Source organism: Algoriphagus lacus, from assembly GCF_003583985.1.
Classification (GTDB): Bacteria; Bacteroidota; Bacteroidia; order Cytophagales; family Cyclobacteriaceae; genus Algoriphagus; species Algoriphagus lacus.
On record NZ_QXML01000006.1, the window covers coordinates 230,687 to 346,029 of the forward strand.

The window sequence follows — 115,343 nt, forward strand, 5'->3', positions numbered from 1 at the left end:
ACGGCACCTCCACGGGAGAGGTCTCATTTTATTCGGACACTCCTCTTGAAACCATCGAAGCGGTAAACAAAAAGACCGGATGTATCATCAATGCGACATCCCGGGAACTGGCCGTACAGATGAAAATCACTGATTTTGACTTTCCAAATAAGTTGATGCAGGAACACTTCAATGAAAATTACCTGGAAAGCGAAAAGTACCCCACCGCCAGCTTTAAAGGAAAAATCAAAGAAGCGGTGGACCTTACCGTATCAGGCACTTATTCGGTGACTGCGGAAGGAAGTCTGACTATCCATGGAGTGACTAAACCTGTATCTGTAAAGGGTACCCTTGTTTCATCAGGAAGCGAACTGAAGTTGGACTTCAAGTTTCAGGTGAGGACGGAAGACTATAAGATTGAGGTTCCTTCTCTGGTAGTGACCAAAATTGCCGAGACCATCGATGTGACTGGTAAGATTACCTTGGTTAAGAAATAGGAATTGAATTGATAGGGGTAGAAAAGGGAGGTCTGTGGCTTTCCTTTTTTTATTTCCTCATCGCTTGAAATTAGCAATGGGATAAAAACATAGTCATGGGCACTTAGGAATAAAGGTTAACTTAGACTAAGTTTTTTTCTATCCAATCTACTGTATGAATCACCCTAAGATTCCTTCCCGAAAGGTCCTGGAACACAAAAACCAAAAAGTGTTAGCACTCCCGTTGTTTCTAATACGATTGGGTCGGTTTGCCTTGTTTGCTTTTTCTTTGGTTGCATTTTCCGTGGGTTTTGGAACGATGGGTTACCATTTTATTGCAAATCTATCCTGGCTGGACAGCTTATACATGTCCTCTATGATCCTTACGGGAATGGGCCCAGTAGCAGACATGACCACTGATAATGCTAAGTTGTTTTCTTCTTTCTATGCACTTTACAGTGGAGTGGCTTTTTTGAGTATTTCAGCAGTCTTTTTTACTCCGATCATACACCGTTTGCTTCATATACTTCATCTCGAAGACTCTAATCCCCAAAATGGATAAGCTATGAACCTGAAAAACATTCAAACCGAAATTGACGCCGGGTACCTCTACCAACTTTTGGCGGATCATGAGGAAGACAAAAATGTAGCCGCGGTTTTCCGTCAAATGAGTGAGATCGAGCATACCCATGCCTTGGCTTTTGCGAAAAAATTCAACCTCGATTTGGCGCAGTTGCCAGGACCATCTGGAAGAGCTAAGACTTTGGCCTTCATCGGCAAAATCTTCGGCTATGACTATGTGCTTGGAGTCTTATTGGACACCGAGAAAAGTATCTCCACGGCCATCGCAGGGGCAAGGAAGAAATCCAATTCCACTTCTTCCATCTCTGACACTGCCCATGTTACAATCCTGAAAAACATCCTAAACACTTCAAAAACGGTCTCAGGATCCAATCTGGCTCGATTTGAAAAGCGGCATCGCTCAGTGGGAGGAAATGCGCTTCGGGCGGCGGTCCTAGGCGGAAATGACGGCCTGGTGTCCAACTTCAGTTTGGTAATGGGAATCGCCGGTGCCACGAGTGGGCAGGAAACGGTACTGCTGACTGGACTTGCAGGCCTTTTGGCGGGAGCCTTATCGATGGCTTTGGGCGAATGGATCTCAGTGAAGAGTTCTCAGGAACTTTATGAAAATCAAATGAGCCTGGAAATGGAAGAGTTGCAAGCCAATCCCGAAGGGGAAGAAAAGGAGCTGGCTCTCATTTACCTTTCCAAAGGAGTTCCTGAAGCTCAGGCGATTGAAATGGCTAAAAATGTGATTAGCAACAAAGACCACGCACATGAGATTTTGGTCAAGGAAGAGCTGGGAATCAACACGGAGGATTTGCAAGGGTCGGCAATGGAAGCGGCCATCACTTCTTTTGTATTGTTTGGAGTGGGGGCGATCATTCCGGTGATTCCATTTATGTTTCTGGGAGGACTCAAGGCCGTTTTGGTGAGTGCCCTGTTCAGTGCGATCGGACTTTTTGGAATTGGTTCGGCCATTACCCTATTCACCGGGAAGTCCATTTGGTTTTCCGGATTTCGTCAGGTGCTTTTTGGCCTGGCTGCGGCAGCAATCACCTTTGGAATCGGTAAATGGATCGGAGTTTCAATTGCAGGTTAGTCCTTATGTACTTACTTAAAATGAAGCTGAAAAAATAGTATTCCGAATGAGAGTCGGACCAGCACCTGATTTCTGGAAGTATGATGCGGCTTATTGGTTTCAGCAAACCGGTAGCTCTGAAATGGGTTTGTCTCAACAGGAAGTTGAAAAGATTTTAAAAAAACAGGGAATCCAACCAAGAACGTATTCCAGATTAAGGCAGGATTTTGTCCTTTTTATCCGGCAGTTTAAAAGCCCAATCATGCTCTTGATGATTGGAGCAATTTTTATCTCAGCATTCGTCGGGGAGACGTCCGATGTATTGATAATTCTGACTATTGTGTTGTCCTCGGGCTTCCTCAGTTTTTTTCAGGAAAGAAATGCAGGGCGAGTAGTGGAAAAGCTAAAATCCATGCTTTCTATCAAAAGCACTGTGCTGAGAAATGGATCCCCTCAGGATATTCCGGCAGGGATGATTGTACCTGGTGATGTGATACTTTTCAATGCTGGAGACCTAATTCCTGCGGATTGTCTCCTTTTTGAAGCGGATGAACTTCATGCCAATGAATCCAGCCTGACGGGGGAATCTTTTCCAGTGAGAAAATCTGCTGGACTCGTTGATGAACAGGCCGATTTGGTAAAAAGGACCAATTGCCTTTGGGAAGGTACCAACATCGTGAGTGGTACAGGAAAGGCCTTGGTAATTCAAACAGGGGAGGACACCTTGTTTGGAGCGATTGCCAGGAGTGCTACGACGGTCACTGAGACCAGTTTTGAGAAAGGACTGAAAGATTTTGGCTATTTTCTCACGAAGATCACACTGGTCTTGTCCATTTTTATTTTGATCGTAAACCTGCTCAATGGCAAAGGGATAATTGATTCAGCATTGTTTGCATTGGCTTTGGCTGTTGGTATGGCCCCCGAACTTTTACCAGCCATATCCTCCATCGCCATGAGTCAGGGAGCCAATCGCCTGCTCCAAAAGAAAGTGATTGTAAAGAAGCTTTCCGCGATCCAAAACCTTGGCGAAATCAACCTGCTTTGTACCGATAAAACCGGGACGATCACGGAGGGAACTATTCGGGTTTCAGGTTTGAAAGATCCGTTTGGACAGGAAAGTGAATTGGTGAAGCAGTTGGCCTATTGGAATGCGAGCTTAGAGTCCGGTTATTCCAATCCCATCGATGAAGCCTTAAAACTCCTCCTAGTCGAGTCAAAAAAGATTCCTGAGAAAATCGGTGAGGTTCCCTATGATTTTATCCGGAAGCGATTGAGCATTGGCGTTCGGACAGAGGTAGATTTGATGCTGATCAGCAAAGGGGCTTTTTCACAGATACTTAGTATTTGTACGCAGATCCGTCTCCCGGATGGTAAAATCGCTGGACTGAGTCCTTTTATCCCTGAAATTGAAAACAGATTTGAGGAGTATGGAAAGCTGGGAGCTCGGGTGATTGCGATTTGTTACAAAAACCTAAACGCGACGATGGTCTCAAAGGAGCTGGAGGTGGAAATGATCTTTGCAGGGTTCATTTTACTTCAGGATCCCGTGAAGAAAGGAATCGTCGAGACGATAGGAGAGTTGAAAAAGCTAAAAGTTGGACTGAAAATCATCACAGGTGACAATAGAAATGTGGCACTTGCCATTTCGCAAAGCATCGGGATCGAAAATCCGATGGTCTTGACCGGCAAGGACCTGATGAGCATCAATCCTGAGGCCCTGAAGCAGTTGGTTCGGAATACGCATGTTTTTTCGGAAGTTGAACCTCAGCAAAAAGAGCGGATCATTCTTGCACTCAAGCACAGCTTTACGGTCGCCTATATGGGAGATGGAATCAATGACGTTTCTGCCATCAATGCAGCCGATGTGGGAATTTCCGTTGAAAATGCAGTCGATGTAGCCCGTGAGGCCGCTGATTTCGTTTTGACCGAAAAGAACATCCTGGTTTTGGTGGATGGAATCAAAGAGGGGAGGAAGACTTTTGCCAATACGCTAAAGTATCTTTACATCAGTACTGGGTCTACTTTTGGAAATATGTTCAGCGTCGCCGGTGCTTCGTTGATCTTGCCGTTTCTTCCCATGCTTCCCAAGCAAATCCTGCTTACCAATTTACTTTCAGATTTTCCTTTTATCACGATTGCTTCCGATTCGGTAGAAGAAGAACAGCTCAAAAAACCCGGAAAATGGGACCTCAAAGTGATTCGAAAGTACATGCTGATTTTTGGGTTTCACAGTGCCGCGTTTGATATAATCAGCTTTTTTACGCTTTTCTTTTTGCTGAAATCGAGTGAATCCGAGTTCCAGACCGGATGGTTTATTGAGTCAATAATTTCTGAGCTTTTCATCCTTTTTATCATCCGTACCCACAGAAAGTTTTACCAATTCAAACCCAGTGGCTACCTGATGGCTTTCAGCATTTTTGCACTTACGGTGACCTTGGGACTGCCATATCTTCCCTTCGCGGAACGGATTGGCTTGGCACCGCTACCTTTTACCAATCTAGCGGCCATAGGATTGATTCTTTTAGCCTATGTACTTACAGGTGACATACTCAAAGTTTGGTTTTTTAAGAAGCACCGAAACATCTGAATAAAATAGAATGAACTTGAAATCCACGGATCACAGGTTCTTAACCATCATATTTTACTCTCTTTTCTCCTTAATCTTCTTCAATAAATCTTCCAGATAGTCCACTTGTACTTCCTGGATTTCAAGCAGTTTTTTGTTTTGGTGGACAAGCAAATGGTCAATTTTTTCGCCGAGTAGCTTAATTTCCAATTCAGCTTTCAGGTTGATTTTATAATCGTGTTCAGCCCGCTGCCGGTCTTTAGCTTCCTGCCGGTTTTGGCTCATCATGATGATGGGGGCCTGAATGGCAGCGAGGCATGACAGCATGAGATTGAGCAGAATAAAAGGAAATGGATCAAAAGGTTTTGTCACCAGAAGGAACCCATTGATAAAAATCCACCCCAATAAGAAGGAAAAGAAAGCAATGATAAAAGTCCAGCTTCCCCCAAAAGAAGCAATTCGATCTGCCATTCGTTCGCCTAGGGTAAGCTCAGTTTCGGTACTTTCTTCGATTTTCTCTGATAGCACGGAATTTTCCCGGATTGCCTTCATCACTTCCCGGTCAAGCAGGGCAAGTTCCCCGCGTTCCAATTCCATGAGGTGAGAAAGATACAGCCGGCGGTAAAGATTGAGTTCATCCAGGGAAATATAGCTGTCCACTGAGAAGCCAGGGTGATCGGTGTGGATCAATTCAAAAATACCCGCGCGGATCTCGGAGCCTTGGATGCTTTCTCCTTTGGGGATGGGCTTTTTGCTGATAAAGCTGGATTTCATAGTGAGTAAGAGTTGGTAGAATTTGAGAATAAAAATCGGGATACTCAAGATTAGAAGAGGGCTTTTTAGGTCGGGCTTTTTCTTCAGGAAAATGACATTGATGCTCTTCTTTTTATCCTTCAATGGATCTTTCTTCGGTAGCTTGGAGGATTAACGATCTTTTAGCTACATTTTTTCGCAATTGAATTTTTGCCGGGATTTCAAAAATCCATAACTTTTTCACAAGGGGTTCAATTATGTGTTAACCCCATTTTTAAGACCATTCATTTTTATCTGATTCACTATGAGTAAGTTCAATCGACTTTGTGATTTATTGGAAAAAAACATCAGAAAAACCTCTGGTGCCATTCAGTTTCCGCCCTTTTCACTTGTTGGACCAGAAGGAAATTCCCGGATTTTTGGCGAAGGCTTTCCGGTTTTTTCACTTAGACTTAATTCCGAACAGGCAGTTTCCCAGTTGAGTACCCTGGACCAAGAAACTATTGCCCGTGGTTATCTCCAAGGGGATATCGATGTAGAAGGCAAGATCATGGATGCGCTTGCTCTCCGAAATCTCTTTTCAGATAATAAACTGATGAATTTTGCCTGGAGATTTATCCAGCCTTTTCTTTTTGGGCAGGTTAAAAGTGATAAAAAGTGGATCGCTCAGCATTACGACATTGAGGAGGATTTTTTTCTCCTGTTTTTGGACAATAGACACCGTGCGTATTCCCAGGCAATTTTTTCCTCAGATGACGAGCCACTTGAAGAGGCTGAGTCGAGAAAATTTCAGTTTGCATTAGATGCCGTCCATGCCAAGCCGGGAGACAGAATTCTGGAAATAGGAGGGGGATGGGGTTCCTTTGTCGAATACGCCGGACAGCGGGGAATACATGTTACCTCTTTAACTATTTCAGAGCGATCCAAAGCCTTTGTTCAACAGATCATTGACGATCAACAGTTGCCTTGCAAGATAATTTTGGAACATTTTCTTCAGCACAATCCGGGAATTCAGTACGATGCCATTGTCAATTGCGGGGTGACTGAGCACTTGCCTGATTATGCGGGTTCCCTGAAGCAATACCAGAAATTACTTAAGCCTGGGGGCTATTTGTATCTGGATGCCAGCGCAGACCGCACCAGGAATTCCCATGGTACTTTTATGAATAAGTATGTATTTGAGGGCAATGGTCATCTGATGGTATTGCACGATTATTTGGCTGAAGTAGCTAAGTCACCATTTCTGCTAAAGGGGGTATGGGATGACAGGTACAATTATTTTCTCACCTGCCGTGAATGGGCAAAGCGGCTTGATGCCAACAGGCAGCAAATTGAAGAACGTTGGGGAAAATGGCTTCACCGGACTTTTCAGCTTTACCTTTGGGGGAGTGCTGAAGGGTTTTATTCGGGAAATTTGCAGGCTTATCGGGTGGTATTGCAATTGCCGTAAGCTGATATTACCAGTTTAACCATTCTAGGTACACACTACATCAAAAACTTCTGATTGTGAATCTAATAGATTTGAAATACTGAAAAAATTTATTGGGTAACTCAACTAAAAGACTTTTAAGCCTTATTCTATAATGGTACGACCCAATTCATCAATGATGCAATCCCAAAGAAGAGTAGGTTCATTTGGCTCTGCCCCATAAAAAAAGCCGGTCGATAGACCGGCTTTTAACGCTTAACTAATCCGAAAATTACTTAGGCAACAATACAGCATCCACTACATGGATGACACCGTTGCTACCAGCTAGATCAGCTGCAGTTACTTTAGCGCCATTGATAGTTACTACACCATCCTTGATCGCTACGGTCAATTCCTGACCGTTCAAAGTTGTTACTTTCTGTCCATCCTGAAGGTCAGCAGCAAGTACATTACCTGCAACTACGTGGTAAGTAAGGATAGAAGTCAATTTGTCTTTGCTCTCTGGCTTAAGTAGAGTCTCTACAGTTCCAGCAGGAAGTGCTGCGAAAGCAGCATTCGTTGGAGCAAAAATGGTGAATGGACCGGTGCCACTAAGAGTTTCAACCAATCCAGCAGCAGTAACCGCAGTTACCAAAGTGCTGTGATCAGCAGAACCAACCGCGATGTCTACTACGGTCTTTGGTGCTTCTACCGGAGCAGGAGCAACTTCAGCTACTGCTGTTGAATCTGCAGTTGCAGCTTCTTCTTTAGGCGCGCTGCAGCCAATTACTGCAGTTGCTGCAAAGCCAAGAACTGCAAATGACAAGGATCTTAAATTTTTCATTGTGATAGTTTGATGGAGTTAATGGGTGTATAACAGGGAGACTCCAAGAAGGTTTAAAAAAGAGTTGAAATACTTTCTATCAGGTCAATAAATCCCAAACCTGCCTTTCTGATTTAAGGAAAATGTTTTTTGTCTTTTAGGCCATTCCCTATTCTCAATCAAAATTCTACCTGAAAAAAGGAACTTAAGAATGGTAGCGTGTCAATGGCCCAATGGACTAAAATCAGCAAAACGATATTTCGATATCTGCTCCAATGAAAACCAAAAAACAAACTCACCAGAAAAACAGGTGCCCCAGTCCCGGCAAGGATTCCTAAAAAATCTCCTGCTTCGCCCTCAACTCCATGTGCCAATAGGTAACGGCTGGGAAGGTGCCAGGCGGTAAAAAGGAGGGAAGTGACCAAAATAGCCAGAAGTCTGTTCCACTTTTTCTCGAGCCGGGTTTGCAAATAGCCTCTGAAAAACAATTCTTCCGGGAGCCCAGCAATGAGTAATGGTAGAATTATACCAATGAGAAGTCGAAGAAATGAATCCTCGAAGAGTGGAATTTGCGATTCAATCCTCGCTAAATGGCGGGTGTTCATAAAGAATCCGACCAATACGAATACAGTTCCCCAGATCCAGTTGCTAAGTTTTGGTCGAAAGCCCAAATTCAAATCACTCCAAGAATAGCCCCATTTGAAAAAGAAAAGATAGTTAGGCACCAGGAGCAAAAAGACAAATTTGAAAACAATTGCATACCAGAAATCCTGAATGAAATCACCTGCTCCCATCAGGGGAAGTGGATAGTTCAGAATTAATAAACCTATTCCGTAACCCAAAACGATATAGCCAAGGGCATAAATAATCAGCCCCTTCAGTTCCCCATTCAGATTTTTAAACGAAATAGAGTCCGCAGGAACCCGTTGCCTGAGAAGGAAATACTTGAGGGAGGAAAGGGGAGTTTTGGGAGGCACTGAATCAGATTAAGCTGGATTAAAAGTAAGTTTTCCCAAGAACTATTTCCAGAAATTCAGAAGGGAAAATCTCAATGGAATACCTCCTTAGTTTCTAAGATACAGAGCGTAAAGGTAGGGTCTCAACTCGCCGGATGGCATGGTATAAGTGTATTCAAAGGACTCGATTAACTGGAAGTCAGGTCCAAGTCTTTCCGCCAGCATGGGCTCGCTATAGTGGTAAACAGGCAGGCCTGCGCACTTTGTTGCTCCTCTGAGGTTGTATTCAGCAAACATTGCGTATCCTCCGGTTTGGACTTTTTTCTTCACTAGGTCAAAATAGGTTTCCTGATCTTTTTTCTCAGTAAAAAAGTGAAGTACAGCCCGATCGATCCAAAGGGAAACAGGTGTGATTGAATTAAGGACAACCGGCTTCGTCAAATCATCGGTGATGTATTCCACGCAGGATTCCCCGAGTCTTCTCTTGAGTTTTCCTAAGGCAACCTCGCTGATGTCGGTAGCGATCAGGTGAGTGTGGCCTTTATCCAACAATGCATCGATAAGCGTGGTACTTCCCGAACCCACAATCAAAATCCTGGAATTTTTGGCTATTCCTGTTTTTTCAATCAGGTGAAGGCTGGGACTCAAATCCTTTTCATACCAGCCAAGACTTTCCTCCGGACTGTTGGAATAGCGTTGATCCCAGTGATTTTTCAGATTAAGATCTCCTTCAACAGAATTACCTCCGCAGCAACTTTTCCCTTTGTCTTCCAGCTTGCAGGCTTTTTCGCTTGTTTCCATCAAATGATATTTTGATTGTGAAAGGTACTGCAAGAACTGGCCTTCAATCTGTATGCAAAGTCACAGAAATGACTTGAGTTGATTTCACAATTCAAGCTTAGTAAGCTCTAAAACAATTTTTCTGGGAATCCCTTTCGAAAATTTTAAAGAGAACCTTGTAGACTGCATGATTAAGGTCCAAGTCAGGAGACTTGAACCATTTCAGATATTGAAGTTTGAAAATCCGTCAGTAGAATGAAAAATTAGGGTTCAAATCAAGAGACTTGAACCCAGTTGCTATGAATTACTTTGGCAAGCTCTCCAGTACCAATCTGACCAATTCAGCTTTGTCCGCATTAGGAATCCAACGGGCTACAATCACCAGGTCATTTTCCTGATCCACATAGATCATGTTGGTGCCGGCACCAATATGTAAAAATGCCGTCTTGGGAGCTGCAGGGATTTCTTTTAAATCGTTGTTTAGGAAATAGTTCATAAACCCATATCCAGGTTCGGCTGGAGTAGGCGTTCTGGACTTGTCAATCCAGGAAGTTGGGAGGAGTTGCTTGCCTGCCCAGTTACCATTTCTCAGTGTTAAATATCCGAATCGGGCTTGGTCCCAAGCTGAAATCATCATCCCACCACCCCAATGTGAGCCTCCACTTACCGACTGCATGATTTGTCCGTCCAGGACCACAAAGGAATTTTCATAGCCCGTCCATCTCCAGGTATCGGAAGCTCCGATTGGATCCATAATCCGTTCTTTCAAGACTACCGGAAGAGGCTTTCTCCAGATATTCAAAAGTGCCAAAGCCAGCACATTTACCCGGGTGTCGTTATATTCATAGGTGGTTCCTGGGGCATTACGAGGACGGTTTCTCCATTCTTTAGCCTCTCCGCTTGGTCGGTCGGCCCAGTCAGGTTTGCCCCAAAGGCTGCCTTCCCAATCTGACGTTTGTCTCAACAGGTCATCCCATCGAATCTTGCGATTGTGTTCCGTACCAAACAGATCAATTACATCCTCTTCGTAGAGGTGATCTGCCTTGTTCATCATGGATTTAACCGGATCAAAGGGATAAATCGGCGCCATGTAAGGATATACCAGGTCTTTTTCATCCTTGATCAATCCGTCTGCCACTGCCAAACCTGCTGTAATGGAAAGAATACTTTTAGCCACGCTGAAAGTAAGGTCCACCCGGCTTGGATCACCCCATTGGCCTACCACATAGCCTTTGTAAATGATCAAACCAGTGGCGGGGCCTCTCATTTTCATAGGCCCTACAGGATATCCAAAGGGCTCCCGTCCAAAGGCGCTCTCGTAATGGGCGATTTTTAGATTGGGATTTTCCTTGCTTTCGTGCGTTTTGGCATACTCAATGGCCTGTGAGATTTTGGATTCATCAAGACCCAGTTCGTTTGGTTTTTTTGATGCCCAGTTATTTTTTTCCGGGAAATAGGTTTGTCCAAACAGGGAAACAGCGGAAAAGCAAAATAAAAGAAGGATGGAAGCCTTTTTCATAGAAGGATGATTTAATGCGATTTTAGGGAATTTAGTCCGGAGATTGTTACCCCGTGTGTAAAAGTTTCAAAGGTGGAAATTGGTGTTTTGAACAGTTTTGAAATAAGAACAGTTTGACACTACATCGAGCGTTCCAAACGTAATATTTTGCCGGGTCAATCGACCTGTTTAATTTCGCCCAGTCCTTATACCATGGAAGAAGAAAAGATCTACATAGTCGGTGCCGGTTTGTCTGGATTGATTGCAGCCTTGGAACTGGAAAAAGCCGGTTTTTCCCCCGTTATTCTGGAAGCTTCGGATGCGATCGGAGGCAGGATGAAAACAGATGAAGTAGATGGATTTTTAATGGACCATGGGTTTCAGGTCTTGAATACGGCCTATCCGGAAGCAAAAAGATACTTGGATTTACAGGCTTTGCATTTGAAAAACTTTGAGCCTGGGGCTGTGATTTTTGATGGGAAGGATTCCTACATCATCACAGATCCGATGCGGAATCCGCTCAAAATCGTCGGTATGGCTCTTTCAAAGGTGGGTACTTTTTTGGACAAGATTAAAATGTTTACCCTAACCCAGGAGTTGAAAAAAAAATCCAACGAGGCGATTTTCAACGAACCTACAGTTCCTACCCATCAATACCTCAAGGAGTATGGCTTTTCTGATCTAATCATCAACAACTTTTTCAAGCCGTTTTTTCGGGGGATTTTCCTGGAAAAGCACCTCAACACTTCTTCCCGGATGTTTGAGTTTGTGTTTAAGATGTTCGCATTGGGAAATGCAGCAGTACCTGAAAAAGGAATGGGTCAAATCCCCTCAATGATCCGAAGGCAGCTTAGTAAAACCCAGATCTATTTTAGTACTGCCGTTAAGGAAATCGAGGGGAAGACCATTTATCTGGAAAGCGGGGAGAAGTTGGAGGCGGATCGGATTATTATTGCTGTACAGCCCGATAAGGTGATGAAGCAGCTTCAGGGGCAGTTTGCACCAGCGCGCCAGGTGATTAACTTATATTTTTCCCTTCAGCGCTCTTTCATGGCAAGACCTATGATCGGATTGCTCCCTGGAGATCATTTGGTGAACAACATAGTTTTTATGGACGATGTGTCCAAGGCTTATTCAAGCAATGGAAGGTCACTGCTTTCGGTTTCGGTTTTGGAATCTCAGCTCAGTGAAAGCGAGTTGATCAAAGCTGTGCAGGCAGAATTAGAGTCTATTTCCGGAGTGAATGCCGAGTATTTTAAGTTCATTCGAGCATATCATATTTCTTACGCTTTGCCTAATCTGGACGATCTCAAATACAGCATTCCCATGACTGAATGCAAGATTACGGATCATGTTTACCTCGCTGGGGATTACTTGCTCAATGGCTCGATCAATGCAGCGATGACATCAGGAAGAACAGCGGCAGAGGCGGTGTTGCATAGCTACATGCAGACACATTAATCATTAGTAATCAAGAGACCGCTTCGGAAAATTAAAGAGTTTAAAAAGAAACTTTCCTGAAAACTTTTTAATGAAGTCTAAATAGGTCGTCATCCTTTCTAAAAATTTACGATAAAGTAAAATTTGGTAGGACTGATGAAATCTCTTCGGGAAAAATGGAGTTACAAAAAGCGACTAAGTGTTTAGAGAATATAGCCAAAATTTCGCAAAAAATATGGTTACCCTTAAAAGTTCCTACAAGTACCTTGCTTCAATAATAGCAGTTGCAAGTATTCTGGTATCTGGATGTCAGGAATATGTATCTCCTACTGATTGTTATGAAATAGAAGTTGTGGGAGAAGATAAATGTCGAGGTGGGATTCTTGTTTCTGTAAAAAGCCGAAAACCAATTGGCGAAACAATAACCTATACCGATGGAAAAAATTACGACAATGTAATCCTGGTATTCTCTGAAGTTGAAATCCCCAGTTTTACTAAGGGATATGTTCAAATTCGAGATTTTGAGAGTAAAAGGGATATTAACTGCCCGCCTAATTATAATACACTGGTAGAAGTTCCTGCTAAAGTTGCTGTCCGTTGGAGCGAAGAACCATGTCGATTTACATCCTGAAAAGAAATTGTAGCCATTAGGCGCAATGGCTAAGGATGTTTATCGAAATAAAAAGGCGCTGAAATTAATTTCCAGCGCCTTTCTTTAAATCCGGAATTCAAACACCTTACTTCTTCAAAGGTGTTTCATCACACTCCACATCACCCGCTACATACTGCATGCCATCCAGGAAGAACCGTAGCAGTTGTGGATTTTCAAAGCTTTGAGCATTGTGGGAAGGAGAGGCGTACATCACTTTTCCCTTGCCTTCAGGCCTGATCCAAGCGACGTAGGTTTTTCCTTCGGTAAGTTCCTGACCCTTTCGCTGACTTTTGATCTCGGAATTATTGAAGTAAAGCAAAGGCTTAAAATCAAGTTCTGCATAAGCGTTTTTGTAGAAGTAGGGTTCATCTACGTGATTGAATCCCTCAGCCGGAAATGCTTGGACTAATGGGTGATTGGCATCTTCCAGTCTCACTTGAAAAGCCTGCTGCACCGGATGGTAATCGAAGCTTGCTCCCAACAATCTGCTGAAATCCCAGGAATTATTCAGCGTAGTCACACCTCCGTGAAGCACCAAAAGTCCGCCGCCTTTTTCAACATAGCTTAGTAGATTTTCTTCCAGTTCCAAAGCCTTTTTCATATTTGTGGCAGAATCCACTGCAGTATTTTCTTTAAGCTTATCCCAAAAGAGATTTCGGTGATCACCTATCGAGCAGGTGTTGTTCAAAATCACCGCATCGTACTTTTTCAGGTTTTTGGCTTCAAACTCGGAGATGTCCTTGCTTCCAGTCACAGTAAATGCGCCGCTTTTTTCTCCCAGAATTTTGATCATCTCTTCAGTGTGGGGAATTACCCAATGCTTGAATCCGGTATGAAGTGAAAATACCAGGACATTCTTCTTTTTTGCTGGAAAAGTGGCTTTTTCGGGAGCGAGGGATCTGATTTTATCTTTCCAAGCTTGATCCAAAGTCACCTCAGGAAGGCTTTGTGCGTAGGCAAAATTCAGGGTAAAAAAGAAAACGATTGCGTAGAAAATTGATCGCTTCATGGGTTATTGGGGTTAAAGGTTAAGGCTTTGTCTAAGATTTTGATAACTTCAAATTTCTAGCCCAATAACCTCAATTTTCCATGCGTTTCAAAAGCATTTTCCTTTCCCATCTCTTTTTAATGACTTTTTCTACGGTATCGTTTTCGCAAAAAGTAGAATTGAAAGAGACTTCAAAGGGAATAGATTTTCTGATTGATAATCAGCGTGTTTTGACCTATCAAACGGCTATGACTGAAGTGCCTGAAGGAGTGAAGGCAGAGTTTAAGAAATCAGGATTTATCCATCCGATCACTTCCCCAAGCGGTCAGGTACTAAGCCGGATTCAGCCTCCGGATCATTACCATCACTATGGAATCTGGGGTCCCTGGACACGTGCTACTATAAGCGGGAGGGAAGTGGATTTCTGGAACTTGGGTGATGGAAAAGGTCGCGTTGATTTTTCCCATGTTCTGTCCAAAAAGGTGGCCGGAGGAGCTGCCGAACTCAATGTCCGCCAAAACCATCTCGACTTAAAGGCCCCTGAAAACGAGCGCCTTGCAATGGAGGAAGATCTCAGAATTAAGGTGAAACCTGCCGATCAAGGTCGCTACATGGTCGACTACACCACTACGATTTCCACCAAAATTCCCGGAGGGATTCTATTGGATGATTACCGCTATGGTGGAGGAATTGGCTTTCGAGCAACTGAACTTTGGGGAGACGCCAACAGTACGATTCTGACTTCTGAAGGAAAAGACCGAAAAGATGCGGATGGCTCCAATGCCAAATGGATCATTGTCAAAGGAAAAACTTCTGATAAATCCGGGCAAAGTGGAATTCTTTTCCTCAGTCACAATACCAACAAATCACATCCTGAACCACTTCGGGTGTGGCCCTTGGGTCAATACAAGGGCGAGGGCAATGTCTTCATCGAATTTTGCCCTATCCGACATGATTCATGGGAAATCCAACCCAATCAACGCTACACTTTAAAATACCGAATGATTGTCTTCGACGGGGATCTTACTGCGGAAGAAGCAGAAGCCTATTGGAGAGCATTTGTCAAATAATTAATCCAACCCAACTAACCTGATTTTCAGCTATGGAAAGAAGAGATTTTATGAAAAAAACCGCACTGGCTACAGCTGCTTTTGGGATTCCAACTATTGTACCTGCTTCGGTTTTTGGTAAGAATGCCCCAAGCAACAAGATCAACATCGGTCAGATCGGCTGTGGTCGAATAGCCAGGGATCACGATTTGCCCGGGACCTGGCAGCATGATGTGGCTCGAATTGTGGCTGTTTCCGATGTGGACAGCAAAAGGATGGCCGATGGAAAAAAGCTGGTGGAGGACTATTACACCAAGAAAATGGGCAGTCCCTACCTCGATGTCAAGCAATACGGGGATTATCGGGAAATGCTCCTCAACAAAGACATTGATGCCGTCATTATCTCTACTCCCGATCATTGGCATTCCCAGCCTGCGATGGAAGCGGCCCTTGCCGGCAAGCATATTTATGTGCAAAAGCCCACTTCGCTTACTATCAAAGAAGGCCGCCAATTGGTCAATGTGGTGAATAAAACCGGTGTGGTGCTCCAGTTGGGTACTCAACAGCGTTCCAGTGAACAGTTTCGAATTGCAGCTGAATTGGTAAGAAATGGACGAATAGGTAAACTGCATACCGTTCGAATTGGACTTCCCGGAGATCCTTCAGGACCGGAGGCTCCAGCTATGCCGATTCCTAAAAATCTGAATTTTGACATGTGGCTGGGATCTACTCCGGAGGTTCCATACACTGAAATCGGAGTACACCCGCAAAATGATTACAGCCGTCCGGGATGGTTGAGATTGGAAAACTATGGTGCTGGAATGATTACCGGTTGGGGACAGCACCATTTCGATTCTGCTGCATGGGGAATGGATACCGAGTTGACTGGGCCGAGATACATTGAGGCGGTAGCGGAATTTCCACGATCCGGTCTTTGGAATGTCCATGGGGACTTCATGGTCAAAGCAGAATATGACAACGGCATTGTTATGCTGACATCAGGCGGCTATCCAAACGGAATCCGATATGAGGGCACTGAGGGTTGGATTTGGGTTTCCAGAGGGAATTATGTCGCTTCTTCCTCTGATCCAGTTGCAAAAGGAAACAGTGCGAAAGCATTGGATGCTTCCGATCCAAAGATTTTACAATCTGTTATCGGAGAAAATGAAATCCGATTGACCAGAAGCTCCGAGCACCATGGTAACTGGCTGGATGCAATTCAGGGAAAAGGCGAATTGCTTTCTCCGGTAGAAATCGGACATCGTGCCTGCTCAGTTTGTTTGGTCAGTCATGTCGCTATGAAGATAGGACGAAGGGTCGAGTGGGATGCTGCAAAGGAAGAATTTGTAAATGATCCAGAGGCAAACAAACACCTGAGTAGACCACAGCGCGCACCTTGGGGAACTGATTATGTAAAAGTATAAACCTTTCGCCTGGTAGTTTTCAACATTGATTACCGAGATGACTTATCTAAAGATTGAATTTCGAAGGCTACCATTCGAAGCTTATTGAATTATGAAAAAACTAGTACTAGGGGCATCAATTGCCCTGATTTTAGCATCCTGCGGAAATTCCGAAACGAAAATGGCTGAGAATTCAGAAAATGAATCCGAATCAAAAATCAGGATTATGACCCTTGATCCGGGACACTTTCATGCCGGATTGATTCACAAGTCCATGTATCCTTCGGTGGATTCGACGATTTATATCTTTGCTCCGGAAGGGCCGGACCTCAAAGACCACCTGAACCGAATAGCTGGATATAACAGCCGTACCGAAAATCCCACGGGATGGAATTTGGAAGTCTACACTGGGGCTGACTACCTGCAAAAAATGATTTCCCAGAAACCCGGCAATGTCATGATGGTGGCTGGAAAAAATGATCAGAAGATCGATTACATTCTGGCAGCAATTGAAAACGGAATTCATGTCTATGCTGATAAACCGTTAGTAATTAATCCTGAAGGGTTTCAGAAGTTGGTCAAGGCTTTCAATTTAGCCGGTCAAAAGAACCTTTTGCTTTATGATATCATGACGGAGCGTTTTGAGATTACAACTTTACTTCAGCGGGAGCTTTCGATGATTCCTGAGGTATTTGGTGAGTTGGAAAACGGAACTCCCGAGAATCCAGCGATCACCAAAGAATCGATTCACCATTTCTTCAAGTATGTCTCAGGTGCTCCATTGGTGAGGCCGGATTGGTTTTTTGATGTGACTAAGGAGGGCGATGGAATCGTGGATGTGACCACGCATTTGGTGGATTTGATTCAATGGGAGGCATTTCCGGAGGTGACGTTGGATACCACGGATGTTCAGATGCTTTCTGCCAAAAGATGGGCAACCTCTCTGTCTTTGGAAGAATTTCAAAAAGTAACCGGCAAAACCGAATACCCTGACTTTCTTCAAAAGGATGTGAAAAACGGAAAGCTGGAAGTCTTTTCCAACGGGGAAATGAACTACACCCTGAAAGGAAAGCATGCCAAAGTCAGCGTCATCTGGAACTTTCAGGCCCCAGAAGGAAGCGCTGATACGCATTACAGCATGATGCGCGGAACCAAGGCTAATCTGATCATCCGCCAGGGCAAAGAAGAAAAGTACCGCCCTGCATTGTATGTCAAGCTGATCGGGTCTGATTTGCCTCAGTTGGAAAAAGCGGTGAAGGAGACCCTTCAGGCAAAATATCCCGGTATTGACCTTCAAAAAATGCCAAACGGGGAGTATCAGGTGATCGTGCCGGATTCTTATCACAATGGACATGAGGCCCATTTTGCCCAAGTCACAGAGAAGTTTCTGGAGTATTACCAAAACGGAAACATGCCAGCCTGGGAAGTTCCTAATATGATTACCAAGTACTACACCAATATCAAGGCAAGAGAGTTAGCTTTGAAATAACGTAGGAAAAAAACAGACATAGACTGAGTGAAGTTTATGCTTTACTCAGCCTATTGTTTTTATGCCCCATTCAAAAATAATCTCAGATCCTCAAAAACTTACCGTTGCCATCGCAGGGGCTGGAGGATATATCGGTAGTTGGTTTATTGAACTTTTTAAGGACCGCTATCATCTTGTTGGGCTCAGTCGTCGACAAATTCAAAGCAATCCCTATCCGGAGGTGGAATGGAGGCAAGTGGAGCTTTATTCCATTACCTCCACAGTAGACGCTCTCAAAGGAGTGGATGTGGCAATCTATTTGGTTCATTCCATGAATGCTTCCACGAGGTTGAATCAGGGGAGTTTTGAAGATACAGATCTTCTTTTGGCGGATAATTTCAGTAGAGCAGCGGAGATAAGTGATGTCAAGCAAATCATCTACCTCGGCGGATTGCTGCCGGACGAGCCTGAAGAAAAGCTTTCCCGTCATTTGAAAAGCCGCTTGGAGGTGGAGCAAACACTCGGGTCCAGAAAATCAAAATTAACAGCCATTCGAGCTTCTATTATTGTAGGTCCGGGAGGTTCGAGTTTTGACATGATCCAGAATTTGGTCAGAAAACTTCCGGTTTTGATGTGTCCTAAATGGACTGAATCCCTGACTCAGCCTATTTCGCTGAGGGACACCTTGGATATCTTGGATTCCTGCATCGGTAATCCCAATGTTTATGGAAAAGTGATCGAAATAGGCAGCCCGGAAGTGATGTCCTATCGCAGTATGCTGGAACGGACTGCTAAGGTCATGGGTAAAAAAAGGCTGGTATTTTCGGTTCCGGTTTTCTCTCTCGGCCTCTCCAAATTCTGGGTGGGATTGTTTGGTGACAGCCCGCCACAGTTGGTATCGCCGTTGGTCGAAAGTTTGCGTCATACTCTTTTGGTGTCTCCAGAATTAGCATTCAAAGAAAAACACATTGATTATCAGAGTTTAGAGGAATCCATTGAGACCGCATTGAAATCCAATGAAAGACCAAAACTTCCCGTTTTTATTACAAAAGGCGGAGTGAAAAACACGGTGAGGTCTATTCAGCGGATGGAGAATCATGGTAAGAATTCGGCTCTTTGGGTTGCAAAGAGGTATAATTTATGGCTTCCCAGTTATTTCAGGTTTTTGATTAACGGGAAAGTCTCGGAAAAAGGGGAGATAGGTTTTCACTTGCTTTGGGGGAAAAAGCCAATGCTCCAACTCACGCTGATTCCAGATCGCAGCGATGTGGGTAGACAGCTTTTTTACATTACCGGAGGTTGGTTGGTCAAGCGTTTTGATTACGGTTGGCTTGAATTCAGAGAGGTATTGGGCAGTCGATACATACTTTCTGCCATTCATGAATTTGTCCCAAGATTACCATGGTTCATATATGTAAATACGCAGGCTAAATTGCATCTTTGGGTTATGAACCGATTCAAAAAATACTTGTCAAAAAAGCAGGTAAATGGGTGATTGGTTCGTTTTCAATAGTTAGTAACCAGAATGTCAACCAAATATCACAATGAAAGAACTTCAATTTAAAAACGGAGATAAACTACCTATTTTAGGTCTGGGAACTTGGAAAAGTAAGCCCGGTGAAGTCCGTCAGGCGGTTTATTGGGCCATTGAGGCGGGATATCGTCACATCGATTGTGCGGCCATTTATCAAAATGAAAAAGAAGTGGGTCAGGGTATCGCTGATGCCATTGCTGAAGGATTTGTCAAGAGAAAAGACCTCTTTATCACTTCCAAACTTTGGAATGACAGTCACCGACACGAGGATGTTCATCCAGCTTTGGAAAAAACCTTGAATGATCTTCGACTGGATTATTTGGACCTTTATCTCATTCACTGGCCAATTGCATTTAAGCCGGGAATTGGTTTTGCAACCCACAGAGAAGAATATTACACCTATCAGGATGTGCCCTTGACTCAGACTTGGGAGGCGATGCAGGAACAAAAGTCCTCCGGTCGTGCAAAACATATCGGGGTGTCCAATTTTAATCAGGCAAAATTAAGTCAGCTATTGGCAGCAGAAGGGGAAAAGCCTGAAATGAATCAAATTGAACTTCATCCCTTTTTGCCTCAGGATGGCTTAGTCAAATTCTGCTCCGACAATGGGATTTTAGTGACAGCCTACTCGCCTTTAGGTTCGCCGGATTCCAGAGCTGAACGTCATAAAAACGATCCGAAATTGCTGGAAAACCCAGTGGTAGCTTCAATTGCACAAAAGCATGGAGCGAATGTGGGGCAGGTTCTGATCGCATGGTCGATCGCAAGAAATATCGCTGTAATACCAAAGTCTGTGAACCATGATCGAATCATTGATAATCTGAAGGCCGCAGACCTGAGTTTGGATGCTGAGGATATGCAAAAGCTGGCCAATATTGGAACCCATCACCGATTTGTGGATGGAAGCTTTTTCACTGGACCTCAGAGTCCGTACAAGCTCACCGATCTTTGGGACAGCTAAAAAAAATAACCCTGACAGATTTAGTCAGGGTTATTTTTTTACTCTTCTACTTCCAATTTTTCGAGCACATCGGCCATCAAATCAAAGTCCCTCAAACCGGGTTTGATTTCTTCACCGCCTGAAAGCGAAATCCCATAAAGGCGGCAGGAATCAATGAGATGTAGGACGTTTTCTGCCGAGACACCTGTACCAAGGATTACTTTGCAATCTTTTGCAAGTTTTTTAACTACTTCCAAATCATCCTCAGAAAGCAAGTTGTCTTTGGCGTAAACATGGAAAATAATTCCGGAATTGCTTAGCTCTTGAGCCACTTCAGGCTCGATGTGTTTGACATCCTCCAGGCTCATCTTGTAAATCAAGGAATAGCCTTTACCAACCAACCTTTTCAATTCTTCAATTCGATCGTATTCAATCCAGCTGATAGCAGGATAATCCGTTAAAATTTCCAGTATTTCCGGTTGTGACTCATGCGAAAACTCGCCTACAAAGTCTACACCGGAAAGCCACCCGGTAATCTCCTTGAATAATTCAGGAGTCACATATTTTTCAGAGGATTTGTCTAAAGAGAAGCCCAAAAGGTTGACATACATTCCCGAGCAATACCGCGCATCGCTCAGGTTTGTGATGCCGTTTATTTTTACAAAAGTTCGAAGTGCCATAAGTTTTAGTATTCGGAAGCGAAGGTAAGAAGCCGATTTTTGCCAGAAAAGTAAATCAGCTGTATCTAAAAAATCTGTTTGTGGAATTTTTAGCCGAAAAATGGATGTATTTTTAAGTTTAAATTTTCGGCATGATCAAACGCTTACCACTGGTTTTCATTCTCTTCTTTTTGATTCTGTCAGGCTGTGAGGAAGAAATAGAATCTCCGGAATTGGATTTGGAGTTGGATTATCAGCCGCTGGAGCTTGGAAATTTTTGGATTTATGATGTCGATCAGACGGTATATTTTGGGGAAAATGATTCTGAGTCTTCGAGGTTTTTTTTCAGAGACATAATCCGGGGTTCCTATTTGAATGCGGAACGGGAAATTGTATTCATTCTGGAGCGCTCTAAATCAACCAATCAGTCGGAATGGACCAAGGAACTGGAATACACGATTGTTTCCAGGGACAATTCCATCATCCGAACGATCAATAATGAAGCGGTAATTGCTTTGGTGTTTCCGCCTGAGGAAGGTAAAATCTGGAACGGTAAAAGCTATCAGGCAGAAGGGGACGATGATTTTGAAATTGATTTGGTAGGACCATCGGAGATACCGGGATTTGAAAATACGCTTTCACTGAGAGTGAACCAGGAAAATTTGGACGACAAAGTTACCGTTAGGGATGTCCGCTATGAAATTTTTGGCAAAGGGGTCGGCCTATTGGAAAAATATGATGAGGTAATAACCTACTGTTCGCGAAACGATTGTTTAGGAGATCAGTTAATAGATGGTGGAAGCAAAACACACCTAAAACTGGTGGAGTATGGGAAAGATTAAGTATTTGGTTGGGTTTTTTACTTTTTTCAGCTTGGCGCTCACACTTAATGCACAGGATCGATATGCTGTGTATTTCAAATTCAAACCCCAATCTGCCTATTCCCTTTCTAAGCCTCAGGAGTTTTTGACCTCGAAAGCGTTGGCAAGGAGGCTACGGGAAGGAATCCAACCTGACAGTTTGGATTTGCCCGTGTCTTCCAAATACCTGGAGCAAGTGGCACCACTTGCAAAATATGTTTTGTACACCAGTAAGTGGATGAATGCCGCACTCTTGGTGACCGACAAGGTCGGAGCAGAGAAAATGAGTGCCTTACCTTTTGTGGCCAAAGTCGAACTCGCAGCAAAGGGCTTTCTTCCACCCCCCAATGGCAGGATTGATTCCGAGGACAAGCCTTTGAAATCCCGGAAAGATCCAAAGTTGAATACCCGAGAATTGGGCTTGACTGCAAATTCATATGATTTTCAAAATTCCCTTATCGGAATTGACCAGATGCATAAGGAGGGATTTACCGGAGATGGAGTTACCGTTGCGGTATTTGACGCCGGTTTTCCAGGTGTAAAAACAGCATCGTCTTTTGCCCACCTTTTCACCAATAATCAAATCCTTGGACAACGGGATTTTGTAAGAACATGGAATAATGACGTCTTTATTGACAATCAGCATGGCACCAATGTTCTTTCCTTAATTGCGGCCAATGAACCCGCCAAATTGGTTTCCGGGGCTTATGATTCTGATTTTATTTTAGTCATTACTGAAGAAGTCGCGACCGAATACCAAGTGGAAGAGTACAACTGGGTGAGAGGGGCAGAGTATGCCGATAGCTTGGGAGTGGATATTATCAACAGTTCTTTGGGTTATTGGGATTTTGATGATCCGGCCATGAATTACACCATTGCCGATCTTGACGGAAAAACAGCTGTCATCACCAAAGGAGCAACGATTGCTGCCGAAAAAGGGATATTGGTTGTAAACAGTGTTGGGAATTACGGAAGCAGAGGAACTTCCAGTTTGGTCGCGCCTGCGGATGCAAAGGGAATTTTATCCATCGGTTCGGTAAAGACTACAGGAGATGTATCAGGTTTCAGTTCCAGAGGCCCTACGGGAGATGGAAGAATTAAGCCCGAGTTGGCTGCTTTTGGTGACAGTCCGGTGTTAATCCGTTCCAATGGTGTGGTAGGTTCATCCAACGGCACCTCGTTTTCGGCTCCACAGATTGCTGCCTTGGCTGCTGGTTTATGGGAAGCTAGGCCGGAATGGACCAAGGATCAGTTGATTTTGAACTTGCTGCGCAGTGCTACTCAATATGATAAACCCGACAATCTGCTGGGTTATGGTGTTCCTAACTTTATGGACGCTTACTATGGAGAAATTCTTTCCGTTGAGGAAGAGGAGAACCAACAATGGAAAGTTTATCCAAATCCCGTTGAATCAGATGAAATCAGTATCCTGTATGGGACTGGTCTAAGAAGTGAAATTGAGGTGATCGATACGAACGGCAGAATTCTTCTACGGTCAGAAATGGTTCGAACTGATCCAAAATCTCCTTACAGAGTTCAGTTGAAGGGGATCAATTCAGGTATTTACCTAATACAATTGAGCGAGGGAGCACTCATTTGGAAAACTAAATTGCTGAAACGCTAGGTATTTTGGCTCTGCGAGGAATTTGATTTGTTTTGTAAAGCTAATTTTCACCCTATGATACCCTTGATCGCCCCGTCCATTCTTGCAGCAGATTTTGCAAATCTTCAAAAAGAAGTCGAAATGCTGAATGCTTCCCAGGCGGATTACATCCATGTGGATATCATGGACGGTGTTTTTGTTCCCAATATTTCGTTTGGTATTCCGGTAACAGAGGCGATTCAAAAACATGCCGAAAAGCCTCTCGATGTTCACCTCATGATCGTGAATCCGGATCATTACCTGGAGGCTTTCAGAAATGCTGGCGCTGAAATCATATCGGTCCACTATGAAGCCTGCACCCACCTTCATCGGACTATTCAGGCCATCCATAAGCTTGGTGCAAAAGCCGGCGTTGCAATCAACCCCCATACTTCGGTTGAATTATTGGGAGAAATCATTGACCATATCGATCTAGTTTGCATTATGTCTGTCAATCCCGGATTCGGAGGGCAAAAGTTCATTCAAAACACCTATTCCAAAGTGTCGAGATTGAAAGAGTTGATTCTACAAAAACACTCCTCTGCAAAAATTGAAATTGATGGAGGGGTCAATCTCGAGAATGCTCCCAAGCTGATCTCTGCAGGAGCCGATGTGTTGGTGGCGGGAAGTTTTGTTTTCAATTCCTCAGATCCCGGGGCTACGATCGCTGCATTGAAGTCTTTTTGAACTAGAGTTTACCGTTTATCATAAAATACCTTTAAAGCCCATTTTTTACTTGGTTTTAGAAATGGTTCAGGTTTTATTGAAGTATTAACCATTAAAACCATTACCATTATGAAAAAAATCTGGATGTTTTTTGTCCTTTTTGGAGGACTTAGTTTGGCCGTATTTGCTCAGGAAGCAACTGTTGAAGAGGCCGTTACGGATGAGGATCTTAAGAAGTACGCGACAGTGGAAGTAATGACCTCTGAGTTTGTGCAGAAGAAAACCGATGAGTTGAGAAACATGATCCTGAATAACGAAGTGATCAAAGGAGGAGCGAGGTACAATGAGATAAAAGCAGCTTGGGGCGATGAAGCCAAATTGACCGCTGCCAATGTTACTCCTGAAGAAAAGGCTGCTTATCAGGTGATTTTGGATTTTCAGGGATCGCTTCAGCAATCGGTGGTCGATTACAAAACAGAATTGATCAAGGATGATGCTATCCTCGGTGTATCCACTTATAACAAGGTAAACGGAGCTATAAAAGAAGACCCAGCTCTAAAGGAAAAGATGGATCAGATGGTGGAAGAAATGAAAGCCAAAGAAGGGGACGGAGATAATCCTGTTAACTAAAATTTAACTGGCAAAAGATTTGAAGAAGCCTCCGGAAACAGAGGCTTCTTTTTTATTTTCACACCAATCGATCCGGTTTTCCGTTATCCAAACATGACAAAGAACTATTTTCCGCTGCTGGCTTTATTGCTATTCCTTTTTCAAACTCCTACCAAAGCTCAGGATGAGGATATATTCGGGATAAGTGAAAAGGCCAAAAACCCCAAAAGTGAATCTGGAGTAGGAAACGTTTTCAGAAATGTCCTTGAAATGTTTTCCTTGGAGATTTCCACAGGAGCAGCTTACCATCAGATGGCCATGGATTTTTATTCCCCAAATCCTTCGCTTTATCCGATCAAGCAATATCAAAACTTTGAAAGCTCTGCCTTTACCTTACAGGACACACTTTCACTCAGCAGCAATGAATGGATTTTTCCGCTTGTCAACGGCGGGGTAAGAATCAATCTGTTTAACCTGTTGACCATCGGGGGAGGATTCGGGCAGGAGTGGGGAAGTCTGGCTCCGATGAGAGGAAACGATCATGAGTTTCCTTTTGAAGGAGCTACCTATCAATTGAGCAAAACCTACGGGACAGTAGGGCTTGTCCTTTATGATGCTAGACGCCGCCAGAAATTTCTTACCTGGCAATACAGAAAATACAGCACGAACAATCTATACATGCAATCTGAACTTCGACAGCGAGCACGTCAGAATTACCCTTGGCGGTTTATTCTGGAGGGAGAGTTTGGAAACATGAAATTAAAAAATGCTTACGATCCGTCACTTTCCACTCCAGGTAATCCTTATGAACCAAAACTGGCGGTTTCCCAGGATCCTTATTTTGGGGTTTCCATGCGGATGGAATATGATTTTTCGGAGTACACCAAAGTGTTTGTAAAAGGTGGGGCAGAGTTTCGAAAGTTCACTTATGCGTCAACTGATTTCGCTGAACTTAAAAATATTGACCAGACTGTTTATGGTTTGCAGGTGGGAGCAGCCATCAAAATTCCAGGTACTAAACGCTGTAAAATCGGGGGGTGTGGGGTAGTGATGAAGCACTTGCATGACGGGATTGAATTCCGTGGAAGTTCCATTTTTAGAATGCAAAACCGTAAAATTGGCCAATGGTATTAAAGTCCTGACCACTCAACAAGGTTTGATTCAGCATTTCAAAACCATGCAGTTTTTACTATCTTGCAGCCTTATTTGACGCGCGAAAAAGCACAATATGGCCCAAGGAGAGAACGAGCACATCATACCGATTAATATTGAAGAGGAAATGCGTGGTGCTTACATCGATTATTCGATGTCGGTTATTGTTTCCAGAGCACTTCCTGATGTCCGAGACGGACTCAAGCCAGTTCACAGACGTATTCTTTATGGGATGCAAGAACTGGGAGTTTTACACAACAAGCCTTATAAAAAGTCAGCCAGAATCGTAGGTGAGGTTTTGGGTAAATATCACCCGCACGGGGACTCTGCGGTTTATGAAACGATGGTTAGAATGGCCCAGGATTGGTCCCTTCGTTACACCATGGTGGATGGTCAGGGTAACTTTGGCTCCATTGATGGGGACAATCCTGCCGCGATGCGTTACACTGAGGCGAGACTTAAACGTATCGCTGAAGAATTACTGGTGGACATCAATAAAGATACCGTTGATTTCCAGTTTAACTTTGACGATTCACTAAAGGAGCCTACGGTGCTTCCTGCAAAAGTACCAGCATTGTTACTCAATGGTGCATCCGGTATTGCGGTTGGTATGGCTACAAACATGGCTCCTCACAACTTGGGTGAGGTCATTGATGGGATTATCGCCTACATCGAAAACAGGGAGATTACAGTTGCAGAATTGATGAAATACATCATTGCTCCTGACTTTCCTACTGGAGGAATCATTTATGGATATAACGGGGTAAAAGCTGCATTTGAAACAGGTCGCGGAAGAATAGTTGTACGTGGCAAGGCCAATGTTGAGATCAAAGAAGGGGGAAATAAGGAAATGATTGTCATTACCGAAATTCCTTACATGGTCAACAAAGCCAACATGGTCGAAAAGACCGCTCAGCTGATCAATGAGAAAAAGATTGAGGGTATCTCTGCAATTCGTGATGAGTCTGATCGCTCTGGTATGCGAGTGGTTTATGAACTGAAAAGAGATGCAATTGCAAGTGTGGTTTTGAACAACCTGTATAAGCAGACTGCTCTTCAGACTTCCTTCTCAGTTAACAACGTTGCCCTAGTCAAAGGTCGTCCTCAGACGCTTAACCTTAAGGACATGATTGTCCACTACGTTAGCCACAGACACGAAGTGGTAGTTCGTAGAACAGAATTTGAACTGAAGGAAGCTGAAAAGAGAGCGCATATTTTGCAGGGATACCTGATTGCTTTGGATCACTTGGATGAGGTAATTGCCTTGATCCGAAACTCTGCTGATCCGGAAACAGCCCGCAATGGCTTGATGGAGCGATTTGAACTGAGCGAAATTCAGGCAAGAGCAATTCTTGATATGAGATTGCAGCGTTTGACCGGCATGGAGCGTGATAAAATTGTACAGGAGTACAAGGAAATCATGGCCTTGATCGAAGAGTTGAAGGAAATCCTTGCCAATGAGGTTAAACGAATGGAGATCATTAAGTCCGAACTTCTTGAAATGAAGGAAAGATATGCTGATGATCGCAGAACCGAAATTGAGCATAATGCTGAGGACTTCAGCTACGAAGACATGATTCCTAATGAGGAAGTCGTCATCACTGTTTCTCACCAAGGCTATGTAAAGCGTACTGCCCTCACAGAATACCGAACTCAAGGAAGAGGTGGAGTGGGATCCAAAGGAGTAAGTACTAAAGAAGACGACTGGACTGAATACATATTTACTGCCTCGACTCACAATTACTTACTGATCTTTACAGATAAAGGAAAGTTATTCTGGCTTAAAACCTATGCTATTCCGGAAGGATCAAAAACTTCCAAGGGCCGTCCGATCCAAAATTTGATCAATATTGAATCTGATGATAAAATCAGATCCATTATTCAGGTGGAGAGTTTGGATGATCAGGATTACCTGAACAATCATTTCCTGGTGATGATTACCAAGCAGGGGATTATCAAAAAGACCACTTTGGAACAATACAGTAGACCACGTACCAATGGAATTATTGCATTGAATATCAGGGAGGAAGACCAATTGGTAAATGTGAACATGACCAATGGGAATCAGCACATTGTTATTGCTGCCAAATCAGGCAGAGCTATTCACTTCCACGAATCAGCCGTTCGTCCAATGGGAAGGACAGCCACAGGGGTAAAGGCCATCACGTTAAATGATGATAAAGATTATGTCATTGGCATGGTTTGTGCCTCGGAGGAAAGCGCAACGCTGCTGGTGGTTTCCGAAAAAGGTTATGGAAAACGTTCCGACCTTGAGGAATATCGAATTACAAACCGCGGTGGAAAAGGAGTGAAAGCAATGAATGTGACTGAAAAAACAGGAGCACTAGTTGCAATCAAACAAGTGGTGGATTCTGATGATTTGATGATCATCAACAAGTCAGGAATCACCATCCGAATCTCCATGGAGCAGCTGAGAGTAATGGGTCGTGCAACACAAGGTGTTCGACTTATTAGAGTAGGCGAGGGAGATGAAATTTCATCGGTAGAAAAAATTTCAAGGGAGGAAGATGAAAATTCAGAATCTTCCGATCTTGCGGGCGAATCTTCCGAAACAACTGAAGAAACAACTGAATAACCAAACAATTAAGAAAAAACGCTAATGAAAAAGCTAATTCTCTCAATGGTCCTGGTTGGTGCAACAACCTTGGCCTTTGGACAAAAGAAAGTAGTAAAAGAAGCTGAAAAAGGTTTCAAATCCGGCAATCTTGAAGCTGCTTTGACTGCAGTTGAAGCTGCTACGACCAATCCGGAAACTAGTGGCGATCCTGCTACATTCCTTTTGAAAGCACAAATCCAGACTAAAATGTTTGGTTCTGATTCCTCCAACACCTCGGAAACATTGGGGGTAGGTGTTGCTGCGCTGGAGACATTCAACAAAACCTTTGAAATGGCCGGTAGTGATAAAACTACAGGAGTAGGAAAAGAAGTCTATACAGATGAAGTTGCTGGGGTTCCAGACAACTTGAGACCCTATTCAATTTTCACCTTGAAGAATGCTTCATTTGACAAAGGGATTGAGCGATACAATGAAAACGATCTTGAAATGGCATATGAGTTTTTCAATCTTGCCGGTGAGATCGATTTGAAGGATACTACCATTCACTACAATGCTGGCTTCCTTGCAAATGACTTGGGTAAATTCGAAGAGGCAAAAAGACACTTTGGCTATTTGTTGGATATTCCAGGTTATAACAAGCTGAATGCGTATTACTTCATGGTTCAGATTCTTAGCACTGAAGATAAAAACCCTCAGGCAGCTTTTGACATCGTAACCAAAGCAAAAGCTGAGTACCCAACTGACAAAGTACTTGCTGAATATGAGATCCAGTTGCTCCTACAATTGAACAAGATGGATGAAGCCATGGCTCAGATCAAGGATGCCTTGGCAAATGATCCAAACAATACAGGTCTTTTATTGAGATCAGGTTATTTGAAAGAGCAGGCTGGTGATTTGGAAGGTGGATTGGCAGATTACAAAAAATCTGTAGAAATCGATCCAAACTACTTCGAAGGAAATTACTACACCGGAGCTTTGTTGCTTGAATTGTCTAGAAAAATTCTTAACGATTTGAACTCTCTTTCTGACGCAGAATGGGAAAAGCAATCTCAGACTCTTGGCAAACAGGCAGATGACTATTACAAGCAGTCTGTTCCTTACTTTACCAAGGCATTGGAGATCAAACCTGACAATACAGACATCATGATTGTATTGTATCAAGTTCACACCAGATTGAAAAACACTGCAGAAGTGGATGCTTTGAACAAGAAGTTGACAGAATTGCTTGGTGCAAACTGGCAGGAGAAGTAATACAATAGGATAAAAGATACATTGAAAAGGCCAGCTGAAAAGCTGGCCTTTCTTGTTTTTAGGGGTTTTTAAAATAATGTGGACTTTGAAGTTGAACTGTAGTTGCCTAATATTTAATACTTTTGTCCTACCCCGCCTTTTGAAGTACCTTTTATGGATAAACTGTTTAAAATTGGATTTTTGGTCTTTTTATTTTTTACATCTGAGCTTTTATGGGCTCAGGAAAAGAAATTCCAAAAAACATTTGGTTTTTCTTATGAAACGGGACCAATGCTCAGTAATGGTACGGACTGGGGAGATGAGGTTAAAAATGCCGTTGATTATAAGGCATTGGATTTTCAACTGGGCTGGAGGAAAATTTCTAATTCAAAATTTAATTACCTCTACCGGTATCCAACTTTGGGGATAGGGTTTAATACAACAATTCCTTACTACTCTGAAATCGGAAGACCTCAAGCCCTTTATGGATTTATGGAAATCCCTTTTTCAATTTCTGGACAAAACAACAGGGTGAGTTTCGGATATTTCATGCAATTAGGCATTGGGTTCAATCTCAAGCCGTATGATCCCGCCGTCAATCCAAATAATCAGTACATCGGATCAAAAGTCAATTGCTATATTCAAATGGGGGTGAATTCGACCGTTCGAATATCAGAACGGATTGATTTTCAGGCTAGCTTGGGATTAAAGCATTATTCCAATGGTGCTACCAAAAGGCCCAATGCTGGGATTAACCTCTTTCCTTTGAACATGGGCCTGAATGTAAAGCTTGGGGATATCAAACCTATTCCAACCGAAGCGCCGGTGATTGAAGAAAAAGGGCTTCGGACATTTTGGAATATTGCTCTTTATACCGGAATGAAAAATTATGAAATCGGTGATCCAGCCTATTTCAGGGGAGGTTTAGGATTAAATTATTTATTCGAACCGACCTATAAATATCGATTTGGTCTTGGGCTCGACTTTTTCTGGGCTCAAGGGATGGAGAAAAGATTTCCGGAAGGTGATTTTTCCTTTAAAGATCAGACATCTTTGGCCGTCGTAGGGTCTTGGGAGTGGCAGTTGACAGAGCGACTTTATGTCCCTATTGGTCTGGGAGCTTATTTATACCGTAATGAATTGAACCAAGAGATTACCTGGTTTTATGAGCGAATCGGCGCGCGATATCGGTTTGACAACAATATGTTTGCTGGGATGCAAATCAAAGCACACAAAGCCAAGGCTGACTTCTTTGAATTTACTTTTGGTTATACTATTCCGGGAAAAAGGTGATTTTGAGCCTTAGAATATCTTCCATTAATCACAAAATATTTTTATTTCCCTTTGGATTCAGATAGCTTTCTGCGTCAATTAAAACCCTCTATGCTAAGACCCAAAGTAGTTCAGGCTTCTTTACTCGTTTTATTTGGATTTTTTGGCTATTTCGTTCAGGCTCAGTCCATTCCCTCGTCCCGAATTTATCATCAGCTTCTTCAGGTAAAAGAAACGAAAAGAGTTCTTTATGTAGCAGCTCATCCGGATGATGAAAATACCCGACTGATTGCTTACCTGGCCAACGGTGAACATGCAGAAGTGGCTTACCTAAGCCTTACCCGGGGAGATGGGGGGCAAAATCTGATTGGAAAGGAACTCGGGATCGAATTGGGTCAGATTCGAACTCAGGAATTGATCAAAGCTCGGGAAACGGATGGTGGAAGGCAGTATTTCACCCGTGCTATGGATTTTGGCTACAGTAAAAATCCTACTGAAACCTTTCAGAACTGGGAAAAAGAAAAGGTCTTGTCAGATGTGGTTTGGGCAATCCGAAAATTCCAACCGGATATCATCATTACCCGATTCAATACCATTCCCGGCGTCACTCACGGACATCACACGACTTCAGCAATTTTGGCTGGAGAGGCTTTTGAATTGGCTGGAAAGTCCGATGCTTTTCCTGAGCAACTTCAATGGATAAAACCTTGGCAAGCCAAGCGAATCTTCTTCAATGCCTATAATTTTCAGGGAGAGTTTAAGCCTGAAGAGGGTAAAAAATATCACGTGTTCGAAGTTGGCGGTTACGATCCTTTGTTAGGTGAGACCTATCACCAAATCGCCGCCGACAGCCGTACCATGCACAAATCCCAGGGATTTGGAGCTACAGCAGGAACCGGAGAGGCCAAGGATTACATCCAACTGGTAGCAGGTGAGGATTATTCAGGAAGTCCATTTGATGGAGTCTCCGATAGATGGGAAGGCATCATGGGTGGGAAGGAAATTAAACTGCAAATTGAGCAAACGATTTCAACCTTTGATTTTGTCCAACCTGACAAGAATGTGGAGAAATTACTGAAACTGAGGTCTTCAATGCTGGCGCTTTCGTCTCAGGAAACTTGGATCAGGGAAAAAATTGATAAGCTGGATCAGGTTATTTTTAGATCCTTGGGACTTGAATTTGAATTCAATGTAAGGAAAGAAACGGGCTTTCCAGGGGAAGAGGTCAAGGCTGAATTGATTTTAAATAACCCATCAAGAATAGGGATATCACAAATCAACTTTGAAGTAAACGGACAGAATCTTCAGAGCGGAGTAAATGAAATTAAAGAAAATAAGACCGTATCCATTCCAGTTTCATTTACAATTCCTGAGGATGCTGTCTATTCCCAACCCTACTGGCTGGAAAACGCGATTGATGGGGCAGTCTATCAAGTAAATGATCAAGTACAAATCGGTAAGCCATTTAATGACGTAACGACTTCAGGTAATCTTACCTTTTCAATTGAAAATCATAAGTTTAAGGCCAACGTTCCGTTGCGATACAAGTTTAATGATCAGGTCGATGGAGAGGTGAAACAGCCCTTTACAATCGTCCCAGAAGTGGATTTGTCAGTTTCAAAGGAAAATGTTTTTCTGGTTTCCGGTGCTGATCCTACTTTGACTGTTACAGTCCATTTCAGAGATCAGTTTTTGGAAGGCAATCTGGATTTTGAAGGATTGGATACCACCCAATTCAAGATCCTGAGTATTGAAGACGTAGTTTTTCAGAAAAAACGAATCTATCAGGTTGGCTTTTTACCAAACGGAAACGGGAAAAAGACAATTACAGCCCGTTTTACGACGGCCCAAGGCAAAAGCTACGATCAACTGATTAAGCAGATTTCCTATAAGCATATCCCGAATCTCACCTATTTCAGTCCTGCCTCATTTAACCTGATTCAGGCGGATTGGAAGCTTTCCGGTGAAAAAATTGGCTATGTTCCCGGTGCTGGAGATGATGTTCCAGGAGTTTTGACTGCCTTGGGTTATAAGGTAACTATGATAGGTCCGGAGGATTATACGGTGGATTACCTGAGTCAATTTAAGGCGATTGTGGTTGGAATCCGTGCTTACAATACCAACGAAGATTTGTCTTCAAACCAGCAGGCAATGATGGGTTATGTCCGGTCTGGGGGAAATCTTATTATCCAGTATAATACGAGTTCACCACTTTTGACGAGTCAACTTGGTCCTTATCCGTTTACGATCGGAAGGGATCGGGTAGCTGTGCAGGGTTCTCCTGTGACTGCCGATTGGGCAAGCCCTGTTTTGGCCGGGCCAAATAAAGTAACTCAAGTTGATTTTGAAGGCTGGGTTCAGGAGAGAGGGCTTTATTTTGCCACTGCCATTGATTCGTCCTATCAGACACCATTAATCATGCAAGACCCGGATGAGAAACCTAACAACGGTTCACTTATCGTAGGAAAATATGGTCAAGGAAGTTTTGTTTATACCGGGATTTCATTTTTCAGGCAATTGCCTGCTGGGGTGCCGGGCGCAATCAAGTTATTTGTCAATCTGATAGAACAGTAAGATGGAAGAAAAACCAATTCGCTGGAATAGAATCTACTTGGGCCTAATGGCCAGTTTGGTGGTAATGATTGGATTGTTTTATTGGTTGTCAATTGCTTACTCATGAGTAATCTCGACTGGATAGTCCTATACGGCACCCTGATTTTGATCGCAGTTTATGGGATTTATAAAACCAGAGGGCGAAAGAATCTGGATTCCTACCTCCGCGGTCAACATTCCATGAACTGGTGGACGATCGGGCTTTCGATCATGGCTACCCAGGCCTCTGCGATTACTTTTCTGAGTACTCCGGGACAAGCCTATGAAGACGGAATGCGCTTCATTCAGTTTTATTTTGGGTTACCTTTAGCGATGATTATCATTTCGGTAAGTTTTATTCCCATCTATTATAAGCTGAAAGTATATACCGCTTACGAGTATTTGGAAAACCGTTTTGATCTCAAGACAAGGACCTTAACAGCTCTACTGTTCATTATTCAGCGAGGTTTGGCTGCCGGGATTACCATCTATGCGCCTGCTATTATTTTGTCCACGTTGCTGGGTTGGAATCTTACCTGGACCAATATTTTTATCGGTGTCTTGGTGATAATTTATACAGTTTCAGGGGGAACTGAGGCCGTTTCCATCACCCAAAAGCAGCAAATGGCCGTGATGATGGGAGGAATGCTTTTGGCAGGAATCATCGTAATCCAAATGCTTCCCATTTCCATTCAGGAGGCACTTCATGTCGCTGGGAAAATGGAAAAACTTAATGTGGTTAGTTTTGAATTTGACCTTGCTGACCGATACAATGTATGGTCAGGGATGACTGCTGCGGTCTTTCTGTTCCTTAGCTATTTTGGCACGGATCAAAGCCAGGTCGGGCGATATTTGTCCGGGCAGACCTTGGCCCAAAGTCGGATGGGATTGATCATGAACGGTTTTCTAAAAATCCCAATGCAGTTTGTGATCCTTTTTATCGGAGTAATGGTATTTGTTTTTTACCAGTTTATCCAGCCTCCGGTGTTCTTCAATCAGGTGCAGACAGATAAGCTACGCCAAAGCGAATATGCTCCTCAACTTGAGCAATTGGAAGAAAAATATCAGGCGAGTTTTGAGTCTGGAAAGGTAGCTTATGAGGAAATGATTTCAGCCATTGATAAGGGGGATGAAGGCAAAGCCGAAGAAATAAAGGGACAGATCAATGGAATAAAATCCGAACAATCCGGAATCCGCGAGGAGGTAAAGTCACTGATTAAGCTGAACGACCCGGAGGCCGAGACTCGGGACACGGATTACGTCTTCATGCGCTTTGTGATGGATTATTTGCCAAAAGGGGTCGTGGGACTTCTCTTTGCCGTAATTTTCTGTGCGGCTATGTCTTCTTCTTCTTCTGAATTGAATGCTCTAGGGTCCACAAGTACCGTGGATCTCTATAAAAGATCGGTCAAAAAAGAGGCGAGTGACCGCCATTATGTGATTTCCTCCAAATTCTTTACTGCTTTTTGGGGAGTAGGGGCAATTCTTTTTGCCACCTATGCTTCACTCTTTGAAAATCTAATCCAGGCGGTAAATCTGTTAGGCTCTTTGTTTTATGGATCCATCCTCGGAATCTTCATGGTGGGATTTTTCATGAAGTGGGTAAAAGGAAGAGCTGTCTTTATCGCTGCCCTGCTTTCTCAGGCGCTGATTCTAGTAATCCATTTCAGAAACGGTACAGGAATTTTAGGTTTCCATTGGGATATCGGATTCCTTTGGTACAACGCAATTGGATGCATCGCTGTAATGCTTTTTGCGTGGATCATGCAGCCAATGGTGGGTAAAAGTGTCGATCAATCCTAAATGAAGCTGAGTTAAGAGCATAAAAAAACTCCGAAGGAAACTTCGGAGTTTTTTTGTTTGCTATCCTGATTACTTGATCGATTTGATCAAACGATCATTAAGTGCGATATAATCCGGGTTTTTAGCTTCCTCGGCCATTTTCTTGGATTTGGTGGCAGAGTCGAGAGCTTCTGTTTTCATACCCAAAGCAAGTTCAATTTTTGCTCTCAAGTGCATGGTCCAATACTTTGGATCGCTATCTGTGGATTGCTTGATCCAAGCATAAGCCTGATTAAGGTCCTTGGTGTTAGTGAAGTAATAATTGGCAGCCTGATAAAGTAGGGATGGATTGGTGGAATTGGCATCAATCACCTGTTTTTTGATGTCAGCCATAACGATGTTATCTACTTCGGTGATAATCTTGAAATCTACCCGAGTGTATTCCCATTTCAGCGACATATCAGCTCCATTGTCAGTCAGGTTGTTGAAACTGATTTCAAACGTCTCGTATTTTTTGCTGGTTTTGGTAGGTTCAACGGTGAATCTTACCTGATCCTCTTCTTGCTTGTATCCGATTGCTCCCCAAAGTTTGGTGTTTTTGCTCAGGATGATGGTCCATTCGGCTTTTCCGGGAATGGCGTACAAGGCATAAGATCCAGCAGGGATTTCTTTTCCGTTGATCACTACCTCAGTGGTGAACGTCACTACAGTGGCAGCATTAGCCCCAGTTCTCCAGATTTCACCGTAAGGAACTAATTCTCCGAAAATTTTACGGCCTTTGGTGCTTGGACGACTGTAGTCGACCGTGACTGTAGTCAATCCAAATTGCTGGGAAATCTTTGCGCTTGGGCTGGATTGCGGCATTTGGATTTGCTGTGCAAAACTGACAAAACTTGCCAAAAACAAGGTCAGAAAGGTAAAGGTGAGTTTGTTGATCATGATGTTTGAAACTTTTTTGTTCGTCCTAGAATAACAAAACCTCTTCCAAAGTTTTGTTTTGTCCCGCAATTTCTAGCTTTTCTTTCCCTTTTTGCAAAACCAGTTCGGAATTTTGATCAGCGGGTTTTGATGAGGGGACGAAGTGGTTAATTTTGGTCAGTAACCCAACACGATTTTCAATGAGTTTAGCCATAATCAGCCCAGGTCGTAATCCCCAAGTTTGGATTGATGCCCTGACTTTTCATCAGCCGGACATAGATATTCAGGTTTATCCAGATATTGATCGTCCTGAAGATGTTGAGATGGCCCTGCTATGGCAGCATCCTCCAGGATACTTGAATACCCTTCCCAATCTTAGGCTGATCAGTTCTCTGGGTGCAGGCGTGGATCACATCTTAAGTGATTCTGCTGTCCAAGAATCCATGCCGATCGTGCGGATTGTGGATGAAAAGCTCACTTGGTCGATGACCAACTATGTCATCATGGGTGTGCTGAATTTTCACCGGCAAATCGCTCGTTACCAAAGTGACCAAAAGAAAAAGGTTTGGGACATGAGCAACCCTGAGATTCCGGTCAAAGTGGGAGTAATGGGAGTTGGAGCCCTTGGAGGAGACGTTTTGGATAAATTGAATTACCTCGGATTTCCTGTTTTTGGCTTTGGTTTTTCGGAGAAAATCGACTTCCCTTTTCCCTATTTCTCCAAAAATCAACTTCAGGATTTTCTTTCCCAGATTAATGTCTTGGTTTGTTTACTTCCTTTAACTCCAGAAACAGAAAGTATTTTGAATCTGGACCTTTTCAAAAAATGTAATCCTGGAACCTACCTGATCAATGTAGCACGTGGGAAGCATTTGGTGGAAGAGGATTTGATCCCAGCCTTGAATAAAGGCTATCTTTCTGGAGCACTTTTGGATGTTTACCGGAAAGAACCTTTGCCTACGAATCATCCATTTTGGGAGGAAGACCGAATCCAACTGACTCCGCATATTGCAAGCGTGACAAACCCCCAAGCGGCTGCTCCCCAAATAATTGAAAACTTTAGGAGATTGAAGGCCAACCAGCCACTTCTAAATCTCGTTAACCGACAAAGAGGTTATTAAATTTTTGCCATGGAAAAGACTTTTAAAATCCTTTGCCCGACTGACTTTTCAGAATGCTCACTTAATGCAATTGAGTATGCCGCTAAACTCGGTGAAAAGTTTCATGCTCAACTGATCCTTTTCCATGTATTAAATAAAGAAGACTACCTAAAACTTTCCCCGAAGGATACCCAAGGAAAACATCAGGTGGAATTCGTTCAGGAGAAATTAAAAAACCTACAGAAGGCGGTTCTGGAAGAAAGTATTGCCAATGGACTGAAAGGCTGTGAAATTGCCATTCGTGAGGGTAAAATTGTCCAAACGTCAATTGATTTTGCCAAGGAAATCAATGCAGACCTGATAGTGGCCGGTACAGAGGGAATGAATGAACTCCGGGAAAATATCATCGGAAGCCGAGCTAGCAAATTGGTGGAACAGTCAGATCGAGATGTTCTTATTGTTCCGAGAAAGGTCTTTTTTAAGCGCCCTCGCAAGTTGGTGTATGCTTCGGATTACATCGAGGAGGATAAACTGGCCATCCAAAAAGTGGTGGAAATGGCTCAAATGTTTGATGCGGAGGTTGACTTGGTGCATGTGTCCTCCAGCCAAAAGGCACTTGACAAATCACTTCACATGACCGTGGTAGAGGAAATTAAGCCATTTGTTCGTTATGACAAGGTTAATTACGTGCTTAAATCCTATCGCGATGATTTGGCTCTGGGTCTGGAAAATTACTTACAGGTAGCCAAAGGTGATATGCTAGTAACACTCTCTAAGAAAAAGACTTTTTTTGACCAGATCTTTTCCAAAAACCTCTCTAAGAAAATGTCCTATTTCCTGAATAAGCCTCTTTGGGTGATTAAGAGTTTTTAGACTTTTTTCCTGAAAAAAAGCCCTTAAGAAAATCCCCGAATTCCTTTCTGGTACTTGAATTACTAAATAAAGACCTGAGTGTGGTCCAAAAATGGTTAGCACTCATTTTTTTGGATTCACTAGGTTGAATAGGAGCGGCAACAGGAATTTCGGCTGATTTCTTGGTTCCAATCGGAGGGAGCTTGTCATTTGTAGGGTTCGGCTTGTATCCTACCAAGTCATCCGCTTTTTCAAAACTCTTTTTTGATCGCTCTTTGAATCCTAGTTTTTCCTCAACCAATCCTTTGTTGTTGTATGCTACCGCATCTTCTGGATCCAGTTCGATAGCTTTTTCGTAGTCTTCGATTGCACCTTGAAAATCCCCGATTCGATCTTTGAAAAACGCTCTGCTACTGTATCTGTAGGGGTTTCTTGGGTCCAAATTCGCCGCTCGGTCGAGTTCTCCAAGCGCTTCTTCATTTCTTCCCATCAAGTGAAGGACCACCCCGCGATCACTGATGTAGTCGGTGTTGTAAGGTTCGAGTGCGATCAGTAAGTCAAAATCCTCCAAGGCTGCTTCACCTTTTCCCAACCGGGTCAATATTCTTCCACGGTAAAGATGCAACTCGGCCTTTCCGGAATGAACGGAAATCAACTCATCAAAACACACCAATGCTTCTTCAAACTTTCCTTCTTTGTATAGAGCGATCCCTTTTTCGAAACTCATTTTCTCTTGTTTTAAAGCAATACAAAATTAAGCCCCGAATAGTTTACCAAAGAATATTTTCTTTGTTTTTGCTCCTAAATCCTTTCGGCTGTTATCTTTAAACCGTATAGTTTTTCTAATCCATGGCCCATTCACCCGAAGCAGTTCTTAAAGACCTGAAAGCGAAAAAGTTTGCTCCGATTTACTTTTTGGAAGGGGATGAACCGTATTTCATTGATTTGATTACTGACTTCATTGAAAAAAATGCGATCGCCGAACACGAAAAGGGCTTTAATCAACTGATCATGTATGGTAAGGATTCCCCGGTCAATGTGATTCTGAGCAATGCCCGAAAATTCCCCATGATGGCAGAGCGGCAAGTGGTGATCGTCAAAGAGGCCCAAAGTATCCCGGATCTTGGAAAAGAAGATGCTCAGAAACTCCTAATGAGTTATCTGAATAACCCACTTCCGAGTACCATTTTGGTTTTTGCGCATAAGCACAAAAAGCTGGACGGGAGAAGTTCTTTGAAAAAGGAACTGGATAAAAAGTCAATTTATGTTAATTCCGAAAAGGTAAAAGATTGGTTACTGACCGGTTGGGTGGAGTCTTATTTCAAGGATCTGGGCCATCAAATTGACGCAAAAGCTGCGCAATTGTTGGCGGATTCGATTGGTAATAATCTGGAAGTAATTACCAATGAAGTAGGAAAAATGCTCATCAATTTTCCGGAACCGACCAAATTCACTCCCGATCACATCTCCAAATACATCGGGATTAACAAAGAGTACAACAATTTTGAACTCACAAAAGCGATTGGTTATAAGGATATTATAAAAGCCAATCAGATTATCCACTATTTTATTCAAAATCCAAAAGCCCATCCGGTCATTCCGATTTTTTCTTTGCTCTACAATTATTTCAGCAAAATAGCACTGGTGCACCGGGCAGGACCCATGCCTGATAACCAATTGGCGGGAGTTATTGGAATCAATCCCTATGGGTTGAAAGAATACTTGGCAGCCTCCAAAAACTACAAATTGGGCAAGGTAATTGATGTGTTCGGGTACATCAAAGAGGCAGACCTTCGTTTCAAAGGAGTGGACTCCGGAAGCATGGACGAAGGTGAAATCCTCCGCGAACTGGTGTACAAGATTTTGCACTGATTACCCAAAAGCCAAACTATGAAACACTACCTGGTGCTGCTTGCAGGCCTGGGGATGAGTGTGGAAGCTTTTTCTCAATCCACACTGTATCAGACCAGTCCCCAGCAAGCTCTGGATTATCATTTGGAGCTTTTTGACAAACAGCTCTTTTCTGCCTCACTTTACGACAACAGTCGGCTTCTAAATCAGAATCTTACCAGTGAACAGCAGAAGTCTGCCGAACTTTACCGTGCCATGTCTGCGCTTCAGCTGGAAAGTCCTGATGGACCCGGACTAATGAAGTCATATATTTACGATCACGGTAACCATCCCACGGTTACCACTGCCGGATTGTATTTGGGAGACCATTTTTTCTATAAAAAAAACTACAGGGAAGCAGTCGACGGATATGCTTTGGTAAAGGTAAACGGGCCATCCGAAGCGAATCAAGCCGATGTGCTTTTTAAGCAGGGCTATTCCTATTTTCAGCTGAAAGACTATGGGCAAGCTGCGCCGTTTTTAGATCAGGCCAAAGTCCTCAATCAACCGATCAGTACCGATGCCTATTATTACAGCGGATTTATTGCCATGGAAAGTGGAAATAACGCCAAAGCAATTATTGACTTGCAGGAGGCAGCAAAGTCATCCTTTTATTCCACCAAAGTCCCTTATCTGATCTCTGCTCTTTATTATCAGGAAGGGAATTACGATCAGGTTATCAGCTACGCAGAACCGCTTTTGGCTTCAGGTCAAAACCTGGATCGCAAGGAAACCATCCATCTTTATTTGGCGGAAGCCTACTACGCAAAGAGGGAATTTGCCAAGGCGGCAAATAATTACGATGCCTTTATCAATTCCAAAAAAGGAACGCTTTCCCGCGAGGAAGTCTACAAAGCTGGCATTTCCTTTTTTGAATCCGGAAATTATCAACGGGCAACGGACTACCTGAAAGTATCGGCATCTGGAACAGATGAAATTGGTCAGTCATCCAGTTATTACCTAGGACATGCTTATCTGAAATTGGAAAACTACCAGTTTGCGACCACGAGTTTTCAAGCAGCTTCCAAATCAAACTTCAATAAGCAAATCCAGGAAGAATCGTTGTTCAATTTTGCCAAGACAAACCTTCAAAAAGGAAGCTTCCAGGTGGCAATCACGGCTCTGGATGAATACCTGGAAACCTACCCATCCGGAAAAAACCGGGAAGAAGCGGAGACCTTGCTATCGGAGGCGTTGATCAATTCTAGCGATTACTTGCGTGCGATCGATCAGATGGATAAGATTCGCAACAAGTCCCCAAGAATTCAGGCAGCTTACCAAAAGGTAGCCTACTATCAGGCCATGGTCTATTATCGGGACCAAAAGAACAAACAGGCCTTGGCCTTATTGGACAAGTCCCAGGCTTTTCCAAGCGATCGGGATTTGCTGTTGGAAACTCATTTTTGGAAAGGGGAAATTAATACAGCAGATGGAAACCTGGCTCAGGCCATCCGGTCCTATGAGGCAGTTCGTGGGATGAATCCAGCTACTTCTCATCCATTTCTGATCAAAACCCATTATGGATTGGGGTATGCTTACTTCAACTCCCAAAACTATTCCAAGGCTGAGGAGCAGTTTGGACTTTACACCGAGAAGCTGAGAAGCACCAGTGAAAAGCAAAACTACGATGATGCTTTGTTGAGACTTGGAGATTGTCAGTATGTGCAAAAGAAATTTGGAGATGCTGCATCCACCTTCCAGCGGGCAATTTCTGAGTCAACTGCCGGAATAGATTATGCTTATTACCGCTTGGCGGTGGTGCAAAACTTCCAGTCCAGAAATAATGAAGCGCTTAGTCAATTGGACAGGTTGATATCCGGATTTTCAAGCAGTTTGTACATCGAGGATGCAATGTTCTTACGAGGTCAGATTTATTTGGAAGAAGTCCGTTACAAGGAGGCATCTTCGGCTTTTTCGGACTTGATCAATGGAAGACCCAATTCACCGTTTGTGCCGTTTGCCTTGGAAGGAAGGGCAGTAGCTAATTTCTCGCAACAGAATTACGATCAGACGATTGCCGATTATAAATCGATTTTGGATAAACATCCTAATGCCCAAAACTCCGAAACAGCACTAAAAGGTCTTCAGGAAACTTTGGCACTTCAGGGCAGGTCTGCCGAGTTTGGCGATTACTTGGCCAAATATAAAAGCTCCAATCCGGGAGGAGGCAATGTTCAGTCCTTGGAATACGAGGCAGCAAAAAGTCTCTATTTGGATAAAAATTATGCTCAGGCGGCCCGCGCTTTTGAGAGTTTCCTCAGAAGCTATCCGCAATCTGCCCAGCGTCCGGACGCCCTGTATTTTGCAGGGGATGCATTCCTTCAGGCTGGAGATCAGGAGCGGGGCTTGAGTTATTTCCGCATGCTGGAAAAGGAACCTGCGTCTCCGCAGCGAGTCAGAGCCATGTTTAAAATCGGACAGATCGAACTGGAAAACAAGAACTATGCGGCGGCAATTCCTTATCTCGAAACGGCTTCTCAAAACGCCCGAAACAAAGTAGAGGAAGCTGAAGCCGTTCAGGGCTTGATGATTGCCAACTTTGCCATTCGTAAATACCAGCAATCCATCACCTATGCAGAAAAGCTGATGACCTTGGATGGGTTTATTCCAGAATCCACTCCAACTGCACTTTTGACCAAAGCAAAGGCCCAGCGGGAACTGAATCAAAAAGCACAAGCTGAAGTGACTTTAGAAAATTTGGCAAAAGATCACAAGACGGTGCAAGGAGCAGAAGGATTGTATTTGCTTGCATTTTCGCTACAGGAAAAAGGCGATGTCGCCAAATCCAATGAAATCATCTTTGACAATTCCGGACCCTTTGCAGATTTCGATTTTTGGTACGGTAAAATGTTCCTCCTTTTGGCAGACAATTACCTGAAAACAGGGGAGGACTTCCAGGCAAAAGCTACGCTGGAATCCATTGTAGAGCGCTCCACCAATCCGGAGATCAAAGCTGAGGCACAAGCCAAACTCAAAAACCTGAACTAAACCATGCAAAAACTACCCGTAATTCTATTCTTTGCCGGTGCATTTTCCTTGGGAAGCTCCTCGGTTTTTGCACAAAACAAGCAGCAGGGCGCTGTGCAGGATCAGGAGTTTGTGATTCGTAAGGATCGGGTTCTGACCGTTCCTACCCAGCCAAGAGCCTTTGAACGCTTGCCGGTTTTACCTCAACCCAAAGGGTTTGCCGAGTTCAACTATACAGTCACTCCGTTTTTCTTGAAGCTACCGGCTTTGAATTTGGAGCCTACTGCTTTGCAAAAAGATTACCGTCAACCAAAAACCGAGCTTTATCGTGGTTTTATCCGGGCGGGCTATGGCAATTTTTCCTCTCCGCTTTTGGAAGGACGATTTATGTCTACCACGGCCGATCCTTTGAATTATGCACTTAAGTTTAAGCATCAGAGTTTTGGAAAAGGGCCAATTGCAGCTGAGCAAAGTGCAGAGTCGCATACTGTCTTTGGTGCTGATGGAAGCTATTTTACAGAGCAGGTAGAGGTATTTGGAGGATTGAACTGGGGTCAGGATAAATACTCCTTCTATGGAGTGGACCCATTACTTTTTGAGAATCCTGATGTTCCCTTTGAAACCTCGAGCAATGTCATGAACAATGTACAGGTTCAGGTTGGACTCCGGGACATTGAGAAAACCGGACCATTTTCCTACGAAGGAAAACTCAGCTTTCGGAATTTTAAAGACAGCTATTCTGCTAAAGAAAACGAAGTGGGAATCCAGGCAGGAGGCAAATTCAGAACAGAATCTGACTGGTCAGGAAGGGTTGATTTGGCTTATTTCCACACCAATCCCAATGATGTGAACTATCAGGAGAACCGAAATTACTTCTCCATTCGTCCGCGGATTTCCTACAACTACGAGGCGTTCCAGTTTACTGCAGGATTGAATTTGGTTTCAGAAAATGATTCTATCGCTGACAAATCCAGCGATTTCAGAATTTTCCCTGTATTGAAAGCCAGTTATCAGTTTGCCGATGAGTTCGGATTTTATGGAGAGTTTTCCGGAGATGTTCAGCGGAATACCTATTTCAGCTTTGTCAATGAAAATCCTTTCCTCGGTCCAAGTGAGCAATTGCTGAACACGATTAACAATTACAAAATCGAAGGTGGGATAGAAGGTCAGTTTCAGGAAGCATTTCATTATCGCGCGGGCATCAACGTCAGCCGGTATAATCAGATGCACTTCTTTGTAAATTCTCAGGCTGACTCTGCGAGATTTGAAATTGTCTATGACGACAAGTCAACGGTTTTCAACATCAATGCAGAACTCGGCTTCAAAATCTCCGAAACCTATTCTTTGGGAAGCCGCTTGGATTTGTATCAATACGACTTGACTACTCAGACTGAAGCCTGGCATAGACCGGTTTGGGAACTACGCGTCAACAATCAATTTACTCCTTTTGAAAAATTGCTGGTCCAGGCCAATTTGAATTTTATGGGTGGATTAAAGGCGCGAGGTAATGAAGTTGTTGAAGTTATTCCACCAATAGTTGAAGTGGTAAACTTGAAAACCATTGCCGATCTCCAGCTGAAGGCTGATTTCAAGATTACTGATCGTTTGTCTGTCTTTGCCGAAGGCAATAATATCCTGAATGGCAAAAACACCCGCTGGCTGAATTATCCTGTGCGTGGGATTCAACTTATCGGAGGAGCAAGTTTTAAATTCTGAGAAACTCGGGGCAGGGGGTTGGGCATTCGACTCATTTAGGTTAGTTTCGTAGCTTTTCCAAGCGAAAATGGCAGACAAAGATTCAGAAAAAAAACAGTGGACTGACCCCAAAGATTACGGGCTTCCTTTTGTGGAGATCACTCCAATAAGAGTGAGGGCTAAACCGGTGGTCGAAGAGGTCACAAAAGTCATTTCTGATCCTGAAGTTCAGCAAGAAGCAACTGTACCTCTTGCGGTAGAGCCTACTTCTCAACCTGTTTCTGAGGAAAAAAATAAAGAAAGAAAGCCTGAAAAACAGGTTCAAACTCCCCCAGTAAACAGGCCAATCGAACCAAAAAAATCAACATCTTGGGTTTGGGCCGCAGTCCTGATCGGCCTTGGAATTGTTTCGGTAATCATTTGGCAGATTCAGTCCCAATTGGATTCAAGTTCTCCGGAAAATTCTGTTGAAAAAACAGAAAAACCGATAGTGGAAAATCAGCCAATTACCACTCAGGAATCTCCAGAATCTACGCCAAGTGAACAAAATCAACCTGCTGTAAATCAAGATTCTATAATATCCATTAATAATTCAAATCCTAATATTTCCAAACCGGCTGAAACTGGTACAACAATTGCCAATAGAGTCACTGGAAATTTGATTAGAATAGAGTCCAAAGCAGAGCGCCCTCAATACTTTATCATTGTGGGAAGCTTACCAAGTGAAAAGCTCGCCATTGAGGAGGCCACTGTATATTTTGGAAGGACATCGGATATTTACCTGATCATGCCTTACGAAGGGGTCTCAAATTATCGCTTGGCGATCGGAAAGTTTGGAAGCTTTAAAACTGCCGCGGAGGAACTCGAAAAAATCAAATCCCAATACTCAGAAGCATTGTGGATTTTGAAATATTAATATGTTGCTCCAAACCCTTTCTACAGACAGTTTATCCAATTTGAATGATGTGGCCATGGGCGCCACCAAAGAAAGTATCGGCCTTATGGACCTCCTGATTAAGGGAGGCTACATGATGATCCCGCTTTATCTTCTGTTTATTTTGGCGATTTTCATCTTTATTCAGAAGGTAATCGTTCTCAACAAAGCTTCTAAAACTCCAGCTCACCTCTTGGAACAAGTAAAGGTCTTGGTGCAGAGTGGACAAATTGAAAAGGCTAAAGTGCTTTGCATGGGAGAAAATACTCCTGTAGCCAATATGATCGCCAAAGGAATCGATCGGATAGGGTCTCCCTTGAAAAACATCGAGGTTTCCATCGAAAACGTAGGGAAAATCGAGATCTATAAATTGGAAAAGAATCTTGGAATGCTGGCTACCGTCTCCGGGGCTGCTCCGATGATCGGATTCCTTGGTACCGTGACCGGTATGATTCAGGCTTTTATTTCCATCGCTCAAGAGGAAGGGATGATTTCTCCAAAGCTGCTTTCATCAGGAATTTACGAAGCCATGATTACCACGGCTGCCGGCCTTGTAGTCGGAATCATAGCCTACTTGGGTTACAATTACCTAGTAACTCAGGTTTCGAAGCTAGTGCACAACATGGAATACACTTCCATCGAATTCATTGACCTACTCCAGGACAAATAATCATGGGACTTCAGGCAAAAAATAAGGTAGATACGGCGTTTAGCATGTCGTCCATGACGGATATCATTTTCCTGTTGCTGATCTTTTTCATGCTTACTTCTTCCTTTATCACCCCATCTGGGCTTCCTGTGAATTTGCCTTCCAGTGAGGCTTCCGACATCATCATGCAGGAGGTGACGGTATCTGTGACCAAGGATTTGCGCTTTTCCGTCAATGATCGGGAAGTAAGTAGAGATCAGATCAAATCTGAACTGACTGCTCTTTTGGAAGGGAAAAAAGGTCAGGTTGTTTTGCACATTGACAAAACTGTACCCGTAGAATATCTCGTAGAAATTGGCGGAATTGCTGCCGCCTTGGAGGCTAACGTCTCAATCGCAACTATTCCCTTTTAACCATGCAAAGTTGGAACGCTGATCAGGTCGAAAAGGACAGTAAACGCAAATCCGCGATCATCACGGTCGTGGTCAATGCCCTTTTGCTGCTTGCGTTCTATTTTATTGTGGTATGGAAGCAACCGATTCCACCACTTCCGACGTATGGTTTGGAATTGAATCTTGGTTTTACTGATGTAGGATCTGGAAATCGGAATAGTCCAAATGCGCCATCAGAAACTCCTTCGGAAAGTATAGAACAGGCCGCACCCGGTGATGTAGCTCCAGCTGTAACTCAACCTGCGACTCCTACACCAAGTCCAAAAACTGAAACAGCCAAACCTACCGCCATTTCCAAGCCGGCGGCCAATCAGGCTGTAACTACCAATCCTTCCCCGATAAAAGGACAGGAAAAGGCGGCTGTAGAAACCAAAAAAACACAACCAACCAAAACCGAACCCGCAAAAACTGTCACTACTCCAGCCAAGTCAGAAGCAGAGACAACGACTCAGAAAGCTGCTGAAAAACCAAAAATCGACCAGCGTGCGATTTTCGGTGCCGGTGGTACCTCAGGAAAAAGTACCACGCCTGCATCCGGTGGAGCCCAAGGCTCCAGTACCGCCAAAGGCGATGAGGGCCGACCAACCGGAACAGTGGATGGACGTGCGATCATGGGTGAGGGAAGTGGAAAAGGTACCAATTCAGGTGCTGGATATAGCTTGGATATGGCCGGATGGGATTTTGCTTCCAGACCAACCATCAACGACAATGTTTCGACTAGAAACGGTCGGATAGTTTTCAAAATCACAGTGGACGATTCCGGTCGAGTCGTGCAGGCGGTTCCTTTGGAATATAATGTATCCAACGACGTACTTGCGTATTATCGGCAAGTGGTTAATCAGATCAATTTCAAAAAACAAGGCGGAACTGCCGCTGATTTTTCCTCAGGTAAAATCACCTTTATCATCAAGGTGGATTGAGTTAGGCATGGATTACCGGGAGACACTGGATTACCTGTACAATTCGCTGCCCATGTTTCAGCGGGTAGGGGCATCGGCTTTCAAAAAGGACCTCAGCAATACTGTCGCCTTATGTGCTCACCTGGGAAATCCGGAAAAGAAATTCAAATCAATCCATATAGCCGGCACCAATGGAAAGGGGAGTACTTCACATACTTTGGCAGCCATTTTACAAGCCGCAGGGTACAAAACGGGCTTGTACACTTCCCCGCATCTAAAATCCTTCACTGAGCGGATCCGGATTGATGGTTTGGAAATCATCGAATCAGCAGTGGTTCAATTTGTCGCCGAGAACAAAATGTTTTTGGATGAGCTGAAGCCCAGTTTCTTCGAGATGACTGTGGGAATGGCCTTTTGGTATTTTGAGCAGCAAAAAGTGGATATCGCCGTAATCGAGGTAGGAATGGGCGGAAGGCTAGACAGTACCAATGTCATAGCTCCTGAACTCTGTGTGATTACCAATATCGGCTACGACCACATGCAGTTTTTGGGAGAGACCTTACCGGAAATTGCCGGAGAAAAAGCTGGAATCATCAAACCTGATGTTCCGGTTGTGATCAGTCAATCACAGGAAGAAACCACTCCCGTTTTTCTTGCCAAAGCTGCTGAAATGGAGGCTCCGATTGTCTTTGCAGATCAAATCTGGAAAGTCGATAAGAGACAAAATTTTGAAAATGCGGGAGTTGCAAGATTTGAAGTTGAGTACAAAGGAAATACTCAGGAACTGGATTTTGGCCTTTTGGGAGATTACCAGCGATATAACCTTCCGGGGATTTTGGAAGCGGTGGTTCAATTGAAAAGCCAAGGCTGGAAAATTTCAGATCAAGCTCTTCAAACTGGTTTGGCACAGGTTACACAGTTGACCGGGCTTAAAGGTCGGTGGCAGATTTTGGGAGAAAAACCCACCATTATCGCCGACACAGGGCACAATGAACCCGGAATCCGGCAAATACTGGCTCAACTCGAAACCTATTCTTTTGCGCAGCTTTGGATGGTAATCGGGATGGTGCAGGACAAAGATGTATCCAAAATTCTGGCTTTGCTTCCCAAGGATGCCCATTACGTCTTTTGCCAAGCTGATTTGCCCAGAGCTTTAGCTGCAAATTTGCTGGCTGAAAAGGCAGCGGTTTACGGACTTCAGGGAGAAATTATCCCAAATGTCAATGAGGCCTTGAACTTTGCCCGAAAAAATGCAGAGTCTGATGACTTGATATTTGTGGGAGGCAGTACTTTTGTGGTCGCAGAAATCGACGACCTTTAAATGAGTAGAAAAAAGCTGGTTCGCTTTGCCCAAAACGAAGAGAATCCCAATGTAGTCCAGTCAGGCAAACCCATTTTTGAAGAAATCAAAGGCCATTGGAACTCCAAACAATTTCAAAATGAAAATCCGATTGTGGTAGAGTTGGCCTGTGGACGCGGTGAATTTACCGTTGGCTTGGGCAGGGAATACCGGGATCAGAATTTTATCGGGGTCGATATCAAGGGAAGCAGAATCTGGAAAGGCAGCTCGACGGCAACAGCCGAAGGCATTACCAATGTGGCGTTTCTCAGAACTCAGATTCAAAACCTCAACCAGTTTTTTGCAGAGGGAGAAATCACCGAATTGTGGATCACTTTTCCCGACCCATTTCCCAGAGATGGAGATGAAAAGCGACGCCTCACCTCACCCAAATTTCTTGAAATGTACAAGCCAATGATCAAACCGGGAGGGATTGTTCATTTCAAAACAGACAATACAGGGCTTTTCGACTACACTTTGGAATTGGTCAAATCACGTCAGGACATCGAGGTAATTGCGTTCACGCATGATTTTTACCAAAGCAGTATGAAAGATGACCACCATGGCATCAAAACTCGTTATGAAAAGATGTTTTCGGATAAAGGAGAAAAAATCAAGTATCTCAAATTCAGATTTATTTCTCGATAGACTCCAGTTCGATTTTTTCCAAGTAGAAAGCCTTCAACACTTTTTCAAGCAATTGTTCTGCATCGACTGGTTTGGTCATGTAATCATCCATTCCGATTGACATTGCCCGAATTTTGCTTTTTTCGGTAGTATCCGCTGTAACTGCTATGATGGGGATTTTAGTATGCGCCTGACCGACTTGCCCACTTCGAATTGCTTCGGTCGCTTCGTAGCCATCCATTTCAGGCATTTGAAGATCCATTAAAATTAGATCAAAATGCTCCTGATTAAGCTTAGATAAGGCTTCCAATCCATGGCCCGCAAAATTGTACCGGATTCCTTCCCACTTTCTAAGGATGGATTTGATAACAAGTTGATTGACAGGATTGTCTTCAACCACAAGAATGTTTTTCCCATTCAGAAGTGATTTTGTGTCTTTTTTGATCAGTTCCAGGGGTTCCTCGGGAGCTTTTTTGAAACTGAGTCGAACTTCAACGGTGGTCCCAATCCCAGCTTGGCTTGAAATGGAAACCTGTCCATGGTGAAGGTCAGTCAGGGCTTTTACAATGCATAATCCCAGACCAAATCCCCCAAATTTCCGCTTGTCATCGATTTGCTCCTGAGTAAATGATTCAAAAATCCGATCAAGCTTTTCAGGTTTGATGCCCCCTCCTGTGTCCGAAATTTGAAAAGTGAGAATTTGATTTTCTTCAAGTTCTTCGAAGTGAGTAATCTGAAGTTTGATTTTTCCGGTAGGGGTAAATTTGATGGCATTATTAAGAATGTTGTTCAAAATCTGCCTGAATCGAACAGCATCTCCAACTACCCGCCTTGGAAGCGGGGCATTTTCTTCGTAAGTAAAGGACAGCCCTTTATCCCGAGTTTGTTGATAGGTGAGCGCCTTGATTTCAGTGAGACTCTTTTGTAAGTCAAAAGGTTTTTGATCCAGGTTGAGTTCGCCTTTTTCTATTTTGGAAAAGTCGAGGATGTCATCGATTGAAGAGAGAAGTGAAACCGATGAGTATTTGATTACTTCCAGATTTTCCTTGATTCGTTCATCGGAAATTTCCTTCATAATCGATTGGGAAAGGCCCAAAATTGCATTCAAAGGGGTGCGGAGTTCATGACTCATGTTGGATAGAAAAAATGACTTGATCTCGTTGCTCTCTTCCGACCTCTGAAGAGCCAAATCTTGGGCTTTTTCTTTTTCATTTCTTAAAATTCGAATCCGGTTTGCCATGGAAAGTGACAGAAAGAGAATCTCAAGACCTGTACCTAGTTTAGCGGCATTTTCGGTAAGGAAGGAGTTCTCAAGGAGTGAAAAGTTGTTCAGAATAAAAATGATAAAACCAACTGTCAAAGAGGTAAAACCTAAAGCGAAAAATGGGTCTACAGGCTTACTTTTCACAAAACTCATCACAATAGATGCAATTGCCAACAATACTCCCACAAGGCCTAGCGCATTGACCAATGGATAATAAAGCTGCTTTCCAGAGTCAATAAGCAAAATGCCAAGGAGCAGGAGAATCAAACTGAAATTGATCACATTGATTGTATTGTTTAGCACTTTGGTGAAGGTTTCGACACGCACAAATGCCTGATTGTACCGGTTAAGTAGTAAAGCAGATACTGTTGCGAAGATCAAAATGCTACGGTCCGCAAACCAACCTGGACCGCCGAGTAGATATTGAAAAAAATATCCATCCAAAGACGAGTGAAGCAATCCTATGGAAATCACATACAACACATATAGGATGAAACTTTTCTCATTAATACCGAAATAGAAAAACAGGTAAGTCAAAGCTGCTAGCAGCAAAATCCCATAAAATACCCCGAAAACCAACTGGTCAAAATAGGTGGCTGTTATCAACGAGAAATCATCATAAAGTGTCAACGGAAGATTGATCACCTCTCCATCGCTGTTCAAATGCAGGTAATATTCTGCTGAGGAATTGGCCTCAATTTCAATTGGGAAAATCAATTTTCGATGAGGCAGGGGACGGTCTGAAAATGGCAATAAGTCTCCGTTTTCAACCAGCGTAATTAATCCGGTTTTCCCAATTTGGTACAGGTTAGCGATATCGGTGATCGGTCGGGCTGTTTCGAGAAATACCCGCTTTGGAACTGCCGAGGAATTACTCAGTGTAAATCGAACCCAATAGTGATGATTCGTAAAGCCAAGATTTGTATTGATACTCGTCAGCGTACGAAAATCACCGGGATTTGGAGTGTTTAGAAATGTTTCCAACTCAATAAAATCCACTCCGGTATCCCATATTTCAGCCTGTTGATGGATGGAAATTGGGAAGTTCCCGGTGGAATTTATTTCAACAGTACCGGAAAAAACATAGGCCGATTGAAAAACTAAAATGAGGGTGGTAATCAGTTTTTGCATGGACTGAAGATAGGTCACCCTCATCTACGAAGAAAGCCGGGATTCTGGACTTACTTTACAAAATCCTGCTCTTTGTATGTCGGATTGGGATAGGTATAAAAACCTTGCCCTGATTTTTCGCCTAGTTTCCCCTGTTCCAAATACGATTTGAGCAAAGCTGCAAAAGCCTGAGAAGCCCGATCAGGCATTTTATGGGTCACGTGCCAGGCGGTATCCAGTCCGATGGAATCCAAAATCCCAAAAGGTCCCATTGGCATGTGGAAATTCACCATCCAGGAGCGATCAATGTCCTCAATTGAGGCCACTTCGCCTGTAAGTAGTTTTCCGGCAGCACCAATCAAAGCCATCAGCATGGTGTTGAAAATGTAACCCGGGTTTTCCTTTTTCACTAAAACAGGAACTTGGTTAAGCTTCCTTCCCAAATCTTCCAGGATTGGGATCAAAGCAGGGTCTGTGCCGGGATGAGGCATTATATCTACGACTCTTGAATAAAAGACGTCGTGAAAATGAAAAGCACAAAATTTCTCCGGTCTGCCCGAGTCTTCAGCAAACATTGAGGGCAGCATGTAGGAAGTATTGGTAGTGAAAATGCATTTCTCAGGTGCAATTTCCCCAAACTGTCTCCAGACTTTTTTCTTGATGTCAGCTTCCTCTGTTACACTCTCATTGATGAAATCCGCATTCTCTACCGCCTCGGATGGACTTAGGGTAAACTTGATTCGGGATAAAACTTCCAAGTCCTGCCCTGCGCTGATTTGACCGGATTTGTGGAGTTGACGAAGGATTTTTTGCATCGTAGTGAGGGAGAAATCCAGGGATTTTTGTTGGATATCATACACGGTTACGTTAAATCCTGAAATCCCAGCTTGCAAAGCAACTCTGGAGCCAAGCGTTCCGGCACCAAGAATGCAGATGTTTTTAATGATCATTATGGGTTAGATTTTTTCAGTTTGGATGGTTTGTTCCGCTTTTTTTCCGGCAGCGATGACGACATGAATCAGACTTGCAAAACGTGGGTCACTGGCGAATCCCATTGAAAATCGCCTGAAAATTTGCTGGGCAATTACAGCGACTTTAAAGAGTCCAAAAATGTAATAGTAAAGCATATTTCTCAAGTCGAGCGGGCTTCTAGCAGCGTAGTATTCAATCACATCCTGTCGGGACATATTCCCCGGAAGATGCGACATGTTGAACATTTTCAGGATATCAGGATCATCTGCCTCCGCCCAATAAGCCAAGGAAGTACCCAGATCCATCAAAGGATCTCCGACTGTAGCCATTTCCCAGTCCAATACAGCCTTGATTTCAGAAGTGTTTTCAGAATTTAAAACGAGGTTATCGTACTTGTAGTCATTGTGGATGAATCCCACATTTTCCACCTGAGGCAAAGAGGTCTTGAGCCATTCTGCGACATTCTCCATTTCAGGAAGATCGTTGGTTTTCGCCCGAAAGTACCGGTCGATCCAGCCCTCCACCTGTCGTTGCACATAGCCTTCCGGTTTGCCCAACTGGATCAACCCTGATTTTTCCAATTCAAGGTGGTGAAGCTCCAAAAGGCTGTCCAGTGCATTTTCAGAGAGTTTTTTAAATTCAGATTGGCCAAAGGTTATTCCGTTTGGAAGTTTATTTCGTAAGACTATTCCTTCTACAAACTCCATCAGAAAGAAAGGTGCGCCAAAGATGCTCTCGTCAGTTGACAGAAGAATAGGTTTTGGGCTTTTGCTGTAGCCTGCCTTTTCCAAAGCTGCCAAAACCTTGAATTCCCGTTCCATGTCATGAGCCTTGCTGATTTTCTCTCCAAATGGTGGACGGCGTAAAGCGAATTTTCCCTGGGGAGTTTGGACCAGAAAAGTGATGTTGGAGAAGCCACCTGAAAGTTTGGATATCACGATCTGGTTGGATGTACACTGAAGCCTGTTTTCCAGAAAATTCTTGAGGCTTGAAAACGCTAGCTCATTTTCCATCGGAAGCGTAATTTTTCAAAATGCTCTTTGCCAAAGCTGATTTGTGAACCTCATCCGGACCGTCGTAAATCCGGGCTCCCCGCTCATGTCTATACCAGAAGGAAAGGAGGGTGTCATCGGTAATTCCCAATGCGCCGTGAACTTGAATAGCCCGGTCAATTACTTTCATCAGGACATCTGCCACGAAAAATTTGATAGTGGATATATCCTCTCTTACAGCTTTTGCTCCGAATTGCTGCATTTTTTGGGCCGTATCCAATACCATCAATCTACTGGCTTTGATCTCGGCACGACTTTCGGCAATCCAGTTTTGGATCGTTTGCTTTTCTGCCAAGGGTTTTCCCAAATCCAGTTCCCTCGAAAGTGCACGTTTACACATTAAATCAAAAACCCGTTCACAGATTCCGATCCAGCGCATGCAATGATGTATTCTTCCCGGTCCAAGCCGTTCCTGAGCCAGGGCAAAACCTTGACCTTCCAATCCGATGAGATTCCCAGCAGGGACAATGCAGTTTTCAAATTTCACTTCTCCATGAGAGAGGTAATCTTCCCCTGCCTCGCCCATGATGGGAATATTTCGGACCAGGTGGTAGCCAGGATTGTCCAAGGGCACTATGATCATGCTTGCCCGGTGATAGGGCGATTCCGCATATGGATTAGTGACAGCCATTACGATGGTAAACGCTGCCCCATCGGCGGCAGTGGTAAACCATTTATGGCCATTGATGTGGTAATTATCGCCCTTTCGAACTGCCGTGGTGCTGAGATGAACCGGATTGCTGCCTGCATGGGCTGGTTCTGTCATGGCAAAACAACTTCGTATTTCACCTTTTTGGAGCGGTTTTAGCCATTTTTCCTTTTGCTCCTCCGATCCAAAAAGATGGAGGAGTTCCATATTGCCAATGTCCGGAGCATTGCAGTTGAATACATAATGTCCGATTGGACTTTGACCAAGAATCTCAGAAACCTGGGCAAACTGAACCAAGTTCAAGCCAACACCTCCCTCTTCTTTGGAAAGGTGAGGGGCAAAAAGGCCAATAATTTTAGCTCTGGAACGGAGGGTTTCCAACTGTGGTAAAAAACTACGGAAGGGCCCGCTGACTACCTGTAAGTCAATAGGAAAAAGTTCTTTTTTGACAAATTCACGGTATGTTTCAAGAAGTTCCGGAAGCGCTTCCTGAGGAAAATTTTGGGTCGAATGCATGCGTTGTGATTAAATCGTAAAACCGCCGTCTGCTGTGAAAACACTTCCAGTGGAATAGGAGGAAGCCGGAGAGGCCAAGAATAGCGCCAAAGCTCCGATTTCTTCACTGGTACCGGCCCGTTTGATTGCCAGCTGCTTCATGATCATGGACATAATTTTATCATTTGTCCAGAGTGCTTCCGAGAATTTGGTTTGGATCAAGCCAGGACAAATCGCATTTACGCGGATTTTGGCTTCACCCCATTCTTTCGCAAATACTTTGGTCAGGGAAATCAATGCGGCTTTGGATACGGAATAGATCCCAAGACCCGTTTCGGGTGAAATTCCTCCGATCGAACTGATATTGATTACAGAGGCAGCGGCGGACTTTCTGAGGTAGGGAAAGCAAAGCCGGCAAAGGTGGAATGGAGCCTTGACATTGACATCCATGATTTTGTCGAAGGCCTCTAAGCTGGTCTCATGGACCGGTCCAAATACCGGATTGGATGCTGCATTATTCACCAGAATATCAATTGTTCCGTATTTCGCAACTGTTTTTTCCACAAGTCCGGGAAGCTCAGCCATATTGCCCACATTGCAGGCGATGCCGGTCACTTCATAGCCTTTGGCAATGAGCTTGTTGGCCATTTCATCCAGCGCATCTTGCTTCCGGCTGCTGATTACAACTTTTGCTCCGGCAGCGGCAAATATTTCTGCGATGCTAAAGCCAATTCCTTTACTGGCGCCTGTCACTAGCGCAACTTTTCCCTCAAGGGAAAAAACAGAGGATAAATCCATGTGATTTGGGTTATATTTAAACATTAAGATAGGAAAAAATAGGTGAGGTAAAAGTGAACAGGGAGTTACATTTAACGCTAACCTGATAAAAATCAATTCATCAAAACCCAAATGAAATTGAGAAGGACCCTAGCTAAAAACCTCAGGAATAGCTTATAAGGCCATGCTAGATTTCAAAAGATTTAAGAAATTCAAATAATAACCACATGAAAGAACTCATTTTCACCCAAACTGGGCTTCCGTTAGATGTCCTTCAGTTAATTGATGGACCTGTTCCGACTCCTAAACCGCATGAAGTATTGATCAAGGTAACAGCAAGGAACATCAATCCTTCGGATATCATGTTTATACGAGGTATGTACGGAATTACTCCTAAGCTGCCAAGCAGTGCAGGATTTGAAGCTTGCGGTGTGGTGGAGAAGGGAGATGAAACTGGAAAAATTAAGGCCGGAACTCGGGTCATGTTTACCGCGATAGGCACTTGGAGAGAATATGTATGTGTTCCTGCGGCTTTGGTTATTCCTGTTCCTGACGCAATGCCGGACGAAGTGGCTTGTCAGGCTTTCGTCAATCCCATGACTGCTTATGGGATGATTGAAAAATCAGGTTTGAAGGCAGGAGAGTGGCTGCTGATCACGGCAGGAGCTTCTGCGTTTGGGAAATTTGCCATCCAAATGGCTAAAGCGAAGGGGATAAAAGTAGCAGCTACTGTACGCCATGATGCTCAAAAAGCAGTTCTAAAAGAACTTGGGGCAGATTTGGTGATCAATTCGGAGACCGAAAAATTGCAGAAAGTCATTCCTGAACTTACTGAAGGCGGAGTTCATGTCATTTTTGATGCTGTAGGCGGATTGCTTGGTGCGAAGGCTTTGGCCTCATTGAGACCCAAAGGCCGAATGATGGTTTTCGGGGCGCTTGCCTTGGACAATATGTCAATCAACAGTGGGTTGCTGATTTTTAGAGACTTGAAAATCGAAGGGTTTTGGTTGAGTACCTGGATTGAAGAAATGCCGGAGTCCGATCGGACTAAAGCTTTCCGAAACGTTTTTGGATTTTTGATGAAAGAGGATTCAAAAATCGACGTGGAAGGGAAGTTCACTTTGGATCAGTTTAAGGAAGCTTTGGCGGCCTATGATACTCCTGGGCGAAACGGAAAAATCCTTTTGGTTAGTTAATTTCTCAGGTTTTATTCGGCTAAAATTTGAGATATAGCCATCTTTGCGCTTTCACTTAAAAGATCACTTCATGAATTGGGATCAGCTGGACCAGCAACTCACCGAAATCGTACAAAAAAGAAATAAACTCAGTCAGATGGATTATAGCGATGAAAGCTATGACGACCTGGAGGAGGAATTGCATGATCTGGAAGATGAATTCAATGATGAATATGAGGTGGTTTTTGAGCCTCAGCTGGAAAAAATCTACTCCAAGCTCAAATCAGACACGGATATCCTTCTTCCTACAGCCTATTTGGCCAACAAATACAAGGAAATGCTCCCCGATGCCAAAGGAATAGTGACCTATGAGGTAAGCGGAAAAGAAGGGGTTCCAATCGAATCAGACCAGTTTGACAAGATGGATGTCCGAATTGTTTTGGTTCCCAATCCAGCGCGGTTTGTTCTGATTGTGAACGGAAAACCAATGAAAGACCTTTGGAGAAGCAGATAAAAAAGAGAGGCTGTCAAAACTGACAGCCTCTCTTTTTTTATTCCTTCGATTCTTTTGTTTTTACCCAAGCTTTAATCTCACTCAACATTCGATCTAGTTCTTCTCTGGAGTAGTATTTTCCTTCGGCAATTACAGATTCAATGCTTAGGGTATTTTCGATTTTTTCCAGAGGGTTGGAGTTCAAAATGACCAAACTGGCCCTTTTCCCGGCTTCAACAGATCCGTACTCTTTTTCCAAACCAAAATAGGATGGGCCGTTGAGAATTGATGCCTGAAGTGCTTGGAGCGGACTGAGACCATACTTGACCATCAACGCCAATTCCCGGTGAATAGCCAATCCCGGGTAATCATAAGTATTCAGGTAGCCTGCATCTGTGCCAGCGATGATTTTCATTCCGGATTTCTGTACCAACGGAAGCAATCTTGCCGCAGCCTCAAATTGAAGTTTTCTATTTTTACGGCTTGTGGAGTCCTCTTTTGCATAGCGCTCAATCCTCCATTGATAGCTTTCCTTCAGTTTTGGACCGAGGTAACTCAGGATAGTGTCGCCGGAAAAATTCAAAGAATCCAGATAAGCGATGTTGTAACTGATGAGTAAAGTTGGAACCACTCCAGTTCCCTGCGCAGCAAATTTTCTAAAGTTTGATTCTGCTACAGAATCCGATAAGGTACTGAACTGAAGTTCGTTGGCTTCCTCCGGTGAAAGCTTGTTTGAGATTTTTTCATCTCTAATTCGCATTTCTTCTGCAGTCGCAGCTCGCAGCAAATAACCCTGATGCTCGATGGTTGTCAGACCTGCCAGCGAAATCTCATCCAAGGTAATTCCCGGATGAACATGGCCGGAAACAGACCAGCCACGACTTTTTGCTTTTCGGGTCGCAGACAAAAACAGCTCGGGTGAAAGTGCATTATCCGTGATTTTTACAAAATCGACTTTAAGCTTATCCAATGAATCCAACGCTTGGTCCAACTCTTCTACCGTTCCAACTTCCAAATCTCCGGGCCAAATGGAGTTTTTTCCTTCGATTTTTGGGCCGGAGGTAAAAATCCTGGGACCTATCCGTGTCCCTGAATTGACCTCATTTCTCCATTTCAAAACTTCTGGTGCAATATCTCCAGCCGCATCACGGACAGCCGTAACTCCAAAAGCCAAATAGAGCGGGAGCAACTGCTCGTTTTCATCTACATAGTCAGCTCCTCCAAAGTGAACGTGATTATCCCAAAGACCAGGTAAAATAAATTTTGAGGTGGCGTCAATTTCGGTTTTTCCCGAAAATTGGGTCAACAAGCTATCTCCGCCCGTGAGAAGAATCGAATCCCCTTGGATCAGGATGACTTGATTTTGGAAAATTTCTCCGGTAGAAACCTCAATCAGTGCTCCATTCTTGATCAAAAGATCTACTTCCTTTTTCGAAGTACAGGCAAATGAAAGTCCCAAGGCAATAAAGGCCCCAATTAAAAATTTCATGTGTTTATAATTGATTTTAATTGGCCACATGGAAGGCCCTGAATAATCATCCCCCTGTGAGAGAAGCTTTTCTAATGGGCATTTCATCAGAATAGGCTGGTTTGAACGATAGCCGGTCTGCTGGCTTGAATTGTCCCTCTGAGCATGTCTTGCATCAGTTTGATAAATCCCGGTAACCAGGCTTCTGCACTGATTTTAGCTTCTTTTCCTTCGTAACCAACAGGACCGCTCATCTTTTCGAAACCAATGATCATGCTCCAAATGGTATAAAAGGTGATTTCAGGCTGAAGTTCCGGTCGAATGCTTCCATCTTTAATTCCAATCGAGACCATCTGAATTCCCAATTTGACAGGCTCATGGTGGATTTCAAGAAGCTTGTGGAAATGAATGGAATCCAGTATCAATGGATCAATTTCCATTCTTTGGGCAGGTTCGTTGTATTTTTTCAGCACATCCAGGAAGTGCAAAATCGCTTGGTAATAAACTGGATGTTCCTTGGAGAAAAAGACAATTTTACCCACCAAGTCCGTGATCATTTCCAATCCGTTTTTGCCTTTGGACCGAAGCACTTCACGGAACTCTTCCTTGAACTGATCGAAGGCTTTTTTGGTCAAGGCCATGAACAGGTCTTCCTTGTTTTTATAGTAAAAATAGGTCAGACCTTTGCTGATTCCTGCCCGTTTGGCCACGTCTTCCATCCGGGTAGACTGAAAGCCTTTGGTTGTGAAAAGTGCGACCGCCGAATCCAGAATGAGTTTTTCCTTGTTTTTTTCTCCTGCCATGAGTGAAAATGTAACTTTCAAAAGTGAGCTCAAAGATATTAAATCGGAGTCAAAAACGAGCGTGCTATTTTGTTGGGTAGGAAATAATAAAAGGCCTTGGAATTGATTCCAAGGCCTTTTCAACTGGCTGTCAGCTGTTTATTTTACTTCCAGTATGTAATAATTTTTCTTGCCTTTCTGGACCAGTAAGTACTTGTTTTGAAGTAGGCTGAAGGTCAAGGGAGCATTGGGATCCGCTACTTTTTCTTTGTTAATGCTTACCCCACCTCCTTGAATCATTTTGCGAGCCTCGCCTTTGGAAGGGAAGATCTGCGCTTGGGTTTTTTCACCAAACAAATCCAAAATACTTTCGATGCCGACGAATTCCTCCTTGCTGATTTGAACTTGTGGGACACCCTCAAAAACAGCCAGAAATGTCCTCTCGTCTAAGGAAGCAAGGTCTTCGGTGGAAGATTTGCCAAAGAGAATTTCTGAAGCTTTTACCGCCATTTCATAGTCTTCTTTGCTATGAACCATGGTAGTTACTTGCTTGGCAATTTCCTTTTGGAGCAATCTTAAATGTGGAGCCTCAGCTTGCTCGGCTTCGAGTTTTTCGATGGTTTCTTTGTCCAATACCGTGAAGATTCGGATATATTTTGAAGCATCTTCATCGGACACATTCAGCCAAAACTGGTAGAAGGCATATGGTGAGGTCTTTTCCGGATCCAGCCAAACTGAACCACTTTCAGTTTTGCCAAACTTGGTTCCGTCTGCTTTGGTAATCAATGGAACAGTCAATGCAAAGGCACTTCCTCCACCCATTCTTCGGATCAGCTCGGTTCCGGTTACAATATTGCCCCACTGATCAGAGCCGCCCAGTTGGATGGTGCAGTTTTTGTTTTTCCAAAGGTGATAGAAATCATACCCCTGAATCAATTGATAGGTGAATTCTGTGAAAGAAAGACCGTTTCCATCTTCCAGACGTCTTTTAACACTGTCTTTGGACATCATGTAGTTTACCGTGATGTGCTTTCCTACATCCCGGATAAATTCCAGAAAGGAAAATTTTGACATCCAGTCGTAATTGTTGACTAGTTCGGCTTTGTTGGCTGTATCACCTGAGAAGTCCAGAAACTTGGAAAGCTGGCTTTGGATGCAGGCTACATTGTGATCAAGCGTAGTTTTGTCCAAGAGATTTCGCTCAGCAGATTTAAAGGAAGGGTCTCCGATCATCCCGGTTGCTCCACCTACCAGCGCAAATGGCTTATGTCCGGACCGCTGGAAATGCAGCAAGGTCATCACACCTACCAAATGGCCGATATGGAGGGAATCAGCAGTTGGATCAAAACCCAGATAGGCTGAAGCCATGCCTTTGCTCAGGTGTTCTTCAATTTCCGGGGTCATGTCCTGGAGCATTCCTCTCCATCTCAGCTCTTCTATAAATGAATTCATCGAAAAAGGGTCGTTTTTATTAGCGTGCAAATATAGTCCTTCGAGCCTGAGTATCGAAAGGAAGATCAGGCTTTCGGTAGGATTCCTTTTCCGTTCTTAAAATCGAGAAGAAACTCCGCCTTGTTTTTTGTTTACTTTGAATCCAAACTTAAACTACCCTATGAAAAAACATTTAACTCTTTTTGCGCTGGGATTCACCTTGCTTTTTGGAGGGCATGCTTCCGCGCAAACTTCAGCGAGTTGGCTTCGATATCCGGCAATTTCACCGGATGGAAGTCAGATTGCTTTTACGTATAAAGGGGACCTTTACCTTGTTGGGTCATCAGGTGGTAAAGCCACCCAGCTGACATTTCATGAAGCACATGACTTTAAGCCAGTTTGGAGTTCAGATGGAATGCAACTCGCTTTTGCATCTGATCGATATGGCAATTTTGATGTGTTTATCATGAATGTTTCCGGCGGAGAGGCCACTCGGCTTACCTACCATTCCACAGACGAAATGCCTTTTGACTTCAGTTCAGATGATCAGAAAGTGATCTTCGGAGCTGCCAGATTGGATTTGGCGGAGCATCGTCAATATCCAACCGGTTCTCAGCCGGAGCTTTATCAAGTGGGTAGAAAAGGCGGAAGAGTGGATCAGATTTGGACGATTCCAGCTGAGTATGTTCAAACAAATAAGGATGGGTCGAAATTGATCTACCATGATAAAAAAGGTGGGGAAAACGAATGGAGAAAGCATCATCAGTCCGGCATAGCAAGAGACATTTGGATGTATGATGCCAAAAAAAATGAGCACACCATGCTTACCAAATTCTATGGAGAAGACCGGAATCCGGTATTTTCTCCGGATGAAAGTGAAATCTTCTACTTGAGTGAAGCCAGTGGAAGCTTCAATGTTTACAGCATGCCGGTGGCAAATCCTGCTCAAAATCAGGCTTTGACCAACTTTACCAAGTTTCCGGTTCGCTTCCTTTCTATTTCAAACAATGGCCTTCTGTCATTCAGTTTTGACGGACAGTTGTATACCCTGAAAAAAGGAGAGCAAGCAAAAAAACTCGAAGTCACCATCGCTACCCAATCCATTTCCAATCCTGATAATTACATTTCCATCAATGGTGGGGTAAGAGAAATGTCTGTTTCACCTGATGGGAAAGAAATTGCTTTTATAGCCCGTGGTGAGGTTTTTGTGACTTCCGTTGACGGTTCGATGACTAAACGAATCTCCAATACACCTGAACAGGAACGGTTTGTTGAATTTGCTCCAGATGGGAAATCACTGGTGTATGCTTCCGAGCGAAATGGAAAATGGCAGATTTACCAAAGTTCAAAGGTCCGGGCCGAGGAGCCGTTTTTCTTTGCTTCGACCTTGCTGAAAGAAGAAGCCTTGGTGAGCTTGGGTCTGGACGCCTATCTGCCGAAGTTTTCCCCAGATGGAAAAAAGCTGGCCTACATCGAAGGACGAAGAAGTTTGAAGGTGTTGGATTTGGCCACAAAGACCTCTGTGACGTTGATGGGGCCGGATTTGCTTTTTCATATGAGTGACGGTGATCAGTATTTTACCTGGAGTCCTGATAGCAAGTGGCTTTTGGCAAGTTACAGACCTACGATGACCAATTCGGAAGTGGTTCTTTTGGATGCTTCCGGCAAGGAAAAGATGCGAAAACTTACCCAAAGCGGCTATTCAGACAACAATGCCAAATGGGTCAACGAAGGCAAGCAACTGATTTGGTTTTCCAATCGTGACGGGTTGAGAAGCTATGCGACCAGCGGACGAATGGAAGAAGACGTTTACACTTTGTTTTTTGATCAGGCTGCTTGGGACAAGTTCCGCTTGAGCAAAGAAGAGTTTGATTTGCTTAAAGAAATTGAAAAAGCCAAAAAGCCTGAAGACGGAGAGGATAAATCCAAGACTGAAAAGCCCGGAAATCCCGTTGTGAATCCCATCGTATTCAATTGGGAAGGATTTGAAGATCGAAAGTCAAGATTGACCATTCACTCTTCGATCATGGGTGATGCTGTTTTGTCCAAGGACGGAGAGAAACTCTTTTATCTCGCTCGATTTGAAAAAGGAATGAATCTCTGGTCTACCAATCTGAGAACCAAAGATACCAAACAAGAGATCGCCTTGGATGCAAATTCTGGACGCCTGGTTTGGGATAAGGATCAGAAAAACCTATTCCTTTTGGCTGATGGAACCATTTCCAAGATCAATCCGGAAACGATGAAAAGAGAAAGCATCAAGATCTCAGGGGAAATGACTTTTGACCGAAATGCGGAAACAGCACATCTTTTTGAGCACGTTTGGTTACGAACAAAAGGAATTTTCTATACGCCTGACATGCACGGAATTGATTGGAATGCCATCAAACCGGACTACCAGAAGTACTTGCCACATATTGGCAACAGTTATGAATTTGCAGAATTGCTGTCTGAGATGATCGGTGAGTTGAACGTTTCCCATGCTGGAGCCCGTTTTTCCAGAACAGTTTCCATGGCGGACGCTACGGGTTCTTTGGGGATATTCGTTGATTACAAGCACTCCGGCAATGGAATTAAAGTAACCGAAGTGTTAAAAGGAGGACCCTTGGACAAAGCTGACTTGGCGGTAAAACCGGGGATGATAATTGAGCGGATCGACGGAGAACTGATCACACCTGAATTTGATTTCGCAAAACTTCTCAACAGAAAGGCTGACAAATTCACCTTGATTGAAGTCTTGGATCCAAGCAATCAATCCAGGAAACAATACACCATTAAGCCCATTTCATTAGCTGCAGAAAACCAGTTGCTTTACAAGCGTTGGGTTAAGAAGAATCAAGAGGAAGTCGAAAAGCTTAGTGGTGGCAAACTAGGATACGTTCATATTCCAGGAATGAGTGATGGTCCCTATCGAAATGTCTATGAAGAAATGATGGGCAAGTATTTCGATAAGGAAGGTGTAATAGTAGACACCAGATTCAATGGTGGTGGCGACTTAGTGGCTGATTTGACGATGTTTTTTACGGGAGAAAGTTTTCTGACCTATGCTACCGCAGATAAAGTGGTAGGAGGGGAACCAACGGCCCGTTGGACTAAACCTACACTGGCGATGTTCAATGAGGCTAATTATTCGGATGGACATTGCTTTGCCTGTGGATACACTGATTTGAAAATTGGTAAAACGGTCGGTATGCCCACCCCAGGAACCTGTTCATTTGCCGGTTGGGAAAGTCTTCCGGATGGCACTCGCTGGGGAGCAGTTCCCATTTCTGCAAAAAATCAAGCCGGTGAATGGTTGGAAAACAACGAAACACGCCCACAATTTGAAGTAAAAAACATGCCTGGAAAAATTGATGCTGGTATTGATCAGCAGCTTGAAAAAGCAGTCGAGGAGTTGCTTAAAGACATCAAATAACTCTTTTAAAAAGAAAAAACCCGGTCTTATGAAACCGGGTTTTTTTTATTGCTTATCCACTTAAAATCACCGCTTATTGATAAGTTTTGGTGTTTAAAGACTCATCATTTTTGAAGAACTGGGTCATCTTAGCAAAAGAACTGTCGAAATATCCTTCCAGCATTCTCTTGATGATGAATGTTCTATACTCGTCTTTGGAAACGATTGGGAAATACTCATGGCTCTTTCCATAAGACTTATGGCTTACAAATCCTTTTCTTTCAAGTATTCTTACGATTGTAGAAACGGTGTTGTAAGCTGGTTTTGGCTCTGTCATTGGAGTAAGGATATCTTTAACGAAGCCGCGTTCGATATCCCAGAGGATTTGCATAATTTCCTCTTCTGCTCTGGTTAATGGTTTCATAAGGTGTTAAGTTTTAAATCGATAGAAAATTATTCGTTTAGTTCCTAAAATGCAAAGAAATAGTGTTAATAGTTTTACTATTTAGTTGATGTAACTCTCTAAACAATTGATTCAAAGGGAGAAAAAATAAAAAAGACCCCCATCGGAGGTCTTAATTTTTTATCTGAGTTACTTAAACTGTTCGTAATTTAATGATTCCTGTCGCATGCAATAGCTTGACTATCGGGTATGTTGGGTCAAATTCATACCATTTTACAGCAAAGTTTGGTCTGTTTGGAAGCTTGTGGTGGTTATTCTGGAAAAGCTCACCTAACATTAAAACATCCAGTAACAGACTGTTTTTGGACTTATCATTATTGTCAAAATTGGCATAACCATACTTATGGCCACTCCAGTTTACAATTGCGCCATGGACAGGACCCATCAAAAAGTGAATAGGAAGGAGAAAATACATCCACCAATGTGTGCCGGGTAATTCAAATACCGAAATGCAAAGCACGTAAAGTGCAACATAAAAAATACCCCAACCCAATCTTACAGCCATGTTGTCTGCAAACTTGTCAAAGTTATTCCAGTCAGGAATATCCTTTGAAAAGCGATCTTCAGGTTTAAGTTTGAAGCTGAAGTAATCGTTGTAAATATTTTTGGTTTTCCACATCATGGTGAAAAGGTTTTCGGTATGATGGGGGCTATGGGGATCCTTTGGGGTATCGGAGTAAGCATGATGCATTCTATGAAGAATGGCATAAGCTCGAGGAGATAGGTAAGAACTACCTTGCCAAATCCAGGTGAAGAAATAAAAAAACTTTTCCCAGTATTTGCTCATCACAAACATTTGATGGGCGGCATAACGATGTAGAAAGAAACTCTGGCAAAACAGGGAGAAATACCAGTGAAGTAGGAAGAAGATAATGATAATCACTCAGGCAATAATTAAGTATTGGTACAAATATAAGTTGATAAGGATAACAAACCTTGGCCGTTCAATGTCTAGAAACTAAAAATTGACCTGATAATAATCATTTTTTGGTCCTTTTTGAAGGGATTTAGTAATTTCACTCATATGGGAAATCAAAATAATGCAGGAAAGGTTCTAACAAAAATTCTGTTGGGAGGAATTTCAGTTCTTATTGCAGATTTTTTGCTAGGAGGTGTTAGCATTGACACCTGGCTTACTGGCTTCCTTTTGGCAGCAGTTATTGTTCTGATCAATTTCACCTTAAAACCTCTCATGATCATTCTGACTTTTCCGGTTACAATTCTCACCTTTGGCCTTTTTTTATTGGTAATCAATGCGTTAGTTATTTTAATTGCCGATTACTTTATTCCGGGATTTTCAGTTGATGGATTTTGGTGGGCTTTAGGATTTGCAATTGTACTTAGTTTGATAAATGGGGTATTTGGTAATGACCTAAGTTCAAACCGCTAAAGTTTGGTCATGGACACGTTTGTACGCTTTCATTTCGCCATTTGAACTCTTACAAAAAATTATAGGGCCTTCAGATTTTTTCACGATTACAAGTAAAAGTGATATTTCCTCTTCATCAGAAAACATTGGATATTTTTCATTACGAACTTTGATTTCTTTTACTGCAATTGAAACTCTTGGAACACAAAATTCCTCATTTGCTGATTCGATCATGTATCGTTCCTCTTCCGGGTCTATTCCGGTTATTTTCTTTTTGTCTGATAATCCGACCAAAATAAAACCGCCTTCAGTGTTGGCCAATGCGCCCAGAGTCTTGGCTATTTTTTCTTTGGAATTTATTTTTTGCTTGAAATCCAGTGTCTTACCTTCTTTTTGCTTGATCAATTTATTTACAAAATCCTGATCAAATTTTGTTGGTTTCATTTTATTCATTTACTTTCTAGAGTTATATTAAAAATAAAATTTGGCATTATCAGTTATTTAGATTCAACCTTCAAAGCACTTTAAAATTTTTAACCATGCCTTTTACCAATCCGGGATTCGACCCGAACAATATCGAGAATCTCAAATCTGAGCTAAAAAAATCAGGGAAAAATTTCAAAATTATCCCTGATGAAGAGAATTCAGATGAGTTTGTCAATTTCTATTTCATTGGAATGCATGAAGGACGTGAGGTTATTTACGATGCCGCTCTATATACGCTTCGCCTTCACCATGCCAGTGAGGTTTATGAACTTGCGGAGCATGAAGCGGCAAAAAAGTTTCCAAATTTCAAAAGTATCAGTTACGAAGAAGATGAAAATGGCAACATGAAGCCATTAACCAGCGAAGAAGAAGAGATCGGCTGGTTTATCACTGAAATAATCATGGAAATCGAGGAGGAAGAATCTGTGAAAGTTCAGGAATTCGTGGATATAGATACCAATCACGACTTTGGAATTGGCTTGGATGCAGCTTTAAATGTTGAAACCATATCCGAAAAGGTTATTTCAAAGTTTGTTCAGGAATTCAATGAAGATACGCTGACACTTGACGACACTCTTTATGCCTTTCAGACGGAAGAGGACGAGATCTGATTTTAGAAAAATTCAAAACATACATTTGCGGCGCTGGTTTAAAAACCAGCGCCTTTTTTATGCTCAAAGTTGCCTGGTCAGAATCCTATGCTCATTCGCTCCCTCCCGGACACCGTTTTCCGATGGAGAAGTACAATTTGCTGCCAGAACAGTTATTGTATGAGGGCACACTTACCCAGGATAACTTCTTTGTCCCTGATTTGCTGGACGAGAATGTGATTCTAACCACTCATGATCCGATCTACTTTGACAAGCTCAAATCTCAGAACCTAACCCGGTCAGAAATTCGTGCTACAGGTTTTCCACTTTCCCAAGAATTAATTCAGAGGGAAATTCAAATCGCAGGTGGATCTGTTCAGGCTGCAGTTTTTGCGCTTAATCATGGAATAGGGATGAATATTGCCGGAGGCACTCACCATGCCTTTACGGATCGAGGAGAAGGTTTTTGTTTGTTGAATGACTTGGCTATCACAGCCAATTTTCTACTAAAAAAACACCTTGCAAAAAGGGTTTTGATAGTAGATTTGGATGTACATCAAGGAAATGGAACTGCTCAGATTTTTAGAGGAAGACATGATGTTTTCACTTTTAGTATGCATGGTGAGAAAAATTATCCCCACCGAAAGGAACAGTCTCACCTAGACCTTGCTTTACCGGATGGAACTGGGGATGATCTTTACCTTAAACGTCTTAACGGGGTTTTGCCAAAAATTATGGAGTATTTTTCACCCGACTTTATGATTTACCAATGTGGGGTAGATGTCTTGAGTTCAGATCAGTTGGGACGAATGGCCTTGAGCCAGGAAGGCGTTCGACAACGGGATAAAACAGTTTTGACAATGGCTAAACGTCATCAAATTCCGGTGATGTGTTGCATGGGTGGAGGATATTCCAAACGAATCAAAGACATTATAGATGCTCATGCTCAAGTTTTTCGGTTGGCTCAAGAGATTTACTTTTAACGACTTAACTGATTTTAACTTCAAGCTGAATCGGCTTTTCTTGCAAAATCAATACTTTCTATATATTTGCGGCCTGTCAACCATAACGAATTAAAAGTGAAAAAAGGATTAAAATTCATCGCGGTACTGGGATTAGCATCAGTACTATTCTATTCCTGTGATCAAAAAACCGCTTCTACTACCGAAGGAGCTACTTCTGAAGAAAGAGTAGCTGCAGGTGATATAAAAGTGGCTTTTGTTTATACAGACTCTGTTATCAACAAGTATGAATACTTCAAAAAGTTGTCCGCAGATATCACCGAAAAGGGAAAAAGATTTGACTCTGACCTTCAGTCCAGAGCAAGGGGCTTTGAGCAGGAAGTAGCCACTTTCCAGCAAACCGGAGGAGGAATGACTCCAAACCAAGCAAGAGCCAAGCAGGATGAACTGATGCAAAAGGAGCAGAACCTGATGACTTATCGAAATAACTTGATGCAGGAATTATCTGCTGATGAAGCTAAATTGATGAATGATGTATACGAGCAAGTTCAGGCCTATATGAAAGACTATGCCAAGGAAAATGGCTACGATATCATTCTTAGCTATACTCGCGGTGGAGCGATGTGGTATGCTACCGAAGCAATTGATGTGACAGCCTCTGTTGTCGATGGTTTGAATAAAAAATATGCAGCGAATCCATCTGGAGTAACTACCACTCCAGCCGACTCAACAGCCAAAAAATAAAAAAAGTAAAAATTGATTGTCTCAAAACCCGGATTTTATCCGGGTTTTTTTGTGGGTAAAAATTGGGTATTTTTGCGCCTCTATTGAAAACTTGAACGAAATGAAAATCACGGAATTTTTAAAACACAACTACCGCCACTTCAATGCCGCTGCTTTGATTGACGCTGCAGAGGGTTACAAAGCACATTTGGATAACGGAGGAAAAATGATGGTCACACTTGCCGGTGCAATGTCCACTGCTGAATTGGGAATTTCCCTGGCAGAAATGATCCGTCAGGATAAGGTTCAGATCATTTCCTGTACCGGTGCCAATTTGGAGGAGGATGTGTTTAATCTGGTTGCGCATGATTACTATGAGCGCGTACCCAATTACCGTGAGCTTACACCTGCACAGGAACAGGCACTTCTTGAAAGACACATGAACCGGGTGACGGATACCTGTATTCCGGAAATGGAAGCCATGCGTCGGATCGAAAATGTGATTTTGGAAGAATGGATGAAGGCTGATGCAGCGGGCGAGCACTATTTCCCACATGAGTTTTTCTATAAAATCCTCCTTTCAGGCAAGTTGGATGCATCTTTCCAGATTGATCCTAAAAACAGCTGGCTATTAGAGGCGGCAAAGAAAAACCTTCCTATCATCGTTCCAGGATGGGAGGATTCTACCTTGGGAAATATGTACGCAGGCCATGTGATTTCCGGCGATGTGAAAAATGTGCACACCGTTCGCAGCGGGATTGAGTATATGATGTTCTTGGCTCAATGGTACACCCAAAACGCAACAGAAAAAAGTACCATCGGATTTTTCCAGATTGGCGGGGGAATTGCAGGTGACTTCCCAATCTGTGTGGTACCGATGTTGCATCAGGACTTACAGCGGACAAATGTGCCTCTTTGGGGCTATTTCTGCCAAATCTCAGATTCGACTACTTCGTATGGATCTTACTCAGGAGCTGTTCCAAATGAAAAAATCACTTGGGGCAAACTGGGACAGGATACGCCAAAGTACATTATCGAATCCGATGCAACGATCGTAGCACCACTGGTATTTGCCATTGTGCTGGATCAATAAGTATGAAAAAAAATAAACGATTGGTATTCAAAGCAAGTGGCCTCGCGCTGCTTGCTTTTTCTTTTTTCTCTGAAATTGAAGCTCAACAGCTTCGATCGCTTTCCGGGGCAAATAGCCCAAATGACGACACTAATCCGGTTTGGATCGGGAATAACACCTTGCTATTTACAAGGGCTTTTCACCCATCCAATCTTGGTGGAGCTAGCGATTCAGGAGATATTTGGATGACTCGCAAAGGAGCAAACGGCGACTGGGAAGAAGCGACCCATCGGCCTGATCTTAGCAGCAGAGGATATGATCTTGCATTGGGTTTGGAGGATGTTTTGACCTTGTTGATTTTAAGGATCGAAGCAGGTAAAAGCTCAGTTCATCAATTTTCAAAATTTGGTCAAGACTGGAATTACCTCAGATCTGTAAATTTTCCAGGATTAGATTCCTTCGATGGTCCGGTTTCCGGAAGAGTGGCTACCGGTGGAAAAGTGATTTTCATTGCGGGTAAAAGAACAGGTGGTTTTGGGAATGAAGACATTTACTTCAGTGAAAAAACAGGAATGTCCGATTGGTCAGAACTCAGAAATCTTGGACCAACCATCAATGGTTTTGGCCAGGAGATGGGGCCATTTTTTGATCCTGCTACTAACCAATTGTATTACTCTTCAAATTCTCATCAGGGAGCTAGCGGAAAGGATATTCTGATTTCCAAGCGAATGGGGGAAACATGGGATAGTTGGAGTAAGCCTGAAAAGTGGGATCAAATCAGTTCCCGCGGTTCGGAAGCTTCAATCACGTTTATCAGCAAGGATGAGGTTGTTTGGACGAGCACACAAAACAGTGATGGTTTTGCGGATTTGATGACCTTTTCCACTCCTGTTCCTTTGGTGATTCCTACTGAGTTTGTGGCCCCTGTACTTCCTCAGCCAAAAACGGAAGAGCCTAAAAGTTTGGCTAAGACTACCCAAGTGGAAGAAGTGAAACAAGAAACTGTGATAGTTAAGTTGACTGACTCAACTGATGTTAACCTTTCAAAACCTCCTGTTGCTCCCCTGGAAAAACCAACTGTGAATGTTGAATTGCCCATTTCTTGGCTAGTTGTAGATAGTAAAAGCAAAACTGAATTACCTTTTACCATAGCTTTTTTAAAGGGGGTAGAGGAAATTGATTTTCAGGAGGTTTTACTCCAATCAAAATTGATTGAGGAAGGAATTTCTTCGGTCAAGATTTCTTCTCCAGGATACTTTCCAAAGCAAGTTCCGATTGAATCCTTGGATCCAAAAACCAAGACAGAAGTCCAACTTACCAAAGCCCAACCTGGAAGTACTGTTTTACTGGAAAATGTGAATTTTAAGCGAGGTACCGCTGAATTGGAAGGGGAGAGTACTGAGGCTAGTCTAAGTGATTTAGCTGCATTTCTAATTGAGAATCCGCAGATTAAAATCCGGATTAATGGACATACTGATAATGTGGGAGACCCTGGACTGAACAAAAAGCTTTCATTGGACAGAGCAGGAAGCGTTCGCGACTTTTTGATCAGTAAAGGGGTGAATTTTGAAAACCTAAGGATTTCCGGATGGGGAGGCACGCGGCCCATTGCTTCCAATGCCACAGAGGAAGGCAGAGCCAAAAACCGAAGAGTCGAGTTAGCAGTAGAGAACTAAAAAAAGGGCTTCCATCTAATTGGAAGCCCTTTTTCATACTTGGTGTTTAAAAAAATTATAGGGTATGATTCCCTCGGTATTCTCGCCTCACAAACTGGTTTGCTGGTTCGAAATTGGTTATTTTCATATTGGCACCGTCCCAAATTAGTTTGATTCCTCTACCCGGATAATCAAATTGGTTGTTTGAACCTGCTCTTGGGATTCTGTAATCGTAGCTTCGGATAGCCAGATTCCCCATCAGAACGGATTCGGTCAAAGGTCCTGCAACTGAGAATGGAGAACTTAATTTTTTGAATTGATCAGAACCATATCCTCCGATGCAAGCTTCCACCCAGTTGTTGTAATGGCCTCGGTCACCTTCAGGAACTCTGTATTCAGTTTGCGGAACGCTTACTTCCTGAGTGCGTTTGGTAGGAAGCAATTTTGGATTGGCTCCATAGGTCGAGCACATCATTTTACCTTTTGTGCCTTCAATAATTACACCGTTTCCACCATCTCCCATGATTTCATTAGGCTCAAGTTCCTCTGGCCTGGTTGGTTGAATACCACCATCCATCCAATGAAATTCAAGATCCGGTTTTCCTGGCCGGTCAAATCGTAGCGTAATATGTGAAGAAGGAGGGCAGCTTTCGGGAAAATAACCCCTTTGGAACTCTCCGACATAAACTGATCCTACTGAGCATTCAGCAGATTTGGGATACCCAAGTCCCAAAACCCGAAATGGTGGCTCTATGATGTGACAGGCCATGTCTCCCAAAGCGCCTGTACCATAATCCCACCAGCCTCTCCAATTGAAAGGAACCAAATTCCCAACATAGTCTTTATAAGGGGCAGTACCTAGCCAAAGATCCCAATCGAGGTCCGCTGGAGGTGCAATTGGGGTTTTTGGCCATTCAATTCCCTGAGGCCAAACCGGTCTGTTGGTCCAAGTGTACACTTTTGTCGCTTCGCCGATCAGTCCGGCATTGTACCATTCGACCATTTGTCTTACTCCATCTCCGGATGATCCCTGATTACCCATTTGAGTAACCACTTTATATTTTTCTGCAGCCTCAGTAAGCATTCTGGCTTCATAGATGTCATGAGACATTGGTTTTTGAACGTACACATGTTTGCCCATTTTCATAGCCATCATAGCTTGAGCCGCATGCATGTGGTCTGGTGTGGAGACGGTTACTGCATCGATATTTTTCTCTTCCTTTTCGAGCATGATGCGGTAATCCTTGTAATAGGCTGCTTTAGGATGATCATCCCGGCTCTTTTTTGCCCGAGTATCGTCCACATCGCAAAGTGCAATCATATCTACTTTTCCGCTTCTGAAAACTCCACTTACATCTCCGGCACCCATACCACCGACCCCAATGCTAGCAACTCTCAATCGGTCACTCGGGGCGATGTATCCCGGACCTCCAAGCACATGTCTTGGGACAATATAAAATCCGGCAAGGGCCAGTGCAGAGCCTTTGATAAAACTTCTTCTTGAGTTCTGTTCAGGGTTGGAATTACTGTTTTCCATTGTATTGTAGGTTTATTAGAAACTGAAAGGCTCAAATTATCAAATGACTGATACTAATCCTTGGATTTTGCTTAAAAATTGAATGGAAAGTTGATTTTGTCCCATGTGAAAGGTATTGGAAAGACCTGTTCTATTGAACTTGATTGGCAACCCTGGATTTTTAGATTTTATATAATTAGTGGAAAAGAGATATTTAAAAATTTCAAGTAAGTTTATGCAAAATCCCGAAACATGAAAAAATCACTCTGGGCCCTCCTGCTGGCCGGTACGCTTGCTTTGGGGGCATGTAAAAAAACTGCTCCACTTTCTGAATCAGCTATTATTCCACTCCCTCAGGAGATTACAGACGGCGGAGGAACCTTTACCTTAACTGCCGAATCTGGAATAAAGCTCGTTGGAAGCGGAGATCAGCTTACTAAAATAGGAGAGTATCTGGCTGGTAAACTGAGGCCGGCAACTGGTTATGAGATTCCAGTTTCTTTTGATGGCGGTCAAATTGTTTTGGAACTGACAGGAAATGACAAGGCAGAAGCTTATGAACTTGAAGTTTCCGATTCAGGTGTCAAAATTACTTCTTCCGGCGAAGCTGGACTTTTCTATGGGGTCCAGACCTTACTTCAACTTTTTCCTCAGGAAATTGCCAATTCAACCACACAGACCGCTAATTGGGAAATTCCAGGAGGAACCATAAAAGATGCACCGACCTTTGAATATCGAGGATCTATGCTCGATGTGGCAAGGCATTTCATTTCTGTCGATGATGTAAAATATTACATCGATCAGATGGCCATTTACAAGTTGAACTACCTGCACCTGCACCTGACAGATGATCAGGGCTGGAGGATTGAAATCAAATCATGGCCGAAGCTAACTGAAATAGGTGGAAGCACCGAAGTAGGTGGGGGAGAAGGCGGATTCTATACCCAAGAGCAATATAAAGATATCGTAGCTTATGCAGCAGATCGTTTCATTACCATTGTGCCTGAAATCGACATGCCAGGTCACACCAATTCAGCTTTGGCGTCTTATGCAGAGTTGAATCCCGGTGTGAATTTGCCGGATGGTAATTTGGATTCGGTAAACAAAGCTCCTTTAGATTATGAAATGCCATTGAAGAACCCTCAGGCTTCTGAACTCTATACCGGCATAGAGGTAGGTTGGAGTACTTTTGCCCCTAAGTTGGAGTTGACATATGCTTTTGTAGACAGTGTGGTAAGAGAAATCTCTGAAATCACGCCGGGACCTTATTTTCATATTGGGGGTGATGAGTCCCATGTGACTGAAAAAGATGACTATGTCTACTTTGTGGAGCGAGTACAGGATATTGTTTCTAAGTACAATAAAACAAGCATTGGTTGGGATGAGATTGCAACCGCAAAATTGCTTCCCGGGAATGTCGCTCAATTCTGGGCTTTGGAAGAAAATGCCAAATTGGCCAAAGAGCAGGGAAATAAGGTCCTGATGTCTCCTTCCAAGAAGGCCTATTTAGATATGCAATATGACAGCACCAGCCGAATTGGCTTGCATTGGGCGGCATATGTGGAGTTGGATTCAGCATACTTATGGGACCCTGCAGAATACACCGAGGGAATTACTGCAGAAAATATTTTGGGAGTAGAGGCTCCGCTTTGGACTGAAACTGTAACCAACAAGGCAGATATCGATTACCTCGTATTTCCAAGATTATCTGCTATAGCAGAAGTAGCCTGGACTAAAAAGGAGAGAAGAAGCTGGGAAAGTTTTAGCAAGCGAATTTCTAGTCATGGGAAAAGATGGGATATCCAAGGGGTTGGTTTTTATAAATCTCCGAAGGTAAACTGGTAAAGTATCCTGAAGAAAAGCCCGAAGTGTGAGAATGCTTCGGGCTTTTTCTTGGCACATGGATGGTATTTTTTTGTTTTTGGGGAAATTGCCCCTATTATCGAAGATCAGTAGACGCAGAAAGCATTTATCAAGACATCGCAGTCCTCATGAGAGAAATAATTATTGATTTTAGCAATTGGATTTGGGGACCTCCCATTTTGGTTTTGTTATTAGGAGGAGGAACTTACTTTTTTTTCCATTCCGGATTCATACCCGTTCTAAAAATCGGGCATGCGATCAGGCTACTTCGAGGCAAATATGACAACTCCCTGGCACCTGGCCAGATCACCTCAGTTCAGGCTTTGTCTGCAGCGATTGCTGCCACTGTTGGTTTAGGAAATATTTCCGGAGTTGCTATTGCCATCAACATGGGAGGACCGGGTGCTCTGTTTTGGATGTGGGTGGCTGCTTTTTTGGGAATGGCGACCAAATTCTATACCTGCAGCCTAGCGATTATGTATCGGGGAAAAGACAGTTCAGGTGAAATTCAAGGTGGTCCCATGTATGTGATTGAAGAAGGAATGGGAAAGAAATGGAAATTCCTTGCCGTGATTTTCGCTGTAGCCGGGTTTATCGGTTTGTTGGCTGTTTTCACATCCAATCAACTTACGGCACTTACTCAGGCGATTCTTATTGAACCGGAAACCATCCAAGAGGAAGAACGCAACCGATGGATTATTGGGATTATAACCATGCTGCTAACGGCAGTGGTAATTTTGGGTGGGTTAAAAAGGATTGCTGAAGTAGCCTCTAAAATGGTTCCTTTCATGGTTGGGATTTACTTTTTCACCGTTTTGCTTATTGTAATCAAATACATTGGGCGAGTTCCAGAGATGCTTGAATTGATAGTAGTAGATGCTTTTACTGGCAATGCAGTGATGGGCGGAGCTGTAGGAGCGGTCATTATTACCGGTGCTAGAAGGGCTGCATTTTCTAATGAGGCTGGTATAGGAACGGCCCCGATGGTCCACGGAGCATCAAAAACCAATGAGCCGATTCGAGAAGGCTTAATTGCGATGCTGGGTCCATTTATCGATACTATTGTTGTGTGTACCTTAACTGCTTTAGTGATTTTATTGACAGGGGTTTGGGAAAACTCGGAAAACGATGGTGTCCGGCTTACCCTTGAAGCTTTTGAATTGGGAATTCCGGTTTATGGGAAATACTTGTTGATGATCTCTGTATTGGTTTTTGCACTTTCCACTATTTTCACTTATTCCTACTACGGGCACAAGTGCACCAATTACCTTTTTGGGGCAGATAAAGCCAAATACTATAATTACTTCTACTTGGTGACCATCGTTTTGGGATCAGTGGCATCTCTTGAAGTTGTGGTAAGTTTAGTGGATGGAATGTATGCGGTTATGGCATTTCCGACGATGATTTCGGCCCTTTACCTTTCTCCAAAGGTCCGCGCCGCTAGTAAAGACTATTTTGCCCGAATGAAAAATACCTAATCATGCGATTTCTGGTTGCTCCAAATGCCTTCAAAGGAACAATTCCTGCGGATGAAGCAGCAGAGATTATTTCAGATGTATTGGTAAGATCGACGCATCATAATTGTTTGTTGCAACCTGTGGCGGATGGAGGAGACGGTACTTGCGCTTTGCTGATTGAGTCTTTAGGATTGGAAAGTGTAAGCATTCCAGTATTGAATGCGATAGGAGTTCCTGTTCAGGGATTTTTTGGTTGGGATCCGGAGTCGAAAAAGGCCTTTATCGATGTATCTACAGCATCCGGATTAGGTGCCCTTTTGGATTATCAAAAAGACCCTTACACCACTTCCACATTTGGGACAGGCTTACTGATCAAAAAAGCAATTGAATTCGGTGCAGAGGAGATAGTTCTTGGCTTAGGAGGAAGCGCAACAGTGGATATGGGGACCGGTATTTTGAATGCGTTAGGAGTTCTTTTTTTGGACGAAACTGGTCGGGAACTACCTGTATTTTCTCCAGGATTTCTTTCAAAGATCAAACATGTCCAGAAATCCCTATCTCTTCCTAAAATCAGATTTACTTGCCTTTGTGATGTCAAAAATCCATTTTTTGGGGCTGAGGGTGCAGTCAAAGTTTTTGGTCCTCAGAAAGGCCTAAAACTTGATCAACTTGATCCTTTTGAAAAGGATTGTGAATTGCTATTGGAGCTTTTTAGAAAAAAAGTGAAAAGAGATTGGCATGATTTACCTGGCTTTGGTGCGGCGGGGGGAATAGCATTAGGTTTGGATTTCTTTTTTAAGACACAAATCAAATTTGGGGCTGATTACTTTTTTGATCTGGTTGATATGAGAAATAAAGTCAATCAATCCGACTGGATAATTACCGGAGAAGGTCAATATGACACTCAGAGCAACCAAGGGAAAGCAAGTTATCAGCTGCTAAAACTTGCAAAGGAACAGGGTAAAAAGATCGCATTGATAACCGCTGGAGAAGGAGGAAGAAAGGCAGGCTTTGATTTGGTTTTGGAGCTACCTCCTTTGGAATTTTCATCAAAGGATTTCAAGAAAAAAGCCCGAGAAAACCTTCACGGGCTTATTCAAATTGCAATTCATGAAAAGAAGTTTGATTGATCAAACTCTTCGGTAATCTCCCTTCCAATTCTTGATTTGAAGTTTGATCTCTTTTTGACTCAATTTTTCTTTAATCGCCTTTTCCATCAAGGGAAGTAGTTCTTCATCGCTGGCAAATCTTAATGCGATAATCTGACTAAGCTTTAATTGGCTTTCTTTAGAATAAAAAGGGGAGCCGGTGAGGTGAAAATACCTCTGGCTCATCTCCATCAATATGATTCTATTTTGGTTATTGAGCGCATAAATTCGGGCTAAGAATAGAATCAAAACCAAAATAATGGCGCCAATCAAGTGATAAATGCTTGTTGAAGTGGTGTCACTCGTACTAAAATCCATTCTTTCAATAGTCCAACCCAGATAAAGTAAGGTCAACGGAGTTAAAATGAAATGATGGAAGGGATAGTAGCGGGTATGGTTTTGGTAGTTCTGAGGTTTCATAGGAATATATTTTTTAAGCTATCATTATGACTTTTCCGAACTAGTTTCGGGAGAATCTATCGTTCCCGTTAAAAAACCAGAGTGGTTGTTTAGACTTACTTGATTTCTTGGATTTCGGAGTAAAAAAAAAGGAGGCATTGCCTCCTTTTAGTATAAGTTAGTTGATTTAATGATCAGCTTTCTTTTTCTTGGAAAAAGTGCTTCTTGCGTCCATTGCAGACAATCCAGCACCAATTCCTATAAGAGTACACACTATCAACAGGAAAGTCTGAGCTCCTGGCATAAGTGGTGAACTGAAAATATCTAGTAGTATCATGTGTTTAATATTGAAATCTTAACGATTGTACGAAGATAAAGACCGACATCGATTTTACCAAAGTAAATATCGGCGTAAGATTAGGATAGGATATTAATCCAAATCGTCTTCGAAGTCCTCGTCTACAATTTCATCTTCGTCCTCGAAATCGTCTTCTTCATCGAAGTCAACGATATTATCATCCAAGAACTCGGTTTCTTCATCGAGGTCATACTCGTCTTCAAAATCGTCCTCAAATTCATCCTCTTCTTCGAAGTCATCAACTTCATCGAAATCTTCTTCAAAATCCTCCATAGCTTTCTTTAAAGGGTTTTAGTGATTTAAACGGTACGAAATAAGACAAAATTTTAATCACACCAATACAGGCAACTTTAATTTTTTTTCTTGGCCAAATTCCAATTCTGGCTCGTTTTCTTCGACCCACTTTTCTCTCAGTACATTAGCCCAGATTTCCATATATAGTATCACATCTTGTCTGGAGTTTTTATTCATTAGGTCTCTTCGTTCTTTCGGAATTCGAGACAAAATTTTAGGGTCTGACAATCTTTCCAAATGGGCAAGGTCATCCAGCGTCAACCCGTGCTCCAATATTTTGGAAATCATCAGATCCATCGGAAAACCACTAGTAGGACAGTAATCTAGGAGTTGTTCGTTCCAATCCCCATGCCTTTGCATGGCATACTGGTGTATTTCTGCTTTAGAAAAATGGGTTAATTCTTGAGCTAGGTTACCGCAGTTGCACGCCCCCATATGTCCCCACTGATAGGCCGCACCATTCGTAAGTTTTGCGACCGTCTTTTCAATTGCTGCAATAAGTCTAGGATTTGCTTTAGCCATAGTCAATTTGTTTTCGACTATAACCAATTTCGGAAAAGTAGGTTTGGAATGAAACAATCAATCAAAAAAAAACTGACCTTTTTTTGATCAGTTGAAGATTGTTTTGATGTATTTCTTAATAAGTGGTTTCGATAAGTAGTCTTTGACCACATGGTATTGGCTTGCCTTGGTTATATCCCGTTGATCTACCGAACTGCTTAGGATGTAAATTTGTGCATCATTATCCTCAGGATGAAACTGATCAAGGAAATCCCATCCATTCATTTCCGGCATGTTTAGGTCCAGAAAAAGGAAATTGGGCTTAATATCATTGATTTCTTCCAATGCTCTTTTGGCACTATGATATTTGAAAAACTGACAGGGTTCCTTCACATTCTTGGAAATGAGTTTTTCAGTCACAAAAGTGCTTATGGGATCGTCGTCTATGAGTACAATAGTGAGCATTGAAATGCAAAAACCTAGTGCCGAAATACATTATAACTTATACAAAAGTACAAGCTTTTATGACGTGTGCAAATACTTTGCCATAAAACTTGTAACTTTTCTAAGATTATTTACCTCTCATTTGAACTTTTCCTTCCCAGCAAGCAAATCAAAAAACAACATGAAGTCAGAAGCTAGGCTGTAAAAGGGATATTGGAAGGTTGCTGGTTTATTTTTTTCAAAGAAGAAATGCCCGACCCATGCAAATCCATAACCTACAAATGGAATTGAAATCAACCAATAATAATTTCCTGTAATTATTCCGGCGGCTAGAATGATGAAAATTAGGCCAGTACCCACAAAGTGTAATTTTCTGCAGGTAGGATTTTGATGCTCTTCGAGATAATAGGGGTAAAACTCCCGTAAGGTTTTGTATTTTTTCTCCATGTTACTTTTGGGTTTGATTGTTTTGGCTGATGAAGGACTTCAATACTGCATCCAAGGTTTTTTCAACTTTCTTTTCCTTGGTTTTTGGGCTACTGACTTCTGTTACTCCGGTTAAGGTCATAAGGTATTGGTCTTTGTCTGGATCAATAAAATCAACAATAACTTGGAGTAATTCATAATTACTAGTAGTTACTCTATTGTATCCGGAATTGTATGGATTGTACATCCATGGGTCATAGACACGATATCCCCAAAATGGATATGGATTCGGATTATTTACTACTTCCCGTTGTCGGGTGTCTTCGTTTGAATGATACCTTATCACTACATCAGGTTGTTGGGAATCGTATTTCATTCCAGCTTCTTCGAGTGTCTCCTGGAGTTGGATTTGAACTAATTCATCTAAAAATTGGGATGAAAAACCTCTCATACCAACCTCTTTGTTAATTATCACAAAGGTTTGATAGGGTTTTGCAATCGGCAACTCCGTGTTTTCCTTAAAGATCTCAATGGAGCTGCAGGAGGAAAGGGCAATGGTGATCAGAAGAATGAATGCTACTGAATAGTTACGGTTCATTTTATTGCGGATTTACAAATCGAAAACTCGATGAGTAATGGAAAGTTAGATTTTCTTCTCTAACGAAAAAACACCTGGCTTTATTCCGAATACCTTCCCGACTTAGTTTAGGATTGCTATTTTTGGCAAACGAATTTTATGAGCAGGCCTGACTTTGACGATATCTTTATGGAATTGGCGGTGAACCTTGCCAAGCGGTCACATTGCATTAAGAAGCATGTCGGAGCTGTTTTGACAAAGGATACCCGTATTATTTCAATTGGTTACAATGGGCCACCTGCGGGGACTCACAACTGTGATGTTGAATTTCCGGAATCAGGCTGTGCTAGGGATAGCAAGGGAAGCTGCTCTTTGGCACTTCATGCCGAACAAAATGCGATTTTATACGCAGTAAAAAACAATACCTCGGTGGAAGGCTCTACACTTTATGTAACCTTGGCTCCCTGCCTTGCTTGCGCTAGAATTATTTTCTCCATGGGCATTTCCAAAGTAGTCTATCTATTTTCCTATGCTGAGTATAAAGGAATTGGTACAGATGAAGGGGTGGATTTTCTTAAAAAATTTGGTGTGGACGTGGAGCGGTATTCCAAGGAATTAGAGGTTCACGACCAGTTGATTTAAATAAAATTTACCTCAGGACTAAGCTCGATACCAAACTTTTCTTTCACTGCTTGCTGTACTTGTTGGGAAAGACTTTTGATTTGAATCCCGTCTCCGTTTCCATAGTTGACCAAAACAAGAGCTTGTTTGGCATGAACGCCAACTTCACCGATTCTTTTTCCTTTCCAGCCGGCCTGCTCAATTAACCAACCTGCAGGTACTTTTATTCCTTCTTCATTTGGATATCCTGGAATTGAAGGAAAGACGGATTTCAGTTTTTCAAACTGAATAGCGCTAATTGTGGGGTTTTTGAAGAATGAACCCGCATTTCCAATTTCCTTTGGGTTTGGTAATTTGGAATTTCGGATTTCGATTACGGCGTCGCTTACTGATTTTAAGGAGAGCTCAGTGATGCCTTTTTCTTTCAATACATCTTGAATGGCTCCATATTCTACATGGAATTCAGGCTTTTTACGGAGTTTAAAAGTGACTGAGCAAATTACGAATTGATCTTTCAGTTCGTGTTTGAATACGCTCTCGCGGTATCCGAATTTGCATTCTTCAGCCGTAAATTTCCAAACTTCCAGAGAGCTCCGATTCAGTGCTTCAAGACTTTCAAACACTTCCTTGATCTCAACTCCATAAGCCCCGATATTCTGCATAGGAGAAGCTCCGACTGTACCAGGAATAAGAGAAAGGTTTTCCACTCCAGCCCAGTGATGGTCAATCGCATGCAGGACCCATTCATGCCAAACCTCACCTGCCCCGACTTTTACCCAAATGTGGTCGTTATCTTCCTTTACCTTTTCAATACCTTTTAACTCAACTTTTATCACTAAACCATCAAAATCTGCCGTAAGTAGTATGTTACTTCCGCCTCCCAAAATCAACACCTTCTGGTTGTTTTCTTTTGCCCAAATCAGCGCCTTTTTAAGGCTTTCCACCGAATCCGCTGATGTAAAAAAACGGGCGTTTTTAGCTATTCCGAAGGTGTTGTAAGGCTTAAGCGAAATGTTTTCTTGTATATTCATGGACAGTCGTTAGACTTGCTAAATAAGCAAGATTTTGACCCAATCCGAAATGAAAAACCCAATCTGCCATTCCATTTCATGAAAGAAGTTCAGATCAACGGAGTCCGGGTTCGTGCCGGTCAGTCTGTGAATATAGAATTACCGATTGCCAAGCTTCCCACCCATACACTAATCGATTTACCGATTTTTATTAGATCCTCGAAAAACGAAGGTCCGGTGGTACTGATCTCCGGAGGTGTTCACGGCGATGAAATCAACGGTGTGGTAACAGCTAAAAAGATCCTCGAAGAAATTGACCAAGGGTTAGAATTATTGAAGGGAACACTCATCATCATCCCTCTCGTCAACATTTATGGATTTCTGTCAAATAGTAGGACTTTTCCGGATGGGAGAGATTTAAACCGAAGTTTCCCAGGAAGCAAAAAAGGATCACTGGCCTCCAGAATAGCCTTCATAATAAATGAGGAAATAATCCCACAGATTGACTTGGGAATTGATTTTCATACCGGCGGAAGAATGCTCTCCAATCACCCCCAAATCCGGGTGGATTTCAAGGACAAAGTCGGTGTGGATTTGGCCAAGGCCTTTGGGACTCACTTTGTAGTCAATTCCAAACACATCGAAAAGTCCTTTCGAAAAACGGCCTACAAAGCCCGAAAGCATCTTTTGGTTTTTGAAGGAGGCGAATCAATGAGGCTGGACAATTATGCAATCGAGGAGGGAATCACCGGTACAAAGCGCCTACTTCATTATTTGGATATGATCAATGCTCCGCAGATCCCTCAAAACACACTGATTCTTAAGTCTTCCGAATGGACGAGAGCCAAGGCATCGGGGATTTTTTATTCCTCTGTCAAGTTGGGAGATGAAGTTAAAAAGGGTCAAATAATTGCCAGAATTTCAGACCCTTATGGGCAAGTTATCGTGCCAGTAAAAGCTAGTACCAACGGGCATGTAATCGGATTGAACAACAATCCGGTGATCAATGTCGGAGATGCCTTAGTCCATATCGGAAAGGAATAGTGATGATTTCTTCCAATTAACCTCCATTGAGTTCAAATGAAAAAAGCACCGATTTCCCGGTGCTTTTATTTTTTTTAATTGGTGGATTAGCTAAAATACTTTCTCAGACCTTCCAATCTTGCTACCAATTCGGCTTCTACTTTTCGGTAATCTGCCGGATTTGCAAGTGGAGCGTGAACGGAGAAATAATATTTGATTTTAGGCTCCGTACCGGAAGGCCGCGCTGATATTTTACTTCCGTCAGCAAGATAAAACTGCATCACGTTCGACTTGTCCATATCCAACTTTTCTACTTTTCCGGATTTCAAATCGGTTACCGTTGAATTTTTCACATCAACAATTCGCTCCACAGCAATCCCATTCATTTCTGATGGTGGATTGGTACGGAAGTCGGCCATCAATTTCTGAATTTGTTCGGCACCGTCTTTTCCTTTTTTGGTCACTGAGATCAGGGACTCCTTATAAAACTCGAATTCGCTGTAGATTTCTGCCAATACCTGGAATACGTTCTTTCCCTTGGTCTTGAAGTAAGCGATCAATTCAGCCACCATAGCGCAGGCGCTGACACCGTCTTTATCCCGTACAAAATCACCAACCAGATATCCGTATGATTCCTCTCCACCTCCGATGAAGGTTTCTTTTCCCTCCAGGTCACGGATGATCGCAGCGATATTTTTAAATCCGGTAAGCACATTAAAGCATTTTACACCGAAGCCAGCCGCCATGTCATTGATCAGCTCGGTGGTTACAATGGTGTTGACCATAAATTGCTTTCCGTTCAGCTTTCCTCCTTCTTTCCATCTGCTGAGTAAATAATAGGTAAGGAGCGTCCCGGTTTGATTGCCGTTCAAAAGTTCGAATTCTCCCTTCTCATTGGGAACCACAGCGGCGTATCGATCTCCGTCCGGATCACAGGCCAAGACCAGTTCGGCTCCTACTTTTTTACCCAATTCCACAGAGAGGGTCAAGGCCTCTGCTTCTTCAGGATTGGGATAAATCACTGTAGGGAAAGTTCCATCCGGCTCGATCTGCTCTTTTACGACATGTATATTTTCAAAACCGAAAGCTTTCAACGCTGCAGGAACCATCTTTCCTGAAGCTCCATGGATTGGAGAAAAAACGATCGGCATGTTTTTTTGAGCTTGGATTTGGGCTTTGGCCAAGCTCAGTCCTTTCACTAAGTCTAAATAAATGGCGTCAAAATCTGACTCGATGTAATGGAACAACGCATCGTTTTTATTCCAGTTTACCTGTTCAAAAGAGGTGATTTTTTGAACTTCTTTGATGATGTTGGTGTCATGTGGTGCCACCACCTGAGCACCATCTTCCCAATAAGCTTTGTATCCGTTATATTCCTTTGGATTGTGTGAGGCGGTGATCATTACGCCACTTTTGCAACCAAAGTGCCTCACTGCAAAAGAAAGCATCGGAGTGGGGCGCATTTCTCTGAAATAGAGGACATGAATCCCATTTGCAGTGAATACATCTGCTGTGGTTTTTGCAAAAAGGGTATTGTTTATTCTACTGTCATGGGTGATTGCTACTTTGATTTCCTGCCCAGGAAAGCATTGCAATAAATAGTTTGCAAGACCTTGGGTGGCCATCCCTACCGTATAAACATTCATCCGGTTGGTGCCCACACCCATGAGACCTCTAAGGCCTCCGGTACCGAATTCCAGATCCTGATAAAAGGAATCCACCAATTCGGTTGGACTGTCGGTCATTAATTTTTTGATTGATGCCTTGGTTTCAGCATCCACATTTCCATCCAGCCAGCTTTGGGCTTTGCTTAGAATTGCAGGGTCGATTGAACTCATTTCTGTTTAAAAATTTCAGTGTGGTTCTAAGTTATAGAAAATGTCAAAAATTGCCACCCCGTCAAAAAAAATGATCAAACTCAAATTTGGACATAGTAAGTTGGAGGCATAAGATTTGGCTTGATTTTTATATACTTAGAATAACCTTACTTTAGAATTCCAATCGCCCCGAGCTCCTGAGATTATGTCCTTTCGATTTTGCGTATTTACCGTGCTGTTGATGTTGCCTTTTAGGCTTTTTGCCTGGTCAGCTTTTGAACCTTTGACTGATCCCAAATCCAAGGATTTTGAAAGTGAAAACCCGGAAAATCAAATTACAGTAAGGGAATCAACCACGGAACTTCAGATTGCTGTAGGGGAGTCAATTTTTGTTTTTGGAAAAGCAAAGGGCACTTTGGATAAGGTAAAAGTAGGTATGCATGTTTTGCCCTTTTCCCAAAGCGCTGGCGCCGAAATTAATCAAAGCACCTTTTCCAAAGTGAGCTGGAAAAGGCTTAAGAACGGTTCGATTCAAATCCAATCTTCTTACAATCCTTGGCCGGCCATTTTGACTTGGACCGTATTTGCAAATGGAGATTTGAAAATGGAAGCATCAGCCCCTTCTATTCAAACTTCTGAAGAGGGATGGCTGGGTTTGGGATTTAATTTTCCTGACAGAATGCTAAGTCAGGTTTCCTGGAAAAATGGCCAATCCGCTTCTGACCCAAACTCAAGCATTTGGAAAAATTCCAGTTTTATCCCAATGGCCGATCCGGAGTTGGAAATGACTGTTGACGTTAGAGGTTTTTTTCAACCCGTTCAGCAGGTGAAACTGGAATTTGAAACAGTGACTGTAGATATTCGATCTGAAACCTCAGGTTTGTTTTTAGGCTTGGGTCATCCTGAAAATCAGGACAATACTTTTCCCAAGATCAATTCAGATATGGCTTTTCTATTCAATCAGCAGGGACCAAGATCCAATTCTTTACCTCAGGCACCTTCAGAAAGCGCAGTTGTAGAAAATACCGTTTCTCTAAATCCTCTTGTTCTTTGGTTTCATTTTCAATAAGTTCAGCTATCACTTACTTAGCTGACTATGAGATCAATTTTCATTTTACTCCTTTTTTCGTTTTGTCTAGAAAGTTTTTCGCAAACGGCCCGATTAAAAACACCCTGGACTGACCAAGTTAATTCGGAAGCCCCACTTCAGGAATATCCGCGTCCTCAATTGGTTCGTGGAACTTGGCAAAACCTCAACGGGCAGTGGGATTATTCTATTCTGCCCAAAGGAAGTTTTCCTGAAGCAGGTTTTGCAGGAAAAATCACCGTTCCATTTGCTGTTGAGTCTTACCTTTCCGGTGTTCAGCAAACTGTAGGGCCTGAAAATGAGCTCTGGTACGAGCGAAATTTTGACCTGGCTTTGGACAGAAAAGGAAAGCGGATTCTGATACATTTTGGCGCGGTTGATTGGGAAGCGGAAGTTTGGGTCAACGGTTCTTCCATTGGTACACATAAAGGAGGTTTTGACGGCTTTAGTTTTGACATCACAGACCATCTTGTCAAAGGAAAAACCCAAAAGATCCGCGTGCGGGTTTGGGATCCCAGTGATTCGGGACCACAGCCTCGAGGCAAGCAGGTCAAAGAACCCCGTGGAATTTGGTACACTCCTGTGACCGGAATTTGGCAGACGGTTTGGCTGGAGGCCGTTCCTGTGAGTTACATTTCTTCTCTTTTCTCTATGACGGATTGGGAAAATTCTGTTCAGGCATTTTACCCGGAAATAAAAAATCCAAAGCCCGGCCAGGAAGTGGAAGTTAGCTTAATTGAAAGCGGCAAGCCTGTAGCGAGCTTTAAAGCCCAGGCAAATCAACCAGCTCCTGTTAAAATCTCCAATCCAAAGCTTTGGTCTCCCGAATCTCCGTTTTTGTATGAAGTGTCCGTGAAGCTTTTTGAGGGTAAAAAGTTGATCGAGGAGGTAAAATCGTATGCTGCTTACCGAGATATCCGAATGGCCAAGGCTTCCGATGGACATCAGCGAATGTTCCTAAATGGAAAACCCCTTTTCCAATATGGTCCTCTGGATCAAGGTTGGTGGCCTGATGGATTGTATACCGCTCCCACGGATGAGGCTTTGCTTTTCGACATCGAAAAAACAAAGGAAATGGGCTTTAACATGATCCGAAAGCATGTGAAGGTTGAACCTGCACGTTGGTATTACCATGCTGATAAGTTGGGAATGCTAGTCTGGCAGGACATGCCGAGCGGGGATATGGGAAATCGATGGGAAGTCCGACCAGGAATCATCAGGGAAGGAATGAACAAAGACAGAACGCCAGAATCTGAAGAAATTTTCAAAACAGAATGGAAAGAAATTATCAACGAGTTTAGGTTTTTTCCCTCTATTGTCGTCTGGGTTCCCTTTAATGAGGCTTGGGGACAGTTCAAAACTACTGAAATTACCAAGCTTACCCGGGATCAGGATCCGAGCCGTCTGATCAATTCTGCCAGTGGCGGTAATTTTGAGATGCAGGGAACCAAAGTGGTAGGAGATATCATGGACCTGCACAACTATCCTGATCCAGTCATGCCTGATCCGGGAATATTCGGGTCGCAAAATATTCTGGTCTTGGGAGAGTATGGAGGATTAGGCTTGCCCATTGAAGGTCACACCTGGCAACTGAAAGACAATTGGGGTTATCAGAGTTTCAAAACCCAGGAAGAATTAAAAGCCAGATATTCCATTCTCTTGGAAGATTTGTCCAAAATGATTCCAAAAGGACTGGCTGCTGCGATTTACACCCAAACCACCGATGTGGAAATTGAAACCAACGGATTGATGACCTATGACCGCCAAATCATAAAAATAGCTGTGGAAGAGTTGAAAAAATTACACGAGAAATTGTACGCCAAATAAGTGGTTAATCTTTGCTTCCATACATAAACCAAAAAAGCCGGTATTTCCGGCTTTTTTGGTTTTATTGTTTTTTCAGGTATTTCAATTTGAGATACCTTAATCTCTGAATCAAAGGTTTCCTCTCAGTGCCTGTTCCCGTTCGATGGCTTCGAAAAGTGCCTTGAAATTCCCTTTTCCAAAGGATTTTGCACCTTTTCGCTGAATGATTTCAAAGAAAAGTGTTGGGCGATCCTGTACAGGCTTAGTGAAAATTTGAAGCAAGTACCCTTCTTCGTCTCTGTCGACTAAGATATTGAGGTCCTTCAGTGGCTGAATGTCTTCGTCGATTTTCCCGACCCGATCCAACAAGTCATCATAGTAGGAAGCAGGGACCTCAAGAAATTCCACACCTCTTCTTCTCAATTCACTAACGGTATGACAGATATCATCGGTGGCAATGGCCATGTGCTGAACTCCCGGACCTCCGTAGAAATCCAAATACTCCTCAATCTGTGATTTTTTCTTTCCTTCGGCAGGTTCGTTGATTGGGAATTTGATGTATCCGTTTCCGTTGGAAACTACCTTGGACATCAGAGCCGAATATTCAGTGGAGATGTCTTTGTCATCGAAAGTCAGGAGCAATTTGAAGCCCATGACATTTTCATAAAACTCCACCCATCGGTTCATTTCTCCCAATTCCACATTGCCCACGCAGTGGTCGATGTATTTGAGACCGATGCCTTCTGATTTGTAGGTACTTTTTCTTGCTTGGTAGCCCGGAAGAAACACACCAGTGTAGTTTTTACGCTCCACAAACGTGTGAATCGTTTCTCCATAAGTTTTGATGGAGGCCACCTTTACTTCACCAAATTGATCTTTGATTACCTCAGGTTTTGAAGCTGACTCAGCACCGCGTGAGGTAGTTTCCCACCAGGATTTTTCAGCATCGTCTACCCATAAGGCAAGTACTTTTACTCCATCTCCATGTCTTCGAATATGATCCGCGATGGGATGCTCTGAGCTTAGTGGAGAGGTCAGTACCAGTCGGATTTTATCCTGCTTGAGAACATACGATGCGCGGTCGCGCACTCCTGTTTCAGGTCCTGCGTAGGCAATCAATTCAAACCCGAATGCATATTGGTAGAAAAGTGCACTCTGCTTGGCATTGCCAACGTACAGTTCCACGTAATCGGTCCCGTTGATGGGAAGAAAATCTTCAGTCATGGCTCAGTTAAATTTGGGTTGAGTATTCTTTGTCAAAGGTAAAAACAAAGCCAAAGATTATTTGGTTTTTGACTCATTCTTTTTTCCGGTATTCCCCATGAAATTAAACGCTCACAGGTTATACGGATGTCTTCAGGTAAAAGCTATAGCCTAAGTTTAAAACCTGAGTAAGCTTTGAGCCAAACAGCTGCCTATTCCTGAGGATTCTGATTTTTCCAAAGTGTGATCCAGGCTAAGATCAAGAATGTCAAGCCCCAACTGCCAATTGCCGTATCCATCGTGAGCCAAAGCAAAAAGAAATAGTAAGGAATGGCCAATCCAAATCCAATCAAAAATTTCCAGGTGGAACTGAATACCTCATCCTGGACAGAAGACTTTTTCCAAAGCCACAGCCAATACAGCGGGAAATGAAAAATCTTCATCAATTTATTTCCCAGGCCGTTAATTGGTCCTATCGGATTCTGCACTTGGCCGGTTTCCAAAAAAGTCTCCACCTCAACTTTAGAAGTGAGGTCCACATCATTATCTATCAATTTTTGGAGGGTTTCGGGGTAGTTTTCATCTGGAATATCCACAATCAGGGATTTCAGGGCGCTTTCTACCGCCTTGGTCAGTTTTCCGGATTGCCCGGGAGGCATATCCACTGGGATGATTTTCCCAAATGTTATCCTAACGGTACTTCCTGACCGCATGTGCGCACTGAATCCAAGTCCAACAGGCAGAATAACAGGCTCCAGTTCCGGATATTTTTCTTTCAGTCCAAAGGCCATCCGGGTAAAGCCTTTGCTCAAAGGTCTCAGATTTCTCACGAGACTGTGGCTGCCTTCAGCAAAGATCACCACTGTTCCGTTTTTGCGGAGCACTTCAAAGGTTTCGTCAAAGGTCTGTTGGTTTTGCTGGATGGTGGAAAATCCATCCCGTACCCGATACACCGGGAGCATCCGGATGTAATGGAGGACTTTGGAAATAAAAGGATTGACAAAAACTGCAGCTCTGGTCAAAAACCAGGGATTTAATCGGGTATGTGTAGCTAAAAGCAGGGGGTCAATCAAGGCATTCTGATGGTTGGCCACCAAAATTACCGGACGGTTTTTGGGGAGGTTTTCTTTGCCTTCGACAATGATTTTTTTGAAGTAGCCATGCAGCGCAACTTTTACGAGCAGTCGGAGAATGGCGTTAAAAAGGTCTTTCATTTTTTTAATTTCCAAAGGCTGGCAACGGTCATTCCTGAAATCAGATGCCAAATGCCCCACCAAGCAGTAATGATAGCCATCCCGCCGAGGCCTTCAAAGTAAGTGAAAATCAAAACGAGCCCCAAGCCGGAATTCTGAATTCCTGTTTCAATGGTTATGGTCTTCACATCTGCCAATGGAAGCCCTCCCAGCTTTCCTGTTAAAAAACCTGCAGCAAGTGCAATGAAGTTGTGGGCCAATACCCAAAGGAAAATGACTCCGATATACTTGAGAAACAGCTCAAAGTTGCCTGCAAAAGCCAACACAACAAAGGCTGCAAAAATCAAGATGCTAAGCGGTTTAAGGACTTTAGATGCCTTTTCCGCAAATTTTGGAGCCTTGTGATGGGTGATGATTCCTAAAATCAACGGAATGCCCAAGATGATCCCAACCGTAAAAAAGACTTCCTGAATGTCCAGACTTATTTCCCGAAGCAGGAGGGAAGTCGGTTCGTAAAACCCTGCCCAAAGCGCAAAATTCAGTGGAGTCACCACAATGGCCAAGACGCTTGAAAATGCAGTCAAACTAACAGATAGAGCAGTGTTTCCTTTGGCGAAATTAGTCAGAAAGTTGGAGACGTTGCCACCTGGACATGCCGCGACCAAAAACATCCCTAAGGCCACACTGGGGGGAGGCTGAACCAAGGAAATAAGCACCCAGGTCAGAAATGGAAGAGCTACAAATTGGGAAAAAACACCTAAGAAAAACCCTTTAGGATTTTTGATGAGGTACCTGAAGTCTTCCCACCTGAGATCCAATGCCACTCCGTACATGATCAGGGCCAAGGCCAAGTTGAGCAAAAGTAAATCTCCTTGAGAGAAATTCAGCCGGATAGAGTCAAGCGGGTTGGGTGTGGACATCACCCGAAAATCACTTGAAAAGTGGAGAAAACAAAATAATCTCCAAGTAAGTCAGTTTAACTTGTTAATGGCTATTTGAATTACTCCCGTTCAACCTGTTTTCCAGCATTCTTTTTCAGAACTTAAGCCCAGCTATTAACCATTTTATTCATGGATATTCCTTTTCAAATCGTTCCTAAACTCCCAGCAAGAAATCTTGAGGAAACCCGGATTTATTTTGAAACTCAGCTTGAGTTTTCTACCCAAAGCCGATATCCGGATTACCTGATCATGAAAAAAGGATTATCCGAATTGCACTTTTTTAGTTTTCGTGATTTGGATCCTCTGACCAGTTATGCTCAGGTGTATATCCGTTTGCAATCAGGAATTGAGGATTTGTATGCGGATTATCTGAAAAGAGGGGTTGCAATTCATCCAAACGGCGCTTTGGAAAACAAGCCTTGGGGCACGAAAGAATTTGCCCTTCTGGATCCCAATCACACCTTGCTGACCTTTGGCCAATTGAGCTAATCAGGTATCAATTTCGTTCTACCTTGCCAATTCCGTTGACTTCCTCTTTAATCACAGTGGGGTTTCCGGTGTAGCCTACTTTTCCTATTCCGTTTACCTCGATTGAGAGTTCCCCTTCGCAGTGTACATCCACCTTGCCGATTCCTGAACTGACCAAATCCAGTTTTTGAGTAATCAAACCGGAGGCATCAATATTTCCGATGCCTTCATTTCTTAGCTTCATGTGGTCAGCTTTTCCACGTAGACTCATGTTTCCCATCATATTCAATTCTGCATCAATCTCTTTAGCGTCCAAGTCCAAGGCCAGATTACCTATTCCATCTCCTTTGATGAGGATGTTTTCCACCTTGAAATTTTCAGTCGTTTTAATGTTTCCCACCCCTTCAAACTCAAATTCCTGAAGGTCTGAGATGGATAGATTAACTTTTAGTTCATTGTCGCCAAAAAGGCCTGAATTGAATTCTTCAAGTTCCAATATCAGTAAGTCGCCTTCTTGAGTGACTTTCAGTTTTTCAGCTAATTCCGGACTTCCGTCTATGGTCAGAGATTCTTGGTCAGACTGTGTGATAGTCAAGTTGAATACACCGCTAATTTTAAGCCGAGAGACCCCATCGAGCGTTCGTTCCTCGCTGAAGCGATTGTCGGATTGACTGTCCTGACGGGAACTGCAAGAAATCAGGACAGAAAGAGAAAAGGCCAATAGGAGCGTTGGATTGAATTTCATGGTGAGTTGGTTTAGGATTTCAGATAAGTTGTAGATGGAATTTATTGCATTTCAAGATAAGATTCTTAGTGTAAATTGGCTAATGAGATGAAGTAGAAAATGTACAGCCTTAAAAATTCAACCTTGACCAAGAAACCAGAGAGGAAACACATGATTTTGGTCATAATCAGTGAAATAACCTTGAAAATTCAGTCCTAGGACCGGTCATTTCCGTGAAGATTAAGGGGGAGTGTTCTTTTCCCTTTTCAAAAAATAAACCCAATAAACACTATGAAATCACTCGAAAATAAAGTTGCCATCATCACCGGTTCAGGATCGGGAATTGGAAAAGCTGCTGCTCTGCTTTTTGCAAAAGAAGGTGCTAAAGTGGTTGTCTCTGACATTCAGGAAGAACATGGGAATTCCGTAGTGGCTGAAATAAAATCTCAAGGTGGATCGGCTATTTTCTTCAAAGCTGATACCTCAAGCCCCTCGGAAAATGAAGCCTTGGTAAAAGCCGCAGTGGATCATTTTGGCAAATTGGATATCGCAGTCAATAATGCCGGGATCGGAGGTCCAATGGGGATGACGGGTGATTACCCGTTGGAAGGATGGCAAAAAGTCATTGACGTCAATCTTTCCGGGGTATTTTATGGAATGCATTACCAGCTCCCCGCCATGGAGAAAAATGGTGGTGGTGCCATCGTTAACATCGCCTCAATTTTGGGTATGGCCGGCACTCGTTTTTCTCCGGCTTATGTGGCAGCAAAGCACGGAGTAGTAGGTCTGACCAAAGCCACTGCACTGGAATATGCACCCAAAAATATCCGGGTCAATTCCATTGGGCCGGGATACATTCTGACGCCGCTGCTAACCAATGCGCTCGACGATGCTACTTTAAAACAAGTAGAAACACTTCACCCAATTGGGCGCCTGGGAAGAGCAGAAGAAGTTGCCGAACTCATTCTTTGGCTGAGCTCCCAAAAATCATCTTTTGTGACAGGTTCTTATTATCCGATTGATGGGGGTTATTTGGCACAATAGCCCTATTCTGTTTCCGGTTTAAATTGTCCAATTGGACTTGATGAAAATCTAAGGATTGATCTTGGTTGTTAGGAAAAAGGGTGAAAAAGATGATTTCACCCTTTTTTAATGCTTAAAATTCCCATCGGGTAAATACTCCAAAATTGTCTTTGGCGATTCGGTTCGGACCATATTGATCCCAGTTGGCTCCCAATCCAAACCCAAGTGGCCCTCTTTTCACTCCAGCTCTCAGGTAAAGGAAACTCCTGTTGTGGTGATTTTCAGCCAGGCTGTAGTTGTATACAAACTGAACACGGGTGTATAAAGACCAAGATTCATTGATCGGAGGTTTGAATTCATAAAGTCCAAAAAGTTTCAAATCCTGCTCTTCATTGATCAGGTAATTGACAACTGTGATGGCCAACACCTTTCGGTTGGCAAAACTATGCTCAACGCCAAGCTGAGGGCTAAATCCCGTAACAGAATTCCCTTCTCCACCTGCGGCCACAGCGAAGCCCTTTTTTCCGATGTTGTAGTTGAACTGGAACGGGATCACCACCGAATTCCCCATTTTATTTTCCTTGTCCCAATTTTCCGAAAAGATGGAAATGGCCAATAAGTCAAACTTACTGGTTGGAGAGAATTTCTTCTTGACAATCAACTGGAAATTGAGCTGCTCATGACCGAAGAAAAGCTCCAGCGGAATGGGAGGGCTCATACTTACTGTTTTGGGTGGAGCGGGGTTTACCTGTTCTTGGGCTTTACCTGAAACGGTAACAAGCAGGGAGAAAATCACGAAAGTGGGTAAAAAGCAATTTTTTGAAATCACTCTGAAAATCTGCATTTGTTTCCTGTTTAATGGAATCAAAGGTAGGATTTTAGAATTCCAGGACTCTTGCGCTAGCGCAAGACTTTTGATCTAAAGGTCGGCTTTCAATCTGCTCAGGGTAAATGGAGTCACTCCCAAATAGGATGCAATCAGTCTGCTTGGAAGTCGGTTGAGGATTCCGGGATTTTGGGAAAGCAGCCATTTTAGCCTTTCCAGAGCTGACATTCCCTGAAGATCATAAATCCGCTTTTGAGAGGTGATATAGGCATTTTGAAGGATGTTGAGGTAGATTTTATTAATCTGGGGCACCGATTCGACCAACTGGAAAAAATCGGTTTTGGAGATTCGTAGCACTTCCAGAGGCTCCATCGCCTGTAAATTTTCCTGAGAGGGACTTCCTTCGATGAGACTGGTCAGGTTTGTCCCAAACTTGTTTTCAAAAGCAAAATACCGGGTAAGCTCCTGTCCGTCTGTGTTGATATGATACATCCGAAAAGACCCCTGGATCACAAAATAATTGAATTGACAAACTTCCCCGGCCCGTAGGAGATACTCATTCCGTTTCAACCGTTGAACTTCAAATCGATCCTTGAATTGGTCAAATTCTTCCTGACTGGTGGGGATCAAAACACGTATGTAGGCAAGCAACTGATCGTGGGGACGCATGGCTGGAGCTGAGTATGCCTTTCAAGGTAAAAAATTGGGTTGAATATTGTCAATTCCTTGTTTCGGTTGAGTTGTACAAAATGAAAGTTTAGAAACTACCTCTTACTGAGGAAAGGGTAATTCAAGTTTTTTAGCAATTAAGTTCATGGAGGCCCCTTGGATTCACCCTCTTAGGACATCCGATCCCAATTGGGATTCTATTTTTCTTGGACCTTTCCACTTTCGGTTTTTCCAATTCTTGGGTTTTCCTTTATCTTGAAAAGGGTTAACCCTAATCCGCTTCGAAATATTTTAACTTTTCTGAATAAACCACTCCCTGTGAAATATACCTCCTCAATTACCTTCTTAGTCATTTTCTCAGTCCTCATTTCCTGCAAATCAAAAGAATCCGGATTTACAAAAAAGGACATCAGGCACAGCCAAAAACTGATCGGGCTGGAATTTGAAAAGGACAGAATCGACACCATGTATGCTTACCTCCAGGAAAATAAAGCCGGGCTAGACAGCTTGCGTAAGTATCCAATTCCTTATGAGACTTTTCCTGCGGTACAATTTAATCCTCATCCCATCGGTTTTCAATTTCCTGAAAAACGGGAAAACCCCGACTTTCTGATTCCTATGGAAGTCAGCCTTCCTTCCGATTTGGAGGAAGTGGCTTTTTACACCATCCCTCAGTTGGCATCCCTGATCCAGCAACGCAAAATCACTTCTGAGGCGCTTACCCGAATGTATATCGACCGGATCAAACGGTACGATGGAAAGCTTCAGAGCGTCATCACCCTTACGGAGGAATTGGCACTAAAGCAGGCAAAGCAGGCGGATCAGGATATTGCCGCCGGCAATTACAAAGGTATTCTGCATGGTATTCCTTACGGAATTAAGGATTTGATGGCAGTGAAAGGCTATCCCACCACTTGGGGAACAGCCCCTTATAAAGACCAAGTCATTGATGCAGACGCATGGGTGGTTAGAAAATTGGAAGAGCAGGGGGCAGTATTGGTAGGAAAATTGGTTTCCGGTGAATTGGCCCGTGGTGACGTTTGGTTTGGTGGTAAGACCAAAAATCCCTGGGACTTAAGTCAAGGAGCGAGCGGTTCTTCGGCGGGTTCGGGTGCAGCCACCTCTGCCGGTTTGGTTGCCTTTGCCATCGGGACAGAAACTCTGGGTTCCATTACCGCACCTGCCTCAAGAACCGGTATTACCGGTCTCAGACCAACTTATGGGAGAATCAGTCGTCAGGGAGTGATGAGCCTGAGTTGGTCCATGGATAAAATCGGCCCTCTTGCCAGGTCTGCCGAAGATTGTGAAATTGTCTTCAACTCGCTCTATGGAAAAGATCCGGCAGATCCGAGTACTAACGATGTTCCCTTCAATCAGGTGAAAAAGTCTCTTTCAGAAATGAAAGTTGCCTACCTTAAAAAAGACATCGACAGCGATACGACTGCCTCGGGTGCCAATATTCGATCAACATTGGAGGTTTTGAAATCGATGGGTGTGGATCCCACTCCGATTGAATTGCCAAGTGGGTTTCCCTACGACGTGTTTGACATTATTCTTAGGGCTGAGGCAGGGGCATTTTTTGATGAATTGGTGCGGTCCGGAAGGGTGGACCTTATGACGGAGCAGGGAAAATCTTCCCGGGCAAATTCACTTCGCCAATCCAGATTTATACCTGCTGTGGAATACCTTCAGGCAAATCGGCAGCGCCAACTTCTCATTGAATCCATCCATCGGCTTTTCAAAGACTATGAGGTGATTATTGCTCCTTCGGACAAAGGAAGGCAGTTGTTAATAACAAACCTGACAGGGCATCCGGCAATCAGTGTTCCTAATGGTTTCGACAAAAAAGGAAGGCCAACCAGCTTTACTTTGCTTGGCAATTTATATGACGAAGGAAGTATTTTGGCCTTTGCGCGGTCTTTTCAGCAAGCCACTGATTTTGAGGAAAAGCATCCTCCACTATTTGTAAAGTAAGAATTGTTGGAGTAAGGGATTAGATTTTTGCCAGTTTAACTTTCGTAAAAAAAGGAGCGTCTGTCATTTTCTGACCACCGGCTGAATCCAAGCTTCCTCCATATCTCCTGGGCGATAGGGGTTTTCTTTGGATTTGGAGGAAACCACCTTAGCCCGGACATAAAGGTCATCATCCCGGAGGGTGTAGGAGCCATCGGTTCCTTGTGTTTCCAGCAATAAAACACCTGCCGCATTGGGATTGGATTTTTTCGTTCCAAAAAATCGAATGGTGTAAGTAACACCAGTCTCCGGGTTTACTGTGACTTTCAAACTCTTCCCGTCAAATTTTATCTCCTTCAAAACCACGCCTGTACTGGCATAAAAATCACCTGCCTCCATGGCTTCAATTAAGTCCTTTGGACTGAGCGATTTCGCCAAAACTTCCACCCAACCTCTGCCGGGATTGCTTTCTTTTCCTCCAAAAACATGGTAATTGTGTGCATCATCCACTGCCAAACCATAGAGTAGTGGCTTGCCACTCTGGAGGTAAGACACCTGCACCTTGTCCCAAAGAGCTTCCATACTGGGCCGAAGTTCATCACCGTAATTGTTCACCTCAGGATGTCCGTTGTACACCTCAAAGAAGCGTTCCCCTTCCAATGCCATCATATCTTCCGGAGTAATTGCCCAGATAAAATTGGGATGGTTGATATGCAAAAACATCGGATGTCCGGTTTCTTCCCGCTGCTCTTTGACCAAGTCAATGTTTCGCTGCAGGACTTCTGATACGGAATTTCCCTCGGCAGGCTCAATGTAGTTCTGAACGTTGGTCACGTTCATGTGGAGCGGTTTCTTCTCAAATTTGGCACTGATTTCTTCCGAAGGGATGATCAGGAACTCTTCCTTTTCTTCAAACAGCGATCGGTATTCTTCGAGTGTTTTCAGCCGGACATGCAGTCTTCCAGCCGAATCGGTCTGCGATTCCACCCAATTCTCCCCATACTTTTTCAGGTAGTTTTCAAAGGCCTGTTCGTGCATGGGAGATTTTGGAATCAGTTTCCACTTTTCACCAGTATGCAGCGTATTGTGATCGGATAGTACAGCAAAATCATATCCTTGGGTTTTGTACCAGTCCATGATCATTTCAGGATAATTGTCCCCGTCACTCCAGTAGGAATGGGTGTGCAGGTTTCCCTTATACCATTCTTTTTGGGAAGAACAGGAAGCCAGAAGGCAAGCCAATAAACTGAGTAAGGGGAGTGGAAATTTCATGAATGATTATTTGTTTCAGGACTGCCTAGCAGGTATTCTTTGGGGTGAACGAGGATTCAAGACTTTTCCCAAGTGAAAACAGACCTGAATTCAGCGCTTTTGAAAGTAACAAAAAACAGATTGGCAAACTGTCCTGAACCGTTTTTGAAATTTTCATCAGAGCGAAGTTTTGGGTCAAAGTACATTGGTAAACCTGTCTTTTTTACCTAAATTTCTTTACACCATATTTTTCAACACCATGAACAAGTCAGAATTAATTGAAGTAGTCGCAAAGGAGGCTGGGCTTTCAAAGGCGACAGTAAGCAAGGTGATCAACTCCTATCACAAAGCTGTCCAAGTGGCCATGTCGCAAGGGGATAAAGTGACGCTTCCGGGATTTGGGACCTTCCAAGTAAGTGAACGGAAGGAGCGGAGTGGCCGCAATCCAAGAACTGGAGATCCCATGACAATCGCTGCAGCCAAACTGCCTCGGTTTAAACCGGGAAAGTTACTGAAAGACTCATTGGCCTGAGAAAATTTGCTTTGCTGAATACCTTGAAACCGCGAATGATTCCATTCACGGTTTTTTTATTGACTCGGAAAAGCTTCCACTCTTAGAGGATTCGATAGGCTAGTCTTATTGGAAACCCCAAAGCAAATAGACGGTGATGTTTATTTCAGGAAAAGGGCTTTAATTCCGAGAAAAGTCTTTTTTTCAAGTTCATTTTTTTCGTTTGGAATTATTTTTTTATGAGTTTCAAACCTTTCAAAAAGTAGCTAGTTAGTTGGTTTGTAAACAATTAACCAATTAACATAAATACCATGACTACTTTAATCAAACAATTCTACAAAGGAGGATTATTCCTTTCGCTGATTTTGTTAATCGCATCTTGCGCTGAGATGGAGGAGCAAACTGCTCCGATTAACAAAACCTCACTTAACACAATCCCTGAAGTCCTTAAATCCATGGAAAATGGAGATCAGGGAATAGATGTCGGTGCCCGTAAAAGTGCGGGAAACACTTATGCTACATTCAATGCTGCATTAGGTAAGACAGGATTGGCTTCTGTCTTTTCCAGGAATGATCTGACTGTTTTTGCACCAAACGATGCTGCATTTGCTGCTTTGGGCTTGAATCCAGGCAACATCGGAAACGTGGAAGGTTTGGCAAATATTCTCCTATATCACGTGGTTTCCGGTTCAGTATTTTCCACAGATTTAACTGAAGGATTTGTTCCTACTGTAAATGGGGCCGCTGTGGAGATCAGCCTCATTGGCGGAGCAAAAGTCAATGAAGCAAACATCATCATGGTCGACAAACAAGCAAGAAATGGAGTCATTCACGGAATAGACGCTGTTTTATTTCCTCCTACAAAAAACATCATGCAATTGGTCGACAGCAACACCGACTTTAGTGTTTTGAAAACAGCTATTGATGCTGCAGGACTTAGAGAGGCACTTGCTACTACTAACAACATCACCGTCTTTGCTCCAACCAATCAGGCATTCCTTGACCTCTTGGAAGAGCTTGGATATGATAATTTGGACGAGCTGGTTGGTGCTATTGGACAATCAGGCTTGGTGAGTGTCCTTAAATACCATGTGTTTGCAGGTGGTAGAGTTTATTCTTCTGACCTGTCTAATGGCGACATTACTATGTTCTCAGGCGATGACGTGACTGTTGATGTATCAGGTCCTAAATTGATAGACCTTAATAACAGAGAATCCATGATTATCGGAACAGATGTACAGGCAACTAATGGTGTGGTCCATGTACTTGATGCAGTGATCGTAAATCTTCCGCTTTAAGAGTATTTTATTCTTCAAAGAAGCGCAGTTTTTACTGCGCTTTTTTTTTGACTCCCACACAAGGTTGAGGCCTCGAAGGATTGAAATTAGAAAAGCCACTTTAATTTTTTTTGATTAGGAAAAAGGAAAATCCCTCAAATCCTTTCCCAATCAGTAACCATACCTATTTAAATTAACTGAATTAATGGACTCAAGGTAATTTCAAACTCTTTTATTGGGTTCAGAAAACCGATCGACTATTGGTGTTAAATGACTTTATAAAAAAAGCTGACCTCGGATTGGGATTTTTTCTGGCACCTGATCTTCGTCAGGAATATTTCCATATTCTCTCCGTAAACTTCTGACCAATTGATCCCAACAGATCTCTTCTTGCTAAATTCAGTTAACTCTGTTTTTCCTTATGGCTACGGATCCAATTCCCCATTTCTCGATTATTCAGACTGGCCTTTTTGAAAAATTACTTCAAAAAACGGCTTGGTTTACCGGCCGAAAACGCGCTGACTTGCGCAAGATTATTTTTCTCTTAGCGCTGACCTACCTACCCCTGCTGATCTTGACGCTGATGGAAGGCTTGATGCTCGGTGAAAAGGTTGAAGTTCCATTTTTCTATGAACCGGCCGTTCACATCCGTCTGCTGATTGCATTGCCGATGCTGATTCTTTCCGAAAAATATGTGGATCAGCGAATTCAAGCCATCATTTTACAGTTCCGGAAAAACGGCATGATCCCGGAAAGCAAGCTGAAAAACTTTGATCAACTACTGCATCACTTTGAGTTATTGGCCAAAAAGAAACGCTTTGAGATCATCATTTTGGTCATCATCGTAGTCAACCTTGTACTCCGATGGACGCTGAATACCTTTGATGTCACTTCTTGGATGTTCCCTCTGGCTGAGAAAAAGGCGAGTCTTTCCCTTGCAGGCTATTGGGCGATGTTGGTGAGTTATCCCATCGTACAGTTCCTGATTCTCCGCTGGCTTTGGAGATGGGTTCTCTGGGTAAGGGTGATCTTTGCCCTGTCCAAAATTGGCCTTAGAATCTATCCTTCCCATCCTGATAAGGCTGGAGGATTGGCTTTTTTGGGCGAAAGCCCCTTGGTATTTGGAAGTGTCACCTTGGTTTTGGGAGTGATTTTCGCGTCGATGCTGATCGAGCGAACCTTGTTTTTGGAGTATACTCTGGAGCAGCAGATTCCCTTGCTGGTTTCTTTTCTGGTGCTCAGTCTGATCATCAACATTATGCCGCTAATATTTTTCTCGGGAATCATGCGGACCGAACGTCTAAAGGCCATCCATGAATACAACACCATCGGGGCATGGATGGAAAGGGATTTCGAGGACAGGTATATTTTTCAAACTCAATCCAATTCCAAGATCTCCGTGCCTGAGGGTTACATGGCCGGCACCAGTTACCAACGCGTCAAAGACATGAAAATAGTGCCCTTTGACTTGCGGTCCATGGTGGCCAGTGTGGTGATCACCGTCATTCCGCTCTTGGGCTTGTTGTTGTTTTACATCCCCTTTATGGATGTGGTGGATTTTTTAATGGGATTGCTTTTGTAAAAAGGGATGAACTTTTTCCACCAAATCCAGAATAGGAAAGGTTGAAAAACCATCCCTCTAACTTTTACACCCAATTTTCAACGCTTGACCAATCGCTGGGCAGCCTGCACAATTTTTAGCAAGAAATTCTTGGTATAATAAGACAAGAAGTTCTGGTAGTATTGATTTTGGAGGAGCTCCGGTTTGTTTTTGAGCAGTTTTCGGGTGTTACGGAGAATGATCAAATTCCTGTTTACTTCGCTTCGGCCGCAAACGTGAACAAATAAGGCGGCATTGTGGTCGTGCGTTCCATAAAGGCAATTCATGGTTTCTGGATCATGGACGATCACCTTGTCCCGATACTTTGGAAGGATGTAATCGATGACTATTTTCTGTTCATAGGGAAAGGGACAATTCTCGCGCTGGGCATAGATTTCATCTTCCCAGTGGATTGCATTCCGATGGACCAGTTTGACTCCCGTGTTTACAGGGAAATGGTAAGGTTTTTCATTGAAGACATGGTAAAGGATTGACGGATCACTCAGATCAATAAATTCTTCAATGTGCTTATCCATGGCTTGGATGTAAATATCGGTGTCCAGCCAGATGTACCATTCTGCATCGGGGAAAACCTCTCTTGCTTTCTTTAAAAGCAAGCACCGTCTAAAATGCAACTCAGAAACAATCATGGGTACGGGAGTTTCAGCATCATAATACAAATCATACTGATGCATCGCCGCGTACTCTTTTAAAACATTCCGGGTGAGTTCGGCAAACATTACACCATCAGGATAGTGGCCTGAAACAATGCAGATCTTTCTCCTTTGGATCATAAGAATAAAATTAGACTAGTAGTTTCAAACATACGTCAATTTGAGAGGATGATGCCAACTCTTTATAAAATTTTATTTAGTTGGTTTTAAGGGATTGGGTAGTGGAAAAAGAAAAAGTAGGACCTTCTGGCGAAATGAAGCGTTGGTTTGGTAATTTCAGACTGTCCGGAAGAAATAACAGAATAAGGCAAAGTAATTTTTGGCCACCGTGACACAGAACCAAGAAAGCGCCCTTGAACAATGCTCTCTTTCCAGTAATATTGGGGCCTTTAAACACCCAACTTACTCTCAATCGATCAAATCAGCTCCCTATGACTATTTCCCATCTCGTCAAAGCCTTTCATGAACTCACCGTGGACGAACTCTATGAAATACTGAAACTGAGATCTGAGGTATTCGTAGTGGAACAAAACTGTGTATTCCAGGATATGGATGACAAGGATCAGAAATGTTATCACCTCATGGTGTTTTCCGAGAATGGGCTCGTGGCTTACAGCCGACTGGTTCCGGCTGGGTTGTCGTATGAGGAAGTTGCAATCGGCAGGGTCATTACAGCCCCCTCCGTTAGAGGGACGGGATTGGGGAAAGTACTAATGGAATTGTCCATTCTCTATTGCCACCAACTGTTGGGGACCGGACCGATCCGAATCGGTGCGCAAACCTACGCCTTGGGATTTTATGAATCCCTAGGTTTTGTCGCCGAAGGGGAGACCTATGACGAGGACGGGATTGAGCACATTGAAATGGTCAGGAAAAGCTGATCGACCATACTTACACAAATTCCGGAGGATAAAAAAGTGAGGGATTAGGAATTCTAGCTTTGTTCAAGTTCCAATTAGCGCAAGTCCTAAGACCCAATTAGCGCAAGTCTTCAGACTTGTGCTTATCCAAATGCAGTCTTCAGACTGCAGGATGTGCAATGCAGTCAGGATACTGCAAGAAGTGAGGTCCAAGACTGAAGTCTTGAACCTTTCCACTGTTCGTATTTATTCCCCTTAATTTTTCGACTTCTGCTCTTGATAAGGCCCATAGACCGCATCCCGGAATCTTTTGTGAACCTGCCCGGAAAACGGCATGATCTGGACAAATAACACCGCAGTCAGCTTGTTTTTGGGATCCACCCAAAACAGAGTGCTTGCTGCTCCATCCCAAAAGAATTCCCCTACTTCTCCCATGTTTTCCTCGGCTGAAGCAGGAGGGGCTACCCGAACTGCAAAATCAATCCCAAAGCCCACTTGGCCTTTGGATGGCAGAAACATCCGCTCGGTCACGCTGTCCTCGAGTTGGTTTGTGGTCATCAACTGCACCGTCTCGGGTTTGAGAATGGTCACTCCGTTATAGCTACCTCCATTGACCAGCATCTGAGCAAATTTCATGTAATCATCCAAGGTGGAAGTCAGGCCATAGCCTCCCGGAGTCATGGGCCATTCCCGGGTATTGAAAGCATGGGCAATCGAATCCGGAACTTGGGTCAAGGTGCCGTTTTCTTCCTTTCGGTAAATTGCGGATAGGCGATCCTGATCCGATTCAGGAACGAAATACCGGGTTTCGCTCATTCCCAAAGGATCCAACACATTTTCCCGGACATAATCCCCATACGGTTTGCCTGAAATCCGCTCCACCAAAAATGCCTGCACATCTACGGAAGGGCCATAGGCCCATTGGGTGCCCGGCTGAAACATCAGTGGCACTTTTCCCATTTTTTCCGCCATTTGAACTAAGGTGTTTTGGGGATTTCCGGCATCTGCTGCTTTCAACAGATCCCCTAATCCCGGTTGAGTTGGATTGATGGCAAACCCTGCTGTGTGTCGGGTGATATCCCGAATGGTAATCGGACGGGCAAGTGGCTCCAGCTTGATTTCACCTGTCACCGAATCCATTCCGGCAAAAACCTGCATGTTGGCGAATTCAGGGGCATATTTTTCCAAAGGATCATCCAATTGAAAAGCCCCTTTTTCATACAGGGTCATCAATGCGACTCCCGTGATAGGTTTGGTCATGGAGTAAATAATGGCCAGGGTATTCCGATCCATTGGCTTCTGGGCTTCCCGATCCGCAAAACCTGTCGCATGAAAGTAGGCTTCCTGTCCATCCTCAAAGATGAGAGCAGAAGCACCGGCCACCAAGCCCTCGTCCACCAGAGCTTTGAGGGTGGAGTCAATGCGTGCTTTGGTTTCTTCGGTGATGACTTGGGTTTCGGTGGATTGGGGTCCGGTGCAGGCCGAGGAGGCCAGCAGGGCAAATGCGACTATCGCATGGGTAAATTTCATAGGAATGGGGTTCATGGGTTTCCAATCAAGATAAGGAGAAATAAAACAGGTGATTCCGAATTTACATTGCCTCCGGGAAATTGAAGATGAGCTGTTGGAATTCCGGAAACCTGAAGTGGACAAAACTTCTGGTTTTCGGCCCTTTTCAAAGTATCCAACTAGGTTGGTTCAAGTCTATTGAATTGGGTCAAAAAAATCAGTCAGAAGACTGTAAAAAGGCAGGTTCAAGACTTCAGTCTTGAACCTCCGTGATCCCTTTCCTCAATTTGCAGGTACTTCAGGCCTCAACTTGCTGCCGGGTTTCCAGGCGGGTGCTTGGGCACTGCTTGCAACCCGCTCGACCAATCCGTAAAAAAACTGGTTGAACTTAGCCGCTGCTTCCCAGTCGATCTTCTGCTGGAGGTCATCTTTAGGAGTGTGATACCCTTCACGGTACCACTGACGGTAGATTCGCTCGCTTTCACTTCCCGGCTCAAAGCCAAAGACAAAATTGATTGCCGGAATCCCGGCCTGGATAAAGTTCCAATGGTCAGAGCGACGAATCAATCCCCGTTCAGGTTCGGGGTCGTTTTGAACTTTGATCTGCATACTAGCGGCCACAGCAGCCGCATCGTCACCAAGGGTCGTCTCATCCAGTGCATGAACTGTCATCAGATTCAAAGGAAAAATCGGCCGAAGCTGATCCAAATTGATATTTGCCGCAATGTGTTCTTTTGGAACCGGAAGGTTTTGTACCAAGTATCTTGAACCTAACAATCCCTTTTCCTCACCGGTCACAATTGCAAAAATCAAAGGCCGCTTAAATCCCTCCCCGTTTTGTCTTTTTGCCAGTTGGACGATAAGGGCTACATAAGCCGCATCATCCAGGGTACCATTATACAAACTGTCACCGTCCACAGGCTCCCCATACCCATATCCATCCAGGTGAGCGGTCAACACAATTGCCTGATTGGCTAGCGCTGGATCAGTGCCCGGCAGGAGCGCAAGGATGTTCGGGGAGTTTAAAGTTCTTTGCATGGTGGTGAAACTCGCCTTGAATGAATCAGTAAGCTCAAATGTCGGAAGGGGATTGCCCTGACTGCCCAAATCGATCAGTTCGTTTGCATTTTGCCCGCTTCCCTCCAAGACTTTCCCTAGGGCATCCGCATTGAGTCTGAAATTAAGAAGGGAAGGTGGAGTGGGTGTGGAACCGGCCAGACTTACGCTGCGGCTGTAGGCAAAGGGCCATCGTGGGGGTTCAACCGTAAAACCCGGGTCAGCAATAAGGATCATTCCCAAGGCACCGGCTTCGGTCAGGGTTTTTATCCGGTCTGCATCGGAAGGCAAGCCCTCTTTTCGTGTACCGTGGCAGATTACCAGTTTGTTTTTTACCTCCCCAAGACTGGCAGAATCGCAATAGCCACAGTAAATCATCGGGGCCTCAACGGACTCAGTAACATTTCCTGGTGAAGCGTATACATCGTACAAGAACCTTAACTCCCTACCGCCAACCGTGACCGAGGCCTGGGTAATTTCCGTTTCCTCCATCGCTACCTCCTGGAACCAACTGCCTTGGTCTCCCAAGGGCTGAAGCCCTGCTTCAGCAAAGGCTTTGGCAACCACTTCCGCCGCCTTGACAAATCCCGGAGAACCCGTATCTCTGCCCTCCATTTCATCGCTGGAAAGTTCGGTGGTCAGATCCCACCAGGCTCGGGTATCCTCATCCAGAACTGTGGAAGAATCACTTGAATTTTCACAACCGGTGAGGAGTAAACCAAAACAGAGGAAGGCGGGAATAAGGTAACGCATAGGGGATATAATTTTTGATCTAGATAAGTTAATAGGATTATCCGGCAATTAAACCAGTGGCAAAGCTTGGTTATTGAAAAGTCTGGTTCAAGACTTCAGTCTTGAACCATGGTGGGTTTTTAATCCCCCTTGCCCCCTTTAAAAAAGGGGGAGTTGCCTCAAGAGGAACCTCTGTCCTCATTTCTTATTGTTAAGGCGAAGTTTAACAACTGAAGTGCTTTTGGCCTGACTCCCCCTTGTCAAGGGGGTGGGGGGATTTGGAAGTAATGGCAGGTCTAAGATTAATGTCTTAAACCATTGTGGGGCCTGTCGAAGCATTTGTCACCGGTCACCGAGCTTGTCGATGTCCATTCCTTTTGCTCAGCCAAAAAACAGGAATCCCAAAAAGCAAAGCCAACACACCCAGAATCACCGAGTCCCAACCCGCACCGAAAAAGATCCAAGCTGTGAAGCTCAAGCCCAAAAAGCTGTACACCATCGCTTTCCAATCCCGCTTAAATCCTAAACGGCGTGTAAACGAAAAGTACCCATAGGCAAGCACCGCCCCAAAATAAAAGGCCAAGGAGGTGGTGGTGGTAAGCAAAACCATAAACTCATACAGCCCGCTGAATCCTTTACTTTGGTTGAACAGCAGGAGGATCGTGATCATCACGCTTGATACGATCACGCCAACGCTCGGTGCTCCTGTGGGATTTTTATAGGCCAAGGCCCTGGGCAGCAGACCATCTTTGGCCATGGAGTAGGGGATTTGCCCCTGCAGGAGGATCCAGCCGTTGAGTGCACCAAAACTTGCCAGGCAAGCGCCCGCAGCCACCGCATAACCCGTGTTGATTCCAAAAATCAGGTTGGCGGCGTCGCTGAACGGCGCCTGACTTTGTGCCACTTCGGCAGGGGAAAGGACTCCAAAAAGGGAAAAGGAACTGAACAGGTAGAGAAAAATCACCAGTCCGACCCCGATTTTGGTGCCTTTGGAAATGGTCTTTTCGGGTTGCTTGATATTTTCCGCAGGAATGGTCGCCGACTCGATTCCCATAAATGCATAAAAGCACAAGACAGAGGAAGTCGTAATCGCCTGAATGGAAGATTCCTGGGAGGTATTGAAGGGGATGAAATTGTCAAGATCAATGAAGAGGATGCCCCCAAAGGCCACCACTAAAATAGGCAAGACCTTCAGTAGGGTGGTCACTACTTGCAGATTGCCGGAGGACCGGATGGAGAGACTGTTGAGCAGGGTCAATCCCCAAATCGCCAGCAGGGCCACGGTGACCGAAAACCAGGGAGATTGGCTGATTTCAGGGAAAAAGACTCCGAAATAGCCCGAAAAGGTCAGTGCAATGGCTGCATTGGTACTCCACATCGACAGCCAAAATCCCCAGGCCACCACAAAGGCCGGCAACTCTCCAAAGGCCGCTTTGGTGTAGGCATAGGAACCGCCCGTCTCGGGAATGACCTTGCTCAGTGCGCTCATCACGTAGGCCAAAATCCAAGCCCCTATGGCTGCTACCAGCCAACCAAGGAGGCTGATTCCGCCAAACTGCGCCAAAACCGAGGGAAGCGTGAAGATACCCGAACCGATCATGCCGCCTGCTACCAGGGAAATGACAGTGACTAAGCCAAGCGATCGTGTATTTTCCGGGGGATTCAAAAGCGGGATTGGGGTTAAAAAGAGTAATTTAGCCAAGCATCAAGATAGAAAGATATTTGAAACCCATCGTGATCCATCCGGACATTGCGCAGGCGGAGACGCTGCCTTCTTCCTTTTACCGCTCTCAGGAAGTTTTTGACCTGCTGATCGAGCAGGTTTTTGCCAAAACCTGGCAGTTTGCCGGGGACAGCAGCCGAGTTTCCCTTCCTCAGCAGGTTTATCCCTTTCCTTTCTTGGAGTTTGGCTTGGAGGAACCCATGCTGCTTACTAATTCTGATGGGCAGCTGTCCTGTATTTCCAATGTGTGCACCCACCGGGGCAACATCCTCTGCCACGCCCCAAGCAAGTCCAGGCAAATCACCTGCGCGTACCATGGCCGGAGATTTTCCCTGCAAGGCGAATTTCAGCACATGCCGCAGTTTAAGGAGGCGAAGGATTTTCCCAGAAAAGCCGATGACCTGACCCGTTTTCCTCTGCTTCAGTTGGGACCCTGGTTGTTTACGGCTTTGAGCGAAGAGATGGATTTTCAGCCGGTATTGGATGCGATGAACCGCAAAGTGGGCTTTTTGCCCTTGGAGCAATTTCGGGAGGACAAAAGCCGCAACAAAGACTACCTGGTCAACACTCATTGGGCCCTGTATTGCGACAATTACCTGGAGGGCTTCCACATTCCCTTTGTCCACGACAGCCTCAATGCCGTCCTGGATTATGGCAAGTACGAGACCATCCTCTACCCGAATGCCAGCCTGCAAGTCGGGCATTCCTCGGGTGGGGAGCATGTTTTTGATCTTCCTGCGGATCACGAGGACTACGGCAAGCAGATCAGCGCCTATTACTTCTGGCTTTTTCCCAACATGATGTTCAACTTTTACCCTTGGGGATGCTCGATCAATATCGTGAAGCCCATCGCGCCCAACCGGACCAAGGTCAGTTTTCTGACTTACGTCTACGACGAAAGCAAACTCGACACCGGTGCAGGGTCAGCCTTGGACAAGGTCGAGCGGGAAGATGAGTTTGTCGTCGAGGGAGTGTTCAAAGGCATGCAGTCACGGGTGTATCAGTCCGGACGCTTTTCTCCTCAGATGGAAAAAGGTGTGCATCACTTCCATCGGATGTTGGCGGAGAGACTTTGGGGGAAGTGATTGGGAAAAACCATGAAGAATAATTTTATAGTATTTTTAGTTAGTTTGCTTGTGGTTTTTTCTTGCAAGGAGAAAACGAATGATGATTTGATATGCGTTAATGAGGCGGGACTCGAAATTTGCCTACCTGATAGATGGGTTGTTCAAAAGAGGCCTGATTACTTCTTGTATGCTAAACTTCCAAATCAGAATGATTTTTTTGCAATCAATTTTTTTGATAATCCCGATGGAGATCAAATGTTCTTTGACTATTTAACTGGTACACATGAAAGATTTTTTTATCATGAGTTGAATTTATTGGATTATTCTATTCATGAATTTGTCAATGATGGATTTAGATATCTTTATTCAGTCTATGAATTTAATCAAGAAGGAGAAAAGGTTAAGTATATTTCTATTACATTCAATTTAGATAATGTATTTTATGATATTGCGATAAGAATAAATGCAGACAATAAATCCGAAATTGAAGATCGATTCAGGAAACTGGTAGTTCCAAGTTTAAAATTGAATGGAAAGATAGTGTTTGATTTAAAAAGTGACCCTGAAAAAATAACCGAGATTAGTGCGGGACCTTTGGATAGTTTGTTGATGAAATGAAAGATTCAAAATTGGTTGGTCTTTTTCCGTGAAATCCGTGAATGGCGAGAAAATTTCACCCTAGGCCTACGTGTACTTTTGAGGTGCTGAGAAGTTGCCACGCTAAAAGGTGTTTGAATTTTAAACTTTATAGGAAAATGATAAATAAGAAAGTTCTGGTTTTTTTTGCGGTTTTTGCAATTCTTATTTTATTATTCGAGACTTTTATCAACTATGATTTCCCAGATGTTATTGAATCACAATTGGAGGAATTAAAGAATAATAAAGAAGTTCTAGACCAAATTGGTGGGTATGATTCATTTGAATATCAATACAATGAAAATGAATTAAAATCTGATACGTTGAGGGTTAAAATAACAGTTTATGGTAAGGAAAGAAAAGTTTTGAAAAATGTATCTTTTGTTAAAGATGGTGATGATTGGAAAGTTTATGATTCGCAATTAATTTATACTGACTTATACTAAATTGCTTCTACTCCTGCTGATTGTAGTTTGAGGATGAATTTTAAAAATAAGTATACAAGGAAAAATCCCCCCTAGCTCTCCTCTAAAGAAATAGGGAGTTGCCTCAAGTAACCTCAGTCCTCTTTTCTTTTTGTTAAGGCGAATTTAAAGAACCCCAATCGCACAGAGCGGATCATTGGTGGTAATGGCCAGCGAAGTGACCAAGTACAAAACTATGCCATCCGAATCGGATAGGTATTCCGCTTTGACCGTCCCAAAATAATCCCGGATTTCACCCAACTTCTGGCCTTTTTTCACCCGGTCTTCCAATTGCACGGCAGGGTACCAGCATCCATCCTCGGTGGCGGTGGTCACCAGCATTTTTTCCAAAAAAGCCACTTGATGCTGCTCGACTGCTCCCGGAATCACCTCCAAAGACCGCAGGACATTTCGTACGGCCGCTTTGTATTGATCCACTTCCTCCGGACTCCAACGTCCGCATTGGCCCAATTCAGCCAAAAAGCCCGGAGTGCCTGCCTGAGCTGCGGCACCGATGGAACCATTATCAGAGACAGAGCCCACCACATAAGGAAATCCCAGCAGGGCAGAGGCCAGGCGGGATTGTTCCGCTTTCGCAGGATCACCCAACTTGGAGTAAATCACAAAAGGAACCAAGCCCTCATGAATATCCCCACCATGGAGATCCAGGAAGAAATCTGCGGCTTGCTGAAGCTGATAAACGGCATAGGCAATCCGCTCACTGACCGTCCCCGTGGCTTTTCCGGGAAAGACCCTGTTTAGGTTCTTTCCGTCAAAGGGGCCATAATACTGCATGCGGGCCAAAAATGCCGCTGTATTTACCGGAGAGATAATCAGAATCGTGCCCGAAACCTCCGCCGGATCCAGCTCATTGGCCAACTGAATCGCCGTCTCAATACAGGGATATTCCCCGCCGTGAACACCTCCGGTGAGCAGGATGGCCTTTCCCGGCTTGGCTCCATGGATAAAGGTAAACGGCATTTCGACCGGCGTTCCGGGTACAGGGATAAATCCCCGAACCTTCGAGTTGGGAGTAGGGGTCTTACCTGCCGGAAAGTGAGGGTGAATCAGTTGGATCATGGTTTTTGGATTGGGTTGTGGAGAATTGAAGTGCTGGGTTGAAGATAAGAAAGGGGATGATAAGTTGAGGCTAATTTTTAGCCACAAAGTCCATTCTGATTTAGCCGGAAAAAGAAAAAACCGGAGGAATCATCCCCCGGTTTAAGCTTTCCTAACATGCTGTAATTCATTAATGGACTTGGACATTTCCTTCAGTCCATTCTTTATAATATCCACCATAGAAATCAAGAAAAATTTGTTCCGCCTCTTCGCATGAAAGTGCTGAACCAATTAAACTGATTGCTGTGTCAGTGTAAACATCAGGAGTAGCATTAGATCCTTCTCCATTATCCTCAAATCCTATGAAGTAATAGGAACCATCTACCACAAACCGAATAAATGCCCGATTCCCATCAACGGTCAGGCAATCAATTGCTCCTTCACCTATATAGTTTCCTTCGGTATCCGAAAACTGAATTACGCCGACATCCATTCCTTCACTGTCTTCTTTGGCTTGAAATGAAATCACATACCCATTAAAGAAGAAGGTACTTTGATTAATCGTTCCTCCTCCAGATGCCATGGCTACCCATTTTTTGTTGGATTTGGCAAATAAATCCACTCCCGGAGTGTATTTATCCGGTGCCGTTCTTTTCAAACCATCAATCAGTTCATTCATGTAATCCGGTGAATCAGATAGGGAAGCAATTCGCTTTGCTACATCCTCATTGAGATTCATGTCAGGTTCATTTTGATCTCCATCCATGGAGCAACCGTACGCAAAAACTAGGACAAACAGGAGGCCGAAAAAGCTGCCTCGGAACCGGAAAATTGTTGAGTTTTTCATAAAATTTGAATAGTTAAAATTACCTATTCTAAGATATAATATTCTGTAATTAAATCAAAAACAGAATTTAGTATTTTTTAATAATAGAATACATATTATTTATTTTGTTATTTAAAATCAAAAAATTGCTGTTAAACCTGAAATTTCAAGGCTCTTATTTTCCGGACTTGATTTTTGGGATCAAAAATCCCCCGGATCCCAAACCGGAAGACCAATGACAGGCAGAAACAAAAAAAGCCAGAGCCTTTTGGCCCCAGCTTTTTAATACGTTTTGGATGCTGATTCTTAGAAGTTACCTCTCAGTTCTCCAGAGCCGAATTTGTCAGAATGAACATTGACATAGGCATTGCCTGTTCGCATCGCTTCTCTCAAGATGATCAAGTCCCCACCTAAAAGTGGACCACTTAGCATGGGAGCGGTGATGGTGCCTTTTGCATAGACTCCGGATACCGGACCTGATACTTTATCTCCTCTCAAGGTGAAAACAACCGGGCCGTTAGTCCCTGGTTTCCCGAAGTGGATATGTGAAAATCTCACATCAGAGATCCCGTCCACATTAACCTGAAAGTCAATTCCCTGTCCATCCGGATTTACCTGGAATTTGGCGACACCAGTTGCATCGGTCATGACCATCGGCACTTCATTGGCGCCGGAGAGTTTCACCAACCAGTTTTTGTTGAAATCAGGTTGGATCATGCTGACCTGTCCTCTGAGTTCGCCACCTCTGTTGTTTGCGGTGTGGATGTTTACATAGATCTTACCTTCCTTCATGGCATCGATCAAGGCGGTCAGTTCTGCACCGGCCAATGGACCGGAAAGACCCGCTTTGGTAATCATTCCAGTCATAATCACGCCATTCTGCAATCCGGCAGCAGGCTGGGCAGGAATCAAGGTGACCACCACCGGACCGTTTTGCCCGATTACATTCTGATGCAGGTGTGCAAAAATAATCCCTGTGGTATTGGCTACCCGCAATTCAAAACTGATTGCATTGCCACCGTCAGTCACTTGGAAACTGGCTGCACCCGAACCGGGGGCATTGACTTCAGGCACTTCCTCTTTTCCGGTCAGAAATGCTCCAAACTCCATAAAGTTTCCCTTACGTGCATTTTCATCCCCAGTGCTGGCCAGCGCATTTTCTGCTTCGGCAGTTGGAGCGATAGGCGCTTCTTCTGTCATCGTTTGACAGGATACAGCTCCAAGGCACAAAAGCGCCATCAGAGCAAGTCGATTGTAGTTGATTTTAAACATTGATTTGTGGTTTATTATGAAAAATTGAATTAGTAATCACTCACTTACGAACCTACCACAGTCACTGGATTGACAGATTGAAAATAAAACTGGAAAAAAATGAGTTTGTTCTCGGTTCGGTTTCAGAGCCACCAATAGGAAGAGAGTTAATGTAGGCTGAACGGCTGTCCGGTGATAATCAAAGATTTAAAAGCAGGGATGAAAGCGATTTTTTTAAAACTATTTTTTCTTTTGTTTTTCAACTAAAGAGCTTAACTTAAGCTTACAGTTTTTAAATAATTCTTTCATTTAAACCTCTTTTTTTATGGAAAACAAAGTTTCCATCGAGATCCCACCGGCGGATCTCCAGGCGGTCAAGGACGCCCTCCAGATTGTAGGGAATATTTTAAATCCCTACCTGATTGCACTCACAGATGATGAGCGTCGCACGATGCTCAAAATGGGTGAGGCCACGGAACCTTTCGTAGGAAAGGTCATGGACTATGTGGTATCCAATCCACAGTTTCTCAATCCGTTTACGGATGTACCGGAAATGCAAAAGGACTGGAAAGCGATTTCCCAATTGCTTCCCGTCTTTCGCACGATGGATCAGATTTGCAGCAACCTCAATGATACCTTGATGGAAGCTGGCAAGGAAGTACTGGAACCTGCGCTGGCCTATTACAATGCGGTCAAAATGGGGGTTCGCATGAATGTGCCCGATGCCAAGCCTATCTATGAGGAACTTCGCAAACGCTGGGAGAAAAGGCGGAAACCCAACCAGGAAGAAGCCTAGTTCTGGGAGTTAAAGTTGCTTGCTTACCCTAAAGGCCGAGTGGAATCACTCGGCCTTTTCTTGTTTTTAGACTTGGGCAGCTCCTTAGAATCGAACTTCAAAAGCTCAACTTCAAGCTTCGGAAGGTCAAATTCAGGCTTCTGAGCTCCAAATTCAAGCTTCAGAAGCTCAATGTTAAGCTTCTGAACTCCAACATTTAGCTTTCGAGGGAAAAGAAAAAGCCTCTGAGCATCATGCATGAACCTCTGAGGGATTCCATTGAAGCAAATTGGGAATACTTAATCCCGATTTGCTTCACCTGTAAGGCAAAAAGCCTCAAGCTTGAAGCAATTAAGCTTACGCTTGAGGTCTTTTGGGATTCCAATGAAGCAAATAAGCTTAACCGAATCCTTATTTGGCTTTCTGGAGATGCAAATAAGGGTGAATGTGGAGTTTAAAAGGTAGGTTCTAAAAGGGGAGGGGGAATTTCCCAAGACAGAATTCTTACAAAAGAGTTGGGCTTAACCTTGGTTTTCCTATTCCAATCTAATCCTCTAATTTTCCGATAGTGAATCCAAAAAAGTACATACGGCCCAAAGTAGCAATTCCTGTTTTCTGCGAGGA

105 protein-coding genes and 1 pseudogene (2 of these 106 running past the window's edge) are annotated in these 115,343 nt (G+C 43.4%); 61 read left to right on the forward strand and 45 right to left on the reverse strand.

Features of this window, described 5'->3' with window-relative positions:
- The 4 genes from D0X99_RS13390 to mgtA all read left to right on the forward strand — a co-directional run.
- Positions 1–476 carry the 3' portion of a YceI family protein gene (locus tag D0X99_RS13390; RefSeq protein WP_119478341.1) on the forward strand. 73 nt of this gene lie to the left of the window's left edge, so the window shows 476 of its 549 coding nt (coding positions 74–549); the start codon falls outside the window, past its left edge; the stop codon is at positions 474–476.
- A gap of 154 nt (positions 477–630) precedes the next feature.
- Entirely contained in the window at positions 631–1,017 is a 387-nt protein-coding gene (locus D0X99_RS13395) for a hypothetical protein (protein WP_119478342.1), read from the forward strand.
- A gap of 3 nt (positions 1,018–1,020) precedes the next feature.
- Positions 1,021–2,118 (forward strand): VIT1/CCC1 transporter family protein, encoded by a 1,098-nt coding sequence (locus D0X99_RS13400; RefSeq protein ID WP_119478343.1) that lies wholly within the window; start codon positions 1,021–1,023, stop codon positions 2,116–2,118.
- Positions 2,119–2,164: 46 nt separating this feature from the next.
- Positions 2,165–4,684 (forward strand): magnesium-translocating P-type ATPase, encoded by a 2,520-nt coding sequence (gene mgtA, locus D0X99_RS13405; RefSeq protein ID WP_119478344.1) that lies wholly within the window; start codon positions 2,165–2,167, stop codon positions 4,682–4,684.
- A gap of 54 nt (positions 4,685–4,738) precedes the next feature.
- Here the strand turns inward: mgtA and D0X99_RS13410 are convergent, their stop codons facing one another.
- A complete protein-coding gene (locus D0X99_RS13410; RefSeq protein ID WP_119478345.1) occupies positions 4,739–5,437 on the reverse strand; it encodes a DUF1003 domain-containing protein in 699 nt (232 codons plus the stop codon).
- Between the two features lie 283 nt (positions 5,438–5,720).
- Here D0X99_RS13410 and D0X99_RS13415 point away from each other — a divergent pair, with 283 nt between their 5' ends.
- Complete coding sequence (locus D0X99_RS13415) at positions 5,721–6,866, forward strand: SAM-dependent methyltransferase (protein WP_119478346.1); 1,146 nt, start codon at positions 5,721–5,723, stop codon at positions 6,864–6,866.
- Positions 6,867–7,116: 250 nt separating this feature from the next.
- On the opposite strand, the gene D0X99_RS13420 is transcribed toward D0X99_RS13415, so the two are convergent.
- The 4 genes from D0X99_RS13420 to D0X99_RS13435 form a co-directional block, all read right to left on the reverse strand.
- Positions 7,117–7,668 carry a fasciclin domain-containing protein gene (locus D0X99_RS13420; RefSeq protein ID WP_119478347.1) on the reverse strand — a complete coding sequence of 184 codons (552 nt, stop codon included), beginning with the start codon at positions 7,666–7,668 and terminating at the stop codon, positions 7,117–7,119.
- Between the two features lie 158 nt (positions 7,669–7,826).
- Positions 7,827–8,624, reverse strand: coding sequence for a CPBP family intramembrane glutamic endopeptidase (locus D0X99_RS13425; protein ID WP_119478348.1), 798 nt, complete (start codon positions 8,622–8,624; stop codon positions 7,827–7,829).
- An 87-nt stretch (positions 8,625–8,711) separates the two neighbouring features.
- Positions 8,712–9,404: a methyltransferase domain-containing protein gene (locus D0X99_RS13430; protein WP_147392230.1), complete on the reverse strand. Its 693-nt coding sequence runs from the start codon at positions 9,402–9,404 to the stop codon at positions 8,712–8,714.
- A 283-nt stretch (positions 9,405–9,687) separates the two neighbouring features.
- Positions 9,688–10,902 carry a serine hydrolase domain-containing protein gene (locus D0X99_RS13435; RefSeq protein WP_119478350.1) on the reverse strand — a complete coding sequence of 405 codons (1,215 nt, stop codon included), beginning with the start codon at positions 10,900–10,902 and terminating at the stop codon, positions 9,688–9,690.
- Positions 10,903–11,094: 192 nt separating this feature from the next.
- Here D0X99_RS13435 and D0X99_RS13440 point away from each other — a divergent pair, with 192 nt between their 5' ends.
- Positions 11,095–12,342 carry an NAD(P)/FAD-dependent oxidoreductase gene (locus D0X99_RS13440; protein ID WP_119478351.1) on the forward strand — a complete coding sequence of 416 codons (1,248 nt, stop codon included), beginning with the start codon at positions 11,095–11,097 and terminating at the stop codon, positions 12,340–12,342.
- A 178-nt stretch (positions 12,343–12,520) separates the two neighbouring features.
- Complete coding sequence (locus tag D0X99_RS13445; RefSeq protein ID WP_147392231.1) at positions 12,521–12,952, forward strand: hypothetical protein; 432 nt, start codon at positions 12,521–12,523, stop codon at positions 12,950–12,952.
- 106 nt (positions 12,953–13,058) lie between these two features.
- On the opposite strand, the gene D0X99_RS13450 is transcribed toward D0X99_RS13445, so the two are convergent.
- Positions 13,059–13,982: a ThuA domain-containing protein gene (locus D0X99_RS13450; RefSeq protein WP_119478353.1), complete on the reverse strand. Its 924-nt coding sequence runs from the start codon at positions 13,980–13,982 to the stop codon at positions 13,059–13,061.
- An 80-nt stretch (positions 13,983–14,062) separates the two neighbouring features.
- Between D0X99_RS13450 and D0X99_RS13455 the strand changes: the two genes are divergently transcribed.
- From D0X99_RS13455 to D0X99_RS13475, 5 genes are all read left to right on the forward strand, one after another.
- Complete coding sequence (locus D0X99_RS13455) at positions 14,063–15,031, forward strand: DUF6807 domain-containing protein (RefSeq protein WP_119478354.1); 969 nt, start codon at positions 14,063–14,065, stop codon at positions 15,029–15,031.
- Positions 15,032–15,063: 32 nt separating this feature from the next.
- Entirely contained in the window at positions 15,064–16,434 is a 1,371-nt protein-coding gene (locus tag D0X99_RS13460; RefSeq protein ID WP_119478355.1) for a Gfo/Idh/MocA family protein, read from the forward strand.
- A gap of 91 nt (positions 16,435–16,525) precedes the next feature.
- Entirely contained in the window at positions 16,526–17,902 is a 1,377-nt protein-coding gene (locus tag D0X99_RS13465) for a putative oxidoreductase C-terminal domain-containing protein (RefSeq protein WP_119478356.1), read from the forward strand.
- Positions 17,903–17,963: 61 nt separating this feature from the next.
- Positions 17,964–19,376 carry an NAD-dependent epimerase/dehydratase family protein gene (locus tag D0X99_RS13470; RefSeq protein ID WP_119478357.1) on the forward strand — a complete coding sequence of 471 codons (1,413 nt, stop codon included), beginning with the start codon at positions 17,964–17,966 and terminating at the stop codon, positions 19,374–19,376.
- Positions 19,377–19,425: 49 nt separating this feature from the next.
- Positions 19,426–20,376: an aldo/keto reductase gene (locus D0X99_RS13475; protein ID WP_119478358.1), complete on the forward strand. Its 951-nt coding sequence runs from the start codon at positions 19,426–19,428 to the stop codon at positions 20,374–20,376.
- A 38-nt stretch (positions 20,377–20,414) separates the two neighbouring features.
- On the opposite strand, the gene trpF is transcribed toward D0X99_RS13475, so the two are convergent.
- Positions 20,415–21,035, reverse strand: coding sequence for a phosphoribosylanthranilate isomerase (trpF, locus tag D0X99_RS13480; RefSeq protein WP_119478359.1), 621 nt, complete (start codon positions 21,033–21,035; stop codon positions 20,415–20,417).
- 131 nt (positions 21,036–21,166) lie between these two features.
- On the opposite strand from trpF, the gene D0X99_RS13485 reads away from it, so the two are divergent.
- From D0X99_RS13485 to D0X99_RS13530, 10 genes are all read left to right on the forward strand, one after another.
- On the forward strand, positions 21,167–21,856 hold the full coding sequence (locus tag D0X99_RS13485) for a hypothetical protein (RefSeq protein WP_119478360.1): 690 nt from the start codon (positions 21,167–21,169) through the stop codon (positions 21,854–21,856).
- Positions 21,843–23,498, forward strand: coding sequence for a S8 family serine peptidase (locus tag D0X99_RS13490; RefSeq protein WP_119478361.1), 1,656 nt, complete (start codon positions 21,843–21,845; stop codon positions 23,496–23,498). The genes D0X99_RS13485 and D0X99_RS13490 overlap by 14 nt, the downstream gene beginning before the upstream one ends.
- A gap of 54 nt (positions 23,499–23,552) precedes the next feature.
- Positions 23,553–24,203: a ribulose-phosphate 3-epimerase gene (gene rpe, locus D0X99_RS13495; protein ID WP_119478362.1), complete on the forward strand. Its 651-nt coding sequence runs from the start codon at positions 23,553–23,555 to the stop codon at positions 24,201–24,203.
- A gap of 108 nt (positions 24,204–24,311) precedes the next feature.
- Positions 24,312–24,812 carry a hypothetical protein gene (locus tag D0X99_RS13500; RefSeq protein ID WP_199708092.1) on the forward strand — a complete coding sequence of 167 codons (501 nt, stop codon included), beginning with the start codon at positions 24,312–24,314 and terminating at the stop codon, positions 24,810–24,812.
- Positions 24,813–24,905: 93 nt separating this feature from the next.
- Positions 24,906–25,925 (forward strand): hypothetical protein, encoded by a 1,020-nt coding sequence (locus tag D0X99_RS13505; protein ID WP_233553721.1) that lies wholly within the window; start codon positions 24,906–24,908, stop codon positions 25,923–25,925.
- Between the two features lie 94 nt (positions 25,926–26,019).
- Positions 26,020–28,539 carry a DNA gyrase subunit A gene (gene gyrA / locus D0X99_RS13510; protein WP_119478364.1) on the forward strand — a complete coding sequence of 840 codons (2,520 nt, stop codon included), beginning with the start codon at positions 26,020–26,022 and terminating at the stop codon, positions 28,537–28,539.
- 24 nt (positions 28,540–28,563) lie between these two features.
- Positions 28,564–29,772 carry a tetratricopeptide repeat protein gene (locus D0X99_RS13515; protein ID WP_119478365.1) on the forward strand — a complete coding sequence of 403 codons (1,209 nt, stop codon included), beginning with the start codon at positions 28,564–28,566 and terminating at the stop codon, positions 29,770–29,772.
- 270 nt (positions 29,773–30,042) lie between these two features.
- Positions 30,043–31,044: an acyloxyacyl hydrolase gene (locus D0X99_RS13520; RefSeq protein ID WP_158587705.1), complete on the forward strand. Its 1,002-nt coding sequence runs from the start codon at positions 30,043–30,045 to the stop codon at positions 31,042–31,044.
- A gap of 90 nt (positions 31,045–31,134) precedes the next feature.
- The gene (locus D0X99_RS13525) at positions 31,135–33,597 is read left to right on the forward strand and encodes a PIG-L family deacetylase (protein ID WP_119478367.1); all 2,463 of its coding nucleotides are present in this window, start codon (positions 31,135–31,137) and stop codon (positions 33,595–33,597) included.
- A 102-nt stretch (positions 33,598–33,699) separates the two neighbouring features.
- A complete protein-coding gene (locus D0X99_RS13530) occupies positions 33,700–35,418 on the forward strand; it encodes a sodium:solute symporter (protein ID WP_119478368.1) in 1,719 nt (572 codons plus the stop codon).
- Between the two features lie 69 nt (positions 35,419–35,487).
- Here D0X99_RS13530 and D0X99_RS13535 read toward each other — a convergent pair whose 3' ends face one another.
- Positions 35,488–36,336: a DUF2911 domain-containing protein gene (locus D0X99_RS13535; RefSeq protein WP_119478369.1), complete on the reverse strand. Its 849-nt coding sequence runs from the start codon at positions 36,334–36,336 to the stop codon at positions 35,488–35,490.
- Positions 36,337–36,361: 25 nt separating this feature from the next.
- Positions 36,362–36,529 (reverse strand): hypothetical protein, encoded by a 168-nt coding sequence (locus tag D0X99_RS20410; RefSeq protein ID WP_158587706.1) that lies wholly within the window; start codon positions 36,527–36,529, stop codon positions 36,362–36,364.
- On the opposite strand from D0X99_RS20410, the gene D0X99_RS13540 reads away from it, so the two are divergent.
- Both D0X99_RS13540 and D0X99_RS13545 read left to right on the forward strand, forming a co-directional pair.
- Positions 36,516–37,436, forward strand: a complete 921-nt coding sequence (locus D0X99_RS13540) for a 2-hydroxyacid dehydrogenase (protein ID WP_119478370.1) — start codon at positions 36,516–36,518, stop codon at positions 37,434–37,436. The genes D0X99_RS20410 and D0X99_RS13540 overlap by 14 nt on opposite strands.
- Positions 37,437–37,445: 9 nt before the next feature.
- Positions 37,446–38,288, forward strand: coding sequence for a universal stress protein (locus tag D0X99_RS13545; RefSeq protein ID WP_119478371.1), 843 nt, complete (start codon positions 37,446–37,448; stop codon positions 38,286–38,288).
- Here D0X99_RS13545 and D0X99_RS13550 read toward each other — a convergent pair.
- Positions 38,275–38,994 (reverse strand): tetratricopeptide repeat protein, encoded by a 720-nt coding sequence (locus D0X99_RS13550; RefSeq protein ID WP_119478372.1) that lies wholly within the window; start codon positions 38,992–38,994, stop codon positions 38,275–38,277. The two genes, D0X99_RS13545 and D0X99_RS13550, sit on opposite strands and share 14 nt — an antisense overlap.
- Before the next feature lie 122 nt (positions 38,995–39,116).
- On the opposite strand from D0X99_RS13550, the gene holA reads away from it, so the two are divergent.
- The 9 genes from holA (at position 39,117) to trmB (ending at position 49,740) form a co-directional block, all read left to right on the forward strand.
- Complete coding sequence (holA, locus tag D0X99_RS13555; protein ID WP_119478373.1) at positions 39,117–40,139, forward strand: DNA polymerase III subunit delta; 1,023 nt, start codon at positions 39,117–39,119, stop codon at positions 40,137–40,139.
- Positions 40,140–40,157: 18 nt separating this feature from the next.
- Positions 40,158–43,145, forward strand: a complete 2,988-nt coding sequence (locus tag D0X99_RS13560) for a tetratricopeptide repeat protein (protein ID WP_119478374.1) — start codon at positions 40,158–40,160, stop codon at positions 43,143–43,145.
- Positions 43,146–43,148: 3 nt separating this feature from the next.
- The gene (locus D0X99_RS13565) at positions 43,149–44,840 is read left to right on the forward strand and encodes a TonB-dependent receptor (protein WP_147392232.1); all 1,692 of its coding nucleotides are present in this window, start codon (positions 43,149–43,151) and stop codon (positions 44,838–44,840) included.
- Between the two features lie 67 nt (positions 44,841–44,907).
- Positions 44,908–45,735, forward strand: coding sequence for a hypothetical protein (locus D0X99_RS13570; RefSeq protein ID WP_119478376.1), 828 nt, complete (start codon positions 44,908–44,910; stop codon positions 45,733–45,735).
- A gap of 1 nt (position 45,736) precedes the next feature.
- Positions 45,737–46,423, forward strand: a complete 687-nt coding sequence (locus D0X99_RS13575; RefSeq protein WP_233553722.1) for a MotA/TolQ/ExbB proton channel family protein — start codon at positions 45,737–45,739, stop codon at positions 46,421–46,423.
- Between the two features lie 2 nt (positions 46,424–46,425).
- Positions 46,426–46,815, forward strand: coding sequence for an ExbD/TolR family protein (locus D0X99_RS13580; protein ID WP_119478377.1), 390 nt, complete (start codon positions 46,426–46,428; stop codon positions 46,813–46,815).
- Positions 46,816–46,817: 2 nt separating this feature from the next.
- Entirely contained in the window at positions 46,818–47,774 is a 957-nt protein-coding gene (locus tag D0X99_RS13585; RefSeq protein WP_119478378.1) for an energy transducer TonB, read from the forward strand.
- Positions 47,775–47,781: 7 nt separating this feature from the next.
- Positions 47,782–49,074 (forward strand): bifunctional folylpolyglutamate synthase/dihydrofolate synthase, encoded by a 1,293-nt coding sequence (locus D0X99_RS13590; protein ID WP_119478379.1) that lies wholly within the window; start codon positions 47,782–47,784, stop codon positions 49,072–49,074.
- On the forward strand, positions 49,075–49,740 hold the full coding sequence (gene trmB / locus D0X99_RS13595; protein ID WP_119478380.1) for a tRNA (guanosine(46)-N7)-methyltransferase TrmB: 666 nt from the start codon (positions 49,075–49,077) through the stop codon (positions 49,738–49,740).
- Here the strand turns inward: trmB and D0X99_RS13600 are convergent.
- From D0X99_RS13600 to D0X99_RS13620, 5 genes are read right to left on the reverse strand one after another with little or no spacing between them, the layout of a single operon-like run.
- Positions 49,727–52,114, reverse strand: a complete 2,388-nt coding sequence (locus tag D0X99_RS13600) for a hybrid sensor histidine kinase/response regulator (protein WP_119478449.1) — start codon at positions 52,112–52,114, stop codon at positions 49,727–49,729. The genes trmB and D0X99_RS13600 overlap by 14 nt on opposite strands.
- Before the next feature lie 50 nt (positions 52,115–52,164).
- Positions 52,165–53,043 (reverse strand): 3-hydroxyacyl-CoA dehydrogenase, encoded by an 879-nt coding sequence (locus tag D0X99_RS13605; RefSeq protein WP_119478381.1) that lies wholly within the window; start codon positions 53,041–53,043, stop codon positions 52,165–52,167.
- Positions 53,044–53,049: 6 nt separating this feature from the next.
- On the reverse strand, positions 53,050–54,078 hold the full coding sequence (locus D0X99_RS13610) for a phosphotransferase family protein (RefSeq protein ID WP_119478382.1): 1,029 nt from the start codon (positions 54,076–54,078) through the stop codon (positions 53,050–53,052).
- Entirely contained in the window at positions 54,068–55,282 is a 1,215-nt protein-coding gene (locus tag D0X99_RS13615) for an acyl-CoA dehydrogenase family protein (protein WP_119478383.1), read from the reverse strand. Before D0X99_RS13615 ends, D0X99_RS13610 begins: the two co-directional genes overlap by 11 nt.
- 9 nt (positions 55,283–55,291) lie before the next feature.
- Positions 55,292–56,059, reverse strand: coding sequence for an SDR family NAD(P)-dependent oxidoreductase (locus D0X99_RS13620; RefSeq protein WP_119478384.1), 768 nt, complete (start codon positions 56,057–56,059; stop codon positions 55,292–55,294).
- 206 nt (positions 56,060–56,265) lie between these two features.
- On the opposite strand from D0X99_RS13620, the gene D0X99_RS13625 reads away from it, so the two are divergent.
- Together D0X99_RS13625 and D0X99_RS13630 are read left to right on the forward strand one after the other, a co-directional pair.
- Positions 56,266–57,234: a zinc-dependent alcohol dehydrogenase family protein gene (locus tag D0X99_RS13625; protein ID WP_119478385.1), complete on the forward strand. Its 969-nt coding sequence runs from the start codon at positions 56,266–56,268 to the stop codon at positions 57,232–57,234.
- Between the two features lie 70 nt (positions 57,235–57,304).
- On the forward strand, positions 57,305–57,727 hold the full coding sequence (locus tag D0X99_RS13630; RefSeq protein WP_119478386.1) for a hypothetical protein: 423 nt from the start codon (positions 57,305–57,307) through the stop codon (positions 57,725–57,727).
- A gap of 37 nt (positions 57,728–57,764) precedes the next feature.
- Here the strand turns inward: D0X99_RS13630 and D0X99_RS13635 are convergent, their stop codons facing one another.
- From D0X99_RS13635 to tyrS, 3 genes are all read right to left on the reverse strand, one after another.
- On the reverse strand, positions 57,765–59,195 hold the full coding sequence (locus tag D0X99_RS13635; protein ID WP_119478450.1) for an amidohydrolase family protein: 1,431 nt from the start codon (positions 59,193–59,195) through the stop codon (positions 57,765–57,767).
- A gap of 86 nt (positions 59,196–59,281) precedes the next feature.
- Positions 59,282–59,977 carry a TetR/AcrR family transcriptional regulator gene (locus tag D0X99_RS13640; protein WP_119478387.1) on the reverse strand — a complete coding sequence of 232 codons (696 nt, stop codon included), beginning with the start codon at positions 59,975–59,977 and terminating at the stop codon, positions 59,282–59,284.
- A gap of 138 nt (positions 59,978–60,115) precedes the next feature.
- Positions 60,116–61,408: a tyrosine--tRNA ligase gene (gene tyrS, locus D0X99_RS13645; RefSeq protein WP_119478388.1), complete on the reverse strand. Its 1,293-nt coding sequence runs from the start codon at positions 61,406–61,408 to the stop codon at positions 60,116–60,118.
- Positions 61,409–61,568: 160 nt separating this feature from the next.
- Between tyrS and D0X99_RS13650 the strand changes: the two genes are divergently transcribed.
- Positions 61,569–64,802 (forward strand): S41 family peptidase, encoded by a 3,234-nt coding sequence (locus D0X99_RS13650; protein ID WP_119478389.1) that lies wholly within the window; start codon positions 61,569–61,571, stop codon positions 64,800–64,802.
- 73 nt (positions 64,803–64,875) lie between these two features.
- On the opposite strand, the gene D0X99_RS13655 is transcribed toward D0X99_RS13650, so the two are convergent.
- Together D0X99_RS13655 and D0X99_RS13660 are read right to left on the reverse strand one after the other, a co-directional pair.
- Positions 64,876–65,205, reverse strand: a complete 330-nt coding sequence (locus D0X99_RS13655) for a BlaI/MecI/CopY family transcriptional regulator (RefSeq protein ID WP_119478390.1) — start codon at positions 65,203–65,205, stop codon at positions 64,876–64,878.
- 172 nt (positions 65,206–65,377) lie between these two features.
- Positions 65,378–66,127 (reverse strand): acyl-CoA desaturase, encoded by a 750-nt coding sequence (locus tag D0X99_RS13660; RefSeq protein WP_119478391.1) that lies wholly within the window; start codon positions 66,125–66,127, stop codon positions 65,378–65,380.
- A gap of 141 nt (positions 66,128–66,268) precedes the next feature.
- On the opposite strand from D0X99_RS13660, the gene D0X99_RS13665 reads away from it, so the two are divergent.
- The gene (locus D0X99_RS13665) at positions 66,269–66,634 is read left to right on the forward strand and encodes a phage holin family protein (RefSeq protein WP_119478392.1); all 366 of its coding nucleotides are present in this window, start codon (positions 66,269–66,271) and stop codon (positions 66,632–66,634) included.
- Here D0X99_RS13665 and D0X99_RS13670 read toward each other — a convergent pair.
- A complete protein-coding gene (locus D0X99_RS13670; protein WP_199708095.1) occupies positions 66,623–67,066 on the reverse strand; it encodes an AlbA family DNA-binding domain-containing protein in 444 nt (147 codons plus the stop codon). The two genes, D0X99_RS13665 and D0X99_RS13670, sit on opposite strands and share 12 nt — an antisense overlap.
- 86 nt (positions 67,067–67,152) lie before the next feature.
- On the opposite strand from D0X99_RS13670, the gene D0X99_RS13675 reads away from it, so the two are divergent.
- The 5 genes from D0X99_RS13675 to D0X99_RS13695 all read left to right on the forward strand — a co-directional run bounded on the left by D0X99_RS13675 (position 67,153) and on the right by D0X99_RS13695 (position 72,122).
- On the forward strand, positions 67,153–67,710 hold the full coding sequence (locus tag D0X99_RS13675) for a hypothetical protein (RefSeq protein WP_119478393.1): 558 nt from the start codon (positions 67,153–67,155) through the stop codon (positions 67,708–67,710).
- A 59-nt stretch (positions 67,711–67,769) separates the two neighbouring features.
- Positions 67,770–68,672 (forward strand): histone deacetylase family protein, encoded by a 903-nt coding sequence (locus D0X99_RS13680; RefSeq protein WP_119478394.1) that lies wholly within the window; start codon positions 67,770–67,772, stop codon positions 68,670–68,672.
- A 96-nt stretch (positions 68,673–68,768) separates the two neighbouring features.
- A complete protein-coding gene (locus D0X99_RS13685; RefSeq protein ID WP_119478452.1) occupies positions 68,769–69,395 on the forward strand; it encodes an OmpH family outer membrane protein in 627 nt (208 codons plus the stop codon).
- A 100-nt stretch (positions 69,396–69,495) separates the two neighbouring features.
- The gene (locus D0X99_RS13690) at positions 69,496–70,467 is read left to right on the forward strand and encodes a deoxyhypusine synthase family protein (RefSeq protein WP_119478453.1); all 972 of its coding nucleotides are present in this window, start codon (positions 69,496–69,498) and stop codon (positions 70,465–70,467) included.
- A 2-nt stretch (positions 70,468–70,469) separates the two neighbouring features.
- Entirely contained in the window at positions 70,470–72,122 is a 1,653-nt protein-coding gene (locus tag D0X99_RS13695; RefSeq protein ID WP_119478395.1) for an OmpA family protein, read from the forward strand.
- A gap of 55 nt (positions 72,123–72,177) precedes the next feature.
- On the opposite strand, the gene D0X99_RS13700 is transcribed toward D0X99_RS13695, so the two are convergent.
- Positions 72,178–73,638 carry a Gfo/Idh/MocA family protein gene (locus D0X99_RS13700; RefSeq protein ID WP_119478396.1) on the reverse strand — a complete coding sequence of 487 codons (1,461 nt, stop codon included), beginning with the start codon at positions 73,636–73,638 and terminating at the stop codon, positions 72,178–72,180.
- A gap of 231 nt (positions 73,639–73,869) precedes the next feature.
- Here D0X99_RS13700 and D0X99_RS13705 point away from each other — a divergent pair, with 231 nt between their 5' ends.
- The 3 genes from D0X99_RS13705 (at position 73,870) to D0X99_RS13715 (ending at position 78,067) form a co-directional block, all read left to right on the forward strand.
- The gene (locus D0X99_RS13705; protein ID WP_119478397.1) at positions 73,870–75,462 is read left to right on the forward strand and encodes a beta-N-acetylhexosaminidase; all 1,593 of its coding nucleotides are present in this window, start codon (positions 73,870–73,872) and stop codon (positions 75,460–75,462) included.
- A 146-nt stretch (positions 75,463–75,608) separates the two neighbouring features.
- Positions 75,609–76,958, forward strand: coding sequence for an alanine/glycine:cation symporter family protein (locus D0X99_RS13710; protein WP_119478454.1), 1,350 nt, complete (start codon positions 75,609–75,611; stop codon positions 76,956–76,958).
- A 2-nt stretch (positions 76,959–76,960) separates the two neighbouring features.
- Positions 76,961–78,067: a glycerate kinase gene (locus tag D0X99_RS13715; protein WP_119478398.1), complete on the forward strand. Its 1,107-nt coding sequence runs from the start codon at positions 76,961–76,963 to the stop codon at positions 78,065–78,067.
- Here D0X99_RS13715 and D0X99_RS13720 read toward each other — a convergent pair whose 3' ends face one another.
- The 6 genes from D0X99_RS13720 to D0X99_RS13745 form a co-directional block, all read right to left on the reverse strand.
- The gene (locus D0X99_RS13720) at positions 78,068–78,505 is read right to left on the reverse strand and encodes a DUF6526 family protein (RefSeq protein ID WP_119478399.1); all 438 of its coding nucleotides are present in this window, start codon (positions 78,503–78,505) and stop codon (positions 78,068–78,070) included.
- A 409-nt stretch (positions 78,506–78,914) separates the two neighbouring features.
- Positions 78,915–79,115: a hypothetical protein gene (locus tag D0X99_RS13725; protein ID WP_119478400.1), complete on the reverse strand. Its 201-nt coding sequence runs from the start codon at positions 79,113–79,115 to the stop codon at positions 78,915–78,917.
- Positions 79,116–79,172: 57 nt separating this feature from the next.
- Positions 79,173–79,658: a hypothetical protein gene (locus tag D0X99_RS13730; RefSeq protein WP_119478401.1), complete on the reverse strand. Its 486-nt coding sequence runs from the start codon at positions 79,656–79,658 to the stop codon at positions 79,173–79,175.
- 87 nt (positions 79,659–79,745) lie between these two features.
- Positions 79,746–80,102, reverse strand: a complete 357-nt coding sequence (locus D0X99_RS13735) for a response regulator (protein ID WP_119478402.1) — start codon at positions 80,100–80,102, stop codon at positions 79,746–79,748.
- 117 nt (positions 80,103–80,219) lie between these two features.
- The gene (locus D0X99_RS13740; RefSeq protein WP_119478403.1) at positions 80,220–80,528 is read right to left on the reverse strand and encodes a DUF962 domain-containing protein; all 309 of its coding nucleotides are present in this window, start codon (positions 80,526–80,528) and stop codon (positions 80,220–80,222) included.
- 1 nt (position 80,529) lies between these two features.
- Positions 80,530–81,105, reverse strand: coding sequence for a DUF4136 domain-containing protein (locus tag D0X99_RS13745; RefSeq protein ID WP_199708097.1), 576 nt, complete (start codon positions 81,103–81,105; stop codon positions 80,530–80,532).
- Between the two features lie 138 nt (positions 81,106–81,243).
- Between D0X99_RS13745 and D0X99_RS13750 the strand changes: the two genes are divergently transcribed.
- A complete protein-coding gene (locus tag D0X99_RS13750; RefSeq protein WP_119478404.1) occupies positions 81,244–81,726 on the forward strand; it encodes a deoxycytidylate deaminase in 483 nt (160 codons plus the stop codon).
- Here D0X99_RS13750 and murB read toward each other — a convergent pair.
- Positions 81,723–82,736, reverse strand: coding sequence for a UDP-N-acetylmuramate dehydrogenase (gene murB, locus D0X99_RS13755; protein ID WP_119478405.1), 1,014 nt, complete (start codon positions 82,734–82,736; stop codon positions 81,723–81,725). The genes D0X99_RS13750 and murB overlap by 4 nt on opposite strands.
- A gap of 78 nt (positions 82,737–82,814) precedes the next feature.
- On the opposite strand from murB, the gene D0X99_RS13760 reads away from it, so the two are divergent.
- Positions 82,815–83,759 carry a succinylglutamate desuccinylase/aspartoacylase family protein gene (locus D0X99_RS13760; RefSeq protein ID WP_119478456.1) on the forward strand — a complete coding sequence of 315 codons (945 nt, stop codon included), beginning with the start codon at positions 82,815–82,817 and terminating at the stop codon, positions 83,757–83,759.
- A gap of 86 nt (positions 83,760–83,845) precedes the next feature.
- Here D0X99_RS13760 and D0X99_RS13765 read toward each other — a convergent pair whose 3' ends face one another.
- Positions 83,846–85,576 (reverse strand): phospho-sugar mutase, encoded by a 1,731-nt coding sequence (locus tag D0X99_RS13765; protein ID WP_119478406.1) that lies wholly within the window; start codon positions 85,574–85,576, stop codon positions 83,846–83,848.
- Positions 85,577–85,760: 184 nt separating this feature from the next.
- On the opposite strand from D0X99_RS13765, the gene D0X99_RS13770 reads away from it, so the two are divergent.
- Positions 85,761–86,624, forward strand: coding sequence for a hypothetical protein (locus D0X99_RS13770; RefSeq protein WP_147392233.1), 864 nt, complete (start codon positions 85,761–85,763; stop codon positions 86,622–86,624).
- A 27-nt stretch (positions 86,625–86,651) separates the two neighbouring features.
- Complete coding sequence (locus D0X99_RS13775) at positions 86,652–88,469, forward strand: glycoside hydrolase family 2 protein (RefSeq protein WP_119478408.1); 1,818 nt, start codon at positions 86,652–86,654, stop codon at positions 88,467–88,469.
- A 108-nt stretch (positions 88,470–88,577) separates the two neighbouring features.
- Here D0X99_RS13775 and hppD read toward each other — a convergent pair whose 3' ends face one another.
- From hppD to D0X99_RS13790, 3 genes are all read right to left on the reverse strand, one after another.
- The gene (gene hppD / locus D0X99_RS13780; RefSeq protein WP_119478409.1) at positions 88,578–89,672 is read right to left on the reverse strand and encodes a 4-hydroxyphenylpyruvate dioxygenase; all 1,095 of its coding nucleotides are present in this window, start codon (positions 89,670–89,672) and stop codon (positions 88,578–88,580) included.
- A gap of 191 nt (positions 89,673–89,863) precedes the next feature.
- A complete protein-coding gene (locus D0X99_RS13785) occupies positions 89,864–90,865 on the reverse strand; it encodes a 1-acyl-sn-glycerol-3-phosphate acyltransferase (protein WP_119478457.1) in 1,002 nt (333 codons plus the stop codon).
- Positions 90,862–91,764, reverse strand: coding sequence for a bile acid:sodium symporter family protein (locus D0X99_RS13790; RefSeq protein ID WP_119478410.1), 903 nt, complete (start codon positions 91,762–91,764; stop codon positions 90,862–90,864). The genes D0X99_RS13785 and D0X99_RS13790 overlap by 4 nt, the downstream gene beginning before the upstream one ends.
- 150 nt (positions 91,765–91,914) lie before the next feature.
- On the opposite strand from D0X99_RS13790, the gene D0X99_RS13795 reads away from it, so the two are divergent.
- A complete protein-coding gene (locus D0X99_RS13795) occupies positions 91,915–92,274 on the forward strand; it encodes a bleomycin resistance protein (protein ID WP_233553723.1) in 360 nt (119 codons plus the stop codon).
- A 7-nt stretch (positions 92,275–92,281) separates the two neighbouring features.
- Here D0X99_RS13795 and D0X99_RS13800 read toward each other — a convergent pair whose 3' ends face one another.
- On the reverse strand, positions 92,282–92,998 hold the full coding sequence (locus D0X99_RS13800; protein ID WP_119478411.1) for a head GIN domain-containing protein: 717 nt from the start codon (positions 92,996–92,998) through the stop codon (positions 92,282–92,284).
- Positions 92,999–93,268: 270 nt separating this feature from the next.
- Here D0X99_RS13800 and D0X99_RS13805 point away from each other — a divergent pair, with 270 nt between their 5' ends.
- Positions 93,269–94,021 carry an SDR family NAD(P)-dependent oxidoreductase gene (locus D0X99_RS13805; RefSeq protein WP_119478412.1) on the forward strand — a complete coding sequence of 251 codons (753 nt, stop codon included), beginning with the start codon at positions 93,269–93,271 and terminating at the stop codon, positions 94,019–94,021.
- 112 nt (positions 94,022–94,133) lie between these two features.
- Here D0X99_RS13805 and D0X99_RS13810 read toward each other — a convergent pair whose 3' ends face one another.
- A complete protein-coding gene (locus D0X99_RS13810) occupies positions 94,134–94,844 on the reverse strand; it encodes a hypothetical protein (RefSeq protein ID WP_119478413.1) in 711 nt (236 codons plus the stop codon).
- Between the two features lie 75 nt (positions 94,845–94,919).
- Positions 94,920–95,495, reverse strand: a complete 576-nt coding sequence (locus tag D0X99_RS13815; RefSeq protein WP_119478414.1) for a Crp/Fnr family transcriptional regulator — start codon at positions 95,493–95,495, stop codon at positions 94,920–94,922.
- Positions 95,496–95,813: 318 nt separating this feature from the next.
- Between D0X99_RS13815 and D0X99_RS13820 the strand changes: the two genes are divergently transcribed.
- Entirely contained in the window at positions 95,814–97,469 is a 1,656-nt protein-coding gene (locus tag D0X99_RS13820; RefSeq protein ID WP_119478459.1) for an amidase, read from the forward strand.
- Positions 97,470–97,532: 63 nt separating this feature from the next.
- On the opposite strand, the gene D0X99_RS13825 is transcribed toward D0X99_RS13820, so the two are convergent.
- Positions 97,533–98,720, reverse strand: a complete 1,188-nt coding sequence (locus D0X99_RS13825) for a CehA/McbA family metallohydrolase domain-containing protein (RefSeq protein WP_119478415.1) — start codon at positions 98,718–98,720, stop codon at positions 97,533–97,535.
- 238 nt (positions 98,721–98,958) lie between these two features.
- Between D0X99_RS13825 and D0X99_RS13830 the strand changes: the two genes are divergently transcribed.
- The 3 genes from D0X99_RS13830 (at position 98,959) to D0X99_RS13840 (ending at position 102,069) form a co-directional block, all read left to right on the forward strand.
- Positions 98,959–99,231 carry an HU family DNA-binding protein gene (locus D0X99_RS13830; protein ID WP_119478460.1) on the forward strand — a complete coding sequence of 91 codons (273 nt, stop codon included), beginning with the start codon at positions 98,959–98,961 and terminating at the stop codon, positions 99,229–99,231.
- Positions 99,232–99,521: 290 nt separating this feature from the next.
- Positions 99,522–100,508: a fasciclin domain-containing protein gene (locus tag D0X99_RS13835; RefSeq protein WP_119478416.1), complete on the forward strand. Its 987-nt coding sequence runs from the start codon at positions 99,522–99,524 to the stop codon at positions 100,506–100,508.
- A gap of 400 nt (positions 100,509–100,908) precedes the next feature.
- On the forward strand, positions 100,909–102,069 hold the full coding sequence (locus D0X99_RS13840; RefSeq protein WP_119478417.1) for a hypothetical protein: 1,161 nt from the start codon (positions 100,909–100,911) through the stop codon (positions 102,067–102,069).
- 77 nt (positions 102,070–102,146) lie between these two features.
- Here the strand turns inward: D0X99_RS13840 and D0X99_RS13845 are convergent, their stop codons facing one another.
- Positions 102,147–102,881, reverse strand: coding sequence for a glycosyltransferase family protein (locus D0X99_RS13845; protein ID WP_119478418.1), 735 nt, complete (start codon positions 102,879–102,881; stop codon positions 102,147–102,149).
- A 311-nt stretch (positions 102,882–103,192) separates the two neighbouring features.
- On the opposite strand from D0X99_RS13845, the gene D0X99_RS13850 reads away from it, so the two are divergent.
- Positions 103,193–103,642, forward strand: a complete 450-nt coding sequence (locus D0X99_RS13850) for a GNAT family N-acetyltransferase (RefSeq protein ID WP_119478461.1) — start codon at positions 103,193–103,195, stop codon at positions 103,640–103,642.
- A 234-nt stretch (positions 103,643–103,876) separates the two neighbouring features.
- On the opposite strand, the gene D0X99_RS13855 is transcribed toward D0X99_RS13850, so the two are convergent.
- The 3 genes from D0X99_RS13855 to D0X99_RS13865 form a co-directional block, all read right to left on the reverse strand.
- Positions 103,877–105,151 (reverse strand): serine hydrolase domain-containing protein, encoded by a 1,275-nt coding sequence (locus D0X99_RS13855; protein ID WP_119478462.1) that lies wholly within the window; start codon positions 105,149–105,151, stop codon positions 103,877–103,879.
- Positions 105,152–105,412: 261 nt separating this feature from the next.
- Complete coding sequence (locus tag D0X99_RS13860; protein ID WP_119478419.1) at positions 105,413–106,939, reverse strand: M28 family peptidase; 1,527 nt, start codon at positions 106,937–106,939, stop codon at positions 105,413–105,415.
- A gap of 328 nt (positions 106,940–107,267) precedes the next feature.
- Positions 107,268–108,584, reverse strand: a complete 1,317-nt coding sequence (locus D0X99_RS13865; RefSeq protein ID WP_119478420.1) for an APC family permease — start codon at positions 108,582–108,584, stop codon at positions 107,268–107,270.
- A gap of 68 nt (positions 108,585–108,652) precedes the next feature.
- Between D0X99_RS13865 and D0X99_RS13870 the strand changes: the two genes are divergently transcribed.
- From D0X99_RS13870 to D0X99_RS13880, 3 genes are all read left to right on the forward strand, one after another.
- On the forward strand, positions 108,653–109,726 hold the full coding sequence (locus D0X99_RS13870; protein ID WP_199708099.1) for an aromatic ring-hydroxylating oxygenase subunit alpha: 1,074 nt from the start codon (positions 108,653–108,655) through the stop codon (positions 109,724–109,726).
- 12 nt (positions 109,727–109,738) lie between these two features.
- The gene (locus D0X99_RS13875) at positions 109,739–110,326 is read left to right on the forward strand and encodes a hypothetical protein (RefSeq protein ID WP_147392234.1); all 588 of its coding nucleotides are present in this window, start codon (positions 109,739–109,741) and stop codon (positions 110,324–110,326) included.
- A 137-nt stretch (positions 110,327–110,463) separates the two neighbouring features.
- On the forward strand, positions 110,464–110,790 hold the full coding sequence (locus D0X99_RS13880; RefSeq protein WP_119478423.1) for a hypothetical protein: 327 nt from the start codon (positions 110,464–110,466) through the stop codon (positions 110,788–110,790).
- A 144-nt stretch (positions 110,791–110,934) separates the two neighbouring features.
- Here D0X99_RS13880 and D0X99_RS13885 read toward each other — a convergent pair whose 3' ends face one another.
- From D0X99_RS13885 to D0X99_RS20765, 4 genes and pseudogenes are all read right to left on the reverse strand, one after another.
- On the reverse strand, positions 110,935–111,888 hold the full coding sequence (locus D0X99_RS13885) for a succinylglutamate desuccinylase/aspartoacylase family protein (protein ID WP_119478424.1): 954 nt from the start codon (positions 111,886–111,888) through the stop codon (positions 110,935–110,937).
- A 169-nt stretch (positions 111,889–112,057) separates the two neighbouring features.
- The gene (locus D0X99_RS13890) at positions 112,058–112,714 is read right to left on the reverse strand and encodes a hypothetical protein (RefSeq protein ID WP_119478425.1); all 657 of its coding nucleotides are present in this window, start codon (positions 112,712–112,714) and stop codon (positions 112,058–112,060) included.
- Positions 112,715–112,999: 285 nt separating this feature from the next.
- Positions 113,000–113,410 carry a CHRD domain-containing protein gene (locus tag D0X99_RS20760; protein WP_394336581.1) on the reverse strand — a complete coding sequence of 137 codons (411 nt, stop codon included), beginning with the start codon at positions 113,408–113,410 and terminating at the stop codon, positions 113,000–113,002.
- A 15-nt stretch (positions 113,411–113,425) separates the two neighbouring features.
- Positions 113,426–113,965: pseudogene (locus D0X99_RS20765) on the reverse strand (CHRD domain-containing protein); the annotation flags it as partial.
- 304 nt (positions 113,966–114,269) lie between these two features.
- On the opposite strand from D0X99_RS20765, the gene D0X99_RS13900 reads away from it, so the two are divergent.
- Complete coding sequence (locus tag D0X99_RS13900) at positions 114,270–114,740, forward strand: hypothetical protein (RefSeq protein WP_119478427.1); 471 nt, start codon at positions 114,270–114,272, stop codon at positions 114,738–114,740.
- A gap of 547 nt (positions 114,741–115,287) precedes the next feature.
- Positions 115,288–115,343, forward strand: partial view of a very short patch repair endonuclease gene (locus D0X99_RS13915; protein WP_233553724.1) — the beginning only. It continues 406 nt past the right edge of the window; the window shows 56 of its 462 coding nt (coding positions 1–56); its start codon is at positions 115,288–115,290; the stop codon falls past the right edge of the window.

Coding starts and splice junctions, on each gene's coding strand:
- D0X99_RS13580 (WP_119478377.1), top strand. CDS start 46,426: ATGGGACTTCAGGCAAAAAATAAGGTAGATACGGCGTTTAGCATGTCG.
- D0X99_RS20760 (WP_394336581.1), bottom strand. CDS start 113,410: ATGATCCAACCTGATTTCAACAAAAACTGGTTGGTGAAACTCTCCGGC.
- D0X99_RS13875 (WP_147392234.1), top strand. CDS start 109,739: ATGAAGAATAATTTTATAGTATTTTTAGTTAGTTTGCTTGTGGTTTTT.
- D0X99_RS13815 (WP_119478414.1), bottom strand. CDS start 95,495: ATGCGTCCCCACGATCAGTTGCTTGCCTACATACGTGTTTTGATCCCC.
- D0X99_RS13760 (WP_119478456.1), top strand. CDS start 82,815: ATGAAAGAAGTTCAGATCAACGGAGTCCGGGTTCGTGCCGGTCAGTCT.
- D0X99_RS13750 (WP_119478404.1), top strand. CDS start 81,244: ATGAGCAGGCCTGACTTTGACGATATCTTTATGGAATTGGCGGTGAAC.
- D0X99_RS13630 (WP_119478386.1), top strand. CDS start 57,305: ATGAATTGGGATCAGCTGGACCAGCAACTCACCGAAATCGTACAAAAA.
- D0X99_RS13545 (WP_119478371.1), top strand. CDS start 37,446: ATGGAAAAGACTTTTAAAATCCTTTGCCCGACTGACTTTTCAGAATGC.
- D0X99_RS13800 (WP_119478411.1), bottom strand. CDS start 92,998: ATGAAATTCAATCCAACGCTCCTATTGGCCTTTTCTCTTTCTGTCCTG.
- D0X99_RS13835 (WP_119478416.1), top strand. CDS start 99,522: ATGACTACTTTAATCAAACAATTCTACAAAGGAGGATTATTCCTTTCG.
- trpF (WP_119478359.1), bottom strand. CDS start 21,035: ATGGCACTTCGAACTTTTGTAAAAATAAACGGCATCACAAACCTGAGC.
- D0X99_RS13735 (WP_119478402.1), bottom strand. CDS start 80,102: ATGCTCACTATTGTACTCATAGACGACGATCCCATAAGCACTTTTGTG.
- D0X99_RS13725 (WP_119478400.1), bottom strand. CDS start 79,115: ATGGAGGATTTTGAAGAAGATTTCGATGAAGTTGATGACTTCGAAGAA.
- D0X99_RS13450 (WP_119478353.1), bottom strand. CDS start 13,982: ATGAAGCGATCAATTTTCTACGCAATCGTTTTCTTTTTTACCCTGAAT.
- D0X99_RS13710 (WP_119478454.1), top strand. CDS start 75,609: ATGAGAGAAATAATTATTGATTTTAGCAATTGGATTTGGGGACCTCCC.
- D0X99_RS13785 (WP_119478457.1), bottom strand. CDS start 90,865: ATGAAAGACCTTTTTAACGCCATTCTCCGACTGCTCGTAAAAGTTGCG.
- gyrA (WP_119478364.1), top strand. CDS start 26,020: ATGGCCCAAGGAGAGAACGAGCACATCATACCGATTAATATTGAAGAG.
- trmB (WP_119478380.1), top strand. CDS start 49,075: ATGAGTAGAAAAAAGCTGGTTCGCTTTGCCCAAAACGAAGAGAATCCC.
- D0X99_RS13460 (WP_119478355.1), top strand. CDS start 15,064: ATGGAAAGAAGAGATTTTATGAAAAAAACCGCACTGGCTACAGCTGCT.
- D0X99_RS13680 (WP_119478394.1), top strand. CDS start 67,770: ATGCTCAAAGTTGCCTGGTCAGAATCCTATGCTCATTCGCTCCCTCCC.
- rpe (WP_119478362.1), top strand. CDS start 23,553: ATGATACCCTTGATCGCCCCGTCCATTCTTGCAGCAGATTTTGCAAAT.
- D0X99_RS13435 (WP_119478350.1), bottom strand. CDS start 10,902: ATGAAAAAGGCTTCCATCCTTCTTTTATTTTGCTTTTCCGCTGTTTCC.
- tyrS (WP_119478388.1), bottom strand. CDS start 61,408: ATGAATTCATTTATAGAAGAGCTGAGATGGAGAGGAATGCTCCAGGAC.
- D0X99_RS13605 (WP_119478381.1), bottom strand. CDS start 53,043: ATGATCATTAAAAACATCTGCATTCTTGGTGCCGGAACGCTTGGCTCC.
- D0X99_RS13475 (WP_119478358.1), top strand. CDS start 19,426: ATGAAAGAACTTCAATTTAAAAACGGAGATAAACTACCTATTTTAGGT.
- murB (WP_119478405.1), bottom strand. CDS start 82,736: ATGAATATACAAGAAAACATTTCGCTTAAGCCTTACAACACCTTCGGA.
- D0X99_RS13705 (WP_119478397.1), top strand. CDS start 73,870: ATGAAAAAATCACTCTGGGCCCTCCTGCTGGCCGGTACGCTTGCTTTG.
- D0X99_RS13600 (WP_119478449.1), bottom strand. CDS start 52,114: ATGCAAAAACTGATTACCACCCTCATTTTAGTTTTTCAATCGGCCTAT.
- D0X99_RS13520 (WP_158587705.1), top strand. CDS start 30,043: ATGCTCAGTAATGGTACGGACTGGGGAGATGAGGTTAAAAATGCCGTT.
- D0X99_RS13810 (WP_119478413.1), bottom strand. CDS start 94,844: ATGCAGATTTTCAGAGTGATTTCAAAAAATTGCTTTTTACCCACTTTC.
- D0X99_RS13900 (WP_119478427.1), top strand. CDS start 114,270: ATGGAAAACAAAGTTTCCATCGAGATCCCACCGGCGGATCTCCAGGCG.
- D0X99_RS13625 (WP_119478385.1), top strand. CDS start 56,266: ATGAAAGAACTCATTTTCACCCAAACTGGGCTTCCGTTAGATGTCCTT.
- D0X99_RS13470 (WP_119478357.1), top strand. CDS start 17,964: ATGCCCCATTCAAAAATAATCTCAGATCCTCAAAAACTTACCGTTGCC.
- holA (WP_119478373.1), top strand. CDS start 39,117: ATGGCCCATTCACCCGAAGCAGTTCTTAAAGACCTGAAAGCGAAAAAG.
- D0X99_RS13655 (WP_119478390.1), bottom strand. CDS start 65,205: ATGAAACCATTAACCAGAGCAGAAGAGGAAATTATGCAAATCCTCTGG.
- D0X99_RS13715 (WP_119478398.1), top strand. CDS start 76,961: ATGCGATTTCTGGTTGCTCCAAATGCCTTCAAAGGAACAATTCCTGCG.
- D0X99_RS13850 (WP_119478461.1), top strand. CDS start 103,193: ATGACTATTTCCCATCTCGTCAAAGCCTTTCATGAACTCACCGTGGAC.
- D0X99_RS13440 (WP_119478351.1), top strand. CDS start 11,095: ATGGAAGAAGAAAAGATCTACATAGTCGGTGCCGGTTTGTCTGGATTG.
- D0X99_RS13770 (WP_147392233.1), top strand. CDS start 85,761: ATGTCCTTTCGATTTTGCGTATTTACCGTGCTGTTGATGTTGCCTTTT.
- D0X99_RS13525 (WP_119478367.1), top strand. CDS start 31,135: ATGCTAAGACCCAAAGTAGTTCAGGCTTCTTTACTCGTTTTATTTGGA.
- D0X99_RS13465 (WP_119478356.1), top strand. CDS start 16,526: ATGAAAAAACTAGTACTAGGGGCATCAATTGCCCTGATTTTAGCATCC.
- D0X99_RS13455 (WP_119478354.1), top strand. CDS start 14,063: ATGCGTTTCAAAAGCATTTTCCTTTCCCATCTCTTTTTAATGACTTTT.
- D0X99_RS13885 (WP_119478424.1), bottom strand. CDS start 111,888: ATGATCCAACTGATTCACCCTCACTTTCCGGCAGGTAAGACCCCTACT.
- D0X99_RS13730 (WP_119478401.1), bottom strand. CDS start 79,658: ATGGCTAAAGCAAATCCTAGACTTATTGCAGCAATTGAAAAGACGGTC.
- D0X99_RS13840 (WP_119478417.1), top strand. CDS start 100,909: ATGGCTACGGATCCAATTCCCCATTTCTCGATTATTCAGACTGGCCTT.
- D0X99_RS13575 (WP_233553722.1), top strand. CDS start 45,737: ATGTTGCTCCAAACCCTTTCTACAGACAGTTTATCCAATTTGAATGAT.
- D0X99_RS13400 (WP_119478343.1), top strand. CDS start 1,021: ATGAACCTGAAAAACATTCAAACCGAAATTGACGCCGGGTACCTCTAC.
- D0X99_RS13720 (WP_119478399.1), bottom strand. CDS start 78,505: ATGAAACCTCAGAACTACCAAAACCATACCCGCTACTATCCCTTCCAT.
- D0X99_RS13665 (WP_119478392.1), top strand. CDS start 66,269: ATGGGAAATCAAAATAATGCAGGAAAGGTTCTAACAAAAATTCTGTTG.
- hppD (WP_119478409.1), bottom strand. CDS start 89,672: ATGACTGAAGATTTTCTTCCCATCAACGGGACCGATTACGTGGAACTG.
- D0X99_RS13640 (WP_119478387.1), bottom strand. CDS start 59,977: ATGGCAGGAGAAAAAAACAAGGAAAAACTCATTCTGGATTCGGCGGTC.
- D0X99_RS13410 (WP_119478345.1), bottom strand. CDS start 5,437: ATGAAATCCAGCTTTATCAGCAAAAAGCCCATCCCCAAAGGAGAAAGC.
- D0X99_RS13860 (WP_119478419.1), bottom strand. CDS start 106,939: ATGCGTTACCTTATTCCCGCCTTCCTCTGTTTTGGTTTACTCCTCACC.
- D0X99_RS13650 (WP_119478389.1), top strand. CDS start 61,569: ATGAAAAAACATTTAACTCTTTTTGCGCTGGGATTCACCTTGCTTTTT.
- D0X99_RS13490 (WP_119478361.1), top strand. CDS start 21,843: ATGGGAAAGATTAAGTATTTGGTTGGGTTTTTTACTTTTTTCAGCTTG.
- D0X99_RS13585 (WP_119478378.1), top strand. CDS start 46,818: ATGCAAAGTTGGAACGCTGATCAGGTCGAAAAGGACAGTAAACGCAAA.
- D0X99_RS13560 (WP_119478374.1), top strand. CDS start 40,158: ATGAAACACTACCTGGTGCTGCTTGCAGGCCTGGGGATGAGTGTGGAA.
- D0X99_RS13795 (WP_233553723.1), top strand. CDS start 91,915: ATGGATATTCCTTTTCAAATCGTTCCTAAACTCCCAGCAAGAAATCTT.
- D0X99_RS13890 (WP_119478425.1), bottom strand. CDS start 112,714: ATGAAAAACTCAACAATTTTCCGGTTCCGAGGCAGCTTTTTCGGCCTC.
- D0X99_RS13415 (WP_119478346.1), top strand. CDS start 5,721: ATGAGTAAGTTCAATCGACTTTGTGATTTATTGGAAAAAAACATCAGA.
- D0X99_RS13540 (WP_119478370.1), top strand. CDS start 36,516: ATGAGTTTAGCCATAATCAGCCCAGGTCGTAATCCCCAAGTTTGGATT.
- D0X99_RS13395 (WP_119478342.1), top strand. CDS start 631: ATGAATCACCCTAAGATTCCTTCCCGAAAGGTCCTGGAACACAAAAAC.
- D0X99_RS13530 (WP_119478368.1), top strand. CDS start 33,700: ATGAGTAATCTCGACTGGATAGTCCTATACGGCACCCTGATTTTGATC.
- D0X99_RS13880 (WP_119478423.1), top strand. CDS start 110,464: ATGATAAATAAGAAAGTTCTGGTTTTTTTTGCGGTTTTTGCAATTCTT.
- D0X99_RS13830 (WP_119478460.1), top strand. CDS start 98,959: ATGAACAAGTCAGAATTAATTGAAGTAGTCGCAAAGGAGGCTGGGCTT.
- D0X99_RS13505 (WP_233553721.1), top strand. CDS start 24,906: ATGACAAAGAACTATTTTCCGCTGCTGGCTTTATTGCTATTCCTTTTT.
- D0X99_RS13775 (WP_119478408.1), top strand. CDS start 86,652: ATGAGATCAATTTTCATTTTACTCCTTTTTTCGTTTTGTCTAGAAAGT.
- D0X99_RS13565 (WP_147392232.1), top strand. CDS start 43,149: ATGCAAAAACTACCCGTAATTCTATTCTTTGCCGGTGCATTTTCCTTG.
- D0X99_RS13635 (WP_119478450.1), bottom strand. CDS start 59,195: ATGAAATTTTTAATTGGGGCCTTTATTGCCTTGGGACTTTCATTTGCC.
- D0X99_RS13420 (WP_119478347.1), bottom strand. CDS start 7,668: ATGAAAAATTTAAGATCCTTGTCATTTGCAGTTCTTGGCTTTGCAGCA.
- D0X99_RS13535 (WP_119478369.1), bottom strand. CDS start 36,336: ATGATCAACAAACTCACCTTTACCTTTCTGACCTTGTTTTTGGCAAGT.
- D0X99_RS20410 (WP_158587706.1), bottom strand. CDS start 36,529: ATGGCTAAACTCATTGAAAATCGTGTTGGGTTACTGACCAAAATTAAC.
- D0X99_RS13740 (WP_119478403.1), bottom strand. CDS start 80,528: ATGGAGAAAAAATACAAAACCTTACGGGAGTTTTACCCCTATTATCTC.
- D0X99_RS13570 (WP_119478376.1), top strand. CDS start 44,908: ATGGCAGACAAAGATTCAGAAAAAAAACAGTGGACTGACCCCAAAGAT.
- D0X99_RS13790 (WP_119478410.1), bottom strand. CDS start 91,764: ATGTCCACACCCAACCCGCTTGACTCTATCCGGCTGAATTTCTCTCAA.
- D0X99_RS13825 (WP_119478415.1), bottom strand. CDS start 98,720: ATGAAATTTCCACTCCCCTTACTCAGTTTATTGGCTTGCCTTCTGGCT.
- D0X99_RS13485 (WP_119478360.1), top strand. CDS start 21,167: ATGATCAAACGCTTACCACTGGTTTTCATTCTCTTCTTTTTGATTCTG.
- D0X99_RS13620 (WP_119478384.1), bottom strand. CDS start 56,059: ATGGATTTATCCTCTGTTTTTTCCCTTGAGGGAAAAGTTGCGCTAGTG.
- D0X99_RS13515 (WP_119478365.1), top strand. CDS start 28,564: ATGAAAAAGCTAATTCTCTCAATGGTCCTGGTTGGTGCAACAACCTTG.
- D0X99_RS13845 (WP_119478418.1), bottom strand. CDS start 102,881: ATGATCCAAAGGAGAAAGATCTGCATTGTTTCAGGCCACTATCCTGAT.
- D0X99_RS13745 (WP_199708097.1), bottom strand. CDS start 81,105: ATGAACCGTAACTATTCAGTAGCATTCATTCTTCTGATCACCATTGCC.
- D0X99_RS13805 (WP_119478412.1), top strand. CDS start 93,269: ATGAAATCACTCGAAAATAAAGTTGCCATCATCACCGGTTCAGGATCG.
- D0X99_RS13550 (WP_119478372.1), bottom strand. CDS start 38,994: ATGAGTTTCGAAAAAGGGATCGCTCTATACAAAGAAGGAAAGTTTGAA.
- D0X99_RS13690 (WP_119478453.1), top strand. CDS start 69,496: ATGAAAATCACGGAATTTTTAAAACACAACTACCGCCACTTCAATGCC.
- D0X99_RS13765 (WP_119478406.1), bottom strand. CDS start 85,576: ATGAGTTCAATCGACCCTGCAATTCTAAGCAAAGCCCAAAGCTGGCTG.
- D0X99_RS13675 (WP_119478393.1), top strand. CDS start 67,153: ATGCCTTTTACCAATCCGGGATTCGACCCGAACAATATCGAGAATCTC.
- D0X99_RS13590 (WP_119478379.1), top strand. CDS start 47,782: ATGGATTACCGGGAGACACTGGATTACCTGTACAATTCGCTGCCCATG.
- D0X99_RS13430 (WP_147392230.1), bottom strand. CDS start 9,404: ATGGAAACAAGCGAAAAAGCCTGCAAGCTGGAAGACAAAGGGAAAAGT.
- D0X99_RS13610 (WP_119478382.1), bottom strand. CDS start 54,078: ATGGAAAATGAGCTAGCGTTTTCAAGCCTCAAGAATTTTCTGGAAAAC.
- D0X99_RS13670 (WP_199708095.1), bottom strand. CDS start 67,066: ATGAATAAAATGAAACCAACAAAATTTGATCAGGATTTTGTAAATAAA.
- D0X99_RS13615 (WP_119478383.1), bottom strand. CDS start 55,282: ATGCATTCGACCCAAAATTTTCCTCAGGAAGCGCTTCCGGAACTTCTT.
- D0X99_RS13500 (WP_199708092.1), top strand. CDS start 24,312: ATGAAAAAAATCTGGATGTTTTTTGTCCTTTTTGGAGGACTTAGTTTG.
- mgtA (WP_119478344.1), top strand. CDS start 2,165: ATGAGAGTCGGACCAGCACCTGATTTCTGGAAGTATGATGCGGCTTAT.
- D0X99_RS13695 (WP_119478395.1), top strand. CDS start 70,470: ATGAAAAAAAATAAACGATTGGTATTCAAAGCAAGTGGCCTCGCGCTG.
- D0X99_RS13855 (WP_119478462.1), bottom strand. CDS start 105,151: ATGAAATTTACCCATGCGATAGTCGCATTTGCCCTGCTGGCCTCCTCG.
- D0X99_RS13700 (WP_119478396.1), bottom strand. CDS start 73,638: ATGGAAAACAGTAATTCCAACCCTGAACAGAACTCAAGAAGAAGTTTT.